Source organism: Streptomyces sp. T028 (assembly GCF_048159505.1).
Classification (GTDB): Bacteria; Actinomycetota; Actinomycetes; order Streptomycetales; family Streptomycetaceae; genus Streptomyces.
The window spans coordinates 56,542-170,915 of sequence record NZ_JBLRVZ010000018.1 but is presented as its reverse complement, the minus strand read 5'-3'; the positions used below and the strand labels follow the sequence as shown (position 1 = coordinate 170,915).

100 protein-coding genes, 5 tRNA genes and 5 pseudogenes (2 of these 110 only partly in view) are annotated in these 114,374 nt (G+C 71.0%); 70 read left to right on the top strand and 40 right to left on the bottom strand.

Translation table 11 applies throughout. The features are described from left to right. The 7 genes and pseudogenes from ACLZN2_RS18410 to ACLZN2_RS18380 all read left to right on the top strand — a co-directional run. Positions 1–791, top strand: the 3' portion of a protein-coding gene (locus ACLZN2_RS18410) for an ABC transporter permease (protein WP_416979556.1). Its footprint begins 217 nt before the window's first position; 791 of the gene's 1,008 nt are visible here — the last part of the coding sequence; the start codon falls outside the window, past its left edge; it ends in the stop codon at positions 789–791. 116 nt (positions 792–907) lie between these two features. After that, the gene (locus tag ACLZN2_RS18405) at positions 908–2,713 is read left to right on the top strand and encodes an ABC transporter substrate-binding protein (protein ID WP_416979555.1); all 1,806 of its coding nucleotides are present in this window, start codon (positions 908–910) and stop codon (positions 2,711–2,713) included. A 139-nt stretch (positions 2,714–2,852) separates the two neighbouring features. Next, entirely contained in the window at positions 2,853–3,851 is a 999-nt protein-coding gene (locus ACLZN2_RS18400; RefSeq protein ID WP_416979554.1) for an ABC transporter permease, read from the top strand. Then, positions 3,848–4,945 (top strand): ABC transporter ATP-binding protein, encoded by a 1,098-nt coding sequence (locus tag ACLZN2_RS18395; RefSeq protein WP_416979553.1) that lies wholly within the window; start codon positions 3,848–3,850, stop codon positions 4,943–4,945. Before ACLZN2_RS18400 ends, ACLZN2_RS18395 begins: the two co-directional genes overlap by 4 nt. Next, on the top strand, positions 4,942–6,153 hold the full coding sequence (locus tag ACLZN2_RS18390) for an ABC transporter ATP-binding protein (RefSeq protein ID WP_416979552.1): 1,212 nt from the start codon (positions 4,942–4,944) through the stop codon (positions 6,151–6,153). Before ACLZN2_RS18395 ends, ACLZN2_RS18390 begins: the two co-directional genes overlap by 4 nt. Before the next feature lie 96 nt (positions 6,154–6,249). Continuing rightward, positions 6,250–7,586 (top strand): annotated as a pseudogene (locus ACLZN2_RS18385) (M1 family metallopeptidase). 56 nt (positions 7,587–7,642) lie between these two features. Beyond that, positions 7,643–8,299, top strand: a complete 657-nt coding sequence (locus ACLZN2_RS18380) for a trimeric intracellular cation channel family protein (protein WP_416979551.1) — start codon at positions 7,643–7,645, stop codon at positions 8,297–8,299. Here the strand turns inward: ACLZN2_RS18380 and ACLZN2_RS18375 are convergent. After that, positions 8,208–8,585, bottom strand: a pseudogene (locus ACLZN2_RS18375) (esterase); the annotation flags it as partial. The gene ACLZN2_RS18380 and the pseudogene ACLZN2_RS18375 overlap by 92 nt on opposite strands. Before the next feature lie 133 nt (positions 8,586–8,718). Here ACLZN2_RS18375 and ACLZN2_RS18370 point away from each other — a divergent pair. Next, entirely contained in the window at positions 8,719–9,591 is an 873-nt protein-coding gene (locus tag ACLZN2_RS18370; RefSeq protein ID WP_416979550.1) for a thioesterase family protein, read from the top strand. A gap of 181 nt (positions 9,592–9,772) precedes the next feature. Here the strand turns inward: ACLZN2_RS18370 and ACLZN2_RS18365 are convergent, their stop codons facing one another. Next, positions 9,773–10,354, bottom strand: coding sequence for a TIGR03086 family metal-binding protein (locus tag ACLZN2_RS18365; protein WP_416979549.1), 582 nt, complete (start codon positions 10,352–10,354; stop codon positions 9,773–9,775). A 119-nt stretch (positions 10,355–10,473) separates the two neighbouring features. Between ACLZN2_RS18365 and ACLZN2_RS18360 the strand changes: the two genes are divergently transcribed. Then, positions 10,474–11,493 carry a helix-turn-helix transcriptional regulator gene (locus tag ACLZN2_RS18360; protein WP_416979548.1) on the top strand — a complete coding sequence of 340 codons (1,020 nt, stop codon included), beginning with the start codon at positions 10,474–10,476 and terminating at the stop codon, positions 11,491–11,493. A gap of 116 nt (positions 11,494–11,609) precedes the next feature. Next, entirely contained in the window at positions 11,610–11,981 is a 372-nt protein-coding gene (locus ACLZN2_RS18355) for a hypothetical protein (RefSeq protein ID WP_416979547.1), read from the top strand. Positions 11,982–12,070: 89 nt separating this feature from the next. Here ACLZN2_RS18355 and ACLZN2_RS18350 read toward each other — a convergent pair whose 3' ends face one another. Continuing rightward, a complete protein-coding gene (locus ACLZN2_RS18350) occupies positions 12,071–12,697 on the bottom strand; it encodes a TetR family transcriptional regulator (protein ID WP_416979546.1) in 627 nt (208 codons plus the stop codon). A gap of 104 nt (positions 12,698–12,801) precedes the next feature. On the opposite strand from ACLZN2_RS18350, the gene ACLZN2_RS18345 reads away from it, so the two are divergent. The 4 genes from ACLZN2_RS18345 to ACLZN2_RS18330 all read left to right on the top strand — a co-directional run bounded on the left by ACLZN2_RS18345 (position 12,802) and on the right by ACLZN2_RS18330 (position 16,030). Continuing rightward, on the top strand, positions 12,802–12,969 hold the full coding sequence (locus ACLZN2_RS18345) for a hypothetical protein (RefSeq protein WP_416979545.1): 168 nt from the start codon (positions 12,802–12,804) through the stop codon (positions 12,967–12,969). 30 nt (positions 12,970–12,999) lie between these two features. Continuing rightward, positions 13,000–13,260, top strand: a complete 261-nt coding sequence (locus ACLZN2_RS18340; protein WP_416979544.1) for a DUF4190 domain-containing protein — start codon at positions 13,000–13,002, stop codon at positions 13,258–13,260. Between the two features lie 273 nt (positions 13,261–13,533). Next, the gene (locus ACLZN2_RS18335; RefSeq protein WP_416979543.1) at positions 13,534–14,703 is read left to right on the top strand and encodes a cysteine desulfurase family protein; all 1,170 of its coding nucleotides are present in this window, start codon (positions 13,534–13,536) and stop codon (positions 14,701–14,703) included. A 148-nt stretch (positions 14,704–14,851) separates the two neighbouring features. Further along, on the top strand, positions 14,852–16,030 hold the full coding sequence (locus tag ACLZN2_RS18330; protein WP_416979542.1) for an FG-GAP repeat domain-containing protein: 1,179 nt from the start codon (positions 14,852–14,854) through the stop codon (positions 16,028–16,030). 148 nt (positions 16,031–16,178) lie between these two features. Here the strand turns inward: ACLZN2_RS18330 and ACLZN2_RS18325 are convergent, their stop codons facing one another. Next, entirely contained in the window at positions 16,179–17,759 is a 1,581-nt protein-coding gene (locus ACLZN2_RS18325; protein ID WP_416979541.1) for a multicopper oxidase family protein, read from the bottom strand. A 225-nt stretch (positions 17,760–17,984) separates the two neighbouring features. Then, on the bottom strand, positions 17,985–18,644 hold the full coding sequence (locus ACLZN2_RS18320) for an N-acetylmuramoyl-L-alanine amidase (RefSeq protein WP_416979566.1): 660 nt from the start codon (positions 18,642–18,644) through the stop codon (positions 17,985–17,987). A gap of 82 nt (positions 18,645–18,726) precedes the next feature. Here ACLZN2_RS18320 and mnmA point away from each other — a divergent pair, with 82 nt between their 5' ends. Further along, positions 18,727–19,857 (top strand): tRNA 2-thiouridine(34) synthase MnmA, encoded by a 1,131-nt coding sequence (gene mnmA / locus ACLZN2_RS18315; protein WP_416979540.1) that lies wholly within the window; start codon positions 18,727–18,729, stop codon positions 19,855–19,857. Between the two features lie 25 nt (positions 19,858–19,882). Here the strand turns inward: mnmA and ACLZN2_RS18310 are convergent, their stop codons facing one another. Both ACLZN2_RS18310 and ACLZN2_RS18305 read right to left on the bottom strand, forming a co-directional pair. After that, positions 19,883–20,662, bottom strand: a complete 780-nt coding sequence (locus ACLZN2_RS18310) for an alpha/beta fold hydrolase (protein ID WP_416979539.1) — start codon at positions 20,660–20,662, stop codon at positions 19,883–19,885. 38 nt (positions 20,663–20,700) lie between these two features. Continuing rightward, positions 20,701–21,024, bottom strand: coding sequence for a DUF427 domain-containing protein (locus tag ACLZN2_RS18305; RefSeq protein ID WP_416979538.1), 324 nt, complete (start codon positions 21,022–21,024; stop codon positions 20,701–20,703). A 50-nt stretch (positions 21,025–21,074) separates the two neighbouring features. On the opposite strand from ACLZN2_RS18305, the pseudogene ACLZN2_RS18300 reads away from it, so the two are divergent. From ACLZN2_RS18300 to ACLZN2_RS18280, 5 genes and pseudogenes are all read left to right on the top strand, one after another. Beyond that, positions 21,075–21,646: pseudogene (locus tag ACLZN2_RS18300) on the top strand (TIGR00730 family Rossman fold protein). A gap of 7 nt (positions 21,647–21,653) precedes the next feature. Beyond that, entirely contained in the window at positions 21,654–22,352 is a 699-nt protein-coding gene (locus tag ACLZN2_RS18295; RefSeq protein ID WP_416979537.1) for an SDR family oxidoreductase, read from the top strand. Between the two features lie 20 nt (positions 22,353–22,372). Then, positions 22,373–23,374, top strand: a complete 1,002-nt coding sequence (locus ACLZN2_RS18290) for a methionine synthase (RefSeq protein WP_416979536.1) — start codon at positions 22,373–22,375, stop codon at positions 23,372–23,374. Between the two features lie 15 nt (positions 23,375–23,389). Continuing rightward, a complete protein-coding gene (gene ligA / locus ACLZN2_RS18285) occupies positions 23,390–25,630 on the top strand; it encodes an NAD-dependent DNA ligase LigA (protein ID WP_416979535.1) in 2,241 nt (746 codons plus the stop codon). Between the two features lie 269 nt (positions 25,631–25,899). Next, entirely contained in the window at positions 25,900–28,377 is a 2,478-nt protein-coding gene (locus ACLZN2_RS18280) for a putative bifunctional diguanylate cyclase/phosphodiesterase (protein WP_416979534.1), read from the top strand. 201 nt (positions 28,378–28,578) lie between these two features. Here the strand turns inward: ACLZN2_RS18280 and ACLZN2_RS18275 are convergent, their stop codons facing one another. Next, positions 28,579–29,163: a TetR/AcrR family transcriptional regulator gene (locus ACLZN2_RS18275; protein WP_416979533.1), complete on the bottom strand. Its 585-nt coding sequence runs from the start codon at positions 29,161–29,163 to the stop codon at positions 28,579–28,581. Positions 29,164–29,250: 87 nt separating this feature from the next. Here ACLZN2_RS18275 and ACLZN2_RS18270 point away from each other — a divergent pair, with 87 nt between their 5' ends. The 10 genes from ACLZN2_RS18270 (at position 29,251) to ACLZN2_RS18225 (ending at position 37,935) form a co-directional block, all read left to right on the top strand. Then, positions 29,251–29,622, top strand: a complete 372-nt coding sequence (locus ACLZN2_RS18270; protein WP_416979532.1) for a DUF4267 domain-containing protein — start codon at positions 29,251–29,253, stop codon at positions 29,620–29,622. Positions 29,623–29,654: 32 nt separating this feature from the next. Continuing rightward, positions 29,655–30,146, top strand: coding sequence for a cupin domain-containing protein (locus ACLZN2_RS18265; RefSeq protein ID WP_416979531.1), 492 nt, complete (start codon positions 29,655–29,657; stop codon positions 30,144–30,146). Positions 30,147–30,241: 95 nt separating this feature from the next. Next, complete coding sequence (gene gatC / locus ACLZN2_RS18260; RefSeq protein ID WP_018531282.1) at positions 30,242–30,538, top strand: Asp-tRNA(Asn)/Glu-tRNA(Gln) amidotransferase subunit GatC; 297 nt, start codon at positions 30,242–30,244, stop codon at positions 30,536–30,538. Between the two features lie 6 nt (positions 30,539–30,544). Next, complete coding sequence (gatA, locus tag ACLZN2_RS18255; RefSeq protein WP_416979530.1) at positions 30,545–32,038, top strand: Asp-tRNA(Asn)/Glu-tRNA(Gln) amidotransferase subunit GatA; 1,494 nt, start codon at positions 30,545–30,547, stop codon at positions 32,036–32,038. After that, positions 32,035–32,274 carry a hypothetical protein gene (locus ACLZN2_RS18250; protein ID WP_416979529.1) on the top strand — a complete coding sequence of 80 codons (240 nt, stop codon included), beginning with the start codon at positions 32,035–32,037 and terminating at the stop codon, positions 32,272–32,274. Before gatA ends, ACLZN2_RS18250 begins: the two co-directional genes overlap by 4 nt. A 15-nt stretch (positions 32,275–32,289) precedes the next feature. Continuing rightward, positions 32,290–33,804 (top strand): Asp-tRNA(Asn)/Glu-tRNA(Gln) amidotransferase subunit GatB, encoded by a 1,515-nt coding sequence (gene gatB, locus ACLZN2_RS18245; protein WP_416979528.1) that lies wholly within the window; start codon positions 32,290–32,292, stop codon positions 33,802–33,804. A gap of 85 nt (positions 33,805–33,889) precedes the next feature. Next, positions 33,890–34,288: a hypothetical protein gene (locus ACLZN2_RS18240; RefSeq protein WP_416979527.1), complete on the top strand. Its 399-nt coding sequence runs from the start codon at positions 33,890–33,892 to the stop codon at positions 34,286–34,288. A 226-nt stretch (positions 34,289–34,514) separates the two neighbouring features. After that, positions 34,515–36,779, top strand: a complete 2,265-nt coding sequence (locus ACLZN2_RS18235; protein WP_416979526.1) for an MMPL family transporter — start codon at positions 34,515–34,517, stop codon at positions 36,777–36,779. After that, positions 36,757–37,332, top strand: coding sequence for a GNAT family N-acetyltransferase (locus ACLZN2_RS18230; protein ID WP_416979525.1), 576 nt, complete (start codon positions 36,757–36,759; stop codon positions 37,330–37,332). The genes ACLZN2_RS18235 and ACLZN2_RS18230 overlap by 23 nt, the downstream gene beginning before the upstream one ends. A gap of 36 nt (positions 37,333–37,368) precedes the next feature. Continuing rightward, the gene (locus tag ACLZN2_RS18225) at positions 37,369–37,935 is read left to right on the top strand and encodes a hypothetical protein (RefSeq protein ID WP_416979524.1); all 567 of its coding nucleotides are present in this window, start codon (positions 37,369–37,371) and stop codon (positions 37,933–37,935) included. 66 nt (positions 37,936–38,001) lie between these two features. Here the strand turns inward: ACLZN2_RS18225 and ACLZN2_RS18220 are convergent, their stop codons facing one another. Both ACLZN2_RS18220 and ACLZN2_RS18215 read right to left on the bottom strand, forming a co-directional pair. Next, the gene (locus ACLZN2_RS18220; RefSeq protein ID WP_416979523.1) at positions 38,002–39,162 is read right to left on the bottom strand and encodes a PQQ-dependent sugar dehydrogenase; all 1,161 of its coding nucleotides are present in this window, start codon (positions 39,160–39,162) and stop codon (positions 38,002–38,004) included. A gap of 124 nt (positions 39,163–39,286) precedes the next feature. Further along, positions 39,287–40,285, bottom strand: coding sequence for an aldo/keto reductase (locus ACLZN2_RS18215; protein ID WP_416979522.1), 999 nt, complete (start codon positions 40,283–40,285; stop codon positions 39,287–39,289). Positions 40,286–40,360: 75 nt separating this feature from the next. Here ACLZN2_RS18215 and ACLZN2_RS18210 point away from each other — a divergent pair, with 75 nt between their 5' ends. The 6 genes from ACLZN2_RS18210 (at position 40,361) to serA (ending at position 50,417) form a co-directional block, all read left to right on the top strand. Beyond that, on the top strand, positions 40,361–41,335 hold the full coding sequence (locus ACLZN2_RS18210; RefSeq protein ID WP_416979521.1) for a 2-hydroxyacid dehydrogenase: 975 nt from the start codon (positions 40,361–40,363) through the stop codon (positions 41,333–41,335). Positions 41,336–41,697: 362 nt separating this feature from the next. After that, complete coding sequence (locus ACLZN2_RS18205; RefSeq protein WP_416979520.1) at positions 41,698–44,802, top strand: putative bifunctional diguanylate cyclase/phosphodiesterase; 3,105 nt, start codon at positions 41,698–41,700, stop codon at positions 44,800–44,802. 232 nt (positions 44,803–45,034) lie between these two features. Next, positions 45,035–46,879, top strand: coding sequence for an acetolactate synthase large subunit (locus tag ACLZN2_RS18200; protein ID WP_416979519.1), 1,845 nt, complete (start codon positions 45,035–45,037; stop codon positions 46,877–46,879). A 30-nt stretch (positions 46,880–46,909) separates the two neighbouring features. After that, positions 46,910–47,434, top strand: a complete 525-nt coding sequence (gene ilvN / locus ACLZN2_RS18195; protein WP_416979518.1) for an acetolactate synthase small subunit — start codon at positions 46,910–46,912, stop codon at positions 47,432–47,434. A gap of 119 nt (positions 47,435–47,553) precedes the next feature. Further along, a complete protein-coding gene (gene ilvC, locus ACLZN2_RS18190; protein WP_133915783.1) occupies positions 47,554–48,552 on the top strand; it encodes a ketol-acid reductoisomerase in 999 nt (332 codons plus the stop codon). 275 nt (positions 48,553–48,827) lie between these two features. Then, positions 48,828–50,417 (top strand): phosphoglycerate dehydrogenase, encoded by a 1,590-nt coding sequence (serA, locus tag ACLZN2_RS18185; RefSeq protein ID WP_416979517.1) that lies wholly within the window; start codon positions 48,828–48,830, stop codon positions 50,415–50,417. Between the two features lie 122 nt (positions 50,418–50,539). On the opposite strand, the pseudogene ACLZN2_RS18180 reads toward serA, so the two are convergent. Then, positions 50,540–51,172: pseudogene (locus ACLZN2_RS18180) on the bottom strand (hypothetical protein); the annotation flags it as partial. 111 nt (positions 51,173–51,283) lie between these two features. On the opposite strand from ACLZN2_RS18180, the gene ACLZN2_RS18175 reads away from it, so the two are divergent. Beyond that, positions 51,284–51,868 (top strand): TetR/AcrR family transcriptional regulator, encoded by a 585-nt coding sequence (locus ACLZN2_RS18175; protein WP_416979516.1) that lies wholly within the window; start codon positions 51,284–51,286, stop codon positions 51,866–51,868. Between the two features lie 22 nt (positions 51,869–51,890). On the opposite strand, the gene ACLZN2_RS18170 is transcribed toward ACLZN2_RS18175, so the two are convergent. The 3 genes from ACLZN2_RS18170 to ACLZN2_RS18160 are packed head-to-tail and all read right to left on the bottom strand — an operon-like array spanning position 51,891 to position 55,217. Beyond that, positions 51,891–52,553, bottom strand: coding sequence for an SGNH/GDSL hydrolase family protein (locus tag ACLZN2_RS18170; protein ID WP_416979515.1), 663 nt, complete (start codon positions 52,551–52,553; stop codon positions 51,891–51,893). Continuing rightward, positions 52,550–54,088: an FAD-dependent oxidoreductase gene (locus tag ACLZN2_RS18165; RefSeq protein WP_416979514.1), complete on the bottom strand. Its 1,539-nt coding sequence runs from the start codon at positions 54,086–54,088 to the stop codon at positions 52,550–52,552. The genes ACLZN2_RS18170 and ACLZN2_RS18165 overlap by 4 nt, the downstream gene beginning before the upstream one ends. After that, complete coding sequence (locus ACLZN2_RS18160) at positions 54,081–55,217, bottom strand: FAD-dependent oxidoreductase (protein WP_416979513.1); 1,137 nt, start codon at positions 55,215–55,217, stop codon at positions 54,081–54,083. Before ACLZN2_RS18160 ends, ACLZN2_RS18165 begins: the two co-directional genes overlap by 8 nt. Positions 55,218–55,429: 212 nt before the next feature. Between ACLZN2_RS18160 and ACLZN2_RS18155 the strand changes: the two are divergent. Beyond that, a pseudogene (locus ACLZN2_RS18155) lies at positions 55,430–55,795 on the top strand (AfsR/SARP family transcriptional regulator); the annotation flags it as partial. 36 nt (positions 55,796–55,831) lie between these two features. On the opposite strand, the gene ACLZN2_RS18150 reads toward ACLZN2_RS18155, so the two are convergent. Next, the gene (locus tag ACLZN2_RS18150) at positions 55,832–56,377 is read right to left on the bottom strand and encodes a hypothetical protein (RefSeq protein ID WP_416979567.1); all 546 of its coding nucleotides are present in this window, start codon (positions 56,375–56,377) and stop codon (positions 55,832–55,834) included. Between ACLZN2_RS18150 and ACLZN2_RS18145 the strand changes: the two genes are divergently transcribed. After that, a complete protein-coding gene (locus ACLZN2_RS18145) occupies positions 56,345–59,188 on the top strand; it encodes an ATP-binding protein (RefSeq protein ID WP_416979565.1) in 2,844 nt (947 codons plus the stop codon). The genes ACLZN2_RS18150 and ACLZN2_RS18145 overlap by 33 nt on opposite strands. A gap of 27 nt (positions 59,189–59,215) precedes the next feature. On the opposite strand, the gene ACLZN2_RS18140 is transcribed toward ACLZN2_RS18145, so the two are convergent. After that, positions 59,216–60,445 carry a PucR family transcriptional regulator gene (locus ACLZN2_RS18140; protein ID WP_416979512.1) on the bottom strand — a complete coding sequence of 410 codons (1,230 nt, stop codon included), beginning with the start codon at positions 60,443–60,445 and terminating at the stop codon, positions 59,216–59,218. Positions 60,446–60,552: 107 nt separating this feature from the next. Here ACLZN2_RS18140 and ACLZN2_RS18135 point away from each other — a divergent pair, with 107 nt between their 5' ends. Together ACLZN2_RS18135 and pruA are read left to right on the top strand one after the other, a co-directional pair. Next, the gene (locus ACLZN2_RS18135; protein WP_416979511.1) at positions 60,553–61,479 is read left to right on the top strand and encodes a proline dehydrogenase family protein; all 927 of its coding nucleotides are present in this window, start codon (positions 60,553–60,555) and stop codon (positions 61,477–61,479) included. 63 nt (positions 61,480–61,542) lie between these two features. Continuing rightward, complete coding sequence (gene pruA, locus ACLZN2_RS18130; RefSeq protein WP_416979510.1) at positions 61,543–63,183, top strand: L-glutamate gamma-semialdehyde dehydrogenase; 1,641 nt, start codon at positions 61,543–61,545, stop codon at positions 63,181–63,183. 38 nt (positions 63,184–63,221) lie between these two features. Here pruA and ACLZN2_RS18125 read toward each other — a convergent pair whose 3' ends face one another. Beyond that, entirely contained in the window at positions 63,222–63,428 is a 207-nt protein-coding gene (locus ACLZN2_RS18125; RefSeq protein WP_416979509.1) for a DUF5988 family protein, read from the bottom strand. Positions 63,429–63,738: 310 nt separating this feature from the next. Between ACLZN2_RS18125 and ACLZN2_RS18120 the strand changes: the two genes are divergently transcribed. After that, positions 63,739–63,879 carry a hypothetical protein gene (locus tag ACLZN2_RS18120; RefSeq protein WP_416979508.1) on the top strand — a complete coding sequence of 47 codons (141 nt, stop codon included), beginning with the start codon at positions 63,739–63,741 and terminating at the stop codon, positions 63,877–63,879. A 62-nt stretch (positions 63,880–63,941) separates the two neighbouring features. Here the strand turns inward: ACLZN2_RS18120 and ACLZN2_RS18115 are convergent, their stop codons facing one another. Next, a complete protein-coding gene (locus ACLZN2_RS18115; RefSeq protein ID WP_416979507.1) occupies positions 63,942–65,525 on the bottom strand; it encodes a purple acid phosphatase family protein in 1,584 nt (527 codons plus the stop codon). 155 nt (positions 65,526–65,680) lie between these two features. On the opposite strand from ACLZN2_RS18115, the gene ACLZN2_RS18110 reads away from it, so the two are divergent. The 3 genes from ACLZN2_RS18110 (at position 65,681) to cimA (ending at position 70,105) form a co-directional block, all read left to right on the top strand. Further along, positions 65,681–66,733: a 3-isopropylmalate dehydrogenase gene (locus tag ACLZN2_RS18110; RefSeq protein WP_416979506.1), complete on the top strand. Its 1,053-nt coding sequence runs from the start codon at positions 65,681–65,683 to the stop codon at positions 66,731–66,733. 248 nt (positions 66,734–66,981) lie between these two features. Next, positions 66,982–68,070: a branched-chain amino acid aminotransferase gene (locus ACLZN2_RS18105; protein WP_416979505.1), complete on the top strand. Its 1,089-nt coding sequence runs from the start codon at positions 66,982–66,984 to the stop codon at positions 68,068–68,070. A gap of 421 nt (positions 68,071–68,491) precedes the next feature. Beyond that, the gene (gene cimA, locus ACLZN2_RS18100; protein WP_416979504.1) at positions 68,492–70,105 is read left to right on the top strand and encodes a citramalate synthase; all 1,614 of its coding nucleotides are present in this window, start codon (positions 68,492–68,494) and stop codon (positions 70,103–70,105) included. A gap of 18 nt (positions 70,106–70,123) precedes the next feature. On the opposite strand, the gene ACLZN2_RS18095 is transcribed toward cimA, so the two are convergent. Both ACLZN2_RS18095 and ACLZN2_RS18090 read right to left on the bottom strand, forming a co-directional pair. Further along, positions 70,124–70,729, bottom strand: a complete 606-nt coding sequence (locus ACLZN2_RS18095; RefSeq protein WP_416979564.1) for a GOLPH3/VPS74 family protein — start codon at positions 70,727–70,729, stop codon at positions 70,124–70,126. Between the two features lie 221 nt (positions 70,730–70,950). Then, positions 70,951–71,070 (bottom strand): transposase, encoded by a 120-nt coding sequence (locus tag ACLZN2_RS18090; RefSeq protein ID WP_416979503.1) that lies wholly within the window; start codon positions 71,068–71,070, stop codon positions 70,951–70,953. On the opposite strand from ACLZN2_RS18090, the gene ACLZN2_RS18085 reads away from it, so the two are divergent. Next, positions 71,071–71,358 (top strand): hypothetical protein, encoded by a 288-nt coding sequence (locus ACLZN2_RS18085; protein WP_416979502.1) that lies wholly within the window; start codon positions 71,071–71,073, stop codon positions 71,356–71,358. After that, on the top strand, positions 71,355–72,695 hold the full coding sequence (locus ACLZN2_RS18080; RefSeq protein ID WP_416979501.1) for a hypothetical protein: 1,341 nt from the start codon (positions 71,355–71,357) through the stop codon (positions 72,693–72,695). The genes ACLZN2_RS18085 and ACLZN2_RS18080 overlap by 4 nt, the downstream gene beginning before the upstream one ends. Before the next feature lie 103 nt (positions 72,696–72,798). On the opposite strand, the gene ACLZN2_RS18075 is transcribed toward ACLZN2_RS18080, so the two are convergent. The 3 genes from ACLZN2_RS18075 to ACLZN2_RS18065 form a co-directional block, all read right to left on the bottom strand. Next, positions 72,799–73,581 (bottom strand): serine protease, encoded by a 783-nt coding sequence (locus ACLZN2_RS18075; RefSeq protein ID WP_416979500.1) that lies wholly within the window; start codon positions 73,579–73,581, stop codon positions 72,799–72,801. A gap of 224 nt (positions 73,582–73,805) precedes the next feature. Then, on the bottom strand, positions 73,806–74,444 hold the full coding sequence (locus ACLZN2_RS18070; protein ID WP_416979499.1) for a hypothetical protein: 639 nt from the start codon (positions 74,442–74,444) through the stop codon (positions 73,806–73,808). Positions 74,445–74,547: 103 nt separating this feature from the next. Continuing rightward, positions 74,548–75,150 (bottom strand): YceI family protein, encoded by a 603-nt coding sequence (locus tag ACLZN2_RS18065; protein WP_416979498.1) that lies wholly within the window; start codon positions 75,148–75,150, stop codon positions 74,548–74,550. Positions 75,151–75,475: 325 nt separating this feature from the next. Between ACLZN2_RS18065 and ACLZN2_RS18060 the strand changes: the two genes are divergently transcribed. The 3 genes from ACLZN2_RS18060 (at position 75,476) to ACLZN2_RS18050 (ending at position 77,990) form a co-directional block, all read left to right on the top strand. Continuing rightward, positions 75,476–77,080, top strand: coding sequence for an acyl-CoA carboxylase subunit beta (locus tag ACLZN2_RS18060; protein ID WP_416979497.1), 1,605 nt, complete (start codon positions 75,476–75,478; stop codon positions 77,078–77,080). Positions 77,081–77,137: 57 nt separating this feature from the next. After that, on the top strand, positions 77,138–77,329 hold the full coding sequence (locus tag ACLZN2_RS18055) for an acyl-CoA carboxylase subunit epsilon (protein ID WP_416979496.1): 192 nt from the start codon (positions 77,138–77,140) through the stop codon (positions 77,327–77,329). Positions 77,330–77,486: 157 nt separating this feature from the next. Then, complete coding sequence (locus ACLZN2_RS18050; RefSeq protein WP_416979495.1) at positions 77,487–77,990, top strand: hypothetical protein; 504 nt, start codon at positions 77,487–77,489, stop codon at positions 77,988–77,990. A gap of 88 nt (positions 77,991–78,078) precedes the next feature. On the opposite strand, the gene ACLZN2_RS18045 is transcribed toward ACLZN2_RS18050, so the two are convergent. The 8 genes from ACLZN2_RS18045 to ACLZN2_RS18010 form a co-directional block, all read right to left on the bottom strand. Further along, complete coding sequence (locus ACLZN2_RS18045) at positions 78,079–78,660, bottom strand: GTP-binding protein (protein WP_416979494.1); 582 nt, start codon at positions 78,658–78,660, stop codon at positions 78,079–78,081. Then, a complete protein-coding gene (locus ACLZN2_RS18040) occupies positions 78,641–79,228 on the bottom strand; it encodes a DUF742 domain-containing protein (protein WP_416979493.1) in 588 nt (195 codons plus the stop codon). Before ACLZN2_RS18040 ends, ACLZN2_RS18045 begins: the two co-directional genes overlap by 20 nt. A gap of 96 nt (positions 79,229–79,324) precedes the next feature. Further along, positions 79,325–79,738, bottom strand: a complete 414-nt coding sequence (locus ACLZN2_RS18035) for a roadblock/LC7 domain-containing protein (protein WP_004983065.1) — start codon at positions 79,736–79,738, stop codon at positions 79,325–79,327. Between the two features lie 10 nt (positions 79,739–79,748). Next, positions 79,749–83,060 carry a nitrate- and nitrite sensing domain-containing protein gene (locus ACLZN2_RS18030; protein ID WP_416979492.1) on the bottom strand — a complete coding sequence of 1,104 codons (3,312 nt, stop codon included), beginning with the start codon at positions 83,058–83,060 and terminating at the stop codon, positions 79,749–79,751. 374 nt (positions 83,061–83,434) lie between these two features. After that, on the bottom strand, positions 83,435–84,010 hold the full coding sequence (locus ACLZN2_RS18025) for a GTP-binding protein (RefSeq protein ID WP_030793795.1): 576 nt from the start codon (positions 84,008–84,010) through the stop codon (positions 83,435–83,437). Next, positions 83,991–84,389: a DUF742 domain-containing protein gene (locus ACLZN2_RS18020; RefSeq protein ID WP_055633953.1), complete on the bottom strand. Its 399-nt coding sequence runs from the start codon at positions 84,387–84,389 to the stop codon at positions 83,991–83,993. Before ACLZN2_RS18020 ends, ACLZN2_RS18025 begins: the two co-directional genes overlap by 20 nt. Before the next feature lie 112 nt (positions 84,390–84,501). Continuing rightward, positions 84,502–84,915 carry a roadblock/LC7 domain-containing protein gene (locus ACLZN2_RS18015; protein ID WP_003993189.1) on the bottom strand — a complete coding sequence of 138 codons (414 nt, stop codon included), beginning with the start codon at positions 84,913–84,915 and terminating at the stop codon, positions 84,502–84,504. 9 nt (positions 84,916–84,924) lie between these two features. Further along, positions 84,925–88,692 carry a nitrate- and nitrite sensing domain-containing protein gene (locus ACLZN2_RS18010; protein WP_416979491.1) on the bottom strand — a complete coding sequence of 1,256 codons (3,768 nt, stop codon included), beginning with the start codon at positions 88,690–88,692 and terminating at the stop codon, positions 84,925–84,927. 569 nt (positions 88,693–89,261) lie between these two features. Between ACLZN2_RS18010 and ACLZN2_RS18005 the strand changes: the two genes are divergently transcribed. The 3 genes from ACLZN2_RS18005 (at position 89,262) to gltX (ending at position 91,888) form a co-directional block, all read left to right on the top strand. After that, complete coding sequence (locus ACLZN2_RS18005; protein WP_416979490.1) at positions 89,262–89,450, top strand: hypothetical protein; 189 nt, start codon at positions 89,262–89,264, stop codon at positions 89,448–89,450. Positions 89,451–89,625: 175 nt separating this feature from the next. Then, positions 89,626–90,411, top strand: coding sequence for a fumarylacetoacetate hydrolase family protein (locus ACLZN2_RS18000; RefSeq protein ID WP_416979489.1), 786 nt, complete (start codon positions 89,626–89,628; stop codon positions 90,409–90,411). Beyond that, positions 90,404–91,888, top strand: coding sequence for a glutamate--tRNA ligase (gltX, locus tag ACLZN2_RS17995; RefSeq protein ID WP_416979488.1), 1,485 nt, complete (start codon positions 90,404–90,406; stop codon positions 91,886–91,888). Before ACLZN2_RS18000 ends, gltX begins: the two co-directional genes overlap by 8 nt. 63 nt (positions 91,889–91,951) lie before the next feature. On the opposite strand, the gene ACLZN2_RS17990 is transcribed toward gltX, so the two are convergent. Beyond that, positions 91,952–92,236, bottom strand: coding sequence for a type II toxin-antitoxin system RelE family toxin (locus ACLZN2_RS17990; RefSeq protein ID WP_416979487.1), 285 nt, complete (start codon positions 92,234–92,236; stop codon positions 91,952–91,954). A 62-nt stretch (positions 92,237–92,298) separates the two neighbouring features. Here ACLZN2_RS17990 and ACLZN2_RS17985 point away from each other — a divergent pair, with 62 nt between their 5' ends. The 6 genes from ACLZN2_RS17985 to ACLZN2_RS17960 all read left to right on the top strand — a co-directional run bounded on the left by ACLZN2_RS17985 (position 92,299) and on the right by ACLZN2_RS17960 (position 93,596). Beyond that, the gene (locus ACLZN2_RS17985; RefSeq protein WP_416979486.1) at positions 92,299–93,033 is read left to right on the top strand and encodes an HAD family hydrolase; all 735 of its coding nucleotides are present in this window, start codon (positions 92,299–92,301) and stop codon (positions 93,031–93,033) included. A gap of 91 nt (positions 93,034–93,124) precedes the next feature. Next, positions 93,125–93,196 (top strand) — tRNA-Gln (locus ACLZN2_RS17980). A gap of 21 nt (positions 93,197–93,217) precedes the next feature. Next, a tRNA-Glu gene (locus ACLZN2_RS17975) sits at positions 93,218–93,290 on the top strand. Positions 93,291–93,329: 39 nt separating this feature from the next. Then, positions 93,330–93,402 (top strand) — tRNA-Glu (locus ACLZN2_RS17970). Between the two features lie 21 nt (positions 93,403–93,423). Next, positions 93,424–93,495: transfer RNA gene (locus ACLZN2_RS17965), tRNA-Gln, on the top strand. A 28-nt stretch (positions 93,496–93,523) separates the two neighbouring features. After that, positions 93,524–93,596, top strand: a tRNA-Glu gene (locus tag ACLZN2_RS17960). Between the two features lie 222 nt (positions 93,597–93,818). Here ACLZN2_RS17960 and ndgR read toward each other — a convergent pair. Next, positions 93,819–94,535 (bottom strand): IclR family transcriptional regulator NdgR, encoded by a 717-nt coding sequence (ndgR, locus tag ACLZN2_RS17955; RefSeq protein ID WP_015036427.1) that lies wholly within the window; start codon positions 94,533–94,535, stop codon positions 93,819–93,821. A 190-nt stretch (positions 94,536–94,725) separates the two neighbouring features. On the opposite strand from ndgR, the gene leuC reads away from it, so the two are divergent. The 4 genes from leuC (at position 94,726) to ACLZN2_RS17935 (ending at position 98,047) form a co-directional block, all read left to right on the top strand. Beyond that, positions 94,726–96,153, top strand: a complete 1,428-nt coding sequence (leuC, locus tag ACLZN2_RS17950; protein ID WP_416979485.1) for a 3-isopropylmalate dehydratase large subunit — start codon at positions 94,726–94,728, stop codon at positions 96,151–96,153. Positions 96,154–96,159: 6 nt separating this feature from the next. Beyond that, on the top strand, positions 96,160–96,753 hold the full coding sequence (leuD, locus tag ACLZN2_RS17945; RefSeq protein ID WP_416979484.1) for a 3-isopropylmalate dehydratase small subunit: 594 nt from the start codon (positions 96,160–96,162) through the stop codon (positions 96,751–96,753). 266 nt (positions 96,754–97,019) lie between these two features. Continuing rightward, on the top strand, positions 97,020–97,250 hold the full coding sequence (locus tag ACLZN2_RS17940) for a hypothetical protein (protein WP_416979483.1): 231 nt from the start codon (positions 97,020–97,022) through the stop codon (positions 97,248–97,250). Positions 97,251–97,387: 137 nt separating this feature from the next. Then, entirely contained in the window at positions 97,388–98,047 is a 660-nt protein-coding gene (locus ACLZN2_RS17935; protein ID WP_416979482.1) for an HU family DNA-binding protein, read from the top strand. A 99-nt stretch (positions 98,048–98,146) separates the two neighbouring features. Here the strand turns inward: ACLZN2_RS17935 and ACLZN2_RS17930 are convergent, their stop codons facing one another. Both ACLZN2_RS17930 and cofC read right to left on the bottom strand, forming a co-directional pair. Further along, positions 98,147–98,350 carry a hypothetical protein gene (locus ACLZN2_RS17930; protein ID WP_416979481.1) on the bottom strand — a complete coding sequence of 68 codons (204 nt, stop codon included), beginning with the start codon at positions 98,348–98,350 and terminating at the stop codon, positions 98,147–98,149. Between the two features lie 10 nt (positions 98,351–98,360). Then, on the bottom strand, positions 98,361–98,999 hold the full coding sequence (gene cofC / locus ACLZN2_RS17925; RefSeq protein WP_416979480.1) for a 2-phospho-L-lactate guanylyltransferase: 639 nt from the start codon (positions 98,997–98,999) through the stop codon (positions 98,361–98,363). Between the two features lie 168 nt (positions 99,000–99,167). Between cofC and ACLZN2_RS17920 the strand changes: the two genes are divergently transcribed. Genes ACLZN2_RS17920 through ACLZN2_RS17910 form a run of 3 tightly spaced genes read left to right on the top strand, consistent with a single transcriptional unit; the run spans position 99,168 to position 102,240 of the window. Further along, positions 99,168–100,016 (top strand): lysophospholipid acyltransferase family protein, encoded by an 849-nt coding sequence (locus ACLZN2_RS17920; protein WP_416979479.1) that lies wholly within the window; start codon positions 99,168–99,170, stop codon positions 100,014–100,016. Then, positions 100,013–101,023 carry an NAD(P)H-dependent glycerol-3-phosphate dehydrogenase gene (locus ACLZN2_RS17915; protein WP_416979478.1) on the top strand — a complete coding sequence of 337 codons (1,011 nt, stop codon included), beginning with the start codon at positions 100,013–100,015 and terminating at the stop codon, positions 101,021–101,023. The genes ACLZN2_RS17920 and ACLZN2_RS17915 overlap by 4 nt, the downstream gene beginning before the upstream one ends. Before the next feature lie 59 nt (positions 101,024–101,082). Beyond that, positions 101,083–102,240, top strand: a complete 1,158-nt coding sequence (locus tag ACLZN2_RS17910; protein WP_416979477.1) for a D-alanine--D-alanine ligase family protein — start codon at positions 101,083–101,085, stop codon at positions 102,238–102,240. Positions 102,241–102,378: 138 nt separating this feature from the next. On the opposite strand, the gene ACLZN2_RS17905 is transcribed toward ACLZN2_RS17910, so the two are convergent. Together ACLZN2_RS17905 and ACLZN2_RS17900 are read right to left on the bottom strand one after the other, a co-directional pair. Further along, on the bottom strand, positions 102,379–102,891 hold the full coding sequence (locus tag ACLZN2_RS17905; protein WP_416979476.1) for a DUF3515 domain-containing protein: 513 nt from the start codon (positions 102,889–102,891) through the stop codon (positions 102,379–102,381). Positions 102,892–102,911: 20 nt separating this feature from the next. Continuing rightward, complete coding sequence (locus tag ACLZN2_RS17900) at positions 102,912–103,145, bottom strand: Lrp/AsnC family transcriptional regulator (RefSeq protein WP_030793842.1); 234 nt, start codon at positions 103,143–103,145, stop codon at positions 102,912–102,914. A 242-nt stretch (positions 103,146–103,387) separates the two neighbouring features. Between ACLZN2_RS17900 and ACLZN2_RS17895 the strand changes: the two genes are divergently transcribed. Then, on the top strand, positions 103,388–104,353 hold the full coding sequence (locus ACLZN2_RS17895) for a thiamine-phosphate kinase (RefSeq protein WP_416979475.1): 966 nt from the start codon (positions 103,388–103,390) through the stop codon (positions 104,351–104,353). Next, the gene (thiD, locus tag ACLZN2_RS17890) at positions 104,350–105,186 is read left to right on the top strand and encodes a bifunctional hydroxymethylpyrimidine kinase/phosphomethylpyrimidine kinase (protein WP_416979474.1); all 837 of its coding nucleotides are present in this window, start codon (positions 104,350–104,352) and stop codon (positions 105,184–105,186) included. Before ACLZN2_RS17895 ends, thiD begins: the two co-directional genes overlap by 4 nt. Before the next feature lie 119 nt (positions 105,187–105,305). On the opposite strand, the gene rpmB is transcribed toward thiD, so the two are convergent. After that, positions 105,306–105,491: a 50S ribosomal protein L28 gene (gene rpmB / locus ACLZN2_RS17885; protein WP_003993230.1), complete on the bottom strand. Its 186-nt coding sequence runs from the start codon at positions 105,489–105,491 to the stop codon at positions 105,306–105,308. A gap of 209 nt (positions 105,492–105,700) precedes the next feature. Between rpmB and ACLZN2_RS17880 the strand changes: the two genes are divergently transcribed. Next, a complete protein-coding gene (locus ACLZN2_RS17880; protein ID WP_416979473.1) occupies positions 105,701–107,398 on the top strand; it encodes a DAK2 domain-containing protein in 1,698 nt (565 codons plus the stop codon). Positions 107,399–107,409: 11 nt separating this feature from the next. On the opposite strand, the gene ACLZN2_RS17875 is transcribed toward ACLZN2_RS17880, so the two are convergent. Further along, positions 107,410–110,361 carry a tetratricopeptide repeat protein gene (locus tag ACLZN2_RS17875; protein WP_416979472.1) on the bottom strand — a complete coding sequence of 984 codons (2,952 nt, stop codon included), beginning with the start codon at positions 110,359–110,361 and terminating at the stop codon, positions 107,410–107,412. Beyond that, on the bottom strand, positions 110,358–112,202 hold the full coding sequence (locus ACLZN2_RS17870) for an HSP90 family protein (RefSeq protein ID WP_416979471.1): 1,845 nt from the start codon (positions 112,200–112,202) through the stop codon (positions 110,358–110,360). Before ACLZN2_RS17870 ends, ACLZN2_RS17875 begins: the two co-directional genes overlap by 4 nt. 167 nt (positions 112,203–112,369) lie before the next feature. On the opposite strand from ACLZN2_RS17870, the gene recG reads away from it, so the two are divergent. Continuing rightward, on the top strand, positions 112,370–114,374 hold the 5' portion of the coding sequence (gene recG, locus ACLZN2_RS17865) for an ATP-dependent DNA helicase RecG (protein ID WP_416979470.1). It continues 206 nt past the right edge of the window; 2,005 of the gene's 2,211 nt are visible here — the first part of the coding sequence; it begins with the start codon at positions 112,370–112,372; its stop codon lies beyond the right edge, outside the window.

The window sequence follows — 114,374 nt, the reverse complement described above, 5'->3', positions numbered from 1 at the left end:
TCGGGCAGGACCCGAACGAGTACCACGAGGACCTCATCGACCCGCTCTTCAGCACCCCGACGGGCTCTCTCGGCGGGATCAGCGGCGACCACCTGCTGGGCGTCGAGCCGGTCAACGGCCGTGACATCTTCGCCCGCATCCTCTACGGCGCCCGGATCTCACTCCTCGTCGGCTTCCTGTCCGCCGTCGTCGCCGTGGTCCTCGGTACCGTCCTCGGCATCCTCGCCGGCTTCTTCGGCGGCTGGATCGACTCCCTGATCAGCCGTGTGATGGACGGTCTGCTCGCCTTCCCCCAGCTGCTGTTCATCATCGCGCTGGTCTCCGTCATGCCGAGCGACCTGCTGGGGCTCACCGGTTCGAGCGTGCGCGTGTTCGTGATGATCCTGGTCATCGGCTTCTTCGGCTGGCCCTACATCGGACGCGTGGTGCGCGGCCAGACGCTCTCCCTGCGTGAGCGCGAGTACGTCGAGGCGGCCCGCTCCCTGGGCGCCGGGCGGATGTACATCCTTTTCAAGGAACTGCTGCCCAACCTCGTCGCCCCCATCGTGGTCTACACGACGATGATGATCCCGACCAACATCCTCACCGAGGCGGCCCTCAGCTTCCTGGGCGTGGGCGTCAAGCCCCCCACCGCCTCCTGGGGACAGATGCTGTCCAGCGCGATCGACTACTACGAGTCCGACCCCATGTACATGGTGGTCCCGGGCGTGGCGATCTTCATCACCGTGCTGGCGTTCAACCTCTTCGGTGACGGCGTCCGGGACGCGCTCGACCCGAAGGCCTCCCGGTGAACCGCCGGCCGGTCCCACGACTGAACCGCCGCACCACAGCCCGCACCACAGCCGCACCCCAAATGTCCCGTGGCACCCACACGGGGTCTCTCATCGAATCCGGAGGATCCGAGATCGTGACTACCCAACGCACCTCAGGGCGGCGGAAGCAGGCGTTTGCCGCTGCCGCCGCGGTCGCCGCGCTGCTGACCACGGCGGCGTGCGGCGGCGGTGACAGTGACAACGACAGCGGCAAGGGTTCGGCCACCGGCGCCGCCGGCTACGACGCCGCGAACGGCAAGGTCGCCCAGGCCTCGCTCGCCAAGAAGGGCGGCACGCTGAAGTTCGGCGGTGCTCAGGACGCCGACTTCTGGGACACCACGCGCGGTTACTACGGCTTCATGTGGAACTTCGCGCGCTACTACAGCCGCCAGCTCGTCACGAACAAGGCGGCGGCCGGTGAGGCCGGCGCGGAGCTGACCCCGGACCTCGCCACCGGCCTTGCCAAGGTCACCGACGACGGCAAGACCTACACGTACACCCTGCGCGACGGCATCACCTGGGAGGACGGCAAGCCGATCACCTCCCAGGACGTCAAGTACGGCATCGAGCGCGTGTGGGCGCAGGACGTGCTGTCCGGCGGCCCGACGTACCTGAAGGACATCCTCGACCCCGACGGCGCCTACAAGGGTCCCTACAAGGACACCTCCAAGGACAAGCTCGGTCTGAAGGCGATCGACACGCCCGACGACAAGACCATCGTCTTCCACCTGCCGCAGGCCAACTCGGACTTCGAGGACATCCTGTCCCTGGTCTCGGCCTCCCCGGTCCGTCAGGACAAGGACACCAAGGCCAAGTACACCCTGCACCCGTTCTCCTCGGGTCCGTACAAGTTCGAGTCCTACAACCCGGGCAAGGACCTCACCCTGGTCCGCAACACCGAGTGGAAGCAGGACTCGGACCCGATCCGCAAGGCCTACCCGGACAAGATCACCATCCAGTTCTTCTCGGACGCCAACCAGCTCGACCAGCGTCTGATCAACGGTGACCTGGACCTGGACATCAACCAGACCGGCATGTCCCCGCAGGGCCGCACCACCGCCCTGAAGGAGCACAAGGCCAACCTGGACAACCCGACCACGGGTTACATCCGCTACGCGGTCTTCCCGCAGAGCGTGGCGCCGTTCGACAACATCGAGTGCCGCAAGGCCGTGATCTACGGCGCCGACCACGTGTCGCTGCAGACCGCGCGCGGTGGCCCGGTGGCCGGCGGTGACATCGGCACCAACATGCTGCCGCCGTTCCTCCCGGGTGGCGAGGGCCAGAAGTACGACCCGTACGCGATCGCCGGTGCCGGCAAGAGCGGTGACGAGGCCAAGGCCAAGGAGGCCCTGAAGGCCTGCGGTCAGCCGAACGGCTTCAAGACCACCATCGCCGTCCGCAACAACAAGCCGGCCGAGGTGGCCACCGCCCAGTCCCTGCAGGCGTCGCTGAAGAAGATCGGCATCACCGCCGAGATCGACCAGTACGACGGCTCGCAGACCTCCGGCATCATCGGTAGCCCCGCCAACGTGAAGAAGAAGGGCTACGGCATCATCATCATGGGCTGGGGCGCCGACTTCGCGTCGGTCCAGGGCTTCGGTCTGCCGCTGTGGGACAGCAAGTACATCGCCGAGAGCGGTAACAACAACTACGCCCTCATCAAGGACAAGACCATCGACGGTCTGTTCGACTCGTACGTCACCACCCTGGACGACGCCGGCAAGACCAAGATCGCCACGGAGATCAACCACAAGGTGATGGAGGGCGCGTACTACCTGCCCTTCACCTTCGAGAAGACGATCAACTGGCGCTCGGACAACCTGGCGAACGTCTACACCAGCGCGGGCACGAACGGCACGTACGACTTCGTGAACCTCGCCCTGAAGAACCCGAAGAAGTAGACCGGCACACCCGCCGAACGGCACGAAAGGCAGGTGAAGGCCGGCGCGGCGTGACCGCGGGCCACCGTGGGGGTACCTCCCACGCCTTTGAGGCAGTGGGGGACTCCGGTGGCCCGCGGTCCGCGGCGGGCCGAGAGCTGTGCTCGCTTACCTCATCAGGCGGTTGTTCGCCGCCGCAGTGATGCTCGTGGTCATCGTCATGGTGGTCTTCGGCATCTTCTTCCTGATCCCCAAGTGGGCGGGCGTCGACATCGCGCTGAGCTTCGTGGGCAAGCAGGCCGACCCTGCCGCCGTCGAGGGCGTGCGGGAGAAGCTGGGTCTGGCCGACCCGATCTACGTCCAGGTCTGGGAGTTCTTCAAGGGCATCTTCGCCGGCCGCACCTACACGGGCGGCGGGGACACGGTCCACTGCTCCGCCCCGTGCTTCGGCTACTCCTTCCGCAGCGAGCAGGCCATCTGGCCGGTGCTCACCGACCGCTTCCCGGTCACCCTGGGGCTCGCGCTCGGTGCCGCCGTGCTGTGGCTGGTCCTCGGTGTCGCGGCGGGTGTGCTCTCCGCTCTCAAGCGGGGCAGCCTGTGGGACCGCAGCGCGATGGTCATCGCGCTCTCCGGCGTCTCCCTGCCGATCTACTTCACCGGCATGATCGCCCTGTCGATCTTCGTCTACGGACTGGATCTGTTCGACGGTCAGTACGTGCCCCTGGAGGACAGCTTCTCCGGCTGGTTCGGCGGCATGATCCTGCCGTGGGTCACCCTTGCCTTCCTCTACGCCGCGATGTACGCCCGGATCACCCGCGCCACCATGCTGGAGATCCTCGGCGAGGACTACATCCGCACCGCCCGGGCCAAGGGCCTCAAGGAGCAGACCGTCATCGGCAAGCACGCCATGCGCTCCACGATGACGCCCATCCTCACCATGCTCGGCATGGACCTCGGCGCCCTCATCGGCGGCGCGATCCTGACCGAGACGGCGTTCAACCTGCCCGGTCTCGGCCAGGCGGTCCTCAACGCCATCAAGACCCAGGACCTGCCGATCATCCTCGGCGTCACCCTGATCACCTCCCTCGCGGTGCTCGTCGCCAACCTCGTGGTGGACATCCTTTACGCCGTGATCGACCCCCGAGTGAGGCTCGCATGACCGACCTCAGCAAGACCGGAGCGGCCGTGGGCGAGCCCACCCCCGCCTCGCCGGCCCCCTCCGCCTTCCTCGAAGTACGCGACCTGAAGGTGCACTTCCCCACCGACGACGGCCTGGTCAAGTCCGTCGACGGGCTCAGCTTCCAGCTGGAGAAGGGCAAGACCCTCGGGATCGTCGGCGAGTCCGGTTCCGGCAAGTCGGTGACCTCGCTCGGCATCATGGGCCTGCACACCGCCGGCCAGTACGGCAAGCGCAAGGCGCAGATCTCCGGTGAGATCTGGCTGAACGGCACCGAGCTGCTCGGCGCCGACCCGGACTACGTCCGCAGGCTGCGCGGCCGCGAGATGGCGATGATCTTCCAGGACCCGCTGTCGGCGCTGCACCCGTACTACACGATCGGCCAGCAGATCGTGGAGGCGTACCGGATCCACCACGACGTCGACAAGAAGACCGCGCGCAGGCGCGCGGTCGAGATGCTCGACCGGGTCGGCATCCCGCAGCCCGACAAGCGCGTCGACAACTATCCGCACGAGTTCTCCGGCGGTATGCGCCAGCGCGCGATGATCGCGATGTCGCTGGTCAACAACCCCGAGCTGCTCATCGCGGACGAGCCGACGACCGCCCTGGACGTGACCGTCCAGGCGCAGATCCTGGACCTCATCCGGGATCTGCAGAAGGAGTTCGGCTCCGCGGTCATCGTCATCACCCACGACCTGGGCGTCGTCGCCGAACTCGCCGACGACATCCTGGTGATGTACGGCGGCCGCTGTGTCGAGCGCGGCCCGGCCGAGAAGGTGTTCTACGAGCCCCGCCACCCCTACACCTGGGGCCTGCTCGGCTCGATGCCGCGGCTGGACCGCGACCAGCAGGAGCGCCTGATCCCGGTCAAGGGCTCCCCGCCCTCCCTGATCAACGTCCCGTCCGGCTGCGCCTTCAACCCGCGCTGCCCGTACGCGGACCTCCCGAAGGACAACGTCACCCGCACCGTCCGGCCCGAGCTCGCCGAGGTCGGCAGCCGGCACTGGGCGGCCTGCCACCTTGAGCCGGAGCAGCGGGAGCGTATCTGGACCGAAGAGATTGCGCCGAAGCTGTGAGTGACGAGAAAGCGGTGACGATTCCCGCGCAGGCCGGCGAGACCCGTCGTACCGACGGTGAGGTGCTGCTCAAGGTCAGCGGGCTGCAGAAGCACTTCCCGATCAGGAAGGGCCTGCTCCAGCGGCAGGTCGGGGCGGTGCACGCGGTCGACGGTCTGGACTTCGAGGTCCGCTCCGGCGAAACGCTCGGCGTGGTCGGCGAGTCCGGCTGCGGCAAGTCGACGATGGGCCGGCTGATCACCCGGCTCCTCGAACCGACGGGCGGCAAGGTCGAGTTCGAGGGCAAGGACATCACGCACCTCGGCGTGGGCGGGATGCGCCCGCTGCGCCGCGACGTGCAGATGATCTTCCAGGACCCGTACTCCTCGCTGAACCCGCGCCACACCATCGGCACGATCATCGGCGCTCCCTTCAAGCTCCAGGGCGTGACGCCCGAGGGCGGCATCAAGAAGGAAGTGCAGCGGCTGCTGTCGGTCGTGGGTCTCAACCCCGAGCACTACAACCGCTATCCGCACGAGTTCTCCGGCGGCCAGCGCCAGCGCATCGGCATCGCCCGCGCGCTCGCGCTGAACCCGAAACTGGTCGTGGCCGACGAGCCGGTCTCCGCGCTGGACGTGTCGATCCAGGCCCAGGTCGTCAACCTGCTCGACGACCTCCAGCAGGAGCTGGGCCTGACGTACGTGATCATCGCGCACGACCTCTCGGTCGTCCGGCACGTCTCGGACCGGATCGCGGTGATGTACCTCGGCAAGATCGTGGAGCTGGCCGACCGCGACCTGCTCTACAAGTCGCCGATGCACCCGTACACCAAGGCGCTGATGTCGGCGGTGCCGATCCCGGACCCGAGGCGCAAGAACGCCAAGAGCGAGCGGATCCTGCTCAAGGGCGATGTGCCCTCGCCGATCTCGCCGCCGAGCGGCTGCCGCTTCCACACCCGGTGCTGGAAGGCGACGGAGATCTGCAAGACGACCGAGCCGCCGCTCCTGGAGCTGCGCCCCGGTCAGCAGGTCGCCTGCCACCACCCGGAGGACTTCGCGGACCAGGCCCCGCAGGACACCGTCCTGCTGACGGCCGCGAAGGAGGCGGCGGAGCTGGTGCCGGAGGCCGTGGCGCATGCCCCCGAGGCCCCCGAGACCACCGAAGCCCCCGAGACCACCGAGGCCCCTGTGGTCACCAAGACCGAGAGCCAGGAGTCAACCGACAAGTAGCGCATGACGAGTTGACAAAGTCATGCACATGCCTGAACGGGAGAGGTCAGAGTCGTCCGTGTCCGACTTGTCGGCACACGCTCGAAGGGACGACTCATGGCACTCTCCCGTTCGGCACGTTTAGGGGCCCTCGCGACCGCGGCGGCCTCTTTTCTCGTCATCGCCGCGTCCTCCGCCCCCACCCCCGGCGCCGACGGCATCGGTGACAGCTACTTCCCGCAGCTCGGCAACGGCGGCTTCGACGCCCGCCTCCCCCAGCTCTCAACTTCGTTCGAGCCGGGGGACCCCCATCGACCTCGCCCTCGCCTACGACCCCGACACCGACCGCCTCGACGGCCGTACGACGATCACCGCCCGCGCCACGCAGAACCTCTCGTCCTTCGACCTGGACCTGCAGAAGCTGGAGGTCACCAAGGTCGAGGTGAACGGCAGACGCGCTCAGTTCACCCGCGACGGCGACGAGATCCGGATCACCCCGCGCGGAACGCTGCGCAAGGGGAGCACCTTCGAGGTCTCCGTCACCTACGGCGGCATACCCGAACCCCTCGGCGGCCCCATCGTGTTCGGCTCCGACTACGGGTGGATGAAGACCGACGACGGCGTGTTCGTCGCCTGCGAGCCCAACGCCGCCTCCACCTGGTTCCCGTCCAGCGACCACCCCTCCGACAAGGCCGCCTACGACATCCGGATCAGGACCCCGAAGGGGCTGACCGCCGTCTCCAACGGCCGGCTGGTCTCGACGTACGACAAGGGCGCCTCGACGTACACCCACTGGCGCGAGACGAAGCCGATGGCGACGTATCTCGCGACCGCCACGATCGGGAAGTTCGACGTGCGGACCGGGACCACCCCCGGCGGCACCCCGATCTACGTCGCCATCGTTCGAGGAGACCGGCGCGATCGTGGACGACATGCCGCAGGCCGGGTTCTCGCTGGAGGTGCAGTCCAAGCCGGTGTACTCGGCGGTGCGCAGCGAGTCCACGATCGTGCACGAGCTGGCCCATCAGTGGTTCGGCGACTCGGTGTCGGTCGCGCACTGGAAGGACATCTGGCTGAACGAGGGCTTCGCCACCTACTCCCAGTGGCTGTGGGCCGAGCACCAGGGCACGCGCTCGGCGCACGACTCCTTCCTCGCCGGTTACAACGCCCGCCCCGCCGAGTCCGCCTTCTGGCGGATCACCGTCGGCGACCCGCAGCGCGACACGATGTTCGCCTCGGCCGTCTACCAGCGCGGCGCGATGACCCTCCAGGTCCTGCGCGAGCGGATCGGCGACACGGCGTTCTTCAAGCTGCTCCCGGCCTGGACGAAACGGCACCGCTGCGGCAACGCGGACACCGACGACTTCGTCCGCCTCGCCGAGAAGGTCTCCGGGCAGCAGCTCGACGATCTCTTCCAGACCTGGTTGTTCACCACAGGGAAACCCGCCCTGTGACGCAGATCGGCCTGGCTTTGTAAGGTGCACGCCGCCATTTGGGTGACAATGTAAGGGTGCTCCAGCAGATCTTCAGTCCCTCCGTCCAGCACACGCTCGATCTGGTCGGCATCTTCGTGTTCGCCATCTCGGGCGCGCTGCTCGCCGTCCGCAAGAACTTCGACGTGTTCGGCATCGCCGTGCTCGCCGAGGCCACCGCGCTGGGCGGAGGGCTGATCCGGGACGTGATCATCGGCGCGGTGCCGCCGGCCGCCTTCACGGACCTGGGGTACTTCCTCACCCCGCTGGTCGCCGCCCTGCTGGTGATCTTCCTCCACCCGCAGGTGGAGCGGATCCAGTCAGCCGTGAACGTGTTCGACGCGGCGGGCCTTGGCCTGTTCTGCGTCGCGGGCACGACGAAAGCGTATGACTACGGCCTCGGCCTGACGGCGTCCGTCACCCTCGGCCTCACCACGGCCGTCGGCGGGGGTGTGCTGCGGGACGTGCTGGCCAACGAGGTGCCGTCGCTGCTGCGCTGGGACCGCGACCTGTACGCGGTCCCGGCGATCGTCGGCGCCACCCTGGTGGCGGTCTGCATCCGCTACGACGTCCTCACCCCGCTGGCCAGCGGTTTCGCGGCGGCTACCGCTTTCGTCCTGAGGCTGCTCGCGATGCGGTACCACTGGCGAGCGCCTCGCGCGTGGAACCGGCGGTCGACGGTACGGGAGGAGTAGTCCCTGTGGCCTGCCGGGCGGTGATCCGGTGCTGGTCGAGCTGCGTGCTCAGCCAGCGGAACGCGGGCACCACCTGCGCCGGCCACAGCGCCATGGTGTGCCCGCCCGCGCTCTTCGGGATGTACACCACATGCACGGCCGTCGGTGCCTTCGCCTCCTTCTGCAGCGCCAGCGCCGCCTCGTAGCCGTCGATCGGCCGGCCGGAGAGCTCCGCCCGGTAGCGGTCGGGGTGGGCGACGGCCGGCTTCAGCGCGCAGTGCGCCCCGGCTGAGTACCCGGCGACCGCCTTTTCGCATAGACGAAGACCAGTGCCACCGCCGTCCCCTGGGTGAGCGCCGGCATCAGCACACGCGGAAATTGCCCGTGCCTCACCTTCCAAAAAGCTACTGCTTAGTAATTACCTGTTGTACGGTTCAGTCATGCCAGAAGCAGCTACCGCGGCGGCCGAGCGGGCCACCATCGGCGACGGCGAGTTCGACAGCGAGTTCGACCGCGACACCGCGCTCACCCGGCGCGCCCCGGGCGTCTACGACATCGACCTCTCCGCCGGCTGGACGATCATGGGTGCCGTCAACGGCGGCTATCTGCTCGCCGTCCTCGGCCGCGCCCTCGCGGACGCCCTTCCGCACCGCGACCCGTTCACGATCTCGGCCCACTATCTCACCGCCTCCCAGCCGGGCCCGGCGGTCGTCCGCACGGACGTGGTCCGCACCGGCCGCACCCTGTCGACCGGCCAGGCCTCGCTGCTGCAGTACGACGAGGCGGGCAACGAGATCGAGCGGATCCGCGTCCTCGCCTCCTACGGCGACCTGGACTCCCTCCCGGACGACGTCCGTACGACGGCGAAGCCGCCCGCGTTCCCGCCGGTCGACCAGTGCTTCGGCCCCGAGGACAGCCCGACCCCCGTCGACGGCGGCTCCGCGATCGCCGACCGCCTGATGCTCAAGCTCGACCCCTCCACCCTGGGCTGGGCCCTGGGCGCGCCCTCCGGAAAGGGCGAGATGCGGGCCTGGTTCGGCCTGAAGGACGGCCGTGACCCCGACCCCCTCTCCCTTCTTCTCGCCGTCGACGCCCTTCCCCCGACCGCCTTCGAGATCGGCCTGCGCGGCTGGGTCCCCACGGTCGAGCTCACCGTCCACATCCGCTGCCGCCCGGCTCCCGGCCCGCTGCGCGTCTCCATCACCACCCGCAACCTCGCGGGCGGCTTCCTGGAGGAGGACGCGGAGGTCTGGGACAGCACCGACCGCCTGGTGGCCCAGTCCCGCCAACTGGCCCGCGCCCGGCTCGGCTGACAGCTTCCGCATCCGGCCGACGGTCATGGCAGCGCCTCAAAGGGGCGCGGGGCTGAATCGATATGCGGCTCCGCCGCGATGGGGGTCCCCCCGCTCGAGCGCAGCCGAGAGTGGGGGAGCGACCAGCCACGACGGCGCCGCAGACGATCAACAACACAACCCGGCACTCTCAGCGGAGCGTTCAGGCGAGCGGTTCCCGGCCCAGCCAGGCCGCCAGCTGCTCGTAGGGGCCGGCTCCCTCGGGGGCCGGGCGGGCCGAGCCGAAGGGGATGGGCGCGTCGCGGTCCGGCTCCGGCAGGTTGCGGTGCCCGGCCGCGAGGGCGAACTCCGCCAGCGCGGGGTCGAGTGCGAGGGGGCGGCCGAGGGACTCGGAGAGATCCCAGGTGTGGGTCACGATCTCCATGACGTAACCGGAGAGGGCCGCGTGGCCCGGGACCTCGCCCCACGGCGCCCGGACCGGCGTCGCCAACCGGTCGTCGCTCTCCCAGGCCTTGAGGACCCGGGTCCTGACCTCGTCGTAGGCCTCCGCCCAGCCGTCGTCCGCGACGCCGTCGATGAACGAAGGCTCGGCGAGCCCGTCGCCGCCCTCGCCGACGATCGCGACCCGTCGGGTGCCGCCCACGATGTGGCTCAGCAGCGTCCGTACGTCGAACTCGGCGCAGGGGGTCGGACCGTCGAGCTGCTCGGGCCGTACGGTCCGGATGAGCGCGGCGGCCTGCTCGGTCGCGCGGGTGTAGACGGGGCGGGGGTCAAGGGTGCTCACAGTCGTGGGCCTTCCATCGGAGGAACGGGGTAACGGGGTTACGGACCGGATGCTGTACCCATAACCTGACAGCTTCCGTCAACATTTGTGATCGCGTTGCGGTGAAGGATCCTGGTGCGGTGAAGTCCGACCGTCTCCTGTCGATCCTGCTGCTCCTGCAGACCCGTGGCCGCGTCCCCGCGCCCGAACTCGCCGAACGCCTCGAAGTGTCGGTGCGCACGATCTACCGGGACATCGAGGCCCTGTCCGCCTCCGGCGTCCCCGTCTACGCCGAGCGCGGCCGGCACGGCGGCATCGAGCTGCTCCCCGGGTTCCGTACGGACGTCACCGGCCTGACCGCCGACGAGTCCCGCGCCCTGTTCATCCTGGCCGCCCAGGGCGCGCACGCCGCCCTGGGCCTGGACGCGGCCCTCGGCTCCGCGCTGCGCAAGGTGATGGCCGCGCTGCCCGCGCCGCACCGCCCCGCCGCCGAGGTGACCAGCCGCCGGATCCTGGTCGACGCCACGCGCTGGAAGGGCGGTCCCCAGCCGGCCGTCGACCTCGACACGCTCCAGGACGCGGTCTTCGCCGACCGGCGGCTGCGCCTGCGCTACCGCCACAGCGGTGACTCCGAGCCCACCACGTACACCGTCGACCCGTACGGGCTCGTCGCCAAGGCGGGCGTCTGGTACCTCGTCGCCGACCGGCGCGGCAAGCCCCGGCTGTTCCGTGCCGACCGGGTGCGCTCGGCGAAGCTGCTGGACGATCCCGTACAGCGGCGGCCGGGCGTCGAACTCGCCGACGCCTGGGAGGTGCTGCGCCGCCAGGTCGAGGAGCGCCCCGGCGGACTCGTCGTCACCGTCCGGGTCCGGCGCGACCGGCTCGACATGTTCCTGCGTCTGAACGCCTCGGCGCTCGTCGACCTCCCGGAGGGGGAGGAGGGCGGTGTCGGCGGCGAGGGTGACTGGGTGACCGCCCGGCTGTCGTACCCCTCCCTTCCCGCGACCCGTCAACTCCTCGCGTTCTCCGACCGGGTGGAGGTCCTCGCCCCGCCGGAAGCACGTGACGAACTGCGCGCGGCGGCCGCTTCTGTCACGGAGCTGTACCAGCGCACTGAAGGGTCACCAGAGGTCAACTCGCAGGTCAGCGCGCTTTCTTGAGATCCCTTTTACCTGGTTGACAGGCGGCGGACAGAGCGGACCCAAGGAAGCCTCAGCCGCCGTTGGTTGAGTGCCCGCATCTCAGGACTCCCTCATCGTGCTTGGAGCTGTCTCTCATGAAGCGTGTGCGTCTCGTCCCGGCGGTGGCCCTGTTGGCGCTCTCGCCCCTCGCCCTGGTCGCCTGCGGTTCCGGCGACTCCTCGTCCTCCAGCGGCGACTCCGGACAGAGCCAGAACTGCCAGGCGCCGTCGGGCATGCCGACCGGTGCCGCTCCGAGCGGCGCTCCCTCGGGCGCCCCGTCCGGTGCCCCGTCCGGCGCCGCCTCGGGCCAGCCGTCCGGCGCCCCGACCGGCGTCCCCTCCGGCATGCCGAGCGGTGCCCCCGGCGGTGGTCAGGGCGGCCCCGGCGGCGGCCAGGGCGGTGGCTGTGGCGGCCCCGGCGGCGGCCAGCAGGGCGGTCAGGGCCAGCAGGCCCAGCAGCAGGGCTGACGGCTCGTCGGTTCCGTACGGCGGTACGTCTGTACGACAGGGGCGGCGCACCCGGGAACGGGCGCGCCGCCTCCGTATGTCCTGTGGGCTCAGTCGAGCCAGTGGTGGCGGCCGATGCTGACGAGCCGCAGCTGACGGGTCGCGCGCACGGCGACGAGCTCCCGTTCCTCCGGTGTCGCCTCCAGGGCCTCCAGGAAGAGCGAGGCCGTGATGAGCATCTGGTCGACGTACAGATGCGACAGCATCAGCAGGTCGTCGTCGTTCCAGCCCTCCGCCTCGGGGTCCTTGGCCAGCTCGTCCCGCACCTCTTCGGCGAACCGGCCCAGTTGCTCCCGGATCGCCTTGCGTACCGGCTGGACTCCGCCGTGCCGTTCCCGGGCGATGAAACGGACGTGCGCGGGGTGGGCGGTCACATATCCCTCTATCAAGTCCACGGCGCGGGTGATGCGCTCGTCGCTCGACTCGGCGGCGGTCACCGTGGTCCGGATCATCGGGTGGAGACTGCCCAGCGCCTCCTCGACCAGGGCGACGCCGAGGTCCGCGGTGGAGCGGAAGTGCCGGTAGAAGGCGGTCGGGGCGACTCCCACGGCACGGGTGACCTCGCGCAGACCCAGGCTGCTCAGGCTCTGCTCCTCCAGCAGCCCGAGTGCCGCGTCCAGGAGCGCCTGTCGGGTCTTCTGCTTCTGGGCCTGCCGGATGCCGAGGGTGTGACTCATGTCATCCAGTTAACAACTGTTCTCCAGAATTGGAAAGCCGGACGGCGCGCTAGACTCCCAAGTCAGTGAACAACTGTAACCTTCACGGAGGGGGATCCGATCCCATGCTGTTCCTCGTGGCCGCACTGCTGCTGCTCGGCGTCGTCATGGGCACCGTGGCGCACGCGCCGCTCAGCTTCTCGCTCGTCATCGCCGCCGTGATCGCCGTCTGGCTCGGCGTCTTCGCGCTCCGCGAGCGTCACGCCCGCCGCGGCCGCACCTCGACCCACTGACCGGCACCGCCCGACAGGAGCTGACCTTCCATGCAACTCACCGCCCGCCGCAGTGCAGGTGTTCGTGACACCGACGGCATGGCCGTCGCGTCCTTCGTCCTCGGTCTGCTGGGCCTGCTGGTCCTGAACCTCTTCCTCGGCCCCACCGCCATCGTCCTCGCCTCGGTGGCCCTGATCCGCGGCACCACCCGCCCCGGCCGAGCCTGGCTGGGCCTCACCCTCGGCCTCGCCGACCTCGCGATCCTCCTGGCCTTCATGCAAGCAGACGCCTCGATCTCCTGGAGCTTCTAACCCCGGCCCCGCCACCGCTGCCGCCACGCCTGCCGCTGCCGCCATGCCTGCCGCAGCCGCTGCCGCTGCCGCCGCAGTCGCTGCCGCGCCACCGCTGCCGCTACCGCTGTGGGCAGTCGTTCCGCAGGGCGGAACGGGTGGGCACAGCCGACAGCGCCGGGCGCCACGCGACCCACTCCAGCCCCAGCTCGGGCAGGGCGCACACCCGCACGACAACCCCGGCCCACCGCGACACGAGGTCCCCCAACCCCGCCCCGTAGAATCGTGGCCACCATGGCATACCTCGACCACGCCGCGACCACCCCGATGCTCCCGGAGGCGGTCGAGGCACTCAGCGCACACCTGGGCATCACCGGCAACGCCTCCTCCCTCCACGCATCCGGCCGCCGCGCGAGACGGACGGTCGAGGAGGCACGTGAGACCCTCGCGGAGGCGCTCGGCGCCCGCCCCAGCGAGGTCGTCTTCACCTCCGGCGGCACCGAGGCCGACAACCTCGCCGTCAAGGGCCTGTACTGGTCCCGCCGCGACGCCGACCCGGCCCGCACCCGGGTGCTGGCCAGCCCCGTCGAGCACCACGCGGTCCTCGACGCCGTGCACTGGCTCGGCGAGCACGAGGGCGCGCGGATCGAGTACCTCCCGGTCGACACGTACGGCCGGGTCCACCCGGGCGCCCTGCGCGAGGCCATCGCCCGCGACCCCGACGACGTCGCCCTCGCCACCGTCATGTGGGCGAACAACGAGATCGGCACGGTCATGCCGGTCCGTGAACTCGCCGACGTCGCCGCGGAGTTCGGCGTCCCGCTGCACGCCGACGCCGTCCAGGCCTTCGGCCAGGTCCCGGTCGACTTCGCCGCCTCCGGCCTCGCCGCGATGACCGTGTCCGGTCACAAGATCGGCGGCCCGTACGGCATCGGCGCGCTGCTCCTCGGCCGCGAGTACACCCCCGTACCCGTCCTGCACGGCGGCGGTCAGGAGCGGCACGTGCGCTCCGGCACCCTCGACGTGCCCGCCATCGCCTCCTTCGCGGTCGCCGGCCGCCTCGCCGCCGAACAGCGCGAGTGGTTCGACCGGGAGATCGGCGCCCTGCGCGACTCCCTGGTCGCCGCGGTCCGTACGGCCGTCCCGGACGCGATCCTCGGCGGCGACCCGGCACCGGGCGGCCGGCTCCCGGCCAACGCGCACTTCACCTTCCCGGGCTGCGAGGGCGACTCCCTGCTCCTGCTGCTCGACGCGCAGGGCATCGAGTGCTCCACCGGCTCCGCCTGCACGGCCGGCGTCGCCCAGCCCAGCCATGTCCTGCTCGCCACCGGCACCGACCCCGACCTCGCCCGCGGCACCCTGCGGTTCTCCCTCGGCCACACCAGCACCGAGGCCGACGTCGAGGCGCTCGCCAAGGTCATCGGGCCGGTGGTGGAGCGGGCCCGGGCGGCGGGGCTGACGTAACGCCAGAGTTAGTGTCGACACTCGACGCGAATCTGGGCGATGGCTAGGGAGCACCTGTCAATATCGCCGTCAGGTGTCGACAGTGGGCGCCTGTTCGGCTACCTTCCGGTGCAGGTTCCTCCCGCTGCTGTCGACAGAAGGCCGCCTCATGACCGTCGAGTCATCGCACGAACGCCGCGTCACCCGGCGCGGATCCCGCCTCGCCGTGGCCGCGCTGCTCCTCGTGGCCGCCCTGCCCGCCGCCCCGGCAGCCGCCGCCGTCGGCACCGGAAGCATGGATTCCGCCTGTGCGGGCCCCGTCTCGTACGACCCGTCGGCCACCTCCGGGACGGCCGCCGCGCAGACCCGGCACGTCGTCACCGCCGACCTCGACGGCGACGGAACACTGGACGTGGTCGGCACCAACCTCGACGCCGACTCGGTGACGGTGCTGCTCGGCGCCGGTGACGGGTCCTTCGCCGAGAGCACCACCTACGCGGTCGGCACCCGCCCCTACCAGACCGTGGTCGCCGACTTCGACGGCGACGGACATCCCGACCTCGCGACCACCGACTTCGGCGGCGCCCAGGTCAGCGTGCTGCTGAACACCGGCGACGGAACCTTCGGCACCGCCTCCGCGATCGACGTCGGCACCTCACCGCGGGCCTTGGCCACCGGTGACCTCGACGGCGACGGCGTACCCGATCTCGTGGTCGCCGAGCAGGGCCCGAGCACGGTGCGCGTGCTGCTCGGGCGGGGCGACGGCACGTTCGAGGACCGGGGCCAGACCGCGACCGGGAGTCAGCCGCACGGCGTGGTCGTGGGCGACTTCGACGGCGACGGCGCGGCGGACGTGGCCACCGCGAGCGTGGGGAGCGCCGGGGTGAGCGTGCTCCTGGGCGACGGCACGGGCGCTCTCGGCGCCGCGACCTCGTACGCCGCCACCTCCCGCCTCTACTCCCTCGCCGAGGGCGACTTCGACGGGAACGGCACCCTCGACCTGGCCACCGTGAGCAACGGGGCCAACGCGCTGGACGTACTCCTGGGCGACGGTGACGGCACCTTCGGCACGGCCACGACCTACACCACCTCCGGACTGCCGGTCGCGGTGGGCGCCGCCGACCTGGACGGCGACGGTGTCACGGACGTCATGGTCTCCTCCCTGAAGGGGAACTCCGTCGCCCTCTTCCAGGGCGACGCGAGCGGTCGGCTCACCGCGCTCGCCGATGTGTCCGCCCCCGGCGCCTACGACGCCACGGCGGCCGACCTGGACGGCGACGGCGTCCGCGACCTCGTGGTCGCGAACAGCGGCGCGGGACAGGTCGATGTCTTCAAAGGAACCTGCTAGCCACCACCAAGGGGACCTGCCAGTCACCGCCATCACCATGGACCTGGCCCAGGTGCGCTGGGTCAGGGGCTGCCGCCGGCACTTCCACTGCCGGCGGCAGCCTGCTGGTGAGGCCTGCCTGGCCGTCCCTCGGGGCTTTCCCCCGGGTCTAGCTCTCGGTGACCATGAGGGCCGCCATCATGCCCTCGTCCTCGTGCTGGAGCAGATGGCAATGGAGCATGTACATGTACGTGTCGTCGGTGAAGTCCGTGAACTTCATCGCGATCTTGATGGAGCCGCCGCCGACCACCTCGTAGGTGTCGAACCAGCCGAGGTCGACCCCGGTGGGCTCCTCGCCGTTGATCTCGATCAGCTGGAACGGCACGTCGTGCAGATGGAAGGAGTGCTCCAGCTGCGTCGCGTTGCTGATCGTCCAGATCTCCTCGGCGTCCAGCGTGGTGCTGATCATCGCCATCGAGTCCATGCTGGTGCCCGCGGAGCCGTTGATCAGCATAGTCGCGCCGCTCTGGCCGAGGGTGATCGTCCGCTCGGTGAAGTCGCTCGTGTCGTACCGGGTGATGGTGTTGAGCGAGCTCGGCAGGTCGTCGGGCGTGTCGGAGGCCTCCGGGGTCACGGTGAGGAAGTCGTACGTGCCGCTTCCGCCGCGGATCCAGCCGGTCGTGACCACGGCCTGGAGCGTGACGGCTTCCTCCAGGTCGAGCACGAACTCGGCGCGGGCGCCGGCCACCAGCCGGATCGTGGTGACCTCGGTGGGCTCGGTGAGATAGCCCTGGTCGGTGGCGATCTGGGTGAGGGTCCCGCCGTCGCCGCGCTGGACGGTCATGATGTCGGCGGGGGAGGCGTTCAGGACGCGGAAGCGCGTGCGCGTCTTGGTGGCGGTGAAGCCGAGGGTGGTCGAGTCGACGTTGGTGCCGTTGACCAGCACCGGGAAGGTGGTGGTCGAGCTGCGGTACCCGGTGGCCTCGTACTTGATGTCGCCGCTGGTGTCGACGGCCAGGCACTGCAGGATGATCGGGATGTCGTCGACGCCGTACTCGCTCGGCAGCGCGGCCGAGACGTCCGAGTCGTCCTCGACGATGATCATGCCGGCCAGTCCGTGGACGACCTGCTCGGCCGTGGTGCCGAGCGCGTGTGGGTGGTACCAGAGGGTCTTGGCCTCGTCGAGGACCTCGAAGGTGGGCGACCAGGTCTCGCCGTCCGCGAAGGCGTTCTGCGGGCCGCCGTCCATCTTGGGCGGGATGTGGGCGCCGTGGAAGTGGACCGTGGTGTCGTCGCCCAGGGTGTTGGTGATGTTCAGCAGGACCGTGTCGCCCTTGGTCCACTTCATCGTCGGGCCGAGGTACGACCCGTTGTAGCCGGCCGTGGTGCTGGTGACGCCGCTGATCACCTCGCTGGTGCCGGTCTTCGCGGTCAGGGTGTAGGTGGTGGTGCCGTCGGTGGTGGTGGTCTCCAGCAGGTCCGGGATGTTCAGGGTGCCGGTGGCCTCCGTGGCCGCGGAAGCCTTGCTGTTGTTGCCGCCGGTCAGCAGGGAGAAGCCGACTCCCGCCGCGCCGACGACGCCGAAGCCGACGCCCGCCATCCCGCTGAGGAACTTCCGCCGGTGCAGGCCCTTGCCGCCCCGGCCCCTCGTCTCCTTCGTGTGCTCGCCCTTGGCGGCCCGGCCGCTCCTCGCGTGGGCACCCTTGCTCTGCTGGCCCGCTCCGGAAGCGGGGTCTGTGGTGTGGGTCATGGCGGTGGAGCTTTGGGCTAAGGGCTATGTGAAGACTGAGCCGAAGTTAGGACTCAGCTCTGTTCGCTGTGCAGCCTTAACAATGCGATTCGATCTTCAACTCCTCTGAAAAAAAGCCAAGTTCGCGTGCCGCAGGTCAGGTCAGAGGTGCGGGACACATCGGGCGTGCGGCACTCACGAATCGCTCACGATTCTGGAAACATGTGAGCTGCGTCACGCCGAAGGTCAGGTCGAAGCGGTTCGCGCCGTTTTGACGAGCTTCAGGTACCGGTCCCAGTCCCAGTGCTCACCCGGGTCCGTGTGGTCCGTCCCCGGCACCTCCACATGCCCGATGATGTGCTCCCGGTCCACGGGGATGCCGTACCGCTCGCATATCCCGGCGGTCAGCCGCGCGGACGCCTCGTACATCGCGTCGGTGAAGTCCTCCGGCCGGTCCACGAACCCCTCGTGCTCGATGCCGACACTGCGCTCGTTGTACGCGCGGTTGCCCGCGTGGTAGGCCACGTCCAACTCGCGGATCATCTGCGTGACACTGCCGTCCTGGCCGACGATGTAGTGCGCCGCCGCCCTGTGCCCCGGGTCCTCGAACGCCTCCACCGCGCTGGCCAGATCGCCCTGCGTGACATGGACGACCACCATGTCGACGCCGTAGTCGTCGGGCCGGTCCGCCCAGCGGAAGTTCGCCTCCGAGGCCGCCACCCAGCGCGCGCCCCCGAAGTCCACCGCGCCCTCCACCCGCGGCCTGCGCACCCCCGGCAGCCGCCAGTACAGCTGCGCCAGCTCCTCGCGCGCCAGCACCCCCGACCCCACCGCGGCCACCGCACCGCCGATCAGCAGCGCCCGCCGCCCGATCCGCCGGTCGGAATCCGTCCCTCTCGCCCCCATCGCCCGCCCTTTCTCGCCCTTCGTGATCGTCAACGGTTATGCGTGGGCTGTGGTTCCCCGCGCCCCGTACCCTGAAAGGGTTATGACTGAGATCTCGCAGCGCCCCCGCCCCCTCCGCGTACTCGCCGCCATGTCCGGCGGGGTCGACTCCGCCGTCGCCGCCGCCCGCGCCGCCGAAGCCGGCCACGACGTCACCGGCGTCCACCTCGCGCTCTCGGCGAACCCGCAGTCGTTCCGCACGGGCGCGCGGGGCTGCTGCACCATCGAGGACTCCCGCGACGCCCGCCGCGCCGCCGACGTCATCGGCATCCCCTTCTACGTCTGGGACCTCGCCGACCGCTTCCGCGAGGACGTCGTCGAGGACTTCGTCGCCGAGTACGAGGCCGGCCGCACCCCCAACCCCTGTCTGCGCTGCAACGAGAAGATCAAGTTCGCGGCCCTGCTCGACAAGGCGCTCGCGCTCGGCTTCGACGCGGTGTGCACCGGCCACTACGCGCAGATCGTCACGCGGCCCGACGGCTCCCGCGAACTGCACCGCGCCTCCGACATGGCCAAGGACCAGTCGTACGTCCTCGGCGTCCTGGACGAGAAGCAGCTCGCCCACGCGCTCTTCCCCCTCGGCGACACGATCACCACGAAGGGCGAGATCCGCGCCGAGGCCGAGCGCAGGGGCCTCGCGGTCGCCAAGAAGCCCGACTCCCACGACATCTGCTTCATCGCCGACGGCGACACCCAGGGCTTCCTCGCGAACCGCCTCGGCCGGGCCGAGGGCGACATCGTCGACGAGTCGGGAGCGAAGATCGGCACGCACGACGGCGCGTACGGCTTCACCATCGGCCAGCGCAAGGGACTGCGCATCGGCACCCCGGCCCCCGACGGCAAGCCGCGCTACGTCCTCGACATCTCCCCGGTGAACAACACGGTGACGGTCGGCCCGGCCGCCGCCCTCGACGTGAGCGGCCTGACCGCGATCAAGCCGCGCTGGTGCGGCACGGCCCCCACCGGCCCCGGCGCCTACACCGCCCAGCTCCGCGCCCACGGCGGCGAGACCGAGGTGACGGCCGAGCCGGTGAACGGCGAACTGCGCGTCACGTTCACCGAGCCGGTCCGCGGCGTCGCCCCCGGCCAGGCGATCGTCCTGTACGACGGCACACGCGTGGTGGGCTCGGCGACGATCGCGACGACGGTACGGGCGACGGCGGGCGTGGCCTGACCCGACCCGCGGCCCCTACTGGCGCTCACTGGCTGAAAAAGTCCTCCAGTACGGGCGCGAGCACGTTCGGATCGACCATGTGGGTCTGACCTTCGAGCAGCTCGTACGTCCCCCGCGGTGCCGCCTCCGCCACCGCGCGCGTGGCCTCACGCATCCACGCGGGGCTGTCCCCACCCGCCACCGCGAGCACCGGGACGCCGACGGCGGCCAGCAGTTCCCGGGGGACCAGGCCGCCGGCCATGACCGCGTCGTCGTAGGCGAGGGTCGGCGCGATCGCCTCCATGCCGTCCCACATCGGCGACTGACGGGCCCGCTGGATCATCTCCTCGGCCAGCCCCGTCAGCCGCAGGAACAGCTCCACGGCGTCCCCGCGCCGCCCCTGCGCCAGCGCCTCGGTGAGCCGCTCGGTGTACTCGGCGCGAGCCCGGGCCGCCTCCTCGTCGACGGCGTACGGCGTCTCGTAGACGGCCGCCCGCCGCACCGGCAGCCCGCTCGCCGCCGCCCGAAGCACCAGCGCCCCGCCCGAGGAGATGCCGTACAGCGAGGCCTCGCCGCCCGCCACGTCGATGAGCGCGGCGAGGTCCTCCACCTCGCGTTCCACCGCGAACGGCGCCGTGTCCCCGCTCCCGCCGCGGCCCCGCCGGTCGTACCAGAGGACGGTGAAGCGGCGCGCGAGAAGCCCGCCCACGGGCGCCACGGTGCCACCCGTGGACATCGCCCCGCTCACCAGGATGACCGCGGGACCCTGTCCGGCCCGTGCGTACGCGAGTTCGGTGCCGTCGCGCGAAATGGTCTTCTTGTCCATGTCAGAGCAGACTGCCGCACGGCACGGCCGTCATTCGCTTACGACACCTCCACTTCGTAGAAGCAGAGGTGGTTCCTGATCGCGGCGACATCCGGCTTGGGGTCGGGATAGGACCACACGAGGTCCGGCGCGTCCGGCAGCGACCAGTAGGACGCCTCGCCCTTGAAGGGGCAGTACGTGTGCGTGTCGGAGGGCGTCAGCAACTCCAGGCGTACGTCCGCCGCCGGGATGTAGTACCGCACCGGACAACCGGTCTCCCGCAGCACGAGAGGACGGTCGGTCTCGGCCAGTACCCGGCTCCCGTGGACGACCCTGACGTGTGCGGTGCCCTGCTCGATGGTGATGACGTGTCCTTGGCCCATGCTGGAAAAGCACTCGCGGGCCCCCGGTTCTTCCCGCGTACGGTGACCGCATGCGTATCTGTGTCTTCCTCTCCGCCGCCGATCTCGACGACCGTTACACGCGACCCGCGCGCGAGTTCGCGGAACTGCTGGGCAAGGGCGGTCACACTCCCCCACTGCCTTAAAGGCGTGGGGGGACCCCCACGTGTGGGGCGGGTCCGACTCGGGCCTGATGAAGGTCGTCGCCGACGGGGTGCAGGAGAGCGGCGGGTGGCTGTGCGGGGTGTCGGTGACCTTCCTCGCCGCCAAGGCCCGGCCGGGCGCCGACGAGATGGTGATCGCCCGGGACCTCGCCGAGCGGAAGAAGCTGCTCCTGGAGAAGGCCGACGCGGTCGTGGTGATGGTCGGTGGGACGGGCACCCTCGACGAGGCCACCGAGATCCTGGAGCTGAAGAAGCACGGGCACACGGAGAAGCCGGTCGTACTGCTGAACACCGCCGGCTTCTACGACGGGCTGAAGACGCAGTTCCGGCGGATGGAGGACGAGGGGTTCCTGCCGCGTCCGCTGGCCGACCTGGTGTTCTTCGCGGACGAGCCGGTGGGGGCGCTGGCCTACCTGGAGGAGAGTGTGGGCATCCAGTGATGCGAGCATGGCGGGCATGGCTACCCATGTGATCACCGGAGCGGGCTCCGGCATCGGCGCGGCCGTCGCCCGCCGTCTGCACGCGCGCGGGGACGACCTCGTGCTCCACGCGCGCGACGCGGGCCGCGCGAAGGAGCTGGCCGCGGAGTTCCCCGGCGCCCGCACCCTCGTCGGCGACCTCGCCGACCCCGACCGGCTGAGCTGGGCCTTCTCCCACCAGTCGCTCCCGGACCGGGTCGACTCGCTGCTGCACATCGCCGGCGTGGTCGACCTCGGCCCGGTCGGCGAGCTGACCCCCAAGGCCTGGCGCCACCAGCTCAACGTCAACCTGATCGCCCCCGCCGAGCTGACCCGCCACTTCCTGCCCCAACTGCGGGCCGCGCGCGGCCACGTGGTGTTCGTGAACTCCGGCGCCGGCCTGAACGCGCACGCCGACTGGTCCGCGTACGCCGCCTCCAAGCACGGCCTGAAGGCCCTCGCCGACTCCCTGCGGGGCGAGGAGCACGGCAACGGCGTCCGGGTCACCTCCGTCTACCCCGGCCGCACGGCCAGCCCCATGCAGGCCAAGGTGCACCAGCAGGAGGGCAAGGAGTACGACCCCGCCCACTGGATCGACCCCGAGTCGGTCGCGACGACGATCCTGATGGCGCTCGACCTGCCGAGGGACGCCGAGGTGAACGACCTGACGGTACGGCCGGGCCGCTGACCTTCCGTAGGCTTCCTCACGTGAACGCACTCTCGCCCTACGGCCCCGCCACCGGCGTCGGCTCACTCCCCGGCGGCGACGCCCGGGAGGCCGCCAAGACCGCCACCGGTTCCTTCGAGGACTTCCCGTTCCTGCCCGAACTCCCGGCCCGCGGACCGGGCGCGGACATGATCGGCCGGACGGCGGGGATGCTCGTGGAGCTGTACGCGCGCGTGGAGCCCAGCGGCTGGCGGATCGGCGACCACCCGGGCCGGGACACCAAACGGGCCCGCTCCTGGCTCGGCGAGGACCTCGACGCCCTGGAGGAGTTCACCCAGGACTACGAGGGCCCGCTCAAGGTGCAGGCCGTCGGCCCCTGGACACTCGCCGCAGCCCTGGAACTGAGGAACGGCGAGGCCGCCCTCTCCGACCCTGGCGCCTGCCGCGACCTGGCCGCCTCCCTGGCGGAGGGGCTGCGGCTGCACCTCGCCGAGGTACGGCGGCGCATCCCGGGCGCCCGGATCGTGCTCCAGCTCGACGAACCGTCCCTCACGTCCGTCCTGACCGGCCGGGTGCGGACCGCCAGCGGCTACCGCACCCACCGCGCCATCGACCGCCAGCTCGTGGAGGCCACGCTCCGGGACCTGGCCGGGGTGCACGCGGACGGCCCGGTCGTGGTCCACTCCTGCGCCCCGGACGTGCCGTTCGCGCTGCTGCGCCGGGCCGGGATCGCCGGGATCTCCTTCGACTTCTCGCTGCTCACCGAGCGTGACGAGGAGGCGATCGGGGAAGCGGTGGAGGGGGGGACCCGGCTGTTCGCCGGTGTCGTGCCGGGCACGGACTCCGCATTGTCAGACCCTGCCGGTAGCGTCATGGGTGTACGGACGCTGTGGCGCAGGCTGGGTCTGCAACCGGGGCTTCTCACGGAGGCGGTCACCATCACACCGGCCTGCGGACTCGCGGGGGCCTCTCCCGCGTACGCCCGCCGGGCCCTCGCCCACTGCGTCCGCGCGGCGAGATCCCTCGCGGACAACCCAGAGTAACGGGAGGACCACACGGTGGCCGGCGACAAGCAAGCGGAGACGACGGTGCCCGCCGAGGCACGGGAGCAGCACGCGCAACTCGCTGAGCAGATCGAGGAGCACCGCTTCCGGTACTACGTGAAGGACGCTCCCGTCATCAGCGACGCGGAGTTCGACCGCCTGCTGCGCGCCCTGGAGGCGCTGGAGCAGGAGTACCCCGAGCTGCGTACGCCGGACTCGCCGACCCAGAAGGTCGCGGGGGCGTACGAGACCGATTTCACGGCCGTCCAGCACCGCGAGCGCATGCTCTCCCTGGACAACGCCTTCGACGACCTGGAGCTGGCCGCCTGGGCCGAGCGCGTCCACAAGGACGTCGGCGCCTCCGCGTACCACTTCCTGTGCGAGCTCAAGGTCGACGGCCTCGCCGTCAACCTCACGTATGAGAACGGCCGCCTCACGCGCGCGGCGACCCGCGGCGACGGCCGCACCGGCGAGGACATCACGCCCAACGTGCGCACCATCGCGGAGATCCCCGACCGGCTGGCCGGTGACGGGGTGCCCACGCTCGTGGAGATCCGCGGCGAGGTCTACTTCCCGATGGAGCAGTTCGAGGAGCTCAACGCCCGGCTCGTCGCGGCCGGCGACAAGCCCTTCGCCAACCCGCGCAACGCGGCGGCCGGTTCACTGCGCCAGAAGGACCCGCGCGTCACGGCCACCCGCCCCCTGCACATGGTGGTGCACGGCATCGGCGCCCTGGAGGGCTACGAGGGCATGGGCCGCCTCTCCGAGGCCTACGACCTCCTCAAGGGCTGGGGCCTGCCCACCTCGACGCACAACAGGGTCGTCGGCGACCTGGACGGCGTACGGCAGTTCATCGCGTACTACGGCGAGAACCGCCACTCCGTGGAGCACGAGATCGACGGTGTCGTCGTCAAGCTCGACGAGATCCGGCTCCAGGGCCGGCTCGGCTCGACGGCACGGGCGCCGCGCTGGGCCATCGCGTACAAGTACGCGCCGGAGGAGGTCAACACCAAGCTCGTCAACATCCGCGTGGGCGTGGGCCGTACGGGCCGTGTGACGCCGTACGCCCAGGTCGAACCGGTGACGGTGGCGGGCTCCGAGGTCGAGTTCGCGACCCTGCACAACCAGGACGTCGTCAAGGCCAAGGGCGTCCTCATCGGGGACACGGTGGTGCTGCGCAAGGCCGGTGACGTCATCCCGGAGATCCTCGGACCCGTCGCCGACCTGCGGGACGGCACCGAGCGGGAGTTCGTGATGCCGGCCGAGTGCCCCGAGTGCGGTACGCCGCTCAGGCCGATGAAGGAGGCGGACGTCGATCTGCGCTGCCCCAACGCCCGCACCTGCCCGGCCCAGTTGCGTGAGCGGCTGTTCTACCTCGCGGGCCGCAAGGCACTCGACATCGAGCACTTCGGGTACGTGGCGGCGGCCGCCCTCACCAAGCCGCTGGAGCCCGCCGACCCGCCGCTGGTCGACGAGGGCGGCCTCTTCGACCTCACCATCGAGCAGTTGCTGCCCATCAAGGCGTATGTCCTGGACCAGGACAGCGGGCTGCCCAAGCGCGACCCGAAGACCGGCGAGGAGAAGATCGCCACGGTCTTCGCCAACCAGCAGGGTGAGGCCAAGAAGAACGCGGTCGCGATGCTGGAGAACATCGCCGCCGCCAAGGACCGCCCGCTCGCCCGTGTCCTCACCGGGCTGTCGATCCGTCATGTGGGCCCGGTCGCGGCCGAGGCGCTCGCGCGCGAGTTCCGCTCCATCGACCGCATCCAGCAGGCGAGCGAGGAGGAGCTGGCGGCCACCGACGGCGTGGGCTCGATCATCGCGGCCTCGCTCAAGGAGTGGTTCGCCGAGGAGTGGCACCAGGAGATCATCCGCAAGTGGCGGGCCGCCGGTGTCCGCATGGAGGAGGAGGGCTCCGGAGAGGACGAAGGCCCCCGTCCCCTCGAAGGCCTGACGGTCGTCGTCACCGGCACGCTCGAACACTTCACGCGCGACGGCGCGAAGGACGCGCTGCAGAGCCGGGGAGCGAAGGTGACCGGTTCGGTGTCGAAGAAGACCTCGTTCGTCGTCGTGGGCGACAGCCCCGGGTCGAAGTACGACAAGGCGATGCAGCTCAAGGTGCCCGTGCTGAACGAGGACGGCTTCACCGTCCTGCTCGAACAGGGCCCGGACGCGGCCGCCGAAGTCGCCCTTCCGGCCGAGGCGTCGAGTGAGGAGTCGACCGAGGTGTCGACGGGGGAGTCGACCGAGGAATAGCGAGAACCGGCGGTTGAAGGCCACCCGATCGGCGCATATCAGATGCATACGGGTGGCCGGGGCGCATTCGGGCAACCGTCGACGACCGCTGCCCGTGGAAGCCTTTCGCGGCCTACTGTTGAGATGTGCGCCTGCCGTGCCCAGCTGCGGTCGGGGCATTTCCTTGCTCCGAAGGGCGGGGGAAAGGGTTTTCCAACGCGGCGCCGCCCACGGGTTGTCGGGCAGTGGGCCGCGTGGCGTGGGCACCGCCGGTTGTGAGAGGGACGGGAATGGAACCGACCGAGAGCGCCGCACCGGACTCCCGGCTGCGCCGGCTCCGGGACGCCGGCGTCAGGTGGGGGAGCCGGTGGGCGGGGCGGTCCGGGCGACATCCGGGCGCGGAGGCGTACGCCCCGCGCACCGCCCCCGACCTTCGCGCCCCGACGGGACCTCCCGCCGAGCCCGTCTCCGGGCTGCCCGCGACACCACCGGCCGGGCCAGCCGCCGGGCCACCCGGGCCCTCCGCCCCGCCCCGGCTCTCGGTCCCGCCCAAGTCGTCGGGCCTCATCGGGGCCTCGGGCCTGGGCGGATCACCGGGCCCGGGTGGATCACCGGGCCGGTCCGGTGCTTCCGCTCTCCCCGGGGGATCCGTCTTCTCCGGGTCCTCCGTCCTCCCCGGCACCTCGGCGCTGTCCGCGAGTTCGGGGCTGCCCGGCGCCGAACCCGACCGTCAGCTGTCCTGGCCCGCGCTGCCCGCCGCGGTCGTCGGCGCGGCCGCCTTCGCCCTCGGCGCCGGCTTCTACCGTGCCTTCACCGGCAGCCACGCCCTCTTCCCGTCCGGCACGGCCGGCTGGGCGCTGGCCCTGCTGACCGGCGTCATCGTCGGCCACCTGGTCCTGCTCGGCCGCGCCCGCTGGTGGGGCGGTACCGGCTCCGGCGCCGCCCTCACCCTCGCCGTCCTGCTGCTGTACGGATGGGTACCGGCCGGCATGGTCAGCCTCACCGTCGTCGTCCTGGTCGGCATAGCCAGGCGCCACCGCTGGCGGCAGGGCGTCCTGCACGGCGCGGTGGACATCCTCGGCATCGGCGCGGGCGCCCTGCTGCTGGCCGCGTGCGGACGGGTGCCGTCCGTCGAACGTCCCTGGACCCCCGACAGCTGGACGGTCTACACCGGCCCCCAGGTGGTCCTGGTGGCCGTCGCCTACCTCTCCGTCACCCGGGTCCTGCTCTGGTACCTGCACGCCCCCCGTTCCGGCGGACTGCCGACGGTCGCCCGCACCGCCCTGGTCAGACAGGGCCTGGTCGCGGTGGCCCTGCTCGGCATCGCGCCGCTGGTGTGCGTGGTCGCCATCGCCAAACCGATCCTGCTGCCGCTGTTCGCGATACCGCTCGTCGCCCTCGACTCCACGCTCTGGATGGCCCGGGCCCGCGCCGAGGAGCAACTGCGCGACCCGCTGACCGGGCTGCCCAACCGGCAGTGGCTGCTGGAACGCATCTGGACCGCCCTCGACGACGCCGAGCGCATCGGCGCCCGGTCCGCCCTCATGCTGATCGACCTGGACCGCTTCCGTTCGGTCAACGACACCCTCGGGCATCTCGCCGGCGACCGGCTCCTCCTCCAGATAGCCGAACGGCTGCGGGTGGCTCTCCCGCGCGGGGCGGAGGTCGCCAGGCTCGGCGGTGACGAGTTCGCCGTCTTACTCCCTGTCGCCGACTCCACGACCTCCGCGAGCCGCGTCGCCCGGGCGCTGGTCTCCGCGCTCAGCTCGCCGCTCGACCTCGACGGGCTCACCCTCGTCCTGGAGGCCAGCGCGGGCGTCGCCGTCTTCCCCGACCACGCCCTCGACGCGGAGGGCATGCTGCGCCGGGCCGACGTGGCGATGTACCAGGCCAAGCGGGACCGTACGGGCGTCGAGGTGTACGAGTCCAAGCGGGACTCCAACACCCCTGACCGGCTCGGTCTGCTGGGCGATCTGCGGCGGGCGCTGGACGCGCACGAGGTGCAGCTGCACTACCAGCCGAAGGTCCGCTTCGACGGGCAGGTGGCGGGGCTCGAGGCGTTGGTGCGGTGGGTGCATCCGGAGCGGGGCAAGGTGCCGCCGGACGAGTTCATAGCGATCGCCGAGTCCTCCGGGCTGATGCCGCACCTCACGGAGTACGTGCTGGAGACGGCGCTCGGGCAGGTCGCGCAGTGGCGGGCGCAGGGGCTGTTCGTGCCGGTCGCGGTGAACGTCTCGCCGCGCGACGTCCACACGCCCGGCTTCGCCGGGTCCGTCGCCGCGCGTCTCGCCCGGCACGGAGTGCCCGCGGGAGCGCTCCAACTGGAGATAACGGAGCACGTGCTCCTGGAGGATCCGCAGCGGGCGGCCGACACGCTGAACGGGCTGACCGGGCACGGCGTGAAGATGTCCCTGGACGACTTCGGGACGGGGTACTCCTCGCTGGTGCATCTACGGCGGCTGCCGGTCAGTGAGCTGAAGATCGACCGCTCCTTCGTGGCGCGGCTGGCCGTCGACGCCGAGGACGCGGAGATCGTGCGCTGCACCGTCGATCTCGCGCATTCCCTGGGGCTTCTCGTGGTCGCCGAGGGCGTCGAGGACGACGAGACGTGGGAACGGCTGCGTGACCTGCGATGTGACGCGGTGCAGGGCTGGCTGGTGGCTGCCGCGATGCCTCCCGAGGAGACGACGGCGTGGCTGCGGGCGCGGGGGTCGCGGGGGTGGCAACGGCCTGCGGCCGCGCTCCCCGCGGCTGCCACCGACGACTAGCCCACCCGCCCACCCGTTCGGCCGACTGGAAGGCGGGCGTCTCCTGTGGGGCGTACCCGCAGTCGGCGGCCTCCGTGCTACGGCCCGCGTCCGGCGGCCCGCGTCCGGTGGCCCGCGTCCGGCGGCCTGCCTCCGGCGGCCCGCGTCCGGCGGCCCGCGTCTGGTGGCCTGCCTCCGGCGGTTTGTCTCCGGGCGGTGCTCTCAGTCCGCCCCCGCCGCGAAGTGATCGATCAGCAGCCGTAGGCGCAGGCCGTGGGCGTCCTCCGGGAGGCGGCCGCTGCGCATCAGGGTGACCAGGCCGTGCAGGCCTGCCCAGTACGTCTCCGTCAGGACGCCGGGATCGTCGCCGTCCGCCGCGATCGGCTCGACGGCCGCCACCAGTTCGCCGAAGGCCTCCCACAGCGGGGCCGGCGCCTCAGGAGAGGCGAACGGCAGGTCCACGGCGTGCGTGAACATCGCGTCGTACAGAGCCGGCCGCCGCCGCGCGAACGCCATGTACGCCTCACCCACTGCCGCCAGTTCGGCCCGCGCGCCCTCAGCCCCGCGCCGCGCCGCCCTCAGCTCCGTCGCCATCTCCGCGAAGCCCTCCACCGCGACCGCCGCCATGATCGCGCCCTTGCCTTTGAAGTGGCTGTAGAGGACCGGCTGGCTGTACTCGATCTCGGCCGCCAGCCGCCGCGTCGTCACCGCGTCCCAGCCCTCGGTCTCCGCCAGTTCGCGCGCGGCCGTGACGATCAGCCGCTCGCGCTCCGCTCGTTCGCGCTCTCGGCGCGTCTGGATCGACATACCAGGAATTCTAGCAGCGCTAGCCAATCTGTCGTTGCTCTGCTAGCTTCGCTCTTGTCCCTAGCACTGCTAGCAAGAGGAGATGACGTGACCGTCACCGCGTACACCCTGGCCGTCGTGCTCGATCTGTTCTGCGTGTTCCTCGGCTACCGGTTCCTGTTCCAGCCGGGCCCGGCCGCCGTCGGCTACGGTGTCCCGGCCCGTCCGGACGGGGACGCCGGCGCCTATCTCTCGGTCAAGGGCCTGAAGGACGCCACCTTCGGCCTCGTGGGCCTGGTCCTGCTCGCCTTCGTCGGCACCCGCGCCGAGGCCTGGTTCATGCTCGCCGTGGCCCTCGTGCCGCTGGGTGACACGCTGATAGTGCTGCGCCACGGCGGAACGAAGGCGGTCGCGTTCGGGATCCACTTCGCCACGGCCGTGATCGTCCTGATCAGCGCCGGACTGCTGTTCGCCGTCTGAGCGCGTCCGTCTCATCAACAGGGGGTTCGAAGATGTCGCTGTTCGTGCCGAGGTTCCACGAGACCGTGATCGTCCGGGACGCGGAGGCCGAGGTGATCGGCGGTGCGCCCGTCGGCGTCAAACTGCTCGCCGACAGCAGTGCCACCGGCGGCGCGCTGTCCACCGTGCGCGTCACCCTCGGGGAGGGCGCCGACGGTGCCCGCCCCCATCTGCACCGCAACTCCGCCGAGATGTTCTACCTGCTCGACGGCGCGGCGGAAGTCCTCTCCGGCGACGACGTCGTCACCGCCGAACGCGGCGACCTCGTCATCGTCCCGCCGGGCCGCCCGCACGCCTTCTCCGCCGCACCCGGCAGCAAGGCCGACCTCCTGATCGTGATCACACCTGGCGTGGAGCGCTTCGACTACTTCCGGCACCTCCAGCGCATCCGCCTCGGCGAGGCCACCCCGGAGAGCCTCCTGGAGGTGCAGGAGCTCTACGACAACCACTTCCTGCGCAGCGAGACCTGGGACGGTCGGCGCTGACGGGGGCCCCGGCCGGCAAACCGTTTCACGGCCATGCCCCACCGCCCCCTAGGATTGGGGCCAAACCACATTCACTCACCCCAGAGGAACGCTGCATGCCTGGCATCACGCGCGAGGAGGTCGCCCACCTCGCCCGGCTGGCGCGTCTGGAGCTGAAGCCCGAAGAGCTCGACCACTTCGCGGGACAGCTGGACGACATCATCGGCGCGGTCGCCCGCGTCAGCGAGGTCGCCGACCAAGACGTACCGCCGACCTCGCACCCGCTCCCGCTGACGAACGTCATGCGGGCGGACGAGGTCCGTCCGTCGCTCACCCCCGAGCAGGCGCTCTCCGGCGCCCCGGCCCAGGAGCAGCAGCGTTTCAAGGTGCCGCAGATCCTGGGGGAGGACTAAGAAGTCATGACGGACATCATCAAGCTCACCGCCGCCGAGACCGCCGCGAAGATCGCCTCCGGCGAGCTCACCGCCGTCCAGGTCGCCGAGGCCCACCTGGCCCGTATCGAGGCCGTCGACGAGAAGGTGCACGCCTTCCTGTACGTCGACCGCGAGGGCGCCCTCGCCCAGGCCCGTGCCGTCGACGAGAAGCGGGAGCGCGGCGAGAAGCTCGGTCCGCTGGCCGGCGTCCCGCTCGCGCTCAAGGACATCTTCACCACCGAGGGCGTGCCCACGACCGTCGGTTCGAAGATCCTCGAGGGCTGGATCCCGCCGTACGACGCGACCCTCACCAAGAAGCTGAAGGCCGCCGACGTCGTCATCCTCGGCAAGACCAACATGGACGAGTTCGCCATGGGGTCCTCCACCGAGAACAGCGCCTTCGGGCCGACCGGCAACCCCTGGGACCTCACCAGGATCCCCGGTGGGTCCGGTGGCGGGTCCTCCGCCGCGCTCGCCTCCTTCCAGGCGCCCCTCGCGATCGGCACCGACACCGGCGGTTCCATCCGCCAGCCCGCCGCCGTCACCGGCACGGTCGGTGTGAAGCCGACGTACGGGGCCGTGTCGCGGTACGGCATGGTCGCCTTCTCGTCCTCCCTCGACCAGGGCGGGCCCTGCGCCCGTACGGTCCTGGACGCGGCGCTGCTCCACGAGGTCATCGCCGGGCACGACCCGCTCGACTCCACCTCGATCGACACCCCGGTCCCGCCGGTCGTCGAGGCCGCCCGCAACGGCAGCGTCGAAGGCATGCGCGTCGGTGTCGTCAAGCAGTTCCGCGGAGAGGGCTACCAGGCCGGTGTCATCCAGCGGTTCGACGAGTCCGTCGCGCTGCTGAAGGACCTGGGCGCCGAGATCGTCGAACTGGACTGCCCGTCCTTCGACCTCGCCCTGTCGGCGTACTACCTCATCGCGCCGTCCGAGTGCTCCAGCAACCTCGCGCGCTTCGACGGGCTGCGCTACGGCCTGCGCGCGGGCGACGACGGCGGCCACTCGGCCGAGGAGGTCACCTCCCTCACCCGGGCGGAGGGCTTCGGGCCCGAGGTCAAGCGCCGGATCATGCTCGGCACGTACGCGCTGTCGAGCGGCTACTACGACGCGTACTACGGCTCCGCCCAGAAGGTCCGCACGCTCATCACGCGCGACTTCGAGAAGGCCTTCGAGCAGGTCGACGTGATCGTCTCGCCGACCACGCCGACCACCGCCTTCCCGATCGGCGAGCGCGCCGACGACCCGATGGCGATGTACCTGGCCGACCTGTGCACCATCCCGACCAACCTCGCGGGCAACGCGGCGATGTCGCTGCCGTGCGGTCTCGCCCCGGAGGACAACCTCCCGGTCGGTCTGCAGATCATCGCCCCGGCGCTGAAGGACGACCGGCTGTACAAGGTCGGCGCCGCCGTCGAGGCCGCCTTCGTGGAAAAGTGGGGTCACCCGCTCCTGGAGGAGGCTCCGTCGCTGTGAGTGCACTGAACAAGGCCAAGGACTTCAAGAAGTCCAAGTCCGGTACGTACGTGTCCATCGCCACCACCGCCTTCGGCGCGTTCGGTGTCGCCAAGCGGATCCGGAAGGCACGCGACGAGCACGACACGCTGCGGCTGATCGACGCGACGGTCGCGGCCGTCGGCATCGTCACCGGCCTCGCCATCCTGTACCGCGAACTGAAGCGGCTGGGCGACGACGACGTCCTGCTGGGCTGAGAGGGAAGTTTCACCGTGACCACCACGACCGACCTGGTGTCGTACGAGGACGCGCTGGCGTCGTACGACCCCGTCATGGGCCTCGAGGTCCATGTCGAACTCGGCACCAAGACCAAGATGTTCTGCGGCTGCTCGACCGAACTCGGTCAGGACGCCAACACGCAGACCTGCCCCACCTGCCTCGGCCTGCCGGGCTCGCTCCCGGTCGTCAACGCGACCGGCGTCGAGTCCGCGATCAAGATCGGTCTCGCGCTGAACTGCGAGATCGCCGAGTGGTGCCGCTTCGCCCGGAAGAACTACTTCTATCCGGACATGCCGAAGAACTTCCAGACCTCCCAGTACGACGAGCCGATCGCCTTCAACGGCTACCTCGACGTCCAGCTGGAGGACGGCGAAACCTTCCGCGTGGAGATCGAGCGCGCCCACATGGAGGAGGACACCGGCAAGTCGACCCACGTGGGCGGCGCGACGGGCCGTATCCACGGCGCCTCGCACTCCCTGCTCGACTACAACCGCGCCGGCATCCCGCTCATCGAGATCGTCACCAAGCCCATCGAGGGTGCGGGTGAGCGCGCTCCCGAGGTCGCCCGGGCCTACGTCCGTGAGCTGCGCGAGGTCATCAAGGCGCTCGGCGTGTCGGAAGCCCGTATGGAGATGGGGCAGATGCGCTGCGACGTGAACCTGTCGCTGCGCCCCAACGACACCGACAAGTTCGGCACGCGCTCCGAGACCAAGAACGTGAACTCGCTGCGGTCCGTGGAGCGCGCGGCCCGCTTCGAGATCCAGCGGCACGCGGCCGTGCTGTCCTCCGGCGGCACGATCATCCAGGAGACCCGCCACTTCCACGAGGACACCGGGTCGACGACCTCGGGCCGCGTGAAGGAGGAGGCCGAGGACTACCGGTACTTCCCCGAGCCGGACCTGGTGCCGGTGGCCCCCTCCCGCGCGTGGGTCGAGGAGATCCGGTCGGCGCTTCCCGAGCTGCCGTTGGTCCGCCGTACCCGGCTGCTCGCCGAGTGGGGCATCTCCGCCACCGACATGCAGGCGATCCTCAACGCCGGCGCCCTGGACCCGATCGTCGCCACGATCGACGCCGGTGCCGACGCGGCGTCCGCCCGCAAGTGGTGGATGGGCGAACTGGCCCGCAGCGCCAACGAGTCGGGCAAGGCGCTGGACGAGCTGGCCATCACGCCGGAGCAGGTCGCCCGGGTCACCGAGCTGGTGAGCAAGGGTGACCTGAACGACAAGCTGGCCCGTCAGGTCATCGAGGGCGTCCTCGCGGGCGAGGGCACCCCGGACGAGGTCGTCGACAAGCGCGGGCTGAAGGTCGTGTCGGACGACTCGGCGCTCGGCACGGCCGTCGACGAGGCCATCGCCGGCAACCCGGGCATCGCCGACAAGATCCGCGGCGGCAAGGTGGCCGCGGCCGGTGCCCTGGTCGGCGCCGTGATGAAGGCCACGCGCGGCCAGGCCGACGCGGCCCGCGTCAAGGAGCTGATCCTGGAGAAGCTGGGGGTCAGCGAGGGCTGACCTCGGGTAACCCGACGAGGGGGTGTGTCCGCTGAGGGCGCACCCCCTCTCGCGCTCTCAGCCGGAAGCGCTACGCTCGCGCGCCATGAGTGCACGAACCGACTCAGAGCCCCAGAGCGACATAGACGACACGGACGGCGACGGCACGGACGGCGCCGAGGCAGCGGACGACGCGGACGACGCGGACGCTGAGGACGACACGGACGACACGGACGACTTCGATGAGGAGTACGACTACGAGGACGCGCGGCGGGCCCGCTGGACGGCGACCGCCACCGGAGCGCTCCTCACCCTCGCCGGTCTCGCCGCGTCCCTCATGCGCCTCGGCGGCACCGCCCCGGCCCTCGTCCCGGCCGCTTACGCCCTCGGCGCGGTCGTCTGCGCGGTCGCGGCCGTCCTCGGCTCCCGGGGTCGTACCCGGCGCGCCCTGTGGCTGCTGATCGCCGGAGTGATGGTGATGGCGTTCGGCGACCAGGCCGACTGACGCGGACCGACGCCGACTGACGCGGACCGACGCCGACTGACGCGGACCGACCTGGAACGACACCGTCGTCGTTATTGTCCTGTGATCTGCCTCCCACTCTTGTGAAAAGACACACGAACGCATCAAAGGATCTTCATCGCCTGCAAGAGTGGCCTCGCATTGCTCATACGTTCTTTGCGGGCTGTTTCCCGGTCAAAGATCCACAATTCACCCCGGGAGCACGTCAGTGGCAGCCCTCGCACGTTGGTGTGTGCGCAACCGCCTCGTCGCGGTTGTGCTCTGGCTTCTCGCTCTCGTCGGCACGGCCACCGCCGCCGTCGCCACCGGCTCCGCCTACTCCAACGACTACGAGGTACCCGGCACCGAGTCCGGCCGCGCCACCCGGCTGCTCGCCGAGGGGTTCCCCACCCTGGGCGGCGACAGCGACACCGTTGTCTGGCACACCACCTCCGGCACCGTCCGCGCCGCCGACGTCGAACAGACCATGACCCGCACGCTGGAGAGGGTCGCCGACCTGCCCGGGGTGGCCTCCGTCTCCGGCCCCTACGACGATCTGGGCGCCGCGCAGATCAGCAAGGACGGGCACACGGCGTACGCCACCGTCACCTTCGCCGACCGCGCCGAGGACATCGACGCCTCCGAGGCGAAGGCCGTCGTACAGACCGCCAAGGCCGCCGAGAGCGACGGGCTCCAGGTCGAACTCGGCGGCAGCGCCATCGCGCTCACCGAGTCCTCCGACGGCCATCTCGCCGAGATCGTCGGCGTGGCCGTCGCCGCCGTCGTGCTGTTCCTCGCCTTCGGCTCGCTCGCCGCCTCGCTGCTGCCCATCGCCACCGCCCTGGTCGGCGTCGGCACCGCCTACGCCGGCATCCAGCTCCTCGGGCACGCCATGACCGTCGCCGACTTCGCGCCGATGCTCGGCATGCTGGTCGGGCTCGGCGTCGGCATCGACTACGCGCTGTTCATCGTGACCCGCCACCGCCGTGGTCTGAAACGGGGCCTCACGGTCACCGAGGCCGCCACCGACGCCGTGGCGACGACCGGACGCGCGGTCGTCTTCGCGGGCGCCACGGTCTGCATAGCCCTGCTCGGCATGCTCATCCTGAGCCTGAACTTCCTCAACGGCGTCGCGATAGCGGCCTCCCTGACCGTCGTCCTCACGGTCGCGGCCTCCGTGACCCTGCTGCCCGCCCTGCTGTCCTGGATCGGCCCGCGCGCCCTCAGCCGCCGCGAACGCCGGCGCCTCGCCGAACACGGGCCCGAGCCGGAGCTGCCCACCGGGTTCGCCGCCCGCTGGTCGGCGTTCGTCGAACGCCACCCCAAGCTGCTCGGCGCGCTCGCCGTCGTCGTCATCGCCGTCCTCGCCCTGCCGACGTTCTCCCTGCGCCTCGGCACCTCCGACCAGGGCAACGGCCCGGAGACCTCCACCACCCGCCAGGCCTACGACCTTCTCTCTGGGGGCACCTCCCGCTCGAGCGCAGCCGAGAGCGGGGGAGGCTTCGGCCCGGGTGTGAACGGCCCGCTGACCCTGGTGACCCGCGTCGACGGCGCCGAGGACAAGCTCGCCCTCGACAGCCTCGACACCACCCTGCGCGCCACCGAGGGCGTGGCCTCGGTGACCCCGGTGACGTTCGACTCCGGCGGACACCTCGCGTATCTCACCGTCGTACCGGAGTCCGCCCCGCAGTCCGAGAGCACCAGCGAGCTCGTCGACCGGCTGCGCGAGGAGGTGCTGCCCCGGGCCGAGGCCGGCACCTCCCTCGACGTCCAGGTGGGCGGGGTCACGGCGGGCTACGACGACTTCGCCGAGGTCATCGTCGGCAAACTGCCGCTGTTCGTAGGCGTCGTCATCGGGCTCGGCTGTCTGCTGCTCCTGCTCGCCTTCCGGTCCGTCGGCATCCCGCTCAAGGCCGCCGCGATGAACGTGGCCGCCGTCGCCGCCGCCTTCGGGGTCGTCGTCGCGATCTTCCAGTGGGGCTGGGGGAGCGAACTGCTGGGCCTCGGCCGGGCCGGGCCGATCGAGCCCTTCCTCCCGGTCATCATGGTGTCCGTCCTCTTCGGGCTCTCCATGGACTACCAGGTGTTCCTGGTCAGCCGGATGTACGAGGAGTGGCTGGAGACCGGCGACAACCGGCGGGCCGTACGCGTCGGACTCGCCGAGACCAGCCGCGTGATCAACTCCGCCGCGGTCATCATGATCTCGGTGTTCCTCGCCTTCGTCCTCAGCGGCGACCGGGTGATCGCCATGTTCGGCATCGCGCTCGCCGCCGCCGTCGCCCTCGACGCCTTCGTCCTCCGGACGCTGCTCGTTCCCGCCCTCATGCACCTGCTCGGCGGCGCCAACTGGTGGCTGCCGCGCTGGCTGGACAAGCGCCTGCCGCGGATCAGCATCGAACCGCCCGAGTGCCGCGCCGCCCATGAGAAGCTCACCGAGGTGGTCGAGGCGCTGGAGAAGGAGCGGGAGCCGGATGTACGCGATATCCCTGGGTGACGACGGAGCCGAACTGCGTCCGCTGGAGCCCTGGCACGCCGAGGAGTTCCTGGCCCACCTCGACCGGGGCCGCGCGTTCATCAACGAGTACGTCCCCTTCGGCTCCCAGGCCGCCGACGCCGCCGGAGCGCGCGAGGTGCTCCAGCGGTACGCCGACCTGCGCGCCGCCGACACCGGCTCCCTGCACGGACTCTGGCTGGAGGGGAAGCTCGTCGGCGGGGTGCTGTTCCTGAACTTCGACGCCGAGAGCGCGAACTGCGAGGTCGGCTGCTGGCTGGAACCCGCCGGCACCGGGCGCGGCCTGGTCACCCGGGCCATGCGGGTCCTGATCGACTTCGCCGTCGAGCGGCGCGGGATCCAGCGTGTCGAGTGGGTCGCGAGCGCCGGGAACACCAACAGCCTCAACGTCGCCCGGCGGCTCGGGTTCACCCGCGACGGCGTCCGCCGGGAGGCCTACCCCTATCGTGGGGTCCGGCACGACCTCGAAGTCTGGTCCGTGCTGGCCCGGGAGTGGCGTGCCGCACACGCGCGTGCCGCTCACAACGATCATTAAGGGACCTCTCAGAGAGCGTCCGTACGGTGCGAGGTTATGGGAACCAAGACTGTTGACGAGGCCGCCGACGAGCAAGCGGTGGACATCACCAAGACCGACGCGTCGGACGACGTGACCGGGACCGACACGGACGACGACGAGGTCCTCGAGGACGGCCTCGACGCCGGTCTCGACGACGCCGGTCTCGACGACGCCGTCGCCAAGGAGGGCGCCACCGGCGTCGGCCAGGGCGCGGGTGCCGTCGTCTCCGCCGTGCTCGGCCTTGTGTCGCTGAGCGGCAGCTGGATCGGCACGATCGCGGGTGCGCGCCAGACCCTCGTCGGTCAGCTGGAGACCTCGTCGAGCGCGAGCGTCGCCAAGCAGATCCAGGCGGTCTACGGCGACGCCTGGCAGACCACCGCCCTGTGGGCCGGGCTGTTCGCGCTGACCGCCCTGGTCACCGGTGTCGTCGTGCTGGCCCGCCCGGCCTTCGGCAACCCGGGCCCGCAGGCCCCCTGGATCAAGTCGGTCTCCTGGGCCGGCGTCGCGCTCGGTGTGATCGGCCTGCTGCTGGCCGTCCTCAAGTACACCGACGCCCTGCTCGGCCTGCCCTCCGCGAGCTGAGCCCGCTCCGCGCACGTCACGAGGGGCCTCAGGCCCGCCGTAAGCACCTTACGGCGGGCCTGCGTCTCAGCTCACCCGCAGCTCCAGGATCCGGTCGTCGCCCTCCTTCGGGGTGCCCCGGCCGTCCGTGTTGCTGGTGGTGACCCAGAGCTTGTCGCCGCCCGCCGCGACCACCGTGCGCAGCCGGCCGTGGTCGCCCTGGAGGAAGGACTGAGGGTCGGCCGAGGCCTCGGTGCCCTTGAGGGGTATGCGCCACAGGCGCTGGCCCCTGAGGCCGGCCATCCAGATCGAGCCCTCGGCGTAGGCGATGCCGCTGGGGGAGGCGTCGTCGGTGTGCCACTGGGCTATGGGGTTCACGTACTCGGCGTCGTCCGACTCGCCCTCGGCCGCCGGCCAGCCGTAGTTGCCGCCCGGCTCGATCGCGTTCAGCTCGTCCCAGGTGTTCTGGCCGAACTCCGCGGCGAACAGCCGCTGCCTGGAGTCCCAGGCCAGCCCCTGCACGTTCCGGTGGCCGTACGAGTAGACCGGGGAGTCGGGGAAGGGGTTGCCGGGAGCCGGCTCGCCCTCGGGGGTCAGCCGCAGGATCTTGCCGCCCAGGGACTCCTTGTCCTGGGCCAGCCCCCGGTCGCCGCTCTCACCCGTGCCGGCGTACAGCATCCCGTCGGGGCCGAAGGCGATCCGGCCGCCGTTGTGGATCATGCCCTTGGGGATGCCCCTGAACACCGTGTCCGGGGCGCCCAGTTGATCACCCGCGGGCCGCTTCGGGTCGTAGACCATGCGGACGATCCGGTTGTCCGAGGCCGAGGTGAAGTACGCGTAGACCATGTGGTCCGAGGCGTAGTCGGGGGAGAGGGCGAGGCCGAGCAGTCCGCCCTCGCCCGCCGCGGAGACCCCCGGGACCTCGCCGGCCTCGGTCTTCGTGCCGCTCGACTCGTCGACATGGGTGACCGTGCCCTCGTCGCGCGAGGCGACCAGCAGTCCGCCCTCGGGCAGCGGGGCCAGGCCCCACGGCGAGTTCAGGCCCTCGGCGACCGTGCGCACCACCCTGACCGTGCCCTTCGCGGGCGGGGTCGCCTCGGCGCTCGGAGAGGACGAGCCCTGGACCGTCGTACGGCTCGCGGACTCGCTCGGGCCGGCCCCGGAGGCCCCTCCGTCGCCCGAGGAGCAGCCGGCCGTCCACAACAGCGCACCCGCGGCCAGCCCGGCCGTCACCACTCGACGTCGCACGATCCCGCTCCCTTCGACACGGCGGTCCTGCGGCAGCTTCCACCTGTCCCTACGCGGGACCCGCCCCCCAGGTTCCCGATCCCCGCCGGCCCCACCCGAAAGCGTCACGGAACCACAAGGACGCTCACTCCCACGATCCCTGCGCGGCGGGCAGGTCGGCCACCTCGGCGAGGTCCCGGGGCGTGAGCCGCAGCCCGTCCGCCCCGGCGTTCTCCGCCACCCACCGTTCCTGCTTGGCCCCCGGCACCGGCACCACGTGCCGCCCCTGTGCCAGCACCCACGCCAGCGCCACCTGAGCCGCCGTCACCCCCTCCCCGTGCCGGGCGGCCACCCGGCGCAGACCGGCGACGACGGGCTGGTTCGCGGCCATCATCTCGGCGGTGAAGCGGGGGTGCCGGGCCCGCATGTCGTCCGGTTCGAAGCCCTCACCCGGGGTGAGCGTGCCAGTGAGGAAACCATTCCCCAGGGGCATCGCCGCCAGGAAGCCCACCCCGCGCTCCGCGCACCACGGCAACAGCGTGTCCAGCGCCTCCGGCGACCACACCGACAGCTCCGCCTCCACCGCGCTCACCGGGAACACCTGCTGCAACCGCCGCAACTGCCCGATCGTCGCGTCGTGCAGCGGCCCGTCGGAACGCCGGCCGCCCCGCGCGCCCACCGCGCACAGCCCCAACGCCCGCACCTTGCCCGCCTGGACGAGCTCCGCCATCGCGCCCCACGTCTCCTCGACGGGGACCTCGGGGTCGGCGCGGTGCAGCTGGTAGAGGTCGATGACCTCCGTCTGCAGCCGGCGCAGCGACGCGTCGCAGGCCCGTCTCACGTACGAGGGGCGGCCGTTGGCCACGATGTGCTGCTCGCCGACCAGCAGGCCGACCTTCGTCGACACGAACGCGTCCTCGCGCCGCTCCTTCAACACCCGCCCCAGCAACAGCTCGTTGGTGAACGGGCCGTACATGTCGGCCGTGTCCAGCAGGGTCGAACCCAGGTCCAGTGCCCGGTGCACCGCCCTCACCGACTCCTCGCCCCGCCGCCGCGACCCGCTGTAGCCCCAGCTCATCGGCATGCACCCGAGTCCGACGGCCCCCACCGAGAGCGACCCCGCGCCGATCGTCCTGCGCTCCACCTGCCCGCGACCCTCCCTCGTACGACCCCCCAACCTAACCTCTGCACACGCGCGTACCTCAATTAGCCTCCTGACATGAGCATCGACCCACCCCGTGACGTATGGCTGCCCATCCCTCCGGAGGAGATCGACGGTCTCCCCGAAGGGTTCCGCTACCTCTTCTGGGACGGGGGAGTGGACGGCGATCAGCCGTACCCCGGGGACCCCGCGGACTGCGTGGTGTACGTCGTGCCGTACATGAAGGCGCAGCGGGTGCGGGTGGGGCCGCTGGCGGAGCTGCGGCGGGTGCGGGTCGTGCAGACGCTCACCGCCGGGGTGGACGACATCACCGCACGGCTGGCGGACCTGCCGCCCGGTGTGCGGCTGTGCAACGCGCGCGGGGTGCACGAGGCGAGCACCGCCGAGCTGGCGCTCACGCTGACGCTCGCCGCGCTGCGGGGCATCCCGCAGTTCGTGCGCGCGCAGGACCGCGGGCACTGGGAGGGCGGTTTCCGCCCGGCGCTCGCCGACAGGAACGTGCTCATCGTCGGGTACGGGGCCATCGGCGCCGCCATCGAGGACCGGCTCGTTCCCTTCGAGGTGGCGCGCGTGTCACGCGTCGCGCGCTCCCAGCGCACGACGGCGCGCGGTCTTGTGCATCCCTTCACCGAACTGCCCGCCCTCCTGCCCGAGGCGGACGTCGTCATCCTGTCCACCCCCCTCACCGAGACCACCCGCGGCCTGGTCGACACCGAGTTCCTGGCCCGTATGAAGGACGGCGCGCTGCTGGTCAACGTCGCCCGCGGCCCGGTCGTCGAGACCAAGGCGCTGCTCGCCGAACTGGAGACCGGCCGCCTCACCGCCGCACTCGACGTCACCGACCCCGAACCCCTGCCCCCCGCCCACCCGTTGTGGCACTCGCCCGGCGTGCTGATCAGCCCCCACGTCGGCGGCCCCACCTCCGCCTTCCTGCCCCGCGCCAAGCGGCTCCTGGTGGACCAGTTGGGCCGTCTCGTGAACCAGGAGCCCTTGCGCCACGTGATCCTGACGACGGGTACGGCATCCGTGTAGTCCGGTTCCGGCACCCTCCGCAGTCCTCCGGGCGCGGTCCGTACGCATATGCCGATGATCGTTACGGAGCGTAGAGAACCTATGTCCCTGAGTGACGAGACTGGTGTATCGTCCCGACAGGGGCTGCGCCGCGACCTTTCGGCGCCTGGGACGGACATTTCAGACTTGTGAGGGGGGCGACGGGCGATGCACGGCCTATGGACGAACGATCCGACGCGGCGGAGCCGCCGGCGACGACCCTGGCGCAGGGCCGCGCGCAGACGCGGTCACGACACCCACCCCGGCCAGCACCACCACAGGCACAGCGGCCGCCGGAAGCAAGCGCACCGGGGGGACCCGGCGCCGCGGACCTGGGGGACCCGGTGAGCACCCCGACGACCTCCACGACCCTCCTCGACGGAGTCGACCCGGCACCACGCGACCGGTCCCCGGCGACGACAACGCCGACCGGCCGGCCGTCCTTCCGCGCCGGAAAGAACCTGGTCCACCAACTGATGCTGGCCCTCGTCTGCGCGGGATACGCCGTCGGTGCCGCGGTCGGCTGGGGCTCCGAGGAACTCGCCCTGATCATGGGCGACTTCGGACTGACCGCCGCGGCGGGCACCGCCGCCGTGTCCTGCTGCCTCTACGCGCGCACCCGCCGCGTCCGCTTTCGACCCGCCTGGCTGCTGTTCGCGCTCTCCTCGACGATGGCCGCCCTCGGCAACCTGGTCTGGGGGTGGTACGAGGTCGTCCTCGGGCGCGACGTCCCCAGCCCCAGCTACGCCGACCTGTTCTTCCTCTGCTTCGCGCCCCCCGCCATCGTGGGGCTGCTGGTACTGGCCACCCGGCCCGTCACCAAGGCCGGCTGGGTCTGCCTGGCGCTGGACGCCTGGCTGATCGCCGGCTCGCTGCTCACGCTCTCCTGGAGCCTCGCCCTCGCGCAGGCCGCGAAGTTCGACGGACCGAGCGTGACGCACGCGGCGCTGTCACTGGCGTACCCGCTGCTCGACATCGCCCTGGTCAGCATGGTGCTCGTCCTGCACTTCAGAAGGTCCTACGTGAACCGCACGGCGGTGAACACGGCCGTCGGGGCGCTCGCGCTGACCGTGATGTGCGACGCCCTGTTCACCTCACCGCTCCTGCACAACGACTACCAGTCGGGCCGGCTCCTCGACGCCGGCTGGTTCGCGGGCTCCCTGCTCCTGGCGTACGCCCCCTGGGCCGCCTCCCGGCAGCACGGACCCGTCGACGAGGGACACACACGCGTGGTCCACGAGCACGTGCCGGGACACCACCCCGGCGGTCACCCGCACGCGGCCCCGCACCCCTCCGCCCACACACCCCCGCAGCCACCCCCACCACAGGGAGGCGACCACAGCCGGTATCCGGCCACCCGTCCCATCACCGGCTCCCTCGCCGCCCTCACCCCGTACCTCGCCGCCGCCGTCTGCACCCTGGGGATCCTCTACAACGTCCTCAACGGCCGCAGCGTCGACCGCGTGGTGCTGCTGACCGGTGGCGCGGTCGTGCTCGCCCTCGTGGTGCGCCAGGGGATCATGCTGCTCGACAACATCACCCTCACCCAGGAACTGGCGCAGAAGGAGAACCACTTCCGCTCCCTCGTGCAGGGTTCCAGCGACGTCATCATGATCGCCGCCCCCAGCGGCATCCTGCGGTACGTCTCCCCGGCCGCCGCCGGGGTCTACGGACGGCCCGCCGAGGCCCTCGTGGGCACCGAGCTGGCCGACCTCATCCACCCCGAGGACCTGGGCTGCGTGGTGCACGAGGTGCGCCGCTTCCTCGCCGCCAGCCCCCAGGACGAGCCCACCACCCGCATCGAGTGCCGCTTCCGCTCCGGCGACGGAGGCACCTCCCGCCCTGGGGGCACCTCCCGGCCGGAGGCTGGGGGAGAAGCCGAGAGCGGGGGAGGCTGGCTCAACGTCGAGTCCACCGTCAACCGCCACCACGGCGGCCTGATCTTCAACAGCCGGGACGTCACCGAACGGGTGCGTCTGCAGGCGCAGCTCCAGCACAACGCCGAGCACGACCCGCTCACCGACCTGCCCAACCGCGCCCTGTTCACCCGGCGCGTCCAGCAGGCCCTGTCCGGCCGCCGCAGCTCCGACCGGGGCACCGCCCTGCGCAACACCGCGGTCCTCTTCATCGACCTCGACGGCTTCAAGGCGGTCAACGACACCATCGGGCACCAGGCCGGGGACGAACTCCTCGTCCAGGCCGCCCGCCGGCTCCAGGACGCCGTCCGCAAGGGCGACACCGCGTCCCGGCTCGGCGGCGACGAGTTCGCCGCCCTGATCGTCGGCGACACCACCCGCGACCGGGCCGCCCGCGAGCGGCACATCCTGGAGCTCGCCGACCGCCTCAGGGTGACCCTCTCGCAGCCCTACCTGATCGATGGCAACGACGTCAGGGTCGCCGCCTCCATCGGTGTCGCCTTCGCCGAACCGGGTCTCGGCGCGGGTGAGATCCTGCGCAACGCCGACCTCGCGATGTACCGCGCCAAGGCGGGCGGCAAGGGCCGGGTCGAGCTGTACAAGCCACAGATGCAGCAGGACGTCGTACGCAAGGCGGAGCTCGCCACCCGGCTGCGGGCCGCACTGCACGACGGCGAGTTCGCCCTGCTGCACCAGCCCGTGGTCCGGCTGGACGACGGCCGGATCTCGTCGGTCGCCGCCCAGGCACGCTGGCGCTCCTCCCAAGGAGTGCTGTTCACCCCCGCCGAGTTCCTGCGGGTCGCGGAGGACAGCGACCGGACCGCCGAACTGGGCCGCTGGATCCTGGAGGAGGCCGTCGAACAGGCCGCCGACCGGACCGCGAGCGGACTCACCGTCCCGGTCGCCGTGCGCATGAGCGCCCGGCGGCTGCTGGACCGGTCGATGCCGCTGGGCTCCGTGGAGGCCCTGCTCACCCGGCACGGACTGCCCTCCGGATCACTGGTGATCGAACTGGCGGACCTGGACCAGAAGGTGCCCCTGGACGAACTGGAGCGCCGCCTCGGCGCGCTGCGCCGGCTCGGCGTCCGGATCGCCCTCGACGGCTTCGGCGGCGGTTACGGCGCCCTCACCGCGCTGCGCCGGCTCCCCGTCGACATCCTCAAGCTCGACCGCTCGCTGGTCGAGGGGGTCGTCGAGTCCGCGCGACTGCACAAGATCACCAGCGGGCTGCTGCGGATCGCCTGCGACCTCGGGCTGCAGTCCGTGGCCGACGGCGTGGACCTGCCCGAACAGGTCGTGGCCCTGCGGGCGATGGGCTGCACGCACGGCCAGGGCATGGCGTTCTCCGGGCCGCTCGACGAGTACCGGCTGCGCCGCGCGCTCGCGACGGGCCGCTACTCGGTGCCCCACGGCCCCGTGGAACCCGCGTTCGCGGGTGGCGCCCCGGGGGTGTACACCAGTGGAGTGACCGCCGTTCTGGGGAGCGGAAGTGCCCTTCGCTCACATACTGAGACTCCTGTCCCACCCACTTGACAGTCGGTGCGCGCCAGGGGGAGGGTCAATGCCATGCGCACCCGAATTCTCGTACTTGGAAAGCGCGTCGGCTGAAGCTGGTGACGCCCGGAAGGACCCGGAATCCCAGCGACCCACACCCGGCGCGCTCCCCTCGCTTGCCTTTCGGCACGAGGGGTTTTTTGTTGCACAAAACCCGCAGTGAACCCGTAGAACCCGCAGTAAAACCCTCAGCATCGAGAAGAGAATGCCGATGACCGAGCAGGCCCCCGGGGCTCATCCGCAGCCCCGGCCCCGATCCGGAGGACACTCCGCCACCGTCGAGCACGTCACGGGCGCGCAGTCCCTCATCCGCTCCCTCGAGGAGGTCGGCGCCGAGACGGTATTCGGCATTCCCGGTGGTGCGATCCTTCCCGCCTACGACCCGATGATGGACTCCACCCGGGTCCGTCACGTCCTGGTCCGCCACGAGCAGGGCGCCGGCCACGCGGCCACCGGCTACGCGCAGGCCACCGGCAAGGTCGGCGTCTGCATGGCCACATCCGGCCCCGGCGCGACCAACCTGGTCACGCCGATCGCCGACGCGCACATGGACTCGGTGCCGCTCGTGGCGATCACCGGGCAGGTCGCGTCGAAGGCGATCGGCACGGACGCCTTCCAGGAGGCGGACATCGTCGGCATCACCATGCCGATCACCAAGCACAACTTCCTGGTCACCAAGGCCGAGGACATCCCGCGGGTGATCGCGCAGGCGTTCCACATCGCCTCCACCGGCCGCCCCGGGCCCGTCCTCGTCGACATCGCCAAGGACGCCCTCCAGGCGAAGACCACCTTCTCCTGGCCGCCCACCATGGACCTGCCCGGCTACCGCCCGGTGACCAAGCCGCACGCCAAGCAGATCCGCGAGGCGGCCAAGCTGATCACCACCGCCAAGCGGCCGATCCTGTACGTCGGCGGCGGCGTCCTCAAGGCCGGCGCCACCGCCGAGCTGAAGGTCCTCGCCGAGCTGACCGGCGCGCCCGTCACCACCACGCTGATGGCGCTGGGCGCGTTCCCCGACAGCCACCCGCAGCATCTGGGCATGCCCGGGATGCACGGCTCCGTCGCCGCGGTCACCGGTCTGCAGAAGGCCGACCTGATCATCGCCCTCGGCGCCCGCTTCGACGACCGCGTCACCGGCAAGCTCGACAGCTTCGCGCCGTACGCCAAGATCGTCCACGCGGACATCGACCCCGCGGAGATCGGCAAGAACCGCGCCGCCGACGTGCCGATCGTGGGCGACGCCCGCGAGGTCATCGCCGACCTCATCCAGGCGGTGCAGAAGGAGCACAGCGAGGGCCAGCAGGGCGACTACACCGCATGGTGGAAGGACCTCAACCGCTGGCGCGAGACCTACCCGCTCGGCTACGACCAGCCCGCCGACGGCTCGCTCTCCCCGCAGCAGGTCATCGAGTGCATCGGCCGGCTCGCCCCCGAGGGCACGATCTTCGCGGCGGGCGTCGGCCAGCACCAGATGTGGGCCGCCCACTTCATCCAGTACGACAAGCCCGCCACCTGGCTGAACTCCGGCGGCGCGGGCACCATGGGCTACGCGGTCCCGGCCGCGATGGGCGCCAAGGCCGGCGCGCCGGCGAAGACCGTCTGGGCGATCGACGGCGACGGCTGCTTCCAGATGACCAACCAGGAACTCACCACCTGCGCCCTGAACAACATCCCGATCAAGGTCGCCATCATCAACAACGGCGCCCTCGGGATGGTCCGCCAGTGGCAGACCCTGTTCTACAACCAGCGGTACTCCAACACCGTGCTGCACTCCGGGCCGAACGACGTCAACCCGGACGCCCGCGGCACCCGCGTCCCCGACTTCGTGAAGCTGTCGGAGGCCATGGGCTGCTACGCGATCCGCTGCGAGTCCCCCGACGACCTCGACAAGGTCATCGAGGAGGCGAACTCCGTCAACGACCGCCCCGTCGTCATCGACTTCATCGTCCACGAGGACGCGATGGTCTGGCCGATGGTCGCCGCCGGCACCTCCAACGACGAGATCATGGCCGCCCGGGACGTCCGCCCCGACTTCGGCGACAACGAAGACGACTGAGCCAGAGACGCAGAGAGAGACGCAAAGAACATGTCCAAGCACACGCTCTCCGTCCTGGTGGAGAACAAGCCGGGCATCCTGGCCCGGATCGCCGCCCTGTTCTCCCGCCGGGGCTTCAACATCGACTCGCTCGCCGTCGGCGTCACCGAGCACCCCGACATCTCCCGCATCACCATCGTGGTCAGCGTCGAGGGCCTGCCGCTGGAACAGGTCACCAAGCAGCTCAACAAGCTCGTCGAGGTGCTGAAGATCGTCGAGCTGGAGCCGTCACAGGCCGTCCACCGCGAACTCGTTCTGGTGAAGGTGCGCGCCGACAACGAGACGCGCTCCCAGATCATCGAGATCGTCCAGCTGTTCCGCGCCAAGACCGTGGACGTCTCCCCGGAGGCCGTGACCATCGAGGCCACCGGCAGCAGCGACAAGCTGTCCGCCATGCTCAAGATGCTGGAACCGTACGGCATCAAGGAACTGGTCCAGTCCGGCACGATCGCGATCGGCCGCGGCGCCCGTTCGATCACGGACCGCTCACTGCGCGCTCTCGACCGATCCGCGTAAGGCTGGAACCGGGCGGTCGGGCCGACCCCGGCCGCCCGTATACCGAGACCCCGAGACTTCCCTTCCGCCCGCCGTCATACGGTGGGACGCAACACCTGCACTCAAGGAGAGAACCCAAAGTGGCCGAGCTGTTCTACGACGCCGACGCCGACCTGTCCATCATCCAGGGCCGCAAGGTCGCGGTCATCGGGTACGGCAGCCAGGGCCACGCCCACGCGCTGTCGCTCCGTGACTCGGGTGTCGACGTCCGCGTCGGTCTGCACGAGGGCTCCAAGTCCAAGGCCAAGGCCGAGGAGCAGGGCCTGCGCGTGGTGACCCCCGCCGAGGCCGCCGCCGAGGCCGACGTCATCATGATCCTCATCCCGGACCCGATCCAGGCCCAGGTCTACGAGGAGTCCATCGCCCCGAACCTGAACGACGGCGACGCGCTGTTCTTCGCGCACGGCTTCAACGTCCGCTTCGGCTTCATCAAGGCCCCGGCCGGCGTCGACGTCGCCCTGGTCGCCCCGAAGGGCCCGGGCCACCTGGTCCGCCGCCAGTACGAGGAGGGCCGCGGCGTCCCCGCGATCGCCGCCGTCGAGCAGGACGCGACCGGCAACGCCTTCGCGCTCGCCCTGTCGTACGCCAAGGCCATCGGCGGCACCCGCGCCGGTGTCATCAAGACCACCTTCACCGAGGAGACCGAGACCGACCTGTTCGGTGAGCAGGCCGTCCTCTGCGGTGGCACCGCCGCGCTGGTCAAGGCGGGCTTCGAGACCCTGGTCGAGGCCGGCTACCAGCCGGAGATCGCCTACTTCGAGTGCCTGCACGAGCTGAAGCTGATCGTCGACCTCATGTACGAGGGCGGCCTGGAGAAGATGCGCTGGTCCGTCTCCGAGACCGCCGAGTGGGGCGACTACGTCACCGGCCCGCGCATCATCACCGACGCCACCAAGGCCGAGATGAAGCAGGTCCTCGCCGAGATCCAGGACGGCACCTTCGCCCAGAACTGGATGGACGAGTACCACGGCGGTCTGAAGAAGTACAACGAGTACAAGACGGCCGACTCCGAGCACCTGCTGGAGACCACCGGCAAGCAGCTCCGCAAGCTGATGAGCTGGGTGAACGAGGAGGCGTAAAGCGGAAACGCTCCGCGACGGTGCCGCCGGTCCGGGGTGCCGTCGCGGGGCTCTGCCCCGGACCCCGCTCCTCAAACGCCGGAGGGGCTGATTTTTTACCCGCGTCCGGGTGATCCTTCCGTGGAGGCGTGAGGCGACCTCCGTCGCAGCACTACACTGCTGTCGTATACGCGTTCAGGCCCACAGCGTCGTGCGTCTTCCACGCGGCTAGCCCCTCCTCCGCCTGCGGCCGTCGGGACGGCCGTCCGCATGTTCTTGGACTTGTGAGGACTCACGTGAGCTCGAAACCCGTCGTACTCATCGCTGAAGAGCTGTCGCCCGCGACCGTGGACGCACTTGGCCCGGACTTCGAGATCCGGCACTGCAACGGAGCGGACCGAGCCGAGCTGCTCCCCGCCATCGCCGATGTCGACGCGATCCTGATCCGCTCCGCCACCAAGGTCGACGCCGAGGCGATCGCCGCCGCCGACAAGCTGAAGGTCGTCGCCCGAGCCGGCGTCGGCCTCGACAACGTCGACGTCTCCGCCGCCACCAAGGCCGGCGTGATGGTCGTCAACGCCCCCACCTCCAACATCGTGACCGCCGCCGAGCTGGCCTGCGGTCTCCTCCTCGCCACCGCCCGCCACATCCCGCAGGCCAACGCCGCGCTGAAGAACGGCGAGTGGAAGCGCAGCAAGTACACCGGCGTGGAGCTGGCGGAGAAGACCCTCGGCGTGGTCGGCCTCGGCCGGATCGGCGCGCTCGTCGCCCAGCGCATGTCCGCCTTCGGTATGAAGGTCGTCGCCTACGACCCCTACATCCAGCCCGCCCGCGCCGCCCAGATGGGCGTGAAGGTGCTGTCGCTGGACGAGCTGCTCGAGGTCTCCGACTTCATCACCGTGCACCTGCCGAAGACCCCCGAGACGGTCGGACTGATCGGCGACGAGGCGCTGCGCAAGGTCAAGCCGACCGTGCGGATCGTCAACGCCGCGCGCGGCGGGATCGTCGACGAGCAGGCGCTGTACTCCGCCCTCAAGGAGGGCCGGGTCGCCGGTGCCGGCCTCGACGTGTACGCGAAGGAGCCCTGCACGGACTCCCCGCTGTTCGAGTTCGACCAGGTCGTCAGCACCCCGCACCTCGGTGCCTCCACCGACGAGGCCCAGGAGAAGGCCGGTATCGCCGTCGCCCGCTCGGTGCGCCTCGCGCTCGCCGGTGAGCTCGTGCCGGACGCGGTCAACGTCCAGGGCGGTGTCATCGCCGAGGACGTCAAGCCGGGTCTGCCGCTCGCCGAGCGCCTCGGCCGGATCTTCACCGCGCTCGCCGGCGAGGTCGCGGCCCGCCTCGACGTCGAGGTCTACGGCGAGATCACCCAGCACGACGTGAAGGTGCTGGAGCTCTCCGCCCTCAAGGGTGTCTTCGAGGACGTCGTCGACGAGACCGTCTCCTACGTCAACGCGCCCCTCTTCGCCCAGGAGCGCGGTGTCGAGGTGCGCCTCACCACCAGCTCCGAGTCCGCCGACCACCGCAACGTCGTGACCGTGCGCGGCACGCTCTCGGACGGCGAGGAGGTGTCGGTCTCCGGCACGCTGGCCGGTCCGAAGCACCTCCAGAAGATCGTCGCGGTCGGCGACTACGACGTCGACCTCGCCCTCGCCGACCACATGGTCGTCCTCAAGTACGAGGACCGTCCCGGTGTCGTCGGCACCGTCGGCCGTATCTTCGGCGAGGCCGGCATCAACATCGCCGGCATGCAGGTCGCCCGCGCGGCGGCGGGCGGCGAGGCGCTGGCCGTCCTCACTGTCGACGACACGGTGCCCTCCGGGGTGCTGACGGAGGTGTCCACCGAGATCGGTGCGACGTCTGCTCGTGCGGTCAACCTCGCCTGAGGTTGGCGCCCGTCTGGGGGCTGCCACCCCCAGGCCCCCGCTTCGGCCCTGAACGGGCCTCGTCCTCAAACGCCGGACGGGCTGATTCTGCCCGTCCGGCGTTTGCAATGTCTGCGTCACTTCACCTGGATCCTCCGCAGGCTCACCGCAGCCGCCACCGCCGCCCCCACCAGCAGCACCGCCCCGGCGATCGCCGCGCCCTGCATCCCGCTGGTGAACGCCTCCCGCGCGGCCGTGGCCAGGCCGGGGACGCGGTCGGCGACCGCCAGTGCGCCGCCCAGCGTCTCGCGGGCCGGCGCCGGTGCCGAGGAACGGGATCTCGTGGCGGTAGATCGCCGTACCGATGGAGCCGAGGACCGCCATCCCCAGGGCGCCGCCGAACTCGGCGCCGGTCTCCAGCAGGGAGGAGGCGGAGCCGGCCCGCCCGGCGGGGGCCGCGCCCATCGCCAGGTCGGTCTCGGCGCTGTTCGCGTAGGCGGCGACCAGGGAGGCGGCCCCGAAGGCGGCGGCGCCCGCCAGGAGCAGCTTTTGCGGCGGCCGATGCGGTCGCCGAGGGAGCCCATCGTCATCAGCAGGCCGGCCAGGACGAACGCGTAGATGTCGAAGATCCACAGCTGCTGGGTGCCGCTCGGCAGCAGCGGAAGCATCAGGACGCCGAGGGCGATCCTGCCCCAGAGGGGGGACCCCCAACGACGGCCGGCCCGTCCGGCCGGGGGTGTGGTGGTGCTCGTCGAGTTCGTCGTCGGGTTCGTCATGCCAGGAAATGTACGGGCGTATTAAACGTATGTCTAGAACGATTGTGTGGAACGCTTGAGTAAGTCGTGCGTCTAGGACGGCTGTATGGATCCTGGAGTACGCTGAGCCGCATGGGACACCGCGAGGATCTGCTCGAAGGCGCCAAGCGCTGCCTGCTGGAGAAGGGATTCGTGCGCACGACCGCGCGCGACATCGTGAAGGAGTCGGGGACCAACCTCGCCTCCATCGGCTACCACTACGGCTCGAAGGACGCGCTGCTGGCGCAGGCGTACGTCGCCCTGGTCGAGGAGATGTCCGACGCCTTCGACGGCAGCGGAACCGGGGACCTGCCCGGCGCGCCCGGCTCCCTCGAACGCTTCCAGGCACTGTGGACGAACGTCGTGGCCACCATGCGGGAGCCGGGCTCGTTGTGGCGGCTCAGCATGGAAATCGTCGTCATGGGTGATCAACTGCCGGATGTCCGCGACCAGTTGGCGCGGGCGCAGCGCGAGGGCTCGCGCGGCTTCGTCTCCCTGCTCATGGGCGTGCCCGAGGAGGAGGTCACGGACACCACCGCCGACACCCTCGGCGGCTTCTACTCGACCCTGATGCTGGGTCTCATCGCGCAGTGGACCTTCGACCCCAAGACCGCGCCGGAGGCGGAGACCCTCACCGAGGGCCTCCGCCAGGTCATCGAGGCCGCCACCGAGAAGTGATCCGCCCGTCGCGGCGGACCGGTCACGCGACCAGGCGCAGCCAGGCCGCCGCGAGTGCGGCGTGACCGGCCGGCGTGGGGTGCACGCCGTCCGCGGCCCAGTACTCCGGCCCGGTCGTCGCGGCGAGCCCGGCGAACAGGCCGTCGGCGGCGAGCAGCTGGGCGCCGTACCTGAGGGCGAGCTCGCGTACGACCTGGATCTTCGGATCCAGGTCGGCACGCCACTTCCTGCGGTCCGCCACGCCGATGTGCACGTCGCCGACCTCGACACGGGCGCGAATCGGCAGGAGGAACGGCTCGACGAGGATCAGGTCGGCACCGGACTCGGCGAGGGGCGCGAGCAGGCGGTCGTACCCTGCCGCGTAGTCCTCCGCGGGGATCACATGTCCGTCCGGGTCGTACGAGTGCCAGCCGACGTCGTTGATGCCGACGAGGACCGACACCACGTCCGGGCGGGCGTCGAGCACGTCCGCCTGCCAGCGGGCTTCCAGGTCCGTCACCTTGTCGCCCGCGATCCCGGAGTTCAGCCAGGTCACCGCACGGTCCGGGTGCCGGAGTCCCCACTCGCCCGCGATGCGCAGCGGGTAGCCGTGTCCGAGCGGCTGTTCGCTCTCCAGCCGCCCGCAGTCGGTGATCGAATCGCCGGTGAACATCACAGTGCTTCCCGGCCGCAGGGTGATGGTCACGCGTGCGCCTCCGGAGTGCCGAACCAACGGCCGGCGGCCTGCTCGAACGCTTCCCGGTCGGGGTCGCGGTCACCTGCCCAGGCGACTGTGCCGTCGGGCCGGACCAGTACGGCGCCCAGTCCGAGGTCGTTCCGCGCCGGCCCGGCCACGTACCGCATCCGGCCCTCCCACGCCTTCGCCGAACCCCGCAGGGACCGGCCGACGCCGAAGTCGAGCACGACGCCCCGCCCGTCCCGCATCAGGTCGCCGAGGCGAGTGCCCTCCTCGAGACGGAGGTCCGGGGCGCCTCGGCCGACCAGCGGGTGCTCGCTGCCGAGGTCGTAGCGGTTCGACGATCCCGACAGCCTCTCGAACGCGTACGTCGTCCCGTCGCGCGTCGCCAGCAGGTCGCGGACCAGTCCCCGCACCGCGAGGGCATGCGGCCCCGGCCGCATGACCGCCACCTGGGCGCGCGACCAGTCGAGCACCGCCGCGCCGATCGGATGGCGCTCGCGGGTGTAGGTGTCGAGAAGCCCGTCCGGCGCGGTGCCGTGCACGGTCGCCGCGAGCTTCCATCCCAGGTTCATGGCGTCGCCGATGCCCAGGTTGAGTCCCTGCCCGCCGAGGGGGGAGTGGATGTGCGCGGCGTCGCCCGCGAGCAGGACGCGTCCCCGGCGGTAGGTCGTCGTCTGCATCGCCCGGTCGGTGAAGGTCGAGGCGGCACGGACGTCGTTCAGCGCCACGTCGGTGCCGGACACACGGCGCAGAACCGCCTGGAGATGTTCCCGGGTCGGCTGCCGGGAGCGGTCGAACGCGCCGCCGTCGAAGTCCGTCATGCCGATGTACTCCTCCGCGGGCGTGCGCAGGTACATGCCCGTCGGCGTCAGGTTGAACCCGGGACGCAGCTTCTCGGGATCGGCGACGGCGGCGAGCACGACGTAGCCGGTGAACTGCGGCTCGGTGCCGACGAAGTCGAAGCCCGCGAGCCCGCGCACCGTGCTGCGTCCGCCGTCGCAGCCGACGAGCCAGCGCGCCGCGTACTCCTGCTCGCCGGTCCGCGCGACCACCCTCTCGTCGTCCTGGGCGACGGCCGAGACCGTGACGCCGCGCCTGATCTGCACGCCGAGTTCGGACGCCCGCCGGGACAGCACCGTCCCGACCGCTTCGAGGCTGGTCATCATGCCCTCCGGCGCCGGGCCGGCAAGCCGGAACGGCAGGGCGGCGACGTCGACCCCGGCCGGATCGAGCATCATCCCGGCGAAATGGCCCACGCTACGAGGGGGTGACGGTTCGTCCGCGTCGGGGTCCGCGTCGGGGCCCGCACCGGGAGCGTCGTCGATGCCCGACGCCGTCAGCAGCGAGTGCAGCATGCCGCGGCGGTGGAACGCCTGGACCGACGCGGCGTTCAGGCCCCGCGTCCCGAGCGGGGCGGCCTGCCACGGGGAGCGGGGTTCCGGCTCCCGCTCCAGCACCAGGACGGAGCAGTTCGCGAGAGCCAGCTCACAGGCGAGGAACAGACCGACCGGACCGGCGCCCACGATCACCACGTCATGCACGGGAGTCCCCCTTGGCGATCATGTCGACCAGGCCCTGAGCCGTGTTGTCGTCGGAGTCGATCCCCTTGACCTCGGCACCTTCGAACATGACGTCCTCGGTGGGGCGGAGGAACATGGCCTGCTCGTACGCGGTGAGTGCGGCCTCGACGTCACCGGGATGCGCGGCGAGGGCCTTGCCGAGTTCGGCGCCGTCGAGCATGGCCAGGTTGGCGCCCTCGCCGTTCGGCGCCGCGAGGTGGGCGGCGTCGCCGACCAGGGTCACCCCCGGCACCCGCTCCCACCGGAGCCCGGCCGGCAGGGCGTAGTGGGGGCGCAGTACCGGCGCGGTGTCGGCTTCGGTGATCAGCGCGGTGAGCTCCGGCGCCCAGCCGTCGAACTCCTGCGCGATACGCGCGGTGGCCGCGGCGGCGTCGGTGAAGTCGACGGCGGCGAACCAGTCCCGCTCCCTGGTGAGCTGCACGTAGGCGTGCAGGGTGGCGCCACGCTCCCGGTGGGCGAAGATCTCCTTGCCCGGCGAGGGCGCGATCATCGACCCGCCGCCGACCGCTTTCGCTGCCGCGGGGTGCCGGGTGTCGGCCTCGAACAGGTAGGTCTCGACGAACGCCGCGCCGGCGTACTCGGGGGTGGCGTCGGAAAGCAGCGGCCGCACCCGAGACCACGCGCCGTCCGCGCCGACCAGCAGGCTCGTGACAACGGTGCACCCGCAGGCGAACGTCGCCTCGTGGCCGCCCTTGCCCAGGGCACGGACGCCGCTGACCTTGTGGTCCCACCGGACGGTGCCGGCCGGGAGCGAGTCGAGCAGCATCTGCCGCAGGTCACCGCGCATCACCTCGGGGCGTCCGCCGTCGCCGTCGTCGGCCTTGTCCATCAGGACGGTCCCGTCCGGGTCGAGGACCCGCATCGTCTGACGGCCCTCGACGACGATGGCGTGGAACTCGTCCACCAGATCGGCCGCCTGGAGGGCGATCTGCCCGTTGTAGTCGTGGATGTCGAGCATTCCGCCCTGCTTGCGCGCGGCCGGGGAGGGATCGGCCTCGTAGACCCTGGACGGGATGCCGTTGACGTGCAGGACACGGGCCAGGACGAGCCCGCCCAGTCCGGCGCCGATGATCGTGACAGGGGTGTTCATGATGGTGACTCCCATGGATTGGACCTGGATCGGACCGCCCGGCGAACCCGGGCCGGCCACCTGCGGATCGGCAGGCACCCGAAGACTGACGCGGGCCGCTCACACGGGGCGCACACGGCGCGCACACGGCGCTGACACGCGCGCGCCACCGGCCAAGAGCCAGGGCACCGCACTGATTTGGGGACTCGAGGCGCACACGGGAAGATCGGGGGATGGACGGTGACACGCGGCTTCGCATCACGCTGCTCGGCGCCTTTCAGGCGTCTCGCGGGGATGCCGTCCTGCCCGTCTCGGGTGCGCGGTTGCAGGGGCTGGTCGTACGGCTGGCCCTGGCAGGCGGTCGCGCGGTCGCGCAGGGCGTCCTGGTCGACGCGATCTGGGCCGAGGACCCTCCGACCGACCCCGCCCACGCCCTTCAGGCCCTCGTCTCACGGCTGCGCCGGACCCTCGGCTCGGCCGACGCCGTCACACAGGTCGCGGGCGGCTACCGGCTGGACGTGGCCGCGGCCGACGTGGACGCGCTGCGGTTCGAGCGGCTCGCCGCCACCGGCCGCGACCGCCTGCGCGCCGGCGACCCGAACGCCGCGGCGGCCCTGCTCGGCGAGGCCGTCGCGCTATGGAACGGCGACGCCCACGACCGCCCCGGCGACCACCTTGGCGGCGGCTCCGGTGTCCGCCTCGGCGGTGACTCCGGTGTCCGCCTCGGTGGTGACTCCGGTGTCCGCCCCGGTGGCGGCCCCGGTGGCGATGTCGGTGACCATCTCGGTGGCGGTCCCGGTGACCATCTTGGCGTCGGTCCCCGTGGCCGCCTTGGTGGCGGCTCCGGTGTCCGCCCCGGTGGTGACTCCGGTGTCAGCCTCGGTGGCGATCTCGGTGGCGGCCCCGGTGGCGATGTCGGTGGCGATCTCGGTGGCGGTCCCGGTGACCATCTTGGCGTCGGTCCCCGTGGCCGCCTTGGTGGCGGCTCCGGTGTCCGCCCCGGCGGTGACTCCGGTGTCAGCCTCGGTGGCGATCTCGGTGGCCGCCTCGGGGGCGACGCCGTTGGCCGCCTCGGGGGCAATCTCGGTGGCGGCCCCCGTGTCCGCCCCGGTGTTGAGCCCGGTGCCGAGCCGACGGCTGTCGTCGCGGTGGCGCCCGTCGTTGCGACTCGGCTGGCCCATGCTTCGGTCGAGGCCGTCGCCGATCTCGCCTACGCCGAGCTGTCCCTGGGCCGTGCGGACGTGGCCGCCACCCGCCTGACCGCACTCCTCGCCGAGCACCCCGTCCACGAGCGTGCGGCCGCGCTGCTGATGGACGCACTCGCCGCACAGGGGCGCCAGGCCGACGCGCTGACCGTGTACGAGCGGGTCCGCGAGGCCCTGGCCGACGACCTCGGCACCGACCCCGGCGCCGCCCTGCGCGAACGCCACCTGCGCCTGCTGCGCGCCGAGCCGCCCGCCCCGGCCGCCGACACCCCGCGGACCGGGCCGGGCAACCTGCCCGCGCCGCTGACCAGCTTCATCGGGCGTGACGACGACCTCGCCCGGATCGGCACGCTCCTCGCCGCCGGACGTCTGGTCACCGTGCTCGGGCCCGGCGGCGCCGGCAAGACCCGGCTCGCCGTCGAGGCCGCCCGCCGCCGGCGCCACGCGTACCGCGACGGCGCCTGGATGATCGACCTCGCCTCGGTCACCGAGCCGGCCAAGGTGGGCGCCGCCCTGCTCGCCGGGACCGGGCTGCGCGGCGGTGCGCTGTTCGAGGCCCGCACCCGGATCGACGGCGACGAACTGGACGTACTCGCCGACCGGCTCGACGGCCGGGAGAGCCTGCTGCTCGTCGACAACTGCGAGCACCTGATCGACGCGGTGGCCCACCTGGTCGCGGCACTGCTGTCCCGCTGCTCGGGGCTGCGCGTGCTCGCCACCAGCCGCGAACCCCTCGCGGTCGACGGCGAGGCGCTCGTACCGCTCGGCCCGCTCGAACTGCCCGGCCCGGACGACGGCGTCGAGCAGGCCCGACGGGCGGCGTCGGTACGCCTGTTCACCGAGCGGGCCGCGGCCGTGCGCCCCGGCTTCGAGGTCGACGAGGCGACGCTGCCCGGGGTCCGGCAGGTGGTCCGCGGCCTGGACGGGATGCCGCTGGCCCTCGAACTGGCCGCCGCCCGGCTGCGGACGCTGTCGCTGCCCGAGTTGGCCGACGGGCTGTCCGACCGGTTCCGGCTGCTCACCACCGGCAGCCGCACCGCGCTGCCCCGGCACCGCACCCTGCGCGCCGTCATCGCCTGGAGCTGGGACCCCCTCAGCGAGTACGAGCGTACGGTCGCCGAACGCGTCGCGGTCCTGCCCGGCGGCGTCACCCTGGCCTCGGCCACCGCGCTGTGCGCCGGCACCCCCGTGCCGGCCCCCGCGATCCCCGAGCTGCTCGCGGGCCTGGTCGACCGGTCGCTGCTGCAGCTCGCCCCCGACCCGGGGCGCTACCGCATGCTGGAGACACTGCGCGAGTACGGCACCGAACGCCTGGCCGACACCGGCGACCTCGACACCGTCCGCGATCTCGCCGCCGGCTACTTCGCCGGGCTGTTGGCCCGGTACGACCCACAGCTGCGCGGGCCCGGGCAGCTGGCGGCCCTGCGGGTCATCAGCGCCGAGTACGACAACGCACTCGCCGCCCTGCGCCGCCGATGCGACACCGGCGACGCCCCCGGCGCCCTCGCCCTCGGGCTGAACCTGGCCTGGTACTGGCAGCTGTTCGGCCGCTGCCCCGACGCGGCGTACTGGCTGGGCGAGGCACTGGCGGTGTCCGCCGACGGGCCGCCGACGCCCGCACGCGACTGCGCCCGCGCGATCCACCTGCTCAACCGGGGCGACACCCGGCCGGGGAGGACCGCCGAGGAGGCCGCGCAGGAGCAGGCCGGGATACGCGAACTGGTCGGCCGCCTGCTCGCGTACCCGCAGCTGCCCGGCCCGTACGGCGCGCTCACCGCGCTCCCGCTCGCGCTGCTGCGGGAGGACAGGACCGCGCCCCCGGTCATCGAGCACCTGGCCGACGTCGACGACGTGTGGCTGTCCGGGCTGGCCCGTATGTTCCGGGCCCAGTTCGCCGAGAACGCGGGCGAACTCGACGCGATGCGCACCGACGTGGACGCGGCCCTGGCTTGTTTCCGGCAGGCCGGCGACCGCTGGGGCCAGGCCAACGTGCTGCCGCTGCGCGCCCAGCTGCGGCAGTACGACGGCGATCTCGACGGCGCGCTGGCCGACCTGCGCGAGGCCCGGTCGCTGGCGGGCGAGTTCGGCTCGCCGAGCCTTGCCGACGAGGTGCTCGGCGGCCTGCGCTGGTTCGACCTGCAGCTGCGGCGCGGTGACACCGACCTCGCGATCGCGGTGATCGACTCGGCCCGGGAGCGGGCGCTGCGCGCGGACTCGCCGGAGCTGCTGTTCCTGGTCGACGCCTGGGAGGCCGTCTTCCGGGTGCGGCTCGGCGACCCGGACCGGGCGCGGGACCTGCTCGACGGAGCCGAACGGGGCCTGCACGGCGCCCCCCGGTTCCCCGGCGACCACGCGCGGACTCTGGCCGCCGGCGCACGGGCCGTGCTCTGCCTGGAGACGGGCGACCCGGCCGGCGCGGAGCAGGCGCTGGCGACGGCGTACGCGGCGGCGCTGCGGACCCGGGACCTGCCGATCCTGGCGATGGTGGCGGTGAACACGGCCGCGCTCGCCGAGGCACACGGGCGGCATCACGAGGCCGCCGTCCTGCTCGGCGCCGCCTCCCGGCTGCGCGGCGCCCACGACCGCACCGACCGGCAGGTCCGCGACCTCACCCGACGGGGGCGGGCCGCGCTGGGCGACGACGCGTTCGACGTGGCGTACGGGTCGGGCTGGGCGCTGGACGGCCGGACGGCCGTGACCGAGGTCGACCCGGCCCGGCTGTCCCGGGAACCCGGAAGCCGCGGATCCCAGGCCGGTTCCGGGAACCCGGAAGCCCGCGGATCCTAGACCTGTTGTGTCACAGCCGCGCCGCAGTCACAGCCGCGCCGCCTTCAGCGTCATGTGCAGCAGCAGGCGGTCCTCCCCGTCGTCCAGGTCCAGGCCCGTCAGCTGTTCGACGCGCGACAGCCGGTAGTACAGGGTCTGCCGGTGGATGCCGAGCGCCGCCGCGGTGCGGCCCGCCTGTCCCGCGCAGTCGAGGTAGACCTCGGCGGTGCGGGCGAGTTCGTGGTGGGCGGGGGTCAGCAGGGGCCGTACGGCGGGGTCGTGGGCGGTGTCCGCGGACAGCGAGGTCAGCAGCCGGTACGGCCCGATCGACGCCCACCGCGCGACCGGCCCGAGCCGCGGTTCCGCGAGCGCCGCCCGAGCCGCTCCCGACGCCTCCCGCCAGGCCGCACCGAGCCCGCCCAGCCCGACCCGCCCGACCGCGATCCCGGCGGCACCCCCGGCCACGACCCCGTTCCCGGTATCACCCGCCCGTTCCAGCAACCGCCCCGCCACCGAAGTCGCCGGGGTCAGGACGTCCACTGAGCGGAGTCGTACCAGGACCGCCAGGCAGGAGGAACCCGTGCCCCAGGGGGCCGTGCACAGGGCCGTCGCCCCCGGGAGCGTGCGCAGGGACGGGGCGTTGTCGGGGGCGGTCGCCGGCCAGGGAGCCACGCAGACCAGGGTGTGCGGGACCTCCGCGCGGGGGCCGAGGGCGGTGCGCAGTTCCGCCAGCGCCGCGTCGTGCGGCCAGCCCGGCTCGGCCGTCAGGACAGCCCGCAGCTCCCGGGTGAGGTCGGCGCCGTGCTGGGCCTCGTCGGCGAGCAGGGCGCCGATCCGCACGGTCACCTCCATCGCCGCCGCCAACTGCGGCTCCGAGGGCCCGGGGTCGTCGGCGAGCAGCCAGACGTAACCGAGGACGACCCCCCGGTGCCGTACGGGGAGACAGACCCGGCCCCGGTGGACCCCCGCCTCCGGAGTGGGCGGGATACGGACCGGGCCCGTGGCCCGGGTGATGCCGAAGCCCTCGAACCACGCACGGACGGCCGCCGTCGAACGCCGGGTCAGGATCGAGCGCGCCCGCACCGGGTCCAGCGCGGACGCGTCCAGCTCGCCCTCACTGTCGTACGCACCGAAGGCGATCAGCTCGAAGTCGCGGTTCTCCAGGGTCGCGGGGGCGCCCAGCAGCTCCGAGATCTCATCGACCAGGTCCTGGTACTCACCTTGGTAATCGGCGGTCACCCAGGCATTCTCCCTCAGTCCCGCAGGTCCTTCATACATCTGTCTGAGATCTGCGGCACGGATGCGTGACAGCTGTCGATGGCTGACGATCGGAGGGATCCTTAGGTTTCACGGTGGTTCTGTCTGCTGCTCTGTGGAGGTGCCCCGTGCTGGGTCCCGTGATTCTCGCCGCGTCGCGCAGCGACCGGATGCGACGCCTGATCTCGGCGGCCCCGGTGACCAAGCAGGTCGTCGACCGCTTCATCCCGGGCGAGACCGTGGACGACATCGTGCCGGTCGTCGAGGAGCTCACCGGTCAGGGCCTGGAGCTGACGATGGACGTCGTCGGCGAGGACATCACCACCCCCGAGCAGGCGGGCGCCGCCCGCGACGCCTATCTCGCCCTGGCCGACCGCCTCCGTGTGCTCGAACTCGGCGAACGCGTCGAGATGTCCGTCAAGCTGTCGATGTTCGGCCAGTCCCTCCCCGGCGGCCACGAGCTGGCGCTCGCGAACGTCCGCCCGGTCGTCGAGGCCGCCGCCGCCATCGGCACCACCGTCACGCTCGACGCCGAGGACCACACCACCCTCGACTCGATGTTCGCCATCCACGAGGAGCTGCGCCGGGACTTCCCGCAGACCGGCTGTGTCATCCAGGCCTACCTCTTCCGCACCGAGGCCGACGCCCGCCGCCTCGCCGCGAGCGGCAGCCGCGTACGACTCGTCAAGGGCGCCTACAAGGAGCCCGCCGAGGTCGCCCTCCAGAACAAACACGAGATCGACAAGGCGTACGTGCGGATCCTGAGGACTCTCATGGACGGGGAAGGGTATCCGATGATCGGGTCCCACGACCCGCGCCTGATCTCCATCGCGCAGGAGCTGGCCCGCAAGGCCGGCCGCAAACTCGACGAGTACGAGTTCCAGATGCTGTACGGCATCCGCGGCGAGGAGCACCTGCGGCTCGCCGCCGAGGGCCACCGTATGCGCGTCTACACCGCCTACGGCACCGACTGGTACGGCTACTTCATGCGCCGCCTCGCCGAGAAGCCGGCGAACCTGCGCTTCTTCGCCCGCTCCATGCTCACCAAGGGCTGAGCCCGAACACAAGCCCCAACACAAGCCCCAACACCCGCTCACGTACAAGGAGTTACGGATCTCATGGACGCTGTGACCCAGGTCCCCACCCCCGTCAACGAGCCGGTGCGCGGCTACGCCCCCGGCTCGCCCGAGCGGGCCCGGCTGGAGGCCAAGCTCAAGGAACTGGCCGACAACCCCCTCGACCTGACCTGCACCATCGGCGGCGAGCGGCGGATGGGCGGCGGCGACGAGTTCAAGGTGGTCCAGCCGCACAACCACCGGGCCGTGATCGGCACCTACCGCAACGCCACGCAGGCGGACGCGCGGGACGCCATCGACGCGGCCCTCGCCGCCGCGCCCGCCTGGCGCGCGATGTCCTTCGACGACCGGGCCGCCATCGTCCTCCGCGCCGCCGAACTCCTCGCCGGTCCCTGGCGCGAGACGATCGCCGCCTCCACCATGCTCGGCCAGTCCAAGACCGTGCAGCAGGCCGAGATCGACACCCCCTGCGAGCTCGTCGACTTCTGGCGCTTCAACGTCCACTACGCCCGCCAGATCCTGGCCGAGCAGCCCCCGGCCAACTCCCCGGGCGTGTGGAACCGCCTCGACCACCGCCCGCTGGAGGGCTTCGTCTACGCGATCACGCCGTTCAACTTCAGCGCCATCGCGGGCAACCTGCCGACCGCTCCCGCCCTCATGGGCAATGTCGTCGTCTGGAAGCCGTCGCCCACCCAGACCCACGCCGCCGTGCTGCTCATGCGGCTGCTGGAGGAGGCCGGTCTGCCCAAGGGCGTCATCAACCTCGTCACCGGCGACGGCATCGCCGTCTCCGAGGTCGCCCTCGAACACCGCGACCTCGCCGGCATCCACTTCACCGGCTCCACGAAGACCTTCCAGTACCTGTGGAAGACGGTCGGCGCCAACATCGAGAAGTACCGCTCCTACCCGCGCCTGGTCGGCGAGACCGGCGGCAAGGACTTCGTCGTCGCCCACCCGAGCGCCGACCGCGCCGTCCTGAAGACCGCCCTCACGCGCGGCGCGTTCGAGTACCAGGGCCAGAAGTGCTCCGCGACCTCCCGCGCCTACATCCCCGCGTCGATCTGGAACTCCGGTTTCAAGGAGGAGTTCGCCGCCGAGGTCGACCAGCTCACCATGGGTGACGTCACCGACCTGTCGCACTTCATCGGCGCCGTCATCGACGAGCGCGCCTTCGCCAAGAACAAGGCCGCCATCGACCGCGCTCAGGCCGACCCGTCCTGCACGATCGTCGCGGGCGGCGCCTACGACGACTCGGTCGGCTGGTTCGTCCGCCCGACCGTCGTCGAGTGCACCGACCCGGAGAACGAGGTGTTCACCACCGAGTACTTCGGCCCGTTCCTCGCCGTGCACGTGTACGACGACAGCTCGGCCGACAAGTACGACGAGATGCTCACCCAGATGGAGTCGGTGTCCGACTACGCCCTGACCGGCTCGGTCATCGCGGGCGACCGCGCGGCGGCCGCGTACACCATGGAGAAGCTGCGTTACGCGGCCGGCAACTTCTACATCAACGACAAGTCGACGGGCGCCGTCGTCGGCCAGCAGCCCTTCGGCGGCGGCCGTGCCTCCGGCACCAACGACAAGGCCGGCGCCCCGCAGAACCTCACCCGCTGGACACTGACCCGCGCCATCAAGGAGACCCTGGTCGCACCGACCGACTACACCTACCCGCACATGGGCTGACGGCCCTGCGTGGACTCCCCGGAGCGGGTGGTGCTGCCCTAACCGGGCATCTCCGTCCGCTCCCACCACTCGTACACCGGCAGCCTGCCCTCCGGGGTGTCCGAGTGCCGCGCGGTCGCCCTGAAGTGCTCGTACCCGTTACGGAACTCGATCTTCACATCGCTGCCGGGGGCCGGGACCGGGACGATCCGTTCGATGAGGTCGTGCGGACCGCCCTCGAGAACCACTTTGGCCGTGTCATTCATGACGTCACCGTTCCCGCTGCCGGAAGACGGTGTCGCCTCCCGCGCCCAGGATCAGCCGTGTGGGCGATCACCGCAGGTCAGACCGGTGTGACCCGATCCGGCGTCTCAGATAGTAGGAAGTCCGAGTAATTGTGCAGACAGTCGCGCGCTCCTCGCTTAACTTTGTAGGAGCCGAACGTCTCGCTCGATCAAGCGAATGGCGGTCGTGAGCCGGGCCCCGCGCAGGCAACCCCTGTGGCCCGCAGCTCCCCGCCCCGGCGTCTCGTAACCCCTTCCGCACTCCCTGCTCTTTCGAAGGAGTCGATTCTCCATGGCCGAGACGACCGTCCGCCGCCGAGTCCGCCACACCTCCCCCGCGAGCGAGTCCGACCGCAAGCAGGCCGCCGCCGCCCTCCAGCGCGCCCTCGACCGCCGCGACAACGGCGGCGAGACCGGCCACGGCAACCTGTAGGCACACCCCGCAGTCCGGGAGCCGCACCCGCACGGGGCGCGGCGCGGGCCCTGAACGGGACTTCAGGCCCCGCGCCGCACCTCGAACCGGTCGATGCGCCGGCCGTCCTCCGCGAGCGCCGACACCGTCAGCCGCGCCGAAGGCCCACCCGTCGCCTCCACCGACAGGAACGAGAAGCCCCGGTAGCGCACCCGCGACCACTCCACGGTCTCCGCCGCGTTCTCGCGCGAGCGCGTCCAGTGGAAGGAGTCCACCGCGTCGCGGTCGCGGACATGCCCCTCGTAGCTCTCCGGCGCGTCCGCCGGGAAGCCGTACAGATCACGGCCGCCGCCGCCCGCCGTGACGTACACGGTCCCGTCCCGCCTCGGATCCGTGGACCCGCCGACCGGGACCGTCCGGCCCACCCGTCCGCCCTTCAGGGCGTCCGTCCGCTCGTAGACGTGGTTGTGCCCGTTGACCACCAGGTCCACCTGGTACCGGTCGAACAGCGGCTGCCACTCCGCGCGCACCCCACCGTCCGAGGCGTGCGCCGAGGTCGAGTAGGCGCAGTGGTGGAAGAAGACGACGACGAAATCGACGTTCTCGTCGGCGCGCAGGGTGCGCAGCGTCCGCTCCAGCCACGCCGTCTGCCGGCCCTGCGAGTAACCCAGGTTCGCGGGGATCTCGTACGACACGTCGTTCGCGTCCAGCGCCACCACGCCCACGTTGCCGTAGGTGAACGTGTACACGCCCGGGGCGGTGCGCGGGTCGAAGCCGGTGTCCGGGAGGGAGAAGCGGGCCAACTGGCCGCCGTAGCCGTCGGGGGAGTACCAGGCCTCCATGTCGTGGTTGCCGGTCGTCACCATCCACGGCACCGACCGCGCCACCGGCTCGCTCTGCTTCAGGAAGGCGTCCCAGGCCGTCGGGTCGTAGCCGTCCGTCTTCAGGCCCCGGCCGGTCCCGTCGGCGTAGCAGATGTCACCCGCGTGGAGATGGAAGGCGGGGGCCGCCTTCAGCAGCAGCCGGTCGATCGCGGCGGCCGACCTGCCCACGCCCTGGTCGCCGAACGCGGTGAACACGAACCGCCCGGCGCCCGCCGGTGCCGTACGGAACGAGGTGACCGTGGCGCGGTGATCGGCGTCGGCCGGGTCGAAGCCGTCGTGACCGACGCCGTAGTAGTACGTCGTCCCGGGCAGCAGGTCGGTCACCGAGGCGTGCACGTAGTACTGGTCGAGCGCCTTGCGCACGCCCTCCACGCCCGGCGTGTGCAGCGCGCGCACCTCGGCCTTCACCTTGCCGCCCAGGTCGTCGGGGCGGGTGCCGATCCGGACGTACGGCTCCCGCACGGCGGCCGGTACCTGCCAGGAGATCCGCATCCCGGTGCGCGGGTCCGCGCCGAAGGCGAGATGGCGGCCGAAGGGGACGGCCGAGGAGCGCCCGGTGGAACTCGGCGCGGAGGGTGTGGGGGTGGAGGGCGTCGCCGATGTCTTCGTGCCGGGGGAGTCGTTCCCGCATCCCGTCAGCAACCCGCCCGCCGCCACCGCCATCGCCCCCGCGGACACCAGCGTGCGGCGCCTGGTGAGCTTCGTGCGCAGGTACTCGTACTGCTCCGCCATGCACATCCCGCGGGCGAGCCGGGGCGGAATGCCGACATCCGGTGTCTCCATGCGTCCGAAGCTTCCCTGTTCTCCCAACGCCCGTCCTGCGTACGGGTGAACGCCGTCCGAAGGGAAACCCGCCCTCGGCCCGCCCTCGCCCGTCCGGGTGTCCGTATGGCGGACCAGGCGTGTCATTCCATGGGACCAGGAGTACGGTGCTGTTCATGTCGGCAAGTTCTCGCAGCCTCAATCTCGCAGTGATTCCCGGTGACGGCATCGGCCAGGAGGTCGTGGCCGAAGGCCTGAAGGTCCTCTCCGCCGTCCTTCCGCAGGATGTGAAGCTGGAGACCAAGGAGTACGACTTCGGCGCCAGGCGCTACCACGCCACCGGTGAGACCCTCACCGACGCCGACCTCGACGCGCTCAAGCAGCACGACGCGATCCTGCTCGGCGCGATCGGCGACCCGTCGGTGCCGTCCGGCGTCCTGGAACGCGGCTTCCTGCTCAAGCTCCGCTTCGCCTTCGACCACCACGTCAACCTGCGGCCCTCGAAGCTGCTGCCCGGCGTCGACACCCCCCTCAAGGGCGAGCCGGCCATCGACTTCGTCGTCGTCCGCGAGGGCACCGAGGGTCCGTACACCGGCAACGGCGGCACCATCCGCAAGGGCACCGAGCACGAGGTCGCCACCGAGGTCTCGGTGAACACCGCGTTCGGTGTCGAGCGTGTCGTGCGGGACGCCTTCGCTCGCGCCCAGGCCCGCCCGCGCAAGAAGCTCACCCTCGTCCACAAGAACAACGTGCTGGCCTTCGCCGGTCACCTGTGGACGAACATCTTCACCAAGGTCGCCGCGGAGTTCCCCGAGGTCACCACCGACTACATCCATGTCGACGCGGCCACCATCTACCTGGTCACCGACCCGGGCCGGTTCGACGTCATCGTCACCGACAACCTCTTCGGCGACATCATCACCGACCTCGCCGCGGCCGTCTCCGGCGGCATCGGTGTCGCGGCCTCCGGCAACATCAACCCTGGCGGTGAGTTCCCGTCGATGTTCGAGCCCGTGCACGGCTCGGCCCCCGACATCGCCGGCCAGGGCAAGGCCGACCCCACCGCCACGGTCCTGTCCGTCGCCCTCCTCCTGCGCCACCTCGGCTTCGAGACCGAGGCCGCGCGCATCGACGAGGCCGTCGCCGCCGACCTTTCGGAGCGCACCGGCAAGCCCGCCCGCAGCACGTCCGAGATCGGCGACGCGCTGTCCGTACGAGTAGCCGGCTGACCCCGCCGCCACTCGAGATCTTTCGAAGCCGCCGGGTCGCATCCGCACCCGGCGGCTTCCGTATGTCCCCGCCGGGTGAAACCATCAGCCCCGGGTCGCATTCACGCCGTTTTCTTCCGCCCTCCCCGCTTGCGATAATCGAACGCGGAGCCGCGGAATGAGGCAATGCTCGGACGTCCTACTACTGGCCACCGGCCGTACAGGCGTGAGCGCGGCCCGTCACTACAACCGGTGAAGGACAACCACTCATGACGACGCCCACGATCGAGCTCAAGCCCTCCGCCAGCCCCACCGCCGCCGCCGAGCGCGAGGCGGTCCTGGCGAACCCAGGGTTCGGCCGCCACTTCACCGACCACATGGTGACGATCAAGTGGACCGAGGGCCGCGGCTGGCACGACGGCCAGCTCGTCCCGTACGCGCCGATCCCGCTCGACCCGGCGACCACCGTCCTGCACTACGCCCAGGAGATCTTCGAGGGCCTGAAGGCCTACCGCCGCCCCGACGGCTCCGTCGCCACCTTCCGCCCGGACAGGAACGCCAAGCGGTTCCAGGCCTCCGCCCGCCGCCTCGCCATGCCCGAGCTTCCGGTCGAGACCTTCATCGAGGCCTGTGACGTCCTGGTCGCCCAGGACAAGGACTGGGTCCCCGCGCACGGCGGCGAGGACTCCCTCTACCTGCGCCCCTTCATGATCGCGACCGAGGTCGGGCTCGGTGTGAAGCCGGCCAACGAGTACCTCTTCCTCGTCATCGCCTCCCCGGCCGGCGCCTACTTCCCGGGCGGCGTGCAGCCGGTCTCCATCTGGGTCTCCGAGGACCACGTCCGCGCCGTCCCCGGCGGCATGGGCGACGCCAAGACCGGCGGCAACTACGCCGCCTCCCTCCTCGCCCAGGCCGAGGCCGCCGCACAGGGCTGCGCCCAGGTCTGCTACCTCGACGCGGTCGAGCGGAAGTGGGTCGAGGAACTCGGCGGCATGAACCTGTACTTCGTCTACGGCAACAAGATCATCACGCCCTCGCTGACCGGCTCCATCCTGGAGGGCGTCACCCGTGACTCCCTCCTCACCGTCGCCCGCGACCTCGGCTACGAGGCCGAGGAGGGCCGCATCTCCGTCGACCAGTGGCAGCGCGACTCCGAGAACGGCAACCTGACCGAGGTCTTCGCCTGCGGCACCGCCGCCGTCATCACCCCGGTCGGCACGGTCAAGCGCACCGGCACCGAGTGGCAGCAGTCGGGCGGCGAGCCCGGTGAGGTCACCCTGAAGCTCCGTCAGGCCCTGCTGGACATCCAGCGCGGCACGGCCGAGGACCAGCACGGCTGGATGCACCCGCTGGGCTGAGCCACCGCACCCTTGCCGGGCTGAGTCACGCACCCCCTCCTTCAAGGGCCGCTCCCGATCGCGGGGGCGGCCCTGCCGCGTACCGCACCGTACGAGGGTTCTCGGATTTCTCGCCGACGCTCGCTGCTCGCATCCTGAGACGCCCGGTTCACGAAGGTCCGGCTTGTGCCAGACTGCCCCCGTGCTCTCGTTCGCCACGATTATTGGCAGCAGGCGCGCCGGTCCGCAGTGACCGCCACGTACGACCAGGTACGGGTGGCCACCGTCGTCCTCGACCCGCGCGCAGACCTCTCGCACCCGCGAGAGGTTTTTCGCTTTTCTGGCCCACCCACAGCCGGGAGCGAGAGCACGAGGGACCATGGGGACGGTGGAGCCGGTCATTCCGGTAAGACCGAAGATCCACAACAGGAGCCTTGAGACCATGACCGAGACGGCAACCAGCGAGCTCGACGACTCGTTCCACGTCTTCGACACCACCCTGCGCGACGGCGCCCAGCGTGAGGGCATCAACCTCACCGTCGCCGACAAGCTCGCGATCGCACGGCACCTGGACGACTTCGGCGTCGGCTTCATCGAGGGCGGCTGGCCCGGTGCCAACCCGCGCGACACCGAGTTCTTCGCCCGCGCCCAGCAGGAGATCGACTTCCGCCACGCCCAGCTGGTCGCCTTCGGCGCCACCCGCCGCGCGGGCGCGAAGGCCTCCGAGGACCCGCAGGTCAAGGCCCTCCTGGACTCCGGGGCCGGGGTCATCACGCTCGTCGCCAAATCCCACGACCGGCATGTCGAGCTGGCCCTGCGCACCACCCTCGACGAGAACCTGGAGATGGTCCGCGACACCGTGTCCTTCCTCAAGGACCAGGGCCGCCGGGTCTTCGTCGACTGCGAGCACTTCTTCGACGGCTACCGCGCCAACCCCGAGTACGCCAAGGCGGTCGTCCGCGCCGCCTCGGAGGCCGGCGCCGACGTCGTCATCCTCTGCGACACCAACGGCGGCATGCTCCCCGCCCAGGTCCAGGCGGTCGTCTCCACCGTCCTCGCCGACACCGGCGCCCGCCTCGGCATCCACGCCCAGGACGACACCGGCTGCGCGGTCGCCAACACCCTCGCCGCCGTGGACGCGGGCGCCACCCACGTCCAGTGCACCGCGAACGGCTACGGCGAGCGCGTCGGCAACGCCAACCTCTTCCCCGTCGTCGCCGCCCTGGAGCTGAAGTACGGCAAGAAGGTCCTCCCCGAGGGCCGGCTGCGCGAGATGACCCGCATCTCCCACGCCATCGCCGAGGTCGTCAACCTCACGCCCTCCACCCACCAGCCGTACGTCGGTGTCTCCGCCTTCGCCCACAAGGCGGGGCTGCACGCCTCGGCCATCAAGGTCGACCCGGACCTGTACCAGCACATCGACCCCGAGCAGGTCGGCAACACCATGCGCATGCTGGTCTCCGACATGGCGGGCCGGGCCTCGGTCGAGCTCAAGGGCAAGGAACTCGGCGTCGACCTCGGCGGCGACCGCGAGCTGGTCGGCCGGGTCGTCGAGCGGGTCAAGGAGCGCGAGCTCAAGGGCTACACCTACGAGGCCGCCGACGCGAGCTTCGAACTCCTGCTGCGCACCGAGGTGCAGGGCGGCAAGCCGCTGCGCTACTTCGAGACCGAGTCCTGGCGGGCCATCGTCGAGGACCGCCCCGACGGCACCCACGCCAACGAGGCCACGGTGAAGCTGTGGGCCAAGGGCGAGCGGATCGTCGCCACCGCCGAGGGCAACGGCCCGGTGAACGCCCTCGACCGGGCCCTGCGGGTCGCGCTGGAGAAGATCTACCCCCAGCTGGCCAAGCTCGACCTGGTCGACTACAAGGTCCGCATCCTCGAGGGCGTCCACGGCACCGAGTCCACCACCCGCGTCCTGATCTCCACGACCGACGGGACGGGGGAGTGGTCCACGGTCGGCGTCGCGGAGAACGTCATCGCGGCCTCCTGGCAGGCCCTGGAGGACGCGTACACGTACGGCCTGCTGCGGGCGGGCGTGCAACCGGCCGAGTAGGCGGTCGGCGCCAGAGCCTCAGAATCCTCGCCACACGTTGTCGAAGGCCGCGTCCTCCACGCGCCGCCGCTGCCGTACGGCCTCCAGCTCGGTCAACGCCCCATTGACGGCGGCGAGTACGGTCACGACCGCCTCGTCGGCCGGGAGCGGCGGCTCGTCCGCCGCTCCCTCGGGGATGCCCAGGGCGGCGGCGAACGAGGCGAGGACGGGCTCGTGGGCGGCCCAGCGCTCGGCCGCGCGGGCCCGGTCCGGCGCCTCGGCGGCGACCTCGTGGCCGTTCCGCGGCGCCAGCAGCCGGTGTCGGGGCCGGCCGGCCCGTTCCTCCGCCTCCAACTCGTCGGCGTAGGCCTGCGCCAGCCCGTTCCCCCGGCGCCACAGCCAGTCCTCGACCGACTCGTGCGGCGGCTGCCGGACGAGGGCCTCCCCGGCCTCGGCCAGCAGCCGGTCGTCCGTGGCGGGCGGCAGCCCGGGCACGATGCGGTCGTCGTCCAGGGTGACCGCCTCGGCGGCGAGCAGATCGGCCAACTCGGCCCCCGCAAGGGCCAGGGAGAGATCACCCCGCTCGACGGGCCGGGCGGACGGGACGCCGAGGGAGACGAGCAGCAGATCGCGCGCAGTGGTCATGGCGGACTCCAGGTCGGTTGCCCCCATGATCCCTCCGTCACCGGCCCGGGGCACGCGAAAACGGGACGTCTTGACGGGTCATCGGCGGTGCTCCGCCGTTTACGGCGGGGGTGTAGTCGATCCGGTTGTGGCGGCGCGGGCCGACCCAGTGTCCGGTCTGTCCACGGGGCGACGCGGAGCGTCGGGGCTGCTTCCCGGCGGAGCCGGGGTGTGCGGCGTGGTCAGGTCGGGCGTTGTTGCTGCCGGATGTACTGCTTGACGACCGTGAGGGGTGCTCCGCCGCAGGAGGCGGCGAGGTAGGAGCCGGACCAGAAGCGCCCGCCCCACAGATAGCGGCGCACGTGGGGTTCGAACTCCTGGCGCAGGCGGCGGTCCTGGACGCACAAGGGCATGCGGCGCGCACCACCTGGAACCTGCTGCACGACTGGTGGACGATGCTCGCGAAGGCGAAGCGGACCCTGGCGGCGGCCGACGCGGTCATCCGCCAGGGCCGCAGGGAGCTGGACTGGCTCGGCGTGCTGCCCGCGCAGGCCGCCCAGGCGGTGCTGAAGACCTGCTTCCAGGCGTGGAGGAACTGCTGGGCCTGTTTGGGAGGCTTCGGGCGGTTTCGCTATACGATCGACATATGAAGGGTGTCGTACGGCCCCGAAGCCTCCCGGTCCTGCTGGCGGCGCTGGCGCTGGCGCTCCTGACCGTGCTCGCACCGCGGGCGGCGGCCGAGACCAGCGTGTCGAGGATCGCCGACACCCTGCGCGCGAGCCCGGTCTACGTCGACCCGGCCGCGTCCGCCCAGCTCTCCGCGGCGGACGCGGACTCCCTGCGGCGGCAGATCAAGGACGCGGACAAACCGCTGTTCGTCGCCGTCCTGCCGGCCGACTACCCGACCGACCGTCTGTTCACCGACTTGCGTACGGCCACCGGTGTCACCGGCCTGTACGCGATCCGCCTCGGCGACCGCTTCGACGCCCGCGCCGACTCGGCCGTCCTGCCCCGTACGGCCGTGCGGAACCTGGTGGCCAGTGTCCAGGACGAGCCCGACGCGGCCACCCAGCTGGGCGCCTTCACCGACCGGGCTTTGGCCGACATGGGCGGCGCGGCACCCGCGAGCTGGGGTTCGTCCGACGGCGGGGGCGGGGTCTCCACGGGCGCCCTGGTCACCGCGGGGGTGGTGCTCGTCGCGGGCGGCGCGGGCGCGTACACCCTGGTCCGCCGCAACCGCCGCAGGCACGAGGAGGAGCGGCGGGCGGCCCTGGAGAAGCTGCGGGTGGTGGTCGACGAGGACATCACCGCCTTCGGCGAGGCGCTGGACCGCCTGGACTTCCACCCCGCCGAGCCGGGCGCCGACGACGCGATGCGCGCCGACTACGAACGTGCGCTGGACGCCTACGACCGGGCGAAGTCTGCGATGGCCGCGGCGCACCGGCCGGAGGACGTCCGTGCCGTCACCGAGGCCCTGGAGGACGGCCGCTTCTCCCTCACCCGGCTGGCCGCCCGCCGCGAGCGGCGGCCCCTGCCCGAACGCCGCCCGCCCTGCTTCTTCGACCCCCGCCACGGCCCCTCCACCACCGACGCCGCCTGGACCCCGCCCGGCGGCGCGCCGCGCGAGGTGCCGGTCTGCGCGGCGGACGCCACCCGGCTGGCCGACGGGCGTGATCCGGTGATCCGCGAGGTGGACGGCGACCACGGGCGCCGCCCCTACTGGGAGGCCGGCCCCGCCTACGGCCCCTGGGCCGGCGGCTACTTCGGCGGCGGCCTCCTGCCCGGCCTCCTCGTCGGCACCATGCTCGGCAGCCTGATGGCCACCCCCTCCTACGCGACCGACTACGGCTCGGGGTACGGCGACTTCGGCGGCGCCGGTTACGAGGGCGGCGACGTCTCGGGCGCCGACTTCGACACGGGCGACTTCGGCGGCGGCTTCGGAGGCGGGGACTTCGGCGGGGGAGGGGACTTCGGCGGCGGTTTCTGAGAGGCGGCGGTTTCTGAGAAGGGGCGGCTTCTGAGAAGGGGCCGGACCCGACACCTGGCGGCATCGGATCCGGCCCCTGCGCGAACGCGAGCCGCCTCAGAGGTCAGAGAGAGGCGGCCGCCGAGGCGATCGCCGAGGCGAAGGTGGACACCTCGGAGTAGACGCCGGGGGCGTTGGGCCGGGCGCAGCCGATGCCCCAGCTCACGATGCCGACCTGGATCCACGCGTTGGCGGAGTCCCGGCGGAACATCGGGCCGCCGGAGTCGCCCTGGCAGGTGTCGACGCCGCCGGAGGCGTACCCGGCGCAGATCTCGTCGCTCGCGACCAGCCCGCTGTAGCCGCTGTACGTCCGGCAGGTCGCGTCGCTGACGAACGGCACGGTCGCCTTGAGCAGGTACCGCTGCTGGGCGCCGCCCTCGGTCGCGGAGCCCCAGCCGGCGACGGTGAAGGTGCCGGTGTTGTACTGCGTGGTCGTGGCGATCTTCAGGGTCGGCAGGTTGATGGGCTGGGCGAGCTTGATGAGCGCCCAGTCCTTGCCGTTGCCGTTGTAGCCGGGCGCCCGGTAGACGTACGTGGACCGCACCTGGACCCGGCCGCTGGTGGACTGCAGGTCCACGACACCGGCGGTGGCCGTGATGCTCGTGTTGGCGCCGGTCCCGCTGACGCAGTGCGCGGCGGTCAGCACGATCTGCTGGGTGTAGAGCGCGCCGCCGCAGCCCATGGAGAGCCGGACCATGAACGGGAACTCGCCCTGCGCGGCGCGGGTTCCGCCGACGACGGGGGAGGGGGCGGCCTGCGCGGCCGAGACGGGCTGAAGGCTCGCCACGGCGAGCGCGGTGGCGCCGACGGCCGCGAGTCTCTTGAGAGCGGTGAGGAGCTTCTTCATGGTGCTGCCTCCGTGGGGGGTGGAGAGACTGGTTGCACTTCCCTGCAGCTCTGACGTGCACATGTCATGCCTCAACGCAAAGAAACACCCATGCGCTGGCATGGGCAGGTCAAATCCGCTCCTGGATTATGTGAATCCGCTGAGCCCCCGCACAAGGGGGGCAATTCAGCCAGACACCCGCACCGGTCGCCCCCGGCTCTGCGGGGGCGACCGGTGGGTCTCCGTCAGTCCTCCGCCGCCGACCTGGCGAAGTCCAGCAGTAGTTCGAAGTTGATCGCCCCGGGATCCCCGTGCGTGTTCTCCGGGACGTGCATGTGCCCGCACACCCCCCGGAACGCGTTCCATCGCTGGAAGCTCATCCGCTGTCCGCTCTCGTTCCCGAAGGACGTCGGATACGGCGGCCACAGCGCAGGCCCGCGCAACGGCACGTCGTGGTGGATGTGCATCCACGCCAGATACTGCGCCACGCCCCGCAGCGCCCACTCGGGCGCCTTGGGCCAGTAGATGTGGGCCGGTTCGCTCGTGCCCCACTTGGTGTGGCGCTTGGGGTCGCAGGTGCCGACGAGTTCCACCTGGCAGACGTTCAGGGTGTTCGTCTCCACCCCGCCGCGCAGATTGACCAGCGCGCGCGAGGAGATGTCGATGTCGAAGTGCTGGTACCACCGCAGCCGTTTGGCGCCGAAGTCCGGCACCGCGGTGAGGTTCGGCGCGCTCGCGCCGCCCTGGTAGCCGGGCAGTGAACGGCCCTCGGTGGTGTGGAGAACGACGGCGTTGACCTCCATCCGGTCACCGCCGAACGTGCTCTGGTACCAGTGGTCGCGGTTCGCGCCCGGGTAGTGCTGGGGTCCGGTCCTGGTGCTCATGGCCGTGACTGTGGCACAGATCACAGGCAGCGGCCGGGAGCATTCCGCTTCCGGCCGCTATCTGGTGTTTTCTGAAGTTTTCCGTCCTGTCTCGGACGTCAGGTCACGCGTTCTTGATCGCCGAGATGTCGAAGTTCAGCTTTATCTTGTCCGAGACCAGAACGCCCCCGGTCTCCAGCGCCGCGTTCCAGGTCAGGCCCCACTCGGAGCGCAGGATCTCCGCCTTGCCCTCGAATCCGACGCGCTCGTTGCCGAACGGGTCCTTCGCGGAGCCGTTGAACTCCAGGTCGATGGTGATCGACTTGGTCACGCCGAGGATGCTCAGATCGCCGGTGATGCGGTAGTCGTCGCCGCCCAGGGCCTCGGCGGAGGTGGAGCGGAAGGTCATCGTCGGGAACTCGTCGATCTTGAAGAAGTCCGAGCTCTTCAGGTGGCCGTCACGGTCGGCGGACCCGGTGTCTATGCTCTCCATCTTGACGTCGAGGGAGGCGGTGGACCGGGACGGGTCGGTGCCGTCCAGGTGCAGCGAACCGGTGAAGTCGTTGAACTTGCCCTTGACGTTCGTGACCATCGCGTGCCGGGCGACGAAGCCGATCGTCGAGTGCGCCGGGTCGAGCGAGTAGTCGCCGGTCAGTGCGGCCAGGTCCGGCGTCACCGCGGTCGCGGCGGTGGTCTCGACGCTGTCCTTGCGGCCGAAGATGCCCATGACGTGCCTCCTTGGGGACGGGAAGATCCTTCATGTTGAATCTTCAACGAGGTCAACGCGGGCAACCCCGGACCTATTCCGCCGCCGACCCCGTTAGGCTCGCCGCGTCACTCCCACGGCCGACGCCCCACGGCGCGCCGCCCACCCGGATGTGAAGCGGGTCTCACCTTCCGCCTTTGTTCGACCCCTACAAGCCACACGCCTCCTGAGCAGTCAGAACGGCTGCATGCCCCCATGGTTCTGTTCGGTGGTACCAGGAAAACGCTCCGAGGACTGTACGGAGTCGACGTCTCGCTTTCCTTGGCGGGCTTCGTAAGGTCGCTACATGACCGTTTTGGAAGAGACGACGGGCGAACCGGACGTGGTGCCCTCGGAGCCCACGGACGCTCGCGGGCGCGTGGCCGAGCTGCACGGGATCCGTGCGCAGGCGCTGGCCGGCCCGAGCGAGAAGGCGACCCAGGCGCAGCACGCCAAGGGCAAGCTGACCGCTCGGGAGCGCATCGAGCTGCTCCTGGACCCGGGTTCCTTCCAGGAGGTCGAGCAGCTGCGCCGGCACCGCGCCGTCGGTTTCGGCCTGGAGGCCAAGAAGCCGTACACGGACGGTGTGATCACCGGCTGGGGCACGGTGGAGGGCCGTACGGTCTTCGTCTACGCCCATGACTTCCGTATCTTCGGCGGCGCGCTGGGCGAGGCCCACGCCACGAAGATCCACAAGATCATGGACATGGCCATCGCGGCCGGTGCCCCGCTGGTGTCGCTCAACGACGGCGCCGGCGCCCGCATCCAGGAAGGCGTCTCCGCGCTCGCCGGCTACGGCGGCATCTTCCAGCGCAACACCAGGGCCTCCGGGGTCATCCCGCAGATCTCCGTGATGCTCGGTCCCTGCGCGGGCGGCGCGGCCTACAGCCCCGCCCTGACGGACTTCGTCTTCATGGTCCGCGAGACCTCGCAGATGTTCATCACCGGCCCGGACGTCGTCAAGGCGGTCACCGGTGAGGAGATCACCCAGAACGGCCTCGGCGGCGCCGACGTGCACGCCGAGACCTCCGGCGTCTGCCACTTCGCGTACGACGACGAGGAGACCTGCATCGCGGAGGTGCGCTACCTCCTGTCGCTGCTGCCGCAGAACAACCGCGAGAACCCGCCGCGCGTCGAGTCCAGTGACCCGGCCGACCGCCGCGGCGACGTCCTGCTCGACCTGGTCCCGGCCGACGGCAACCGGCCGTACGACATGACCAAGGTCATCGAGGAGATCGTCGACGACGGCGAGTACCTGGAGGTCCACGAGCGCTGGGCGCGCAACATCATCTGCGCCCTGGCCCGCCTCGACGGACAGGTTGTCGGCATCGTCGCCAACCAGCCGCAGTCGCTGGCGGGCGTCCTGGACATCGAGGCCTCGGAAAAGGCCGCGCGCTTCGTCCAGATGTGCGACGCGTTCAACATCCCGATCCTCACTCTTCTGGACGTACCCGGCTTCCTCCCCGGCGTCGACCAGGAGCACGGTGGAATCATCCGCCACGGCGCGAAGCTCCTCTACGCCTACTGCAACGCGACCGTGCCCCGGATCTCGCTGATCCTGCGCAAGGCGTACGGAGGTGCCTACATCGTCATGGACAGCCAGTCCATCGGTGCCGACCTCACCTACGCCTGGCCGACCAACGAGATCGCCGTGATGGGTGCCGAGGGTGCCGCCAACGTCATCTTCCGGCGTCAGATCGGTGAGGCCGAGGACCCCGAGGCCATGCGGGCCCGCATGGTCAAGGAGTACAAGGCCGAGCTGATGCACCCGTACTACGCGGCCGAGCGCGGTCTGGTCGACGACGTCATCGACCCGGCCGAGACCCGCGAGGTTCTCGTCAAGTCGCTCGCGATGCTCCAGTCCAAGCACGCCGACCTGCCGTCGCGCAAGCACGGCAACCCCCCGCAGTAACCCGGCGGACTCTCCCCGATACCTCTGCGGAAACCTCTCTCACGGAGACTGACACCCATGAACACTCCCGACATCCGCGTCGAGAAGGGCAACGCCGAGCCCGAGGAAGTCGCCGCCATCACGGCGATCCTGCTGGCCCGCGCCGCCGCCCGCACCTCCGAGCCCACCGCCCACCGCCCCCACCGCAAGGCGGGCTGGCGCCGCCTGGAGCGCGAGGGCGGCTTCCGCGCCCCCCACAGCTGGCGGTAGGCTGCGCCGCTTCGGCCGCCGATACGCCGAGAAGGGCCCCCTCCCGGAGGGGGCCCTTCTGCGTGCGGCCGGTTCGGCACCGCCGGAATCCGCCGTCTCGCTTCCCGCCGTTGCGGCGGGGGAAAGATGGGGAGGGGAAAGTGCGGAGGGGAGGAACATGGGGCTGCCGACGGTGCTCGTGGACGAAGTCGCGCGGATCGACGCCCGGCTCAGACCGATCGCGAACCGGCCCGTGGACACCACCGACCCCGACTGGGTGACCCGGATACGTGAGAGGCCGCGGCCACTGGACGAGGCGGGCGTCCGGGCGGAGGCCGAGGCCGCCCTGCGCGAACTGCTCGCGCGGTACGAGCACGGTGACGACGAGGACCGAACCGCCGTGCGCGCCCTGCTGGAGCGGTGCTCCTCGTTCCGCTGGGCCACGAACCTGCCGTACGAGCACACGGTCGAGGGATTCCGGCAGGAGCTGCTCCATCTGTCCGCCCGGGACCAGGGCCACGACACCCGGGACGAACTGCTCACCCTGCACGACCTGTGCGCCGAGGCGCGGGCGGCCGGGGTCGACATCCGCCCGCTGCTGCTGGAGGTCGCCGAACTCTCCAGCACCGAGGACAAGTACGGCATGGGCTCCGTACAGGCCCTCCTGAGAGCCGCGGGCTAGACGACGGGACCGCAGGACACGAGAACGGCCCCTGCGCCCCCTCAGGGAGGGCACAGGGGCCGTTCTCATGTCGCTCCGAGTCGGAGACCTACCGCAGACGGGCCATCAGCGCGTGCTCGACGAGCGTGATGAGCGCCGACTTGGCGTCCGCGCGGTGCCGGGCGTCCGTCGTGATGATCGGCGCGTCGGGGCCGATCTGCAGGGCCTCGCGCACCTCCTCGGGCTGGTACGGCTGCTGGCCGTCGAAGCCGTTGAGGGCGATCACGAACGGCAGACCGCTGTTCTCGAAGTAGTCGACCGCGGGGAAGCAGTCGGCGAGACGGCGGGTGTCCACCAGGACGATCGCGCCGATCGCGCCGCGCACCAGGTCGTCCCACATGAACCAGAACCGGTCCTGGCCGGGCGTGCCGAACAGGTAGAGGATCAGGTCCTGGTCCAGGGTGATACGGCCGAAGTCCATGGCCACCGTGGTGGTGGTCTTGTCCCCGGTGTGGGTGAGGTCGTCGATGCCCGCCGACGCGGACGTCATGACGGCCTCGGTACGCAGCGGGTTGATCTCCGAGACGGCCCCGACGAACGTGGTCTTGCCCACGCCGAAGCCACCCGCCACCACGATCTTCGCCGAGGTGGTGGAGCGGGAAGGACCGCCGCTAGAGCTTGCGAAGTCCACTGAGCACCCTTTCGAGCAGTGTCACGTCTGGCTGGCCGCCGGCGTTCTCGTCGCCGCCGGGCTGATGGATGGCGACCAGTCCCGCCTCCGCCAAGTCGGCGACGAGGATCCTGGCCACGCCGAGAGGGATGGTCAGGAGGGCCGAGATCTCGGCCACCGACTTGATCTCACGGCACAGGTTGCAGATCCGCTGATGCTCGGGCAGCTGGCCCTGCATCTGATGCGGCTGCGCAGTGGTGTGCACCAGCGCCTCGATGGCGAGCTGGTAGCGCGGGCGGGTCCGGCCGCCGGTCATGGCGTACGGACGCACCAGGGGGTTGTTCGACGCCCCGGCGGGCGAGGGCTCGGGGGTGCGGCGCTGCGGCTGCACGGGCTGGATGCGCGGGGCCGACGGCTGGTCGTACGGCGACGGCCCGGGGCCCTGCGGGCTCTGGGGTGCGTACGGCCGCTGCTGGCTCGGTGCGGAGGGGAAGTTGTAACGGTTCTGGTTCTGGGAACCGTCGCCCGGGCCCTGGGGAGGACCGTACGACCAGTTACCCGAATTCGAACCGCCTGGGGGTGTTGCCACTTTCTCTCCTCCTCCGACTGTGCCGGGCACCCATCACTGTGGAGCCGCGTCCCGAAACCCTACGGCCTCGGGACGCCAAAACGCACCGTCCTACTGTCAGTTGAGCAGGCTCCCTTGGAGCTCCGCACGAAGGTCGGGCGTCAGAACCGTGCCGGCACGGTCCACCAGAAGGGCCATTTCGTACCCAATGAGGCCGATGTCCGCCTCGGGGTGCGCGAGAACCGCGAGCGAGGAACCATCAGAAATGGACATGATGAACAGGAATCCCCGCTCCATCTCCACGACCGTCTGGTTCACACTGCCACCCTCGAAGATGCGGGAGGCACCCGCCGTCAGCGAGGTCAGCCCGGAGGCGACGGCCGCCAGCTGATCGGCGCGGTCGCGGGGAAACCCTTCGGACATCGCCAGAAGGAGTCCGTCGGCGGAGACCACCACCGTGTGGGACACCCCCGGGGTGTTGTCCACGAAGTTGGTGATCAACCAGTTCAGGTTCTGTGCCGCCTGGCTCATCGGGCTCACACTAACGCTCCTGGTTGTAGGTGCTGTCAGGACCGAAGCCCTGGCCGTTCGTTTCACTGCCTGCGTTGCGTCCGCGTTGGACGCCTCGGCGCAGGTTGCTCAGCCTGCCCCGGACGTCCTCCGGAGCGCGGGAGATCTGTGGACCTCCCTGGGGGGTGGTTTCGGCGGCTCCCTCGACCAGGTTGGCCTTGGGCACCCGCCGCGGCAGACCGGACGAGGTGACCCCGCCTGCCTTGGGCTTCCGGAGCTGCGAGGCCTGCTGCCAGCGCGCGTCGTTGGCCGAACGCCAGCCGCTGTCGCCGTTGCTCTCCGAAGTGGTGGCCGGCGCTTCCGCGTTCACGGGCCGTGCGGCGCCGTTCGAACCGTTCGCCGCGGTGGATCCGCGGCGGGGAAGCCCGGCGTCGGTCAGCTCGTGGACGGCGGAGGGGGCCGGTCCCGGACGGTCGAAGCCTACGCGGTCCTGCTCACTCGCGTCAGCGGCCTGCGCGGACTCCGCTTCCGGAGCGTACTGGTCCGGGTAGCCGTTCTGGTAACCGGACTGCTGCGGCCAGTCGTCCTGGTAGGACTTCTCCTCGTACGTCTGGTAGCCGTCGGCCGCGGTGGCGTGCGCGGGCGCCCGCTCCTCCTGGACCGGCTCCGCGTACGCCGGGTCGGGGTAGCCGCCCGCCGCCGCGAAACCGTTGCCCTGCGGCACACCGTTCGGGGCCGAGAAGGATTCGCCCTGCGGCATCGGCTCGTTCGGCGCGAAGTACTGCTCGTCGTACGCAGGGCGCTGCTGCTCCTCGTACGGCGCCTGCTGCGGCTCCTCGTACGCCGTACGGCCGTTCTGGCCGTCCGCGCCTTCGTACGTCCCCGGCTGGTCCACGAACGCCGTCCGGCCGCTGTCGTAGCCCGTCGGGGCCGCGTCGAAGCCGTTGTCGTACGCGGGCTGCTGCGGGGTGCCGTCGAAGCCCTCCGCGAAGGCGGGGATCTCCTGCGTCTGCTGCGGCCCACCGGCCTGGGACTCCAGGGCCGCCTTGCGCTCCTCGCGCATCAGCGAGCGGCCCACGGGGTCCAGGTCGCGCAGGTCGTCCGGGACGTCGTAGCGGCTGTCGTCGAAGCCGAGCTCGGCGGCCGTGCGCATCGGCAGGCCGGTGTTGAAGTCCTCGCCCGGGAGCTGGTGCTGCTCCGGGATGATCTGCGAGACGGTGAACTCGTCGCGGTCGGGCTGCTCGCCGCCGCCACCGTGGGTGATGGCGTCCGGGAGCATGACCAGCGAGGTGGTGCCGGCCTGCTCGCCCGAGGGGCGCAGCTGGACGCGGATGCCGTGCCGGTCGGACAGCCGGCCGACCACGAACAGACCCATGCGCTGCGAGATCGCGGCGTCCACGGTCGGCGGGTTGGCCAGCTTGTGGTTGATGTCCGCGAAGTCCTCGGCGGTGAGGCCGATGCCCTTGTCGTGGATCTCGATCATGACCCGGCCGTCGGGCAGACGGGTCGCGGTCACGCGGACCTTGGTCTGCGGGGAGGAGAACGTGGTGGCGTTCTCCAGCAGCTCGGCCAGCAGGTGCACGAGGTCGGTCACGGCGCGGCCGTGGATCTCGGCCTCCGGGACGCCGGAGAGCTCGATGCGCTCGTACTGCTCCACCTCGGAGGAGGCGGCGCGCAGCACGTCGACCAGCGGGACCGGCTGGTCCCAGCGGCGGCCGGGCTCCTCGCCGGCGAGGACGAGGAGGTTCTCGCCGTTGCGGCGCATACGGGTCGCGAGGTGGTCCAGGCGGAAGAGGTTCTCCAGCTGGTCCGGGTCGGCCTCGTTGTTCTCCAGGTCCGTGATCAGGGTCAGCTGGCCCTCGATCAGCGACTGGTTGCGGCGCGAGAGGTTGGTGAAGATCGCGTTGATGTTGCCCCGCAGCAGGGCCTGCTCGGCGGCGAGCCGGACGGCCTCGCGGTGGACCTGGTCGAAGGCGCGGGCGACTTCGCCGATCTCGTCGCGGGTGTTGATCGGGATGGGCTGGACACGGGTGTCGACGCGGCCGGGGTCGGTGCGCGAGAGCTGGTCGACCAGCATCGGCAGGCGCTGCTCGGCGATACCGAAGGCGGCGTTGCGCAGCTGGCGCATCGAGGTGCTCATCTGGCGGGCCATGAGCGACGCGATGATGAACGCGGCCAGCAGGGCGATGATGACGATCGAGGCGTTGATGATCGCGTCGCGCTGGGCGTCGGAGGCGATCGCGCCGGCGTCGTCCACCGCGCGGTCGATGAGCTCGGTCTCGACCTCGCTGTAGCCCTGGAACTTCAGGGTCGCGGCGGCCATCCACGACTGGGCGGTGACGCCCTGGGCGGCGAGCTGGGCCGGCGTCTGACCGCTGCCGATCAGCTTGATCATGTCGGTCATCGCCGGCGGCGCGGTGTACTCCTTGCCCGCGGCCTCCGCCTTGGCCTTGGCGTCGGCGGCAGCCTTCTCGCCCTCGGCCTGCTTCTCCTTCATGACCTCGTTGAGGCGCGCGGCGTCCTGGGTGGTGCCACCGGAGCCGTACTCCTGGACGGCGACCTGCTCCAGGTAGGCGTACGAGGTGTAGGAGATGAGCTGCGACTTGTACGTGGCCTCGTCCGGGCTCGGGCGCACCAGCAGGTGCGTGCCGATCGCGCGCTGCAGGGACGCCGCGCCCTTGGCGAGGGCGATCGCGTAGACCGTACGGCCGTAGGCGGTGATGTTGCCCGTGCCGAGGCCGAGTTCGTTGGAGAACTCCATCAGCAGGTGCTCGACCGCGACGTAGCCCTCCTCGGTCTGCACCGGGTCCATCTTCTTGGTGTAGGCCGCCGCGCGGATCTTTGTCAGCGTCGGCTCGGCCTCCTCCACCAGGTTCAGACGGCGCTTGAGGCCCTCCTTGTCGGGCATCCCGACGGTCTCCTGGTGGAAGGCGGTGGCCTTCTCGTCGGTGAGGGCCCGGGCCTGCTTGACGACGGAGTCGTCCTTCTTGTTCTCCAGCAACGGCTCGGCGCTCAGGTCGCGCTCGTTGAGGAGGGCCTCGGCGTACTCACCGGCGGCGGCCACGATCTTCGCGACCTTCTCCGCGTCGCGCGCCTCCTGCCAGGTGTCGATCGAGCCCTTCACCTGGAAGCCGCCCATGACCAGGCCGACCAGCACGGGTATGAGCAGGATCGCGTTCAGCCTCGTCGGCACCCGCCAGTTGCGCGGGGACAGACGGCCACCGCTCTTCGGGGGTGCGGCCGTCGGCTCCGAGCCGGGCACAGGGGCGGGCGCCGCTCCGCGCGGCGGCGGCGTGAAGTTGCCCCGGGCCGCAGGCTCGGGACTTTTCTTGCTTCGCCTCACTCGACCAACAACCTCTCGGCGGTCGGCACCTTCCGTGCCGCAGTGTCTCAGAGCCCGGTCAGCCATCGACCATCAGTACGTCATTGACTATTGGGCAGTTCAGGCATTCCAGCACGACGGCCTACACGATTCCAAACATGGAGAAGCGCCGGTTCGAAGTGATGTAAGCCCCAGATAAAACGGTCAAAAAGAGCGAGCCCCGTCAAAAGACGGGGCCTTCATGCGCACAGTGAGACCGAGTGACCGCGACGCGTGGCGGTGCCACCGGATTCCTCTGCCGAAACGTTATGAACACCGGAGCCGACCGTGTCAAAGGCCACAGCCGGCTCCAAAGCGTCTACGACAACTGCCGTAGGGAACTGGGAACTTGAAAGTTACCGCAAACGGGCCATGAGCGCATGCTCGACCAGCGTGATCAGCGCGCTCTTCGCATCCGAGCGGTGCCGCGCGTCGGTCGTGATGATCGGGGTGTCCGGACCGATCTGCAGCGCCTCGCGCACCTCTTCGGGCTGGTACGGCTGCTGCCCGTCGAAGCCGTTGAGGGCGACGACGAACGGCAGGCCGGAGTTCTCGAAGTAGTCGACCGCGGGGAAGCAGTCGGCGAGACGGCGGGTGTCCACGAGCACGACGGCGCCGATCGCGCCGCGCACCAGGTCGTCCCACATGAACCAGAACCGGTCCTGACCCGGTGTACCGAACAGGTACAGGATCAGGTCCTGGTCCAGGGTGATACGGCCGAAGTCCATGGCCACCGTGGTGGTGGTCTTGTCTCCGGTGTGGGTGAGGTCGTCGATGCCCGCCGACGCGGACGTCATGACGGCCTCGGTACGCAGCGGGTTGATCTCCGAGACCGCGCCCACGAACGTGGTCTTGCCCACGCCGAAGCCGCCCGCCACCACGATCTTCGCGGAAGTGGTGGCCCGGCCCCCGTCAGAGCTTGCGAAGTCCACTGAGCACCCTTTCGAGCAGCGTCACGTCCGGAGCGCCGCCGTTGTTCTCGTCGCCGCCCGGCTGGTGGATGGCCACCAGACCGGCCTCGGCGAGGTCAGCCACCAGGATCCGTGCCACACCCAGCGGCATGGCCAGCAGCGCCGAGACCTCGGCGACCGACTTGACCTCGCGGCACAGGTGGCAGATGCGCTGGTGCTCCGGGAGCAGCCCCATCAGTGCTGCCGGGTCGGCCGTGGTGCTGATCAGTGCCTCGATGGCGAGCTGATAGCGCGGCCGGGTCCGGCCACCGGTCATCGCGTACGGACGCACCAGCGGCTGGTCGCCCTCATCCCCGTACGGCTCCGCGTACGGATCATGATGGGCGGGGGGCGGGGTCATGGGTCCTCCGGGCGGGACAGCATTCTCGGTCAGTCGTGCCGTCCGTCGAGGCCGGTGGGGGGATTGTGTCGGCCGGACGGTGATTTCGTGAGGTGGGTGGTGCCGGGGTCGGTCAGTGGAGCAGACTGCCCTGGAGCTCGGCGCGCAGGTCCGGGGTGAGGACAGCGCCCGCGCGGTCGACCAGCAGCGCCATCTCGTAGCCGACGAGGCCGATGTCGCACTCTGGGTGTGCGAGCACGGCCAGGGAAGAGCCGTCCGAGACGGACATGAGGAAGAGGAATCCTCGCTCCATCTCGACGACCGTCTGTGCCACGCTGCCGCCCTCGAAGATCCGGGAGGCACCGGCCGTGAGCGAGGTGAGGCCCGACGCGACCGCCGCCAGCTGGTCGGCACGGTCGCGCGGGAAACCCTCGGACATCGCGAGCAGGAGCCCGTCGGCCGACACGACGACGGTGTGGGACACCCCGGGGGTGTTGTCCACGAAGTTGGTGATCAACCAGTTCAGGTTCTGTGCCGCCTGGCTCATCTGGCTCAACTAACGCTCCTGCTGGTGAGTGGGGCTCGGGAAACTGCCGGTCTGACCGTTGCCGGCCTGACGACCCTGCGCGATGCCCCGACGAAGATTGGTCAGCCGTCCGCGCACGTCGTCAGGCGCGCGCGAGACCTGCGGACCGGTTTGGTGCTGTTGTTGCTGTGCCATGCCCGGGACGAGGTTCGCCCTGGGCACCCGGCGCGGCAGACCGGAGGTGGTGACCCCGCCCGCGGCCGGCTGCCGGACGCGCTCGGCCTGCCGGACGAGTTCGTCGTTCGGCGAGGTACGCCACGAGGAGGTCGAGGGGCCGCCCGCCGCGGGCCGCTGGGGTGCGGCCGGAGCCTGCGGCTGCGGTGCCTGCGGCGCCGGAGCCTGACCGCCCGCCTGCGGACCGCCGTGGAACCAGTTGGTCTCCAGCGTGTCGTACAGCGGGGTGCGGCCGTCGCCCGGACCCGGGGCCGGCGGCAGGGCCTCCGGCTCGGGACGGGGGGCGGGACGCGGCGGAACCTGGGGCCGCGGCGAGCCGTAGCCGTTGGTCCCGTTGAACTGGGGACGCTCGAACTGTCCCGTCGACGACATGTCCTGGCGGCCGGGCAGCGCGTGCTGGCCGGTGGAGGACGCGTCGTAGCCCGGCGTGGCGAACTGGCCCGTGGAGCCGTTGTCGTACGCCTGCGGAGCGAACTGGTTCGGGTTCGCCGGGGCGTTCTGCCCGCCCGGGGCGCCGAAGACGTCGGAGCGGGTGAAGCCGCCCTGGCGGTCGCTCTGGCCGGGGCGCTGGAACTGGCCCGTGTCCTGCGGGCTCACCGCGGGGAACTGCCCTGTGCCCTGGGGGCTCACGGCGGGGAACTGGCCCGTGCCCTGCAGACCGTTCGCACCGCCGCGGCCGAAGTCGGCCGGCCCGGCCGGACCCTGTCGCTCGTCGACGCGCGGGATGGCCGGCATCTCCGCCGTGGCGGCGGGACCGTGGCGGTCGTCGATGCGCGGCATGCGCGAGGTCTGCGCGACGTCCGGCTCCTCGTGACCGCGCGGGGCGTCCAGCGGGGTGCGCGGCACCGGCGGCTGGGCGTTCTCGTCGCCCCAGCTGGTCACGCGCGGCTGCGGGTTGCCGCCGGGCAGCTCGGCGCGCGGGCCGCCGCGCGGCGGGAGCTGCGGCTGACGGCCGCGCGGCTCGGCGTTGTTCTTGCGCTGCGGCGGACGTCCGCCGCCGAAGAAGTCCTGGCCCTGGCCGTTCGTACCGGCGCTCTGCAGCCCCTGCGGCGCACCCGGCGCCTGGCCGCCGAAGCCGGCGCCCGCACCGGCCGGGGCCGGACGGTCCTGCTGGGGCGGGACGGGGGACTGCGGTCCGCGCGGGGGCTGGCCGCCGGGACGGCCACCGCCGTCACGGCCGGGCAGCGCGGCCCGCGGACCCTGACCGGCGGCGAGACGGCCGCCCGCACCGGGACCGGAACCGAGACCCGCGCCGAGGGCACCGCCCCCGGCCGGGGCACCGGCGCCGAGCGCACCGCCCTGCTGGCCGCTCTGGCGTCGCGCGGCGGCGACGCCCGCGGCGGCCTGCGCGGCGGCGGGACCGCCGGCGGCGCCGCCCTGACCGGGCTTGGGCTGGGGCTTCTTGCCGCCCTGGGCGACATCCACGGGCAGCATGACCAGCGCGGTCGTACCACCGGAGTCAGACGGGCGCAGCTGGATCCGGATGCCGTGGCGCTGGGACAGCCGACCGACCACGAAGAGGCCCATGCGGCGGGAGACCGAGACGTCCACGGTGGGCGGCGAGGCGAGCCGCTCGTTGATCGCGGCGAGGTCCTCGGGGGACAGACCGATACCGGTGTCGTGGATCTCGATCAGCACGCGGCCGTCGGGCAGCGCGTGACCGGTGACCTTGACCTTGGTCTGCGGCGAGGAGAACGAGGTGGCGTTCTCGAGCAGCTCGGCGAGGAGGTGCACGAGGTCGTTGACGACCCGGCCGGCCACTTCGGTGGACGGCACGGAGGCGAGCTCGATGCGCTCGTACTGCTCCACCTCGGAGGCGGCGGCGCGCAGGACGTCGACCAGCGGGACCGGGCGGGTCCAGCGGCGGCCGGGCTCTTCACCCGCGAGGACCAGGAGGTTCTCACCGTTACGGCGCATACGGGTGGCGAGGTGGTCGAGCTTGAAGAGCGAGGAGAGCTGGTCCGGGTCGGCCTCGCGGGACTCCAGTTCGGAGATGAGCGAGAGCTGACGCTGGATGAGGCCCTGCGAGCGACGCGAGAGGTTGGTGAACATCGCGTTGACGTTGCCCCGCAGAAGGGCCTGCTCGGCGGCGAGGCGGACGGCCTCGCGGTGCACGTCGTCGAAGGCCGCGGCCACCTGGCCGATCTCGTCCCGGGAGTGCACACCGACCGACTCCACGGAGGTGTCGACGTCCTGCGGGTCGGACTCGGACAGCTGCTTGACCAGCTCGGGCAGACGGTCCTGGGCGACCTTGGTGGCGGTCTCCTGCAGCCGGCGCAGCGAGCGGATCATGGACCGGGCGACGACGAAGGCGCCGACCAGCGACACACCGAGGACGAGCAGGATGAGGGCACCGCTGATGATGGCCTCGCGCTCGGAGTCGGAGCGCAGCTCGCGGGCCTTCTGTTCCATGTCCTCGAGCAGCGTGTGCTCGATGTTGTTCATCTGGCGGATCTTGGTCGACGCGTCGTCGATCCAGTCCTGGTACGACCGCTGGTCCTGCGAGGTCAGACCGGAGGAGGAGGCGAACGCACGCGAGGCGTAGGTGTCCGACTCCTCGATGACCGGGTTGCCCTGCTCGATGGGGCTCAGCAGTTCCTCGGCGTTGTCGTCGCCGTAGATGCTGCGGAAACTGGAGAGCTCGGAGTCCTCGTTGTCGAACGCGGCCTTGGCGTACTGCCGCTCGGTGTTCGAGAGCTCGCCGTAGGTCGTGTTGTTCGCGGGCAGCGCCGCCGAGAGGACGGCGCGCTGGACCGAGGCGTACTCCTTGGCGTTGGAGAAGGCGGCCAGCGCACGCGTGCGCTGGATCATCTCCGGGTTGCTCGTGGCCTGGGCCATGTCCTGCGAGAGGTCGAGCAGCTTCGTGATGAGCTGGTGGTACGCGTCGACCGTCTGGGAGGAGTTGCCCTTCTCCGCGTACGCCGTTGAGCGGATCTTCTGGAGGTTCTGCAGGTCGGCCAGCAGACCGATGAGGCTGTCGCGGACACCCTGGAGGTTGCCGTCCTTGGAGGCGCTGTTGATCTCCTCGGAGGCGTCCTGGAAGGCGGTCACGGCCCGGTCCGACTTGGTCCGGTAGCCCTTGATGCCGAAGTCGGTGGCCTTGGTGCCGTGCGACAGCGGGCCGGCCGAGCGGTCGCGCTCCTCCTGGAGGGCGACGGCGAGCTCGGTCGCCTGCTTGGTCATGTCCGTCAGCAGCTTCATGTTGTCGAGCTGCTGGATGTCGTCCATCGACGTGTTGATGCGCAGCGCGCCCATCGTGGTGGCCGCGACCACCGGCAGGGTCAGCAGCGCCACCAGACGCGTGGAGATGCGCCAGTTGCGCAGCGCCATTCGGGGGCCGGGCCCGGTGGGGCCGGCCGGCGGCTTGATCGTCGGAGTCGGGGGAAGGGAGCTCGGCGACGCGGACGCGCCGGGGCGCCCGGGGCGCTCACCGCCGTCGCCGGACGTGACCGGGCCCGGGTTCTGGGCGTGCTGGGGCGAGGAGCTGCCATTGCTGGGGGCAGTCCCGCCGTGCGGCTCCGGCTCCGCCGAAGCACTGCCATCCCTCTTGAAACGTCCCTGCACTAGCGTCGCAACCTCTGGACCAGGCGCCCTTCCGGGTGAACGGAAGGACGGTGTCGGCGTGTTGGGGGACGCCCTGAATTACGTCCCTCGAATGGTCGTGAGTGACCGGCGCTGGCTCCCCCTTCCAACCGCCACTACGGCGCTTGTGCGCCCCGGTGCGCCGGTTCGATCCAGCGGCGGTGCGTGAGATTCCAGCACAGTGCCGGATCTCCAACAAGGTGTGTTGGCCGGGCTGTGACATGCGTGACAGCGCGTGAGGGGAACGTTACGGGACGTAGAAAAGGTTCCCGCATAAAGCGGGCGTAAGGGTGCGAAGTGCCAGGGCGTGGCAGGTGTCCCAGTCGCGATGATCAGGAGCGGAATGAGTGCTTCAGGGGGCCAATGTCCGTTTCTCAGTGGTCGATCGCCGACACGGTTTGACCGCTTTGGTCGTCGATTCGTGAGCAAACTCACACGCTGATCATGCCGCCTTCACGAGTTACCCAGGAATCGCGTGTTTAGCCTGACGCTTTACAGGGATGGCATATCCGACAACCCGGCACCACGAGCAGACAGGGCCACGTACAACAGTGAAGACGACGACGATGTTCCACAAGATCGCCAACCCGCGACGCACGACGCTGGCGCACCTCAAGGACGCCGACGAACTGCAGCTCCCGGACCAGCCGGAGCACGCCGCCGACCTGCCGGCCCAGACTGCCAACCCCAAGCGCACCATCCTCATGGAGGCCCCCGTCGCGGCCTCCGTCGCGGAGTAGATCCTTCGCAGAGATCCACGAGATCTTCACCGATCTCCGCGGAGTGATACGCGCACCGGCCGCCGAATGCTCAAGGCGGCCGCACACGGATGTCAAGGGCGTCCCCGGCCGGGGACGCCCTTCCGCGTTAGCCTGGAGCGTCACACTCCAGCCAGCTCAAGGGGTCAACCAACCCGTGCGCATCGCCAGGTTCTCCATCGACGGCAACGTCGCCTTCGGCGCGGTCGAGGGCGACAAGCCGGACGAGCTCGTCCTCGACATCATCAAGGGCATCCCGTTCACGGAATTCGAGCTCTCCGGCACGAAGGTGCCGCTGAGCAAGGTCCGGCTGCTCCCGCCCGTCCTGCCCAACAAGGTGGTGGCCTTCGGCCGCAACTACGCCGAGCACGCGCGCGAGCTGGGCAACGAGGTGCCGGACGCCCCGTTCGCCTTCTTCAAGCCGTCCACCTCGGTGATCGGCCCCGGGGACGACATCCAGTACCCGCCGTTCTCCGAGGAACTGCACCACGAGGCCGAGCTCGCGGTCGTGATCGGCCGGATGTGCCGCGAGGTCCCGCGCGAGCGCGTGGCGGACGTGATCTTCGGCTACACCTGCGCCAACGACGTCACCGCACGGGACGTCCAGCGGCGCGAGAAGCAGTGGGCGCGGGCCAAGGGCTTCGACACCTCCTGCCCGCTCGGCCCCTGGGTGGAGACGGACCTGGACCTCGCCACCGCGTCCGACCTCACGATCCAGCTCACGGTCGACGGGCAGCAGCGCCAGCTCGGCCGCACCAGCGAGATGATCCACTCCATCGAGGATCTGATCGTCAACATCACCGAGGCCATGACGCTGCTCCCCGGCGACGTGATCCTCACGGGCACCCCGGCAGGGGTCGGCCCCCTGGCTGTCGGCGACGAGGTCGCCGTCACCATCGAAGGCATCGGCACTCTCACCAACAAGGTTGTCAAGCGTGGCTAGCGCACCCGGCTCACCCGTCCGCGTACGTTTCTGTCCTTCCCCCACCGGTAACCCCCATGTGGGCCTGGTCCGCACCGCCCTGTTCAACTGGGCGTTCGCCAAGCACCACCAGGGCACCCTGGTCTTCCGCATCGAGGACACCGACGCGGCCCGCGACTCCGAGGAGTCCTACGACCAGCTGCTCGACTCGCTGCGCTGGCTGGGCTTCGACTGGGACGAGGGCCCCGAGATCGGCGGCCCGCACGCGCCGTACCGCCAGTCGCAGCGCATGGACATCTACGCCGATGTCGCCCGGAAGCTGCTGGACGCCGGCCACGCCTACCGCTGCTACTGCTCCCAGGACGAGCTGGACACCCGCCGCGAGGCCGCCCGCGCCGCCGGCAGGCCGTCCGGCTACGACGGCCACTGCCGCGACCTCACCGAGGCGCAGGTCGAGGAGTACGAGGCCCAGGGCCGCGCGCCGATCGTCCGCTTCCGGATGCCCGACGAGACGATCACCTTCACGGACCTGGTCCGCGGCGAGCTGACGTTCACCCCGGAGAACGTGCCCGACTACGGCATCGTCCGCGCGAACGGCGCCCCGCTCTACACGCTCGTCAACCCGGTCGACGACGCCCTGATGGAGATCACCCACGTCCTGCGCGGCGAGGACCTGCTCTCCTCCACCCCGCGCCAGATCGCCCTGTACAAGGCGCTGATCGAGCTGGGCGTCGCCAAGGAGACCCCGTCCTTCGGCCACCTGCCGTACGTGATGGGCGAGGGCAACAAGAAGCTCTCCAAGCGCGACCCGGAGTCGTCCCTCAACCTCTACCGCGAGCGCGGCTTCCTCCCCGAGGGCCTGCTCAACTACCTCTCGCTGCTCGGCTGGTCCCTCTCCGCCGACCAGGACATCTTCACGCTGGACGAGATGATCGCGGCCTTCGAGATCGCGGACGTCAACCCCAACCCGGCGCGCTTCGACCTGAAGAAGTGCGAGGCGATCAACGGCGACCACATCCGCATGCTCGACGTGAAGGACTTCACGGAGCGCTGCGCCCCCTGGCTGAGGGCGCCGTTCGCGCCCTGGGCCCCGGAGGACTTCGACGAGGCGAAGTGGGAGGCGATCGCTCCGCACGCCCAGACCCGCCTGAAGGTCCTCTCCGAGATCACCGACAACGTCGACTTCCTGTTCCTCACGGAGCCGGTCTCCGACGAGGCGTCCTGGACGAAGGCGATGAAGGAGGGCTCGGACGCGTTGCTGCGCACGGCCCGCGAGAAGCTGGAGTCCGCCGACTGGACCTCGGCCGAGTCCCTGAAGGAGGCCGTCCTGGCCGCCGGCGAGGCCCACGGCCTCAAGCTCGGCAAGGCCCAGGCCCCGGTCCGCGTGGCCGTCACCGGCCGCACCGTCGGCCTCCCCCTCTTCGAGTCCCTGGAGATCCTGGGCAAGGAGAAGACGCTGGCGCGGATTGACGCGGCCCTGGCGAGGCTGGCGGCGTAACCCGCAGGCACACGCGAGGGGCGGCACCCGGAGACCCCGGGCGCCGCCCCTCGGGCGTTCGCGTCAGACGGCGTCGTCCTCGTCGATCAGGTATGCGAACTCGTCGAAGATCTCCAGGACGACGACGACCATGACGGCGCCGGCGACCATGTACTCCAGCATCATGCCGGGAGCCACATAGGCCTTGCGCAGGTGTTCGTCGGGCCCGAGCGGCGCGGTCGCGACCTTGCGGAAGGGGTCACGCGCCAGTATCCGCACGGCCTTGTCCAACTGGGCTCGACGCTCGCCGGGCAGGCCGTCGTAGGCCGCGCGGGCCTCGACGGTGAACTGGACTCGGTACTCGCTCATGGCTCAAGCGTGCCAGTCCGGATCGGGGGACAGGCCCCCGTGCCTCGCGTTACCGTCGGATCATGAGCATTCGCGCCGTGGTCTGGGACGTGGACGACACTCTTTTCGACTACACGACCGCGGACCGGGAGGGTATGCGGGGGCATCTGGTGGCCGAGGGGCTGCTGGAGGGGTACGGGAGCGCGGAGCGGGCGTTGGACCGGTGGCGGGAGGTCACCGATCAGCAGTGGGCGCGGTTCTCGGCGGGCGAGATCACCTTCGAGGGGCAGAGGCGGGACCGGGTACGGGTGTTCCTGGGCCGGCCGGAGCTGACGGATGCCGAGGCCGACGGCTGGTTCCGGCGGTACATGAGGCACTACGAGGGCGCCTGGGCGCTGTTCCCGGACGTGCTGCCCGTCCTGGACGCACTCGCCGCCAGCCACCGGCACGCGGTGCTCTCGAACTCCAGCCTCACCGTCCAGGACCACAAGCTGCGCGTCCTCGGGGTGCACGACCGCTTCGAGACCATCCTGTGCGCCGCCGAGCTGGGCGTGTCCAAGCCGGAGGCCGCCGCCTTCCTCGCCGCCTGCGACGCCCTGGAGCTGGCCCCGCACCAGGTGGCGTACGTCGGCGACCACCCCGAGATCGACGGGCAGGGCGCCGCCGACGCCGGTCTGCTGTCCGTGTGGATCGACCGCTACGGCGGTACGGCGGCCGTCGAGCTCCCCTCCGGTCGGCACCGGATCGCCACCCTCGCCGAACTCCCCGCCATCCTCGGCGCGGATACCCGTTTTGGAGCGCCGTCCACCTTCGGGTAATGTTCTTCCTGCGCCGAGGGGAGCGGGCCGGAAGGCCGGAAATCCGAAGCGCGAAACTAGAACAAGATCCCCTCTGGGGCTTGCGTTCCAGTGGCCTATGGTGTAATTGGCAGCACGACTGATTCTGGTTCAGTTAGTCTTGGTTCGAGTCCAGGTAGGCCAGCTCGCAGAGCTCATCTGCAAAGCCCCCGTTGTGTAGCGGCCTAGCACGCTGCCCTCTCAAGGCAGTAGCGCCGGTTCGAATCCGGTCGGGGGTACTGGTTCCGATCACGCAGGATCACCTCGGAACCGCTAGGGCCCCCGTTGTGTAGCGGCCTAGCACGCCGCCCTCTCAAGGCGGTAGCGCCGGTTCGAATCCGGTCGGGGGTACTGAACTGGTCTAAACCACATTGGTCTATGGTGTAATTGGCAGCACGACTGATTCTGGTTCAGTTAGTCTTGGTTCGAGTCCAGGTAGACCAGCTCGGACCTGCGGAAACGCAGTGTCCATGCCCCCGTTGTGTAGCGGCCTAGCACGCCGCCCTCTCAAGGCGGTAGCGCCGGTTCGAATCCGGTCGGGGGTACGGGACGATGGCCCTTCGCTTCAGCCGAATCGCTGAGGTGGGGGGCCATTTCCGTTGTATGGCGAGTGCGGGCTTGTGGGGGCGGTCGCGCCCACGCGGCGGAGCCGCATATCGAAACAGCCCCGCGCCCCTTGAGGTTGGACACCTGAGCCCTTGTGCAGAAGTCACCCTCGCCAGGGCCTGCCGCGGCGTTGAGGCCGGCCCTGGTGTCGGATGTCTTGTTCAGCCGGTGCGGCGTAGGGCTTCCGACAGGCGGGCTGCCGCGTCGATGACCGCTTGGGCGTGCATGCGGCCCGGGTGGCGGGTGAGGCGTTCGATCGGGCCCGAGACGGATACGGCGGCCACCACGCGGTTGGACGGGCCGCGCACCGGGGCCGAGACCGAGGCCACGCCCGGCTCGCGCTCGCCGATGGACTGGGCCCAGCCGCGGCGGCGTACGCCGGACAGAGCGGTCGCGGTGAAGCGGGCGCCCTGGAGACCGCGGTGGAGGCGCTCCGGCTCCTCCCAGGCCATGAGGATCTGCGCCGAGGAACCGGCCTTCATCGTGAGCGTGGAGCCGACCGGGACCGTGTCCCGAAGGCCGGACAGGCGTTCCGCCGCGGCGACGCAGATGCGCATGTCGCCCTGGCGGCGGTAGAGCTGCGCGCTCTCGCCGGTCACGTCACGGAGGTGGGTGAGCACCGGGCCCGCCGTCGCGAGGAGGCGGTCCTCGCCCGCCGCCGCCGCGAGTTCCGCGAGACGAGGTCCGAGGATGAAACGGCCCTGCATGTCGCGCGCCACCATACGGTGGTGTTCCAAGGCCACGGCCAGTCGGTGGGCCGTGGGTCGTGCGAGTCCGGTGGCCGCGACCAGTCCCGCGAGGGTGGCCGGACCGGACTCCAGGGCGCTCAGGACAAGGGCTGCCTTGTCCAGAACGCCCACGCCGCTACTGTTGTCCATGAAACGATATTCCCGTCTCACTCTGTGAAACGCAAGTTCATTTTTCCGTGAGACGCGCAACCCTTGGACGCATGGCGGCCCGAAGACCGACGGGCCTGGCGGCGGGTGCCCGGGAGCAGGGGCCCGAGGGCGTCGCCTCCACAAGATCTCTAGTTGGGCCGGTGCGTCATTGCCGGCCGGAGGGAAAGCGATGGGTAGGACACTCGCGGAGAAGGTCTGGGACGACCATGTCGTCCGGCGCGCCGAGGGCGAGCCCGACCTCCTCTTCATCGATCTGCACCTGCTGCACGAGGTGACCAGCCCCCAGGCCTTCGACGGGCTGCGGAAGAGCGGTCGCCAGGTGCGCCGGCTCGACCTGACCATCGCGACCGAGGACCACAACACCCCGACCCTCGACATCGACAAGCCGATCGCCGACCCGGTCTCCCGGGTCCAGCTGGAGACGCTGCGCAAGAACGCCGCCGAGTTCGGCGTGCGGCTGCACCCGCTCGGCGACGTCGAGCAGGGCGTCGTCCACGTGGTGGGCCCGCAGCTGGGTCTGACCCAGCCGGGCATGACCGTCGTCTGCGGCGACTCCCACACCTCCACGCACGGCGCCTTCGGCGGCCTGGCGTTCGGCATCGGCACCTCGCAGGTCGAGCATGTGCTGGCCACCCAGACGCTGCCGCTGGTCCGCCCCAAGACCATGGCGATCACGGTCGACGGCGAGCTGCCCGACGGCGTCACCGCCAAGGACCTGATCCTGGCGATCATCGCCAGGATCGGTACGGGTGGCGGCCAGGGCTATGTCCTGGAGTACCGCGGCTCCGCCATCGAGAAGCTCTCGATGGAGGCCCGGATGACCATCTGCAACATGTCGATCGAGGCCGGCGCCCGCGCGGGCATGATCGCCCCCGACCAGACCACCTTCGACTACCTCAAGGGCCGCCCGCACGCCCCCGAGGGCGAGGACTGGGACGCCGCCGTCGCGTACTGGAAGACGCTGAAGACGGACGAGGACGCCGAGTTCGACGCCGAGGTCGTCATCGACGCCGCCGCGCTGTCGCCGTTCGTCACCTGGGGCACCAACCCCGGCCAGGGCGCGCCGCTTTCGGCGGACGTCCCCGACCCCGCTTCGTACGAAGACGCCTCGGAGCGCCTCGCCGCCGAAAAGGCCCTGGAGTACATGGGGTTGGAGGCCGGACAGCCGCTGCGCTCCATCAAGGTGGACACCGTCTTCGTAGGCTCCTGCACCAACGGCCGTATCGAGGACCTGCGTGCCGCCGCCGATCTGATCAAGGGCCGCAAAGTCGCCGACGGCGTACGGATGCTGGTCGTCCCCGGCTCCGCCCGGGTCGGTCTGCAGGCCGTCTCCGAGGGTCTGGACGTCGTCTTCAAGGAGGCCGGCGCCGAATGGCGGCACGCGGGCTGTTCGATGTGCCTCGGCATGAACCCCGACCAGCTGGCCCCCGGAGAGCGCTCCGCCTCCACCTCCAACCGCAACTTCGAGGGCCGGCAGGGCAAGGGCGGTCGTACGCACCTGGTGTCGCCGCAGGTCGCGGCCGCCACGGCCGTCCTGGGCCACCTGGCCTCCCCGGCCGACCTGTCCGCCGACACCCCCGCGCCCGCTGGAGTCTGATCAGTCATGGAAGCATTCACCACGCACACCGGCCGGGCCGTCCCGCTGCGCCGCTCCAACGTCGACACCGACCAGATCATCCCTGCTCACTGGCTCAAGAAGGTCACGCGGGACGGTTTCGAGGACGGGCTGTTCGAGGCCTGGCGCAAGGACTCGTCCTTCATCCTCAACCAGCCCGAGCGGCAGGGGGCGACCGTCCTGGTCGCCGGCCCCGACTTCGGCACCGGCTCCTCCCGTGAGCACGCCGTCTGGGCGCTGCAGAACTACGGCTTCAAGACCGTGATCTCCTCCCGCTTCGCCGACATCTTCCGCGGCAACTCGCTGAAGAACGGCCTGCTCACGGTGGTCCTGGAGCAGAAGATCGTGGACGCGCTGTGGGAGCTCACGGAGAGCGACCCGCAGGCCGAGATCACGGTCGACCTCCAGGCCCGCGAGGTGCGCGCCGAGGGCATCACCGCCTCCTTCGAGCTGGACGAGAACTCCCGCTGGCGGCTGCTGAACGGGCTGGACGACATCTCCATCACCCTGCAGAACGAGGCGGACATCGCCGCGTACGAGGCCAAGCGCCCGTCCTACAAGCCGAGGACGCTCCAGGTCTGATCCGAGAGGCCCGGGACAAGTCGAGTTTCGGCCAGCCCAACATCCCTCCTGTACCCCCGATCGGTCCGATCGGGGGTACAGCCGTGTCCGGGCTCCCGTGCGCCCCCGAACCTTCGCTGTTCCTCCCAACTTCCCACGTTAGAGCGGTGATTGCCGGGGTACGCGCCCTCTGTGGACGTGACCTCCGTCAGTGCCCGGACGGCCGTTTGAGGCAGCAGTTGCCCCCTGGGCGGGCGACAACTCGCCCCAGATGGCACAATCTGTGCATGGAACACGACGGCCAACTCGAGCTCTATACGGCGGTCGCGAACCTGCTCAAGGAAGCGCACGCAGCGGTGCGCGCACTGCAAGTCCCGGAGGGCGTACGGATGGCGCTGACCCGGAAGCTGCTGGTCATTACGGCCGCGGCCAAGCACGATCTCGCCGATGCGACAAGGCGACTGGAGCGGTTCATGACGGACCTCGAAGAGGGGCGAATGCCCGAAGAGGAGCGTTGATCGCCTCCGGAACAGCCGAGTTCGTTGCGGCACAAGGGTGATTAGCCCGTTTCGTGTTTGATTTGCGGTATATATCTGCCTAACGTGCGAAAAAGCTTGAACACTTTCGTTCTGGCGAGGTCTCCGAAGGGGAAGACGTGAACAAGGCGCAGCTCGTAGAAGCGATTGCCGACAAGCTGGGCGGCCGCCAGCAGGCCGCCGACGCGGTCGACGCGGTCCTGGACGCCATCGTCCGCGCGACCGTCGCCGGGGACCGGGTCTCGGTCACCGGCTTCGGTTCGTTCGAGAAGGTCGACCGGCCGGCCCGCTACGCTCGCAACCCCCAGACGGGCGAGCGTGTTCGGGTCAAGAAGACGTCCGTGCCGCGCTTCCGCGCAGGCCAGGGCTTCAAGGACCTGGTGAGCGGCTCCAAGAAGCTGCCGCGCGGCGGCGAGGTCGCCGTCAAGAAGGCCCCCAAGGGCAGTCTGACCGGCGGCGCCGCCGCCACGGTCAAGAAGGCCGCCGCGAAGAGGGCCACCACCAAGGCCGCCGCCGCGAAGAAGACCACCGCGGCGGCGAAGAAGACGACGGCGGCCGCGAAGAAGACCACGGCCGCCGCCAAGAAGACCACCGCGAAGAAGACGACCGCCGCGGCGAAGAAGACCACGGCCGCCGCCAAGAAGACCACCACCGCCAAGTCGGCCGCCGCGAAGAAGACCACCCCGGCGAAGAAGGCCACCGCCAAGAAGGCCCCGGCCAAGAAGTCGACCGCGCGCAAGACCGCCACCGCCAAGAAGGCCACCGCCCGCCAGTCGTAGAGAACGACGGCAGCACGGGCACCCACGCGCCGGGCCGGACTCCCTCACGGAGCCCGGCCCGCGGCGTGTTCAGGGCTCTGAGGGCCCCTGGCAGCCGCTTCAGAAGGTCTGCAGCGTCACCAGGGTGATCCTCGGGCTGTCCTTCGGCCCCTCCACCTCGATCCGCACCCGCTGCCCCGGCCGCAGCAGCCGCAGCCCGCCCGCGTCGAACGCCCGCGCGTCGAAGGGCACCGGGGTGCCGTCGTCCAGCAGCACCTGCCCGCTGCGTGTGTCGGGGTCGTACGTGTATGCGGTCGCCTGCATGACTCGCAGCCTACTGCCCGATCCCCAGCAACCGCGCCGCCGCGGCGGCCGTCCGGGGGCCCACGCCCAGCGTCATCGCCGTACGCAGGTCCTCGCCGGTGTCCACGTCCTGGCGTACCGAATCGACTGCCGTGAGGCGGAGTTCCTCGGCTCCCGACGCGCGATGCCGCACACGGGAATCCGGCCCGAATGCGGGAAACAATTCACGGTCGGCCGAGACCGCCAGCAGAGTGGTGCCGATTCCCGCGGCGTCGGCGAGAAATGCGCGCGGGAATTCCGCCGCCGCGTCCAGGACGCGGGTCAATTCCAGCGGGCGCAGCGCCGGAAGGTCGGCGTTGAGCGCCGCGAGGGGGGTTTCGGGACGCGTCCGCCGTACGAAGGCCGCCCCGTGTGCCAGCGCCGCGTTCAGGCCGGTGCGGGGCTCGTCGGGCACGATCCGGGCCCCCAGGGCAGCCAGTGCGTGCCCGGCCGGCACGTCGTCCGTGACGACCGCCACATCCCCTACGGCCGTGCAGGCCAGCGCCGCCGCCACCGTGTCCTCGGCGAACGCGAGGGCGAGACCCGGGCGCAACCCGTCCCCGGCGGTGTCCGCGAGCCTGCTCTTGGCCAGGGCCAAGGGCTTCAGGGGTATGACCAAGGTCCACTGCACCGGCGTACCGTCCCTCTCTCGTCGCGGCCATTGTCACCCGGCCCATCGGCACGCCGACGTGCCGGGCGTACGGTGTTCTCGACAGACCGGCGGCCTGGCGCGACACTTGTGCGGCTCACAGGCTCCGAAGAGAAGCCCCGACAGAAGTCCCAGAGGGAAGGTGTCCGCGTGCCCCGCCGCAGAATCGGCTTCTGGTACCGCTTCGCAGCGGTCCTCTGCAAACCCTGGCTGGTGGTTCTGATCAAGCGGGACTGGCGAGGAATGGAGAACATTCCGGCCGAGGGTGGATTCATCACCGCGGTGAACCACAATTCCCACATCGACCCCTTCGCCTACGCGCACTACCAGTACAACACCGGACGGGTGCCGCGATTCCTCGCGAAGAGCGGGCTTTTCAAGAAGGGGTTCGTCGGCGCCGCGATGCGCGGCACCGGGCAGATCCCCGTCTACCGCGAGTCCACGGACGCCCTCAGCGCCTTCCGGGCCGCGATCGACGCGGTGGAGCGCGGCGAGTGCGTCGCCTTCTACCCCGAGGGCACCATCACCCGCGACCCGGACCTGTGGCCCATGACGGCCAAGACCGGCGCCGCGCGGGTCGCCCTGCAGACCAAGTGCCCCGTGGTCCCCGTCGCCCAGTGGGGCGCCAACGAACTGCTGCCGCCGTACAGCACGAAGCCCCGTCTCCTCCCGCGCAAGACCCACCATGTGCTCGCCGGCCCGCCCGTCGACCTCTCGCGCTTCTACGGCCGGGAGGTGACCGCGGAGATCCTCAAGGAGGCCACCGAGGTCATCATGGCCGCCATCACCCGCCAGCTGGAGGAGATCCGCGGCGAGAAGGCGCCCGAGACGCCCTACGATCCGCGTCAGGAACGGATCGAGCAGCGGCGCCGCACCGAGGCGGAGACCAGCGCGCAGACCGGTGCGCAGGCGAGCGTGCAGACCAGTGCGCAGACGAGCGCGCAGATCAGCGCGCAGGCCGGTGCGGAGCCCAGTCACGAGGGGGAGAAGAGCAAGTGAGCAAGCCCGTCAAGGCGGCCGTCTTCGGTACCGGATCCTGGGGGACCGCCTTCGGCACGGTCCTCGCCGACGCGGGCTGCGAGGTGACGCTGTGGGCACGCCGCCCCGAACTCGCCGACGCGGTCAACTCCACCCGGACCAACCCGGACTACCTGCCCGGCGTCGAACTCCCCGAGAACCTCCGCGCCACCGCCGACCCGGCCGAGGCCGCCCGCGGCGCCGACTTCACCGTCCTCGCGATCCCCTCGCAGACCCTGCGCGCCAACCTCGCCGAGTGGACCCCGCTGCTCGCCCCGCACACCGTCCTCGTCTCCCTCATGAAGGGCGTCGAACTCGGCACGACCATGCGGATGAGCGAGGTGATCGAGGACGTGGCCAAGGTCGGCCGGGACCGCGTCGCCGTCGTCACCGGACCCAACCTGGCCCGTGAGATCGCCTCCCGGATGCCGGCCGCCTCCGTGGTCGCCTGCACCGACGAAACCGTCGCCCAGAAGCTGCAGACCGCCTGCCACACCCCGTACTTCCGCCCGTACACCAACACCGACGTGGTCGGCTGCGAGCTGGGCGGCGCGGTGAAGAACGTGATCGGTCTGGCCGTCGGCATCGCGGACGGCATGGGCCTCGGCGACAACGCCAAGGGCTCCCTCATCACGCGCGGACTCGCCGAGACCACCCGCCTGGGCCTGGCCATGGGCGCCGACCCGCTCACCTTCTCCGGACTCGCGGGCCTCGGCGACCTGGTGGCGACCTGCTCCTCGCCTCTCTCCCGCAACCACACCTTCGGCACCAACCTCGGCAAGGGCATGACCCTGAAGGAGACCATCGCGGTCACCAAGCAGACCGCCGAGGGCGTCAAGTCCTGCGAGTCGGTGGCCGATCTGGCCCGCCGGCACGGCGTCGACATGCCCATCACCGAGACGGTCGTAGACATCGTCCACGAGGGCAAGCCGCCGGTCGTCGCCCTCAAGGAGCTGATGTCGCGCAGCGCGAAGCCCGAACGACGCTGAGCGAACTCGGTGGGTGGACGCTGCCTCCCGGCCCTACCACCGGGTACTCTCGTGCCGATATGAGCACCGAGAACCTCCCCCAGAGCCCCGAGCAGCCGTCTCGCAAGCCGCGTGTGGCCGTCGTGTCCGGTGGCCGCAGCTCCGAACACGGGATCTCCGTGGTCACCGCCGGCGCCGTCCTGAAGGCCATCGACCGGACCAAGTACGAGGTCCTGCCGATCGGTATCACCCGGGACGGGCGCTGGGCCCTCATCGCCGACGACCCGGAGCGCATGGCGATCACCGACCGCCGTACGCCCGACATCGACGCGCTCGCCGAATCGCGGGAGGGCGGCGTGGTGCTCCCCGTCGACCCCGCCAACCGTGAAGTCGTCTACAGCGAGCCGGGATCGGTGCCCAAGGCGCTCGGCGAGGTCGACGTCGTCTTCCCCGTCCTGCACGGCCCCTACGGCGAGGACGGCACCCTCCAGGGCCTGCTGGAGCTCTCCGGCGTCCCGTACGTCGGCTCGGGTGTGCTCGCCTCGGCCGTCGGCCAGGACAAGGAGTACATGAAGCGGGTGTTCACCTCCTTCGGGCTCAAGGTCGGCCCGTACGTGGTGATCCGGCCCCGCGAGTGGCAGCAGGACGAGTCGGCCGCCCGCAAGAAGATCATCGACTTTGCCGGCGAGCACGGCTGGCCGCTGTTCCTGAAGCCCGCGCGCGCGGGCTCGTCGATCGGCATCACCAAGGTCGACGACCTGTCCGGCCTGGACGAGGCGATCGCCAAGGCCCAGCGCCACGACCCGAAGATCCTTGTCGAGGCGGCCGTACGGGGCCGTGAGATCGAGTGCGGCGTCCTGGAGTTCGAGGACGGCCCGCGGGCCTCCGTCCCGGCCGAGATCCCGCCGCCGGACGCGCACGCGTACTACGACTTCGAGGCGAAGTACATCGACTCCACCCCCGGAATCGTTCCCGCGCCCCTCACCCCCGAGGAGACCGCCGAGGTCCGCAGGCTCGCCGTGGAAGCCTTCGAGGCGGCCTCCTGCGAGGGCCTGGTCCGCGCCGACTTCTTCCTCACGGAGGAGGGCGACTTCGTCATCAACGAGATCAACACCATGCCGGGCTTCACCCCGATCTCGATGTACCCGGCGATGTGGCAGGCGAGCGGCATCAGCTACGAGGAACTCGTGGACAGGCTGATCCAGGCGGCGCTGCGCCGCTCAACGGGACTCAGGTAGCCCACCCGAGCCTCAGGTAACCCACCCGAGGGGAGCCCACCTAGGGGCGCGGGGCTGTGTCGATATGCGGCTCCGCCGCGTGGGCGCGAGAACCACGCACGGCCCGCGCCCGACAGACGAGCGCAGCAACCACGGCGCTCAGTCGGCGATCCCCACCGGCACAGCCTCCTTGATGCCCGACGCCAAGTCGATCAGCACCGAAGAACTGTCCACCCCCTCCGGCACCGTCACCTCGACGTACGCACTACGGCTGGCGGTGGTGAAGCGGTACCCCCCGCCGTCCCGCTTCTCCATCAACCAGTCGACGCCGTTCACACCGCCGGCCACGGCATCCGCGTCCCGGCCCTGGGCGACCTCGGGGTCCACCATCTTCGGCGGCCGTTCCACACCGCAGCGCAGTATGATCGCCGGGTCCCCCCAGCCCGCGGTCAGCGCGGAAGCGGGCTCGGGATCCCGGCGGCTCTGACCGTCCACCTTCGACGGCAGTGCCCGGTCCAGGTTCCGGCACAGTTTCACGGTCTTCGCCGTGGGACTGGGAACCGCCGCCGACGCGCTGTCGTCTGCCGAGGAGCAGCCCGCGGCGGCGCACAGCAGCACGAGGGCGGGCAGACGGGCGGGCAGACCACTGAGCCGGTGACGGAAAAGGTTCACCGGCCAAGGGTAGACGGGGGCTACAGATGCACGACCGGGCAGGTCAGGGTGCGGGTGATCCCGTCCACCTGCTGGACTTTGGCGACCACCAGTCGTCCGAGGTCGTCCACCGTGTCGGCCTGGGCCCGCACGATCACGTCGTACGGACCCGTCACGTCCTCGGCCTGGACGACTCCAGGAATCTTGCTGATCTCCTCGGCGACGGTCGACGCCTTGCCGACCTCCGTCTGGATCAGGATGTACGCCTGTACCACGGAACCTCCAGGGCGGCCACGAGGATCATGTGGGGAAAAGGAACGCCACGGTATCGCGTCGCCGCGCGCCACGGGGAGACCCGCGGGGAGCACGGCCCCCGTGCCGTGGTACAGGGATGGCAGAGGTTGACGGTCATGTCGGCCGTCCCGGTCGGGTGGGCCGTGTCGGCCCCTTCGACCGTATCGAGGACACTGGTGCTGCGCGACCGGGCACGGACAGGGACAGAAGGGGCGAAAGGGTAATGAAGGGCACTGTTGGTGAGCTCGGGGAGTTCGGGCTCATCAGGGAGCTCACCTCCCGTCTCACCACCACCTCGGCGGTACGCGTCGGCCCCGGCGACGACGCCGCGGTGGTGGCCGCGCCCGACCGCCGGGTCGTGGCCAGCACCGACATCCTGCTGGAGGGCCGGCACTTCCGCCGCGACTGGTCCACCGCCTACGACGTCGGCCGCAAGGCCGCCGCCCAGAACCTGGCCGACATCGCCGCCATGGGCGCGGTGCCGACCGCGCTGCTGCTCGGCCTCGTCGTGCCCGCCGAACTGCCAGTGACCTGGCCGAGCGAGCTGATGGACGGTATCCGCGACGAGTGCCAGGTGGCCGGTGCCTCCGTGGTCGGCGGCGACGTCGTACGGGGCGACACGATCATGGTGTCGATCACCGCGCTCGGCGATCTGCGCAACCAGGAGCCGGTGACCCGGGCCGGGGCCCAGCCCGGCGACCTCGTCGCGGTGACCGGCTGGCTCGGCTGGTCCGCCGCCGGGTACGCGGTCCTCTCCCGGGGCTTCCGCTCGCCGCGCGCCTTCGTCGAGGCCCACCGCCGCCCCGAGCCGCCGTACCACGCGGGCCCGGCCGCCGCCGCGCTCGGCGCGACCGCGATGTGCGACGTCAGCGACGGACTGATCGCCGACCTCGGGCACATCGCCGAGGCCAGCAAGGTCCGTATCGACATCCGCTCGGGTGCCATAGACATCCCCACCCAGATGAACGACATCGGCTCGGCCGTCGGCGTCGACCCCATCCAGTGGGTGCTGACCGGGGGAGAGGACCACGCGATCGTGGCGACCTTCCCGCCGGACGTGAAGCTGCCCGCCCGCTGGAAGGTGATCGGCGAGGTCCTCAACCCCTCCGTGCTGCCCCAGGTGACCGTCGACGGGGCGCCCTGGACCCGGCAGGGCGGCTGGGACCACTTCGGGGACATGGAGTCATGAGTCTGCCGAGGGTGCTCACGGTCGCCGGGTCCGACTCCGGCGGCGGCGCGGGCATCCAGGCCGACCTGAAGACGATGCTCGCGCTCGGTGTGCACGGCATGAGCGTCGTCACCGCCGTCACCGCGCAGAACTCCCTGGGCGTGCAGGGTGCTTGGGAACTACCGGTCGAGGCGGTGCGGGCCCAGTACCGCAGCGTCGTCGACGACATCGGCGTCCAGGCCGTGAAGACCGGGATGCTCGCCTCCGCCCGACTAGTCGAGGCTGTGGCCGAGTTGATCGCGGACACGGCGGCGCCGGCTGTCGTCGACCCCGTGGGCGTCTCCAAGCACGGCGACCCGCTGCTGGCCGCCTCCGCGCTGGACTCCGTCCGCACCAGACTGCTCCCGGCCGCGACCGTCGCCACCCCGAACCTCGACGAGGTCGCCCAACTCACCGGCGTACAGGTCGAGTCGGAGGACCAGCTGCGGGAGGCCGCGGCCGCCGTCCTGGCGTACGGACCGCGCTGGGTGCTGGTCAAGGGCGGCCATCTCCCCGGCGACGCCGTGGACTTGCTCACCGACGGCACCGAGGAGCACTGGCTGCGCGCGCCGCGCCACGACAACCGGCACACGCACGGCACGGGCTGCACCCTCGCCTCCGCGATCGCCTCGCACCTCGCGCGGGGGCGGTCCGTGCCGGAGGCCGTGACGGCGGCCAAGGAGTACGTCACCGGGGCGATCGCCGCAGGCTTCGCGCTCGGCGGCGGAATCGGCCCCGTGGACCACGGCTGGTCCCTCACACGCCGTACTCCGGGGACTTCGGGTACTCCGGCTTCGGGTACTCCGGGAGCCTGATGTTCGTCGCCGGCACCCTGTGGTCAGGTACAGCGTTGTCAGGTACAGCAAAAAGCCGGCCCACCGAGGTGGACCGGCCAGATGCAGCGAACCAGCATGGCCGCGCGCTTAGCTGTGCGTCAGCGCGAGACCTTGCCGGCCTTGATGCACGAGGTGCAAGCGTTCACGCGCTTCGGCGTCCCGCCGACCACGGTACGCACACGCTGGATGTTCGGGTTCCAGCGGCGGGACGTACGGCGGTGCGAGTGCGAGATGTTGTTGCCGAAGCCCGGCCCCTTGCCGCAGACGTCGCAGTTGGCAGCCACGGGTCACTCCAAAGACTTCAGATGCACTTACGGTTGGATCCCGGCGTGCCGGGATCGAGATCGCAGGATCAGAGATCTGAGTGGCGTAGCCAGGGGAACGGCCCGATTGGATCGGGCAACCGGAGCAGCATACAACGACTGCGCCAGTAGAACGAAACTACCACGGCTGCTCTACGCTGCGTGCAGTCCAGCAGCTCAGGGAGGCGCAGGTGGCGCAGGTGCCGCAGACATTCTTCGATGCTCTCGCGGTGCGCACCTGGTGCTCACTCGCGCTGACGGCGCTGGGCCGCGCGCGCGAGGAGATCGATGCGATCAACGTGTACCCCGTCGCGGACGGCGACACCGGCACCAACCTCTATCTCACCGTCGAGTCCGCCGCGACCGCCGTGGAAGCCGTGTTCGCGGGGTACGAAGCCGCCCCGACGGCGATGCGCAGTCCGTCCCTCGCCGACGCCGCGCGCGCGATGGCGCACGGCGCGCTCATAGGGGCGCGCGGGAACTCGGGGACGATTCTCGCCCAGCTCCTGCGCGGCATGGCCCAGGTACTCGCCACCGAGGGTGAGGCCCCTCACACCGACGGGGACCGGCTGCGGCTGGCCCTGCGGCGGGCCGCCGACTCCGCCCGGCAGGCCGTCGCCCACCCCGTCGAGGGCACCGTCCTCTCGGTCGCCTCGGCCGCCGCCGACGCGGCCGAGGGCGCCGAGGGGGACTGCGGGGCCGTTGCCCGCTCCGCCTACCGGGGGGCGTGCGTGGCCCTGGCCGCGACCCCGGCCCAGCTGACCGTCCTGGAGCACGCCGGGGTGGTCGACGCCGGCGGGCGGGGACTGGTCGCGGTCCTCGCGGCGCTGGTGGAGACGTTCACGGGCGAGGCACCGGTGTTCTCCGGGGTTTCCGGGTTCTCCGTGGGCGCGGTGCACGCGCGTGTGGAGGCTGGTCCGGAACCGGGCACCGCGGACTGCGCCGACGCGGCGGGCGGTGAGGGCGGGCCCGCCTTCGAGGTGATCTACCTCCTGGAGGCCGAGGACGCGGCCGTCGCCCGGCTGCGGCAGCGGCTGGACGCCCTCGGGGACTCCCTCGTCGTGGTCGGCGGCGACGGCCTGTGGAACGTCCATGTCCACGTGGACGACGCCGGCGCCGCCGTCGAGGCGGGCGTCGAGGCCGGACGGCCGTACCGGATCCGCATCACCCACTTCGGCGCCGGTGACGCCCACGCGCGCGTGGGGGAACGTCCGGTCCGCGAGCGTGTCCAGCGGGCCGTCGTCGCCGTAGTGCCGGGCGAGGGTCTGGCCGGGCTGTACACCGAGGCCGGCGCGACCACGGTCCTCGCCCGCCCCGGGGAGCCGCCCGCCAGCGGGGAACTCGTGGAGGCCGTACGAAGGGCCCACGCGCGCGAGGTCGTCCTGCTGCCCAACGACGCCGATCTGTGGCACACCGCCGCCGCGGCCGCCGAGCAGGCCCGCTCCGAGGGCATCCGGGTGGCGCTGATCCCCACCCGCTCCGCCGTGCAGGGCATCGCCGCGCTCGCCGTGCACGAGGCGGACCGCCGCTTCGACGAGGACGTCGTCTCCATGACCTCCGCGGCCGGCGCCACCCGCTACGCCGAGGTCGCCGTCGCCGAGCGCCAGTCGTGGACCATGGCCGGCATCTGCCAGGCCGGCGACGTCCTCGGGCTCATCGACGGTGACGTCGCCGTCATCGGCGCCGACGTCACCGCCACCGCCGAGTCCACCCTGGACCGCATGCTGTCGGCGGGCGGCGAGCTGGTCACCCTGGTGCTCGGCGACGACGCCCCCGAGGGCATCGCCGAGCACCTGGAGTCACGGGTGCGGGAGGCGTACCTCGCCGTCGACACCGTGGTGTACCGCGGGGGACGCCAGGGGGCGTTGCTGCTGATCGGCGTGGAGTAGCGGGGGATCGTTCAACGATCCTCCTGCTCCGTCGCCACCTGCAACAACTGCTCCGCCTCGGCCCGCCGGCCCTCCACCGTCCCGTCGTCCTCGTCCTCGTCGCCGTCCACCTCCGCGTAGGCCCGCAGCACCGCACGCGCGCGTCCCGCAGCCGCCTCAGGCCGCCCCAGGTCGGTCTCCAGCCAGCCCGCGGCCAGCTCGGCGCCGGTACGGGCGTGCAGCGCGTCGCCGTCCAGGGCGACGAACACCGCGACCGCCTCCGCCATCTGCGACAACGCCTCCTCCAGCGCGTCCCGGATCGAGTCGTCGTCGGCGTCCTCGGGCGCCGAGCGCGCCAGCAGGTCCCCGAACTGACGGTGGGTGTGGCCGAGTTCGGCGACCAGCCGCAGCCGCGCCTCCTCGTCCTCCTCCGCCATGGCGAGCGCGTCCACGCACTCCTCCACCGCGCCGGCCATCAGCGCCCGCGCCCCCTCCGTCCCGTCCTCGGTGCGCAGCGCCAGCCACGCGCGGGCGCGCAGGGAACGCACCAGACCGTGCACATTGCCCAGAGCGCGCCACAGCTCACCCGCGCGCGCGTACGCGTGGTCCGCCTCGTCCTGCAGTCCCGCCTGGCCGAGGGACTCGGCGGCCAGATGCGCGAGGGTCGCGTGGTCGTGCTGCTCGGGCCAGTGCCGGGCGATCTCGGCCGCCTGGAGCCGGCGTTCGGCGGCGTCCCGGTGCTCGCCCAGCTCGCTCAGACAGTCGCCCAGCCACCACTGCGTCTGGACGACCGCCCCGTCACCGTGCGTCTCGGCGCGCAGGTCGGCCAGCGCCGACTCCAGCACCTCCGCGGCCTCGGCCCAGCGCCCCAGCCGGACCAGGTAGCCACCGAGCTGGTGCCGCGCCCAGGCGCCGAACGTCGGGCCCTCGCCCGCCTCGTCGGCCCAGTGCGCCGCCTCCAGGGCGTGCTCCGCGGCCTCCGCCGCCTGCCCCCGCTCCCCGACGACCTCGGCGAGCTGGAGATGCAGCTGGGCCCGCCCGACCGGCTCCAGAACGGGCCCGCCGTGCTCCAGGGCCGCCCGCAGCGCCCGCTCCGCCTCCACCATGTCGCCCAGATGGTGCGCGAGACCCGCCAGCCGGGCCTCGTACTCACAGGCGAACCACGGCAGCCCCGCCCCGGTGAACTCCGCGGCGGCCCGTGCGAACAACCGCGCGCCCGCCTCGACGTCCCCGGACTGCGTGGCGAGCTCCCCGAGCATCGCGTGCCCCTCGGCGAGCCGCGCGATCAGCCGTACGTCGTCCCCGGTGCGCCCCTCGACGAGCGCGAGCAGCTCCCGTACGGCCGCCTCCGCCTCCGCCAGAACCGTTTCCGCCATCGGCCCGTCGGCCTCGTGGACGCGCCGCATCAGGATCCGCGCCCGCGCCATCAGCACACCCGCCGCCTGCCGCACCCGGGTGCCGCTCTCGGCGTACAGCGCGAGCACCTCGTCGTACGGGCCGGCCACGGCCGCCAGCGCCTCGCCGGCGTCCTCCCCGGCGAGCGCGCGGACGTACGCCCCACGCGCGCGTGCCGCCAGCGCCTCCCCGGGGTCGTCCGCCTCCGCGTACAGCTCCGCGGCCCGCTCGAACGTTTCCGCACCCTGCGGGCCCAGCGCGATCGCCTCGTGCTCGACGATCTCCGCACGGTCGCGCGCGTCCAGCTCCACGCCGTCCGCGCCCTCGGCCGCCCGCGCGACCGCCGCCCACGCCTCCACGGCCTCCGGCCGCAGGGTGTCCGACAACCGCCGGGCCTCGGCGAGCAGCTCCGGCAGACCGAGCTCCGCCGCCTCCGGCACCACGGCCGGGGCCGGCACGCCCACCGCGGCCGGCCGTACCGCACGCACCCCCAGCGGCAGCCGCTCCACCAGCGGACGCTGCGCCATACGCGCGCGTGCCCGCTCACTGACGTACTGAGTGCCGTTGCGCTCGTCGAACCGCGCCGCCAGCGCCAGCGCCTCCACGCGCGCGTGGGCGGCCAGTCCGTCGGCCGTCCAGTCCCGCCCGGCCGGACCGGGCACCCGCTGCCCGCCCAGACCCAGCCCCGAAAGCCGCTCCATCAGCAGCACCACGACACTCAGGAACTCCAGCTTGCTGCGCGGATGCCCGTCGTCCGTGAAGTACGCCGGCCGCTCCGCGAGCAGCTCCAGACCCCGCGCCTCGTTCCCGGTCAGCGCGCAGAACTCGACATGGTCGGCGTACGCGCCCCGCATGCTCTCCATCGGCCGCACCAGCCGGAAGCCCCGCAGATGACCGGCGCGCGCCTCCTCCACCCGGCCCAGCCGCAGCAGCGGCACCAGGGACGAGGCGAGCACCGTGTGCGGCTCGTGCGCACACGCGTACTCACCCTCCAGGACCGGCGCCCACAGCGAAAGCGCCTCCTCGTCCCGGCCCCGCTCCGCATGCCACCAGCCCTGCCCGTGCAGCTCGCACGCGTGACAGTCGGCCATCGCGTCCCGGTCCGCGGCCAGCCAGGCGGCGAACGCCCGCTCCGCGCGCGGGACGTCCCCCACATGCGCGGCCACACTGAACTCGGCACTGCGCACCGCGCGCTCGGAGTGCCCGGCGAGCCGGTAGCGGTGCTCCATCTCGCCCAGCCACTTCTCCACCGACGCCAGCGGAACGTGCGGCTGGTCGAGCATCCCGGCCGACATCCACTTGAAGACCCAGTGCAGGGAATGCGTCTCGTAGTCGTCGAAGTCCCCGGGCCGCTCGTCCCACATGCGCAGCAGCCGCGCGAACGGGACGAACATCTTGTCCTTCTCGGAGCTGTAGTTGTAGACCTTCAGCTGGTGCCCGAGCGCCTCGATCACCGCCAGCGGGATGTTCAGCTTCTCGGCCTCGGCCAGCAGCTGCTCCGCGCGCGCGTTGCGAGCCGGACCCTCCGGCTGCTCGCCGTTCTCCGCCATCGCCCGGCGGAGCGAGTCGAAGTCCCTGATCTCACTCATCGGTGGCCGTCCTCCCCGTGTGCGGACTCCCCGTGCGTGGCCCATTCCAGAAGGCCGATGAACGCCCGGTTCAGCAGGGCCGAGTCAGCGGGCCGCAACGGCCGCTGCGCCATCAGCAGCGCCTGCCCGTACAGGGACTCCGTGGCGGTGCCGATCAGTTCCGCCTCCCGCAGCGAACTGATCCTCCGGATCAGCGGGTTGAGATGGTTCAGCACCAGACGCGCGCGCGGGGCACCGCCGCGCAGCGAGCCCAGGATGCCCGCCCACAGGTCGTCGGCCTGCGCCTCCTCCTCGGCCCGCGCCTGCTCGTGCCGCGCCGACCGGTCGTCCAGATGCAGCGCGGGCACGGCCAGCGGATGGAAGGCACGCAGGACCACGTCACAGCCGAGCGGGTCGAGCTTCGCCCGCGCGGCCGCCAGGAACCCCGACAGCGCCAGCTCCTCCGCCGGGTCCACCGCGTCCAGATGCGCCGTCACGGTGTCCGCGTCCAGCTCGGCGACCACCGTCCCCGGCCGCACCGACGGCAGCGCCTCGACCAGCTCGCTGTCGTACGTGTAACCGCCGTTGATCACACCCACGCCCTGCGCGGCCGCGATCGGCGCGACCTGCCGGTATTCCTCCACGGTCCGCGTGAAGTGCACCACCGGGTGCCGCTGCGCGAACTCCTCCAGCGACAGCCGCCCGTCGCTCGTCTCGAACGGCAGCCACGGCAGCATGGTCCGCAGCATCTCCGTGTCGTGCCGCGCCAGCGACTTCACGCCCAGATGGTGCACGGCCAGGAAGGCCGAAAGCCGCTCCGGATCACCCGCCGCGAGCCCGGTCAGCCACGACCGGATCCGCTCCCCGAGCGCCTCCCGTACGGCGGCCAGCGTCTCGTCCTCGTACAGCGCCTCGCGCGAGGCCGTGGGCCGCAGGCTGTCCGTGTCCAGGACGCACCGCACGAAGAACGCCCAGTCGGGCAGCAGCTGTTCGGCCCGCTCGGTCAGCAGCATGCCCTTCAGATGCACCCGGTGCGTGGCCCGCTGCGCCGGACTCACCGCCGCGGGCAGCACGTACGCCACCCCGCGGATCCCCGCCAGCGGCACGCTGAGTTCGATCGTGTCCAACGGCGTGAACCCGAACAGCTGACGACAGTGCCGGGCCAGAGCCACCCGCCGGTTGGCGGGGGAGGGGTACGGCCGGTCCCAGGGCGCCGGCAGATCGGTGACCGCCTCGTCGCCCACCCGGACGTCGTACGGCAGCAGCGAGCCGAAGTCCCGTGCCAGCTTCAGCACCCGCTCCTCGGTGAGCCACTCCCCCGCTCCGGCCCGCGCCACCAGCTGCACGGTGGTGCCCGGCTCGGGCCGCTCGTCGTGCGGCAGCGTCCGCACGGTGTACGAACCGTCGTCGCGCGCCGTCCACTCCACGGGCGGCGCCGCGGGCGTACGGGCACTGCGGCTGACCACCCGGATCCGCTCGGCGACCACGAAACAGGCCAGCAGCCCGATACCGAACTGCCCCAGGAAGTCGGACCGCGCCTCCTGCAGGCCCTCCGCCCGCTTGGAGCTGCGCCCGATGGTCGCCAGCAGGGTGTGCACATCGGCCTCGGTGAGCCCGATGCCGGAGTCCTCCACCCGCAGCGTCCCGCCCGACGCGTGCAGCCGCACCCGTGCCGGGGCGCCGGACTCCTCGGCCCGCCGGGCGGTGATCGCGTCCACGGCGTTCTGCAGCAGTTCCCGCAGATAGACCTTGGGGCTGGAGTAGAGGTGATGGGACAGCAGGTCCACCAGACCACGCAGGTCGACCTGGAACGTATGAGGTGACGGTGATGCCTGGGATGACTGTGAGGTCTGGGAGTCCATCGCTGCAGCGCCGCGAAGTGGGGACGAGCACGGCGCGGGGTCGGGCGGTCCCGGTGGGGCGGTAACCGCGGATGATGGCCGGAGGCGCGCCATCCTAGAGCCCGAACGAGCCGTCTGACCAGGGGTTTCAGGACACGTATCGAGCAATGTCAGTGGTGTGGTGTGCAATGGATCTCGTGCCCGCACTCGAAGAACCGCTGAAGAACGTGCTCGGCCCACCGACCGCGAAGGTGATGGCCGAGCACCTCGGCCTGCACACCGTCGGCGACCTCCTGCACCACTATCCCCGCAGATACGAGGAGCGCGGCCAGCTCACCCACCTGGCCGACCTCCCCATGGACGAGCACGTCACGGTGGTCGCCATGGTCGCCGACGCCCGCCTGCTCACCTTCGCCTCCACCAAGGCCCCCCGAGGCAAGGGCCAACGGCTGGAAGTCACCATCACCGACGGCAGTGGCCGACTCCAGCTGGTCTTCTTCGGCAACGGCGTCCGCAAACCCCACAAGGAACTCCTGCCGGGCACCCGCGCGATGTTCGCCGGCAAGGTCTCCGTCTTCAACCACCGCCTCCAACTGGCACACCCGGCCTACGAATTGCTGCGCGGCGACAGCGACGAGACGGTCGAGACCTGGGCAGGCGCCCTGATCCCCCTCTACCCGGCGACGGCCAAACTGGAGTCCTGGAAGATCGGCAAGGCGATCCAGACCGTCCTGCCCAACGTCCAGGAGGCCGTCGACCCCCTCCCGCCCACCCTCCGCGAGGGCCGCGGCCTGGTCAGCCTCCCCGAGGCCCTCCTCAAGATCCACCGCCCGCACACCAAGGCCGACATCGCCGACGCCCGCGCCCGCCTGAAGTGGGACGAGGCCTTCGTCCTCCAGGTCGCCCTCGCCCGCCGCCGCCACGCCGACGCCCAACTCCCGGCGGTCCCGCGCCGCCCCTCTCCCGACGGCCTCCTCACCGCCTTCGACGACCGCCTCCCCTTCACCCTCACGGAGGGTCAGCAGAAGGTCTCCAGGGAGATCTTCGACGACCTGGCGACGGAGCATCCGATGCACCGGCTGCTTCAGGGAGAGGTGGGTTCCGGGAAAACCATGGTGGCCCTACGAGCCATGCTCGCCGTCGTCGACGCCGGGGGGCAGGCCGCCATGCTGGCCCCCACCGAGGTCCTCGCCCAGCAACACCACCGCTCGATCGTGGAGATGATGGGCGAGCTGGCCGAGGGCGGCATGCTGGGCGGTGCCGAACAGGCGACCAAGGTCGTGCTGCTGACCGGCTCCATGGGCGCCGCCGCCCGCCGCCAGGCCCTGCTCGACCTCGTCACCGGCGAGGCCGGAATCGTCATCGGCACGCACGCGCTGATCGAGGACAAGGTCCAGTTCCACGACCTGGGCCTGGTCGTGGTCGACGAGCAGCACCGCTTCGGCGTCGAACAGCGCGACGCCCTGCGCGGCAAGGGCAAACAGCCCCCGCACCTCCTCGTCATGACGGCCACCCCCATCCCGCGCACGGTCGCGATGACGGTCTTCGGCGACCTCGAGACCTCCGTCCTCGACCAGCTCCCGGCCGGCCGCTCACCCATCGCCAGCCATGTCGTCCCCGCCGCCGACAAGCCCCACTTCCTGGCCCGCGCCTGGGAACGGGTCCGCGAGGAGGTGCAGAACGGCCACCAGGCGTACGTCGTCTGCCCGCGCATCGGCGACGACATCGACGAACCCGCCGACCCGAAGAAGGCGAAGAAGTCCGCGGAGGACGAGGCCGAGAAGCGCCCCCCGCTGGCCGTCCTGGACGTGGCCGACCAACTGGGCAAAGGCCCCCTGCGCGGCCTCACGGTCGAGGTGCTCCACGGCCGCATGCCCCCCGACGACAAGGACGCGGTCATGCGCCGCTTCGCCGCCGGGGACACCCACGTCCTGGTCGCCACGACCGTCATCGAGGTCGGAGTCAACGTCCCGAACGCCACCGCCATGGTGATCATGGACGCCGACCGCTTCGGCGTCTCCCAGCTCCACCAGCTCCGCGGCCGCGTCGGCCGAGGCTCCGCCCCCGGCCTCTGCCTCCTGGTCACCGAGATGCCCGAGGCCAGCGCCGCCCGCCAGCGCCTGAACGCCGTCGCCTCCACCCTCGACGGCTTCGAACTCTCCCGCCTCGACCTCGAACAACGCCGCGAGGGCG

Bases quoted from the DNA above. Each gene is read 5' to 3' on its own strand.
- ACLZN2_RS17895 (WP_416979475.1), top strand. From the start codon at position 103,388: ATGAAGGGCACTGTTGGTGAGCTCGGGGAGTTCGGGCTCATCAGGGAG.
- ACLZN2_RS18075 (WP_416979500.1), bottom strand. From the start codon at position 73,581: ATGAAGAAGCTCCTCACCGCTCTCAAGAGACTCGCGGCCGTCGGCGCC.
- ACLZN2_RS18225 (WP_416979524.1), top strand. From the start codon at position 37,369: ATGGGAACCAAGACTGTTGACGAGGCCGCCGACGAGCAAGCGGTGGAC.
- pruA (WP_416979510.1), top strand. From the start codon at position 61,543: ATGGACGCTGTGACCCAGGTCCCCACCCCCGTCAACGAGCCGGTGCGC.
- ACLZN2_RS18015 (WP_003993189.1), bottom strand. From the start codon at position 84,915: ATGAGCCAGGCGGCACAGAACCTGAACTGGTTGATCACCAACTTCGTG.
- ACLZN2_RS18325 (WP_416979541.1), bottom strand. From the start codon at position 17,759: ATGACCCACACCACAGACCCCGCTTCCGGAGCGGGCCAGCAGAGCAAG.
- ACLZN2_RS18240 (WP_416979527.1), top strand. From the start codon at position 33,890: ATGAGTGCACGAACCGACTCAGAGCCCCAGAGCGACATAGACGACACG.
- ACLZN2_RS18105 (WP_416979505.1), top strand. From the start codon at position 66,982: ATGACGACGCCCACGATCGAGCTCAAGCCCTCCGCCAGCCCCACCGCC.
- ACLZN2_RS17985 (WP_416979486.1), top strand. From the start codon at position 92,299: ATGAGCATTCGCGCCGTGGTCTGGGACGTGGACGACACTCTTTTCGAC.
- ACLZN2_RS18395 (WP_416979553.1), top strand. From the start codon at position 3,848: ATGACCGACCTCAGCAAGACCGGAGCGGCCGTGGGCGAGCCCACCCCC.
- ACLZN2_RS18340 (WP_416979544.1), top strand. From the start codon at position 13,000: ATGCAACTCACCGCCCGCCGCAGTGCAGGTGTTCGTGACACCGACGGC.
- ACLZN2_RS18080 (WP_416979501.1), top strand. From the start codon at position 71,355: ATGAAGGGTGTCGTACGGCCCCGAAGCCTCCCGGTCCTGCTGGCGGCG.
- ACLZN2_RS18070 (WP_416979499.1), bottom strand. From the start codon at position 74,444: ATGAGCACCAGGACCGGACCCCAGCACTACCCGGGCGCGAACCGCGAC.
- ACLZN2_RS18230 (WP_416979525.1), top strand. From the start codon at position 36,757: ATGTACGCGATATCCCTGGGTGACGACGGAGCCGAACTGCGTCCGCTG.
- ACLZN2_RS18160 (WP_416979513.1), bottom strand. From the start codon at position 55,217: ATGAACACCCCTGTCACGATCATCGGCGCCGGACTGGGCGGGCTCGTC.
- ACLZN2_RS18065 (WP_416979498.1), bottom strand. From the start codon at position 75,150: ATGGGCATCTTCGGCCGCAAGGACAGCGTCGAGACCACCGCCGCGACC.
- ACLZN2_RS18200 (WP_416979519.1), top strand. From the start codon at position 45,035: ATGACCGAGCAGGCCCCCGGGGCTCATCCGCAGCCCCGGCCCCGATCC.
- ACLZN2_RS18120 (WP_416979508.1), top strand. From the start codon at position 63,739: ATGGCCGAGACGACCGTCCGCCGCCGAGTCCGCCACACCTCCCCCGCG.
- ACLZN2_RS17940 (WP_416979483.1), top strand. From the start codon at position 97,020: ATGGAACACGACGGCCAACTCGAGCTCTATACGGCGGTCGCGAACCTG.
- ACLZN2_RS18345 (WP_416979545.1), top strand. From the start codon at position 12,802: ATGCTGTTCCTCGTGGCCGCACTGCTGCTGCTCGGCGTCGTCATGGGC.
- ACLZN2_RS18210 (WP_416979521.1), top strand. From the start codon at position 40,361: ATGAGCATCGACCCACCCCGTGACGTATGGCTGCCCATCCCTCCGGAG.
- ACLZN2_RS18150 (WP_416979567.1), bottom strand. From the start codon at position 56,377: ATGGGCCAGCCGAGTCGCAACGACGGGCGCCACCGCGACGACAGCCGT.
- ACLZN2_RS18060 (WP_416979497.1), top strand. From the start codon at position 75,476: ATGACCGTTTTGGAAGAGACGACGGGCGAACCGGACGTGGTGCCCTCG.
- ACLZN2_RS17930 (WP_416979481.1), bottom strand. From the start codon at position 98,350: ATGCAGGCGACCGCATACACGTACGACCCCGACACACGCAGCGGGCAG.
- ACLZN2_RS18095 (WP_416979564.1), bottom strand. From the start codon at position 70,729: ATGACCACTGCGCGCGATCTGCTGCTCGTCTCCCTCGGCGTCCCGTCC.
- gatC (WP_018531282.1), top strand. From the start codon at position 30,242: ATGCCTGGCATCACGCGCGAGGAGGTCGCCCACCTCGCCCGGCTGGCG.
- cimA (WP_416979504.1), top strand. From the start codon at position 68,492: ATGACCGAGACGGCAACCAGCGAGCTCGACGACTCGTTCCACGTCTTC.
- ACLZN2_RS18355 (WP_416979547.1), top strand. From the start codon at position 11,610: ATGAAGCGTGTGCGTCTCGTCCCGGCGGTGGCCCTGTTGGCGCTCTCG.
- mnmA (WP_416979540.1), top strand. From the start codon at position 18,727: ATGACTGAGATCTCGCAGCGCCCCCGCCCCCTCCGCGTACTCGCCGCC.
- ndgR (WP_015036427.1), bottom strand. From the start codon at position 94,535: ATGGACAACAGTAGCGGCGTGGGCGTTCTGGACAAGGCAGCCCTTGTC.
- ACLZN2_RS18140 (WP_416979512.1), bottom strand. From the start codon at position 60,445: ATGTATGAAGGACCTGCGGGACTGAGGGAGAATGCCTGGGTGACCGCC.
- ACLZN2_RS18295 (WP_416979537.1), top strand. From the start codon at position 21,654: ATGGCGGGCATGGCTACCCATGTGATCACCGGAGCGGGCTCCGGCATC.
- ACLZN2_RS18305 (WP_416979538.1), bottom strand. From the start codon at position 21,024: ATGGGCCAAGGACACGTCATCACCATCGAGCAGGGCACCGCACACGTC.
- ilvN (WP_416979518.1), top strand. From the start codon at position 46,910: ATGTCCAAGCACACGCTCTCCGTCCTGGTGGAGAACAAGCCGGGCATC.
- gatA (WP_416979530.1), top strand. From the start codon at position 30,545: ATGACGGACATCATCAAGCTCACCGCCGCCGAGACCGCCGCGAAGATC.
- thiD (WP_416979474.1), top strand. From the start codon at position 104,350: ATGAGTCTGCCGAGGGTGCTCACGGTCGCCGGGTCCGACTCCGGCGGC.
- ACLZN2_RS18280 (WP_416979534.1), top strand. From the start codon at position 25,900: ATGGAACCGACCGAGAGCGCCGCACCGGACTCCCGGCTGCGCCGGCTC.
- ACLZN2_RS17990 (WP_416979487.1), bottom strand. From the start codon at position 92,236: ATGAGCGAGTACCGAGTCCAGTTCACCGTCGAGGCCCGCGCGGCCTAC.
- leuD (WP_416979484.1), top strand. From the start codon at position 96,160: ATGGAAGCATTCACCACGCACACCGGCCGGGCCGTCCCGCTGCGCCGC.
- ACLZN2_RS18035 (WP_004983065.1), bottom strand. From the start codon at position 79,738: ATGAGCCAGGCGGCACAGAACCTGAACTGGTTGATCACCAACTTCGTG.
- ACLZN2_RS17870 (WP_416979471.1), bottom strand. From the start codon at position 112,202: ATGGACTCCCAGACCTCACAGTCATCCCAGGCATCACCGTCACCTCAT.
- ACLZN2_RS17875 (WP_416979472.1), bottom strand. From the start codon at position 110,361: ATGAGTGAGATCAGGGACTTCGACTCGCTCCGCCGGGCGATGGCGGAG.
- ACLZN2_RS18370 (WP_416979550.1), top strand. From the start codon at position 8,719: ATGCCAGAAGCAGCTACCGCGGCGGCCGAGCGGGCCACCATCGGCGAC.
- ACLZN2_RS18330 (WP_416979542.1), top strand. From the start codon at position 14,852: ATGACCGTCGAGTCATCGCACGAACGCCGCGTCACCCGGCGCGGATCC.
- ACLZN2_RS18350 (WP_416979546.1), bottom strand. From the start codon at position 12,697: ATGAGTCACACCCTCGGCATCCGGCAGGCCCAGAAGCAGAAGACCCGA.
- ACLZN2_RS17910 (WP_416979477.1), top strand. From the start codon at position 101,083: ATGAGCACCGAGAACCTCCCCCAGAGCCCCGAGCAGCCGTCTCGCAAG.
- ACLZN2_RS18020 (WP_055633953.1), bottom strand. From the start codon at position 84,389: ATGACCCCGCCCCCCGCCCATCATGATCCGTACGCGGAGCCGTACGGG.
- ACLZN2_RS18320 (WP_416979566.1), bottom strand. From the start codon at position 18,644: ATGGGGGCGAGAGGGACGGATTCCGACCGGCGGATCGGGCGGCGGGCG.
- ACLZN2_RS18275 (WP_416979533.1), bottom strand. From the start codon at position 29,163: ATGTCGATCCAGACGCGCCGAGAGCGCGAACGAGCGGAGCGCGAGCGG.
- ACLZN2_RS18110 (WP_416979506.1), top strand. From the start codon at position 65,681: ATGTCGGCAAGTTCTCGCAGCCTCAATCTCGCAGTGATTCCCGGTGAC.
- ACLZN2_RS18055 (WP_416979496.1), top strand. From the start codon at position 77,138: ATGAACACTCCCGACATCCGCGTCGAGAAGGGCAACGCCGAGCCCGAG.
- ACLZN2_RS18175 (WP_416979516.1), top strand. From the start codon at position 51,284: ATGGGACACCGCGAGGATCTGCTCGAAGGCGCCAAGCGCTGCCTGCTG.
- ACLZN2_RS18125 (WP_416979509.1), bottom strand. From the start codon at position 63,428: ATGAATGACACGGCCAAAGTGGTTCTCGAGGGCGGTCCGCACGACCTC.
- leuC (WP_416979485.1), top strand. From the start codon at position 94,726: ATGGGTAGGACACTCGCGGAGAAGGTCTGGGACGACCATGTCGTCCGG.
- ACLZN2_RS18115 (WP_416979507.1), bottom strand. From the start codon at position 65,525: ATGGAGACACCGGATGTCGGCATTCCGCCCCGGCTCGCCCGCGGGATG.
- ACLZN2_RS18310 (WP_416979539.1), bottom strand. From the start codon at position 20,662: ATGGACAAGAAGACCATTTCGCGCGACGGCACCGAACTCGCGTACGCA.
- ACLZN2_RS18050 (WP_416979495.1), top strand. From the start codon at position 77,487: ATGGGGCTGCCGACGGTGCTCGTGGACGAAGTCGCGCGGATCGACGCC.
- ACLZN2_RS18265 (WP_416979531.1), top strand. From the start codon at position 29,655: ATGTCGCTGTTCGTGCCGAGGTTCCACGAGACCGTGATCGTCCGGGAC.
- ACLZN2_RS18335 (WP_416979543.1), top strand. From the start codon at position 13,534: ATGGCATACCTCGACCACGCCGCGACCACCCCGATGCTCCCGGAGGCG.